The organism is Shewanella sp. SP2S2-4 (genome assembly GCF_031932025.1).
Classification (GTDB): Bacteria; Pseudomonadota; Gammaproteobacteria; order Enterobacterales; family Shewanellaceae; genus Shewanella; species Shewanella baltica.
In genome coordinates, this window is the sequence record NZ_JAUOER010000010.1 from 1 (window position 1) to 115,343 (window position 115,343).

Sequence of the window (115,343 nt, forward strand, 5' to 3'; positions counted from 1 at the left end):
GCAGGTAAGGCACGATGATGAACACTGCAACAATGCTGGCGCTGACTTAATCAGGAGTCCGATATGATCGAGCAATATATTACCCTTGAAGATTGGGCGAAAATGCATATCGCCTTCTCTGTATCAAAAGCGACTTTGCAGGCTTGGGCAAAGTCAGGATCCATTGTCCCAAGACCAATTAAGCTCGGTAGACGCTGGGCGGTAAAATCCAATGCGATTTACGTAGACCCGACTCAGGTTGTGGTCAGTGATATAAGCGACCCTGTTATCAGGAGAATCCTCAATGGCGGCTAGACCACGTAAGTTCGACCTAGGTGTTGAAAACCTTTATTGCCGGCAAGACGCTCGCAATGGTGAAGTTTATTACCAGTACCGAGATCCCCGCAATGGGGCCTTTAGAGGGCTAGGTAAAGATAGAACCATCGCAAAGGAACGAGCAAGCGCATTAAATCTGTTAATTGCTCAACAACTTGCAAGTGCGTTTATCGATAACTATAACGCTAGGCCGGAACGTGTGGCACAACATGGCATTGCCTTTAAAAAGTGGGTGGAAAAATACATTACTATCCAGGGCGATAGATTAAATAACGGCGAGATCAGACTCAACACGTTTAAAACCCGTAAGTCTCAGGCGACGATTGCTATAAAAGCGATGGGCAATATTCCCCTCAAAGACATATCAACCAAAGACTGTTACGAGCTGATGCAGTCTTTAAGAGCGCAAGGAAAAGAAAGAACTGCGCAGGCGGTGAGATCAGTACTGATTGATATTTTCAAAGAAGCCGCTCAAGCGGGAGAAATCACCGGTGGATTTAATCCCGCATCGGCGACCAAATCCCCACGGGTAAACGTCGTTCGGGATCGGCTTGAACTAGAGGCCGTGAAACAAATCCTCGCGGTTGCCGAAACCAAAGAGCCGTGGGTGAAAAATACCATTCTGCTCGCATTGGTGACTGGGCAGCGCCGCGTTGATATCGCTAACATGCAATTTAAAAAGGGCAACGATTGGGAAAAACTGTATCAAAATTGGAAAACAGGAAACCGTTCGAAGCCACCCTACTCCTATGTTGAAGGTGAATGGCTGCATGTGTTTCAGCAGAAAACCTCAACGATGCTCAAGCTGCCGCTGGGACTTAAACTTGAGGCGTTAGATTTGAGCATTGGCAACGTTGTATTATCGTGCCGTAGCCGCTGTGTATCTAAATACCTGATCCACCATCAACACGGTATTAGAGGTGCAACCATAGGTGGGCAAGTGTTTGTTGATACCATTACCAAACGCTTTTCTGAATGCCGCGACGAGCTTGGTCCATCGACAACGACCTTTCACGAATTGCGATCACTTTCAGAAAGACTCTATAGCGGTCAGGGAATCGACACTCAAATCTTACTTGGTCACAAAGACCCGCGAACCACTGCTGCATATCATGATATACGTGGCCAGATGTGGATAGAGCTAGTGATTTAGCACCAGAAATCACACAGCGTTTTGGAGAGGAATTTTGGAGAGATTTTGGAGAGAGGTTTTTATCTAACAATTACAATGAGTTAAATTTCAAGCAGATATTGCCCATACACACCATCAAGATGCGTTGCACTCTCGCCTCTTTCATTTCATTCAATCCTTCCACAGTCAAAACTTATCTACCGCCATGATTAAGTGATTAAATGTGGTTTGCACCTGATTTGTCAAACTAAAGTTAAATAAAGTCTACTAAAACAAGTTCTTGCACTAAGTTTCGTTAACCATACACGCCCCTATTGTTGACTGTCGATCTTATCTATATCGACGCGTACCCGCAGGAAACTGGCAAATCTGGGTAAGCCATTTACGGTAAGACCCAGATATTTATAGGTGATGATTGCGCCCACGGAGGGGGGATGTTGACGCTCTGCGAGATTAAAACCTGTGCCTATGTTGAAAATCCGGCCGTCTGGGGTTTGCACTCTTATTGCACCCATTTGCCCTGCAAATTGACCTTTCCCTGGTATATGGCCGATCACTGTCGCTTCAGCATCATAATAGGGTTTTAATTTCATCAAATTAGGATTGCGGCCACTGACATACATCGCGGAGCTGCGATGCAGCATTAATCCTTCAGCACCTTTAGCAACTAAGCTATCGAGTTTTTGATACAGAGCTTCAAGACTGTCCACTTGGAACTGCGCTATGACTTCAAGATAATGCGATTTACCACTTAATTCGGTTAACGCAAATTGATAGCGATGCTGAAAGTCGCCACCCGCCTTGGGCACATCGAACACCATAAACCGCACTTTGCGCCAATCATCATCCTTAGCTGAGGTTTGTCGAACTATGCTCGACATAGCCTCAAACTGGCCTCGCCCAAGCCATAATTCACCATCGAGGGGATAATTCGGAAAATTCGCGATAAACCAAGTTGGAGCAGCAATAAGATTACCTTGCCGAGTCAATAATGCCTCTCCATTCCAGTAACCTCGTACCCCGTCGAGTTTTTCGCTAATCAAAAAGTCCTGAATATGAATCTCTTGCTGGGCATCAAACTCAGTTGCCAACTGTATCGAAGGTAGTGAGGTTTGTGCATAGGTCACTGGGACTAAACAACCGAATATTAGCAGACTGAGTAAGAGCTGACGTTGTTTGAAAAACCGAAAGCGGATAAAACGATGAAATGTTAAATCTTGTAACGGGCTGATATGAGTCATTCTCTTGCTCACTCTGACAATATATCCTTCATCAAGCTTAGAACGCATAGCTCAAGTTGCACTAAAAAACCGTCGAAAGTCACTAAGCGCCTAAGTTAACAACGAATGTTGATGACGATTTTACTCAGTTAATTGTTTATGCGCTTTTCATCTCGGGCTATACTGCGGCCAAATTTATTGACTCAGTCAAATGTTAAAATCCACAACAGTTGGTTTTATCAAACCTGTTTGAGTGAGCAACACCTCAGCGCATTGTCGCTAATGTCTATTGGAAACACTATGAAACCAGCCAACAATCACGGTATTAAACGCATTTTCAGAGCGACGGGATTTTCGATGAAGGGCTTAAAGGCCGCTTGGGTCCACGAAGCCGCTTTTAGACAGGAATTAATGTTGGCCATCGTCATGTTACCCGTGGCTTTATGGGTTGATATCAGCACGATTGAACGTTTGTTGCTGATTTTTACACTGTTTATAGTTTTGATTGTTGAGCTTTTAAACTCGGCGATTGAAGCTGTAGTCGATCGTGTTGGCAGTGAAATTCACCCACTAAGCGGCCAAGCCAAGGACATTGCCTCGGCTGCAGTGTTTATGAGTCTTGCACTGTGTGGATTAACTTGGCTGGTCGTATTGGCGCCACTGGTGTTTTAACACCGACGTTTTAGATAGTCGCATGAGCAAACACTGAGCCATCGTCCCTTAAAAAGTCGATGGCTTGTTTGATCTGGGCTAAACGATCATTTTCCGCCCAATAGGCAACATACACATTTCTTGAAATGGCGCTGGCGCCACTGACGTGATGCAATTCGCCGCTGCGCAAAGCATGCTGCACCAAATGCTCGGGTAAGAAAGCACAACCACCATTATTTAAGATGAAATCCAAGGCGATACGCGCTGAGCTCGTGTGCAGTGTTGGCACAGGCAGCGACGCATATTCCTGCGCATGCACAATATTAAACGCCGTCCCCCAATCCACTTTCACATATTGCCCCGGCAGCACGGCAGTCACCGTTTGACCTTTTAGGCTCGAAACCAACAACAAATTAATTTGCCCCAGCTGCACTAATTCAAATTGATCAAGCTTTGGCGGATCGAATGAAATCGCGATATCTAGGGTGCGGTCCATTAATTGGCGCGTCATCGCATTGGCAGGCAGCACTTCGGTGCGCAGCGCAACGCCGGGCAGCCCCACATGTAATCCCTGTAAATAACCTTGCAAATAGGCATCCCAAATATTCGGCCCTGCACCAATGGCAAGCTGAGTCGACTGTAACTGACTGAGGGAAACATCTTGTTTAGCCCGCTCCCACGCCGTTAATACCGCCTCGGCATGGCCAAGCATGCGCTCGCCTGCGGGTGTGGGCTGAATGTTATTACGCTGCCGCTCAAACAGCGCGACGCCTAAAATGCTCTCAAGCTGTTTGACTCGAAAACTCACGGCACTGCGCGTGAGATACAGATTCTCGGCCGCTTTACCGAAATGGCGAGTACGGGAGACTTCAAGAAAGGTTTTCAGTAAATCGGTATCCATAAAAATTCTTGACCAACATAGGCAAATTTTTTTGATTTATAAATCAATAATACTAGCCAATACTCCAGTTGCAAATCTTTGTATATCAAAAACTAGAGGGTATCTGCCATGTCTGAACAGTCTTTTTCAAACGCTAACAAGGGTTCTGAGACGTTTAACGGCTCAGCTGCTGCCAGTTTTGTCTCGCAAAAACGTTTCTACGACGACGCGAATTTCCCCAAAGGCTTCAAACGAAGCGGCGATTTTACCAATAAAGAAGCTGAACTGCTTGAATTGCATGGTCATGCAATGAAGAATTTAGCCGAAGGTAAAACCTTGCCCTGCACCTCCGATGAAGCCCAATTTGTGGAAGTCGCCAAAGGAAATATCGCGCCCAGTAGCTTGTTAGAGCAGATCTGGGTAAAGTATCGCAGGCTCGCCATGGGGAAACCCTTTTATGCCGTGGTTGGTACAGTGCATTTGCCTGCAACCAAGCCCGAAATAGAAGTTGAGGCCGAGGCTGTATTTGATATTGAAGATGATGTTCAGGATGAACCTGAACCCGAGGATAAAGAATGAAGATTAAGGTTTGCTACTAAATGCGTGGTTGGATTTTATATAAAGAAACCGCGACTCAGCTAAAACCTGAATGGTATGAAATTGAGCGTCTACTGGCGGCAGCAAAAGCCGACAACATACAGTTGGAAGTTTACGCACCTGATGAATTTGATCTGACTGTCACCAGAGAAGATAACAAGAGTATTTTATTGAATGGGCAAGCCGTCGAGCTGCCCGATTTTATTATTCCGCGAATGGGATCAGGCACAACTTACTTTGCCTTAGCCATTATTCGCCACTTAGAAAGATTAGGGGTGTATTGCCTCAATCCTTCTAAAGCCATTGAAATCGTTAAAGACAAATTATTCTCCCAGCAATTGTTGGCAGAGAAAAATTTGCCTACGCCTAAAACCATGTTGGTTAAGTTCCCCGTCGATATAGCCCTCGTAGAGCGCCATCTCGGCTTTCCTGTGGTGATTAAAACGCTTTCTGGCTCACAGGGCAGCGGTGTGTTTTTATCCCACAAGGCACGTGAATTTGACGATCTAATGCAGTTGATTGAAGCGACCAACAAAAACGCTAACATCATTCTGCAAGAGTTTATCGCTAACAGCCATGGGCGCGATCTTCGGGTATTTACCATCGGTGGTCGTGTTGCAGGTTGCTACGAAAGGCGTGGTCAAGAAGACAGCTTTAAAGCCAATGTCAGTGCCGGCGGCTCAGCGCGTCCATTTCAAATCACTCCTGAAATTGAATGGCTTGCCACGCAAACAGCCAATATTCTCGATCTCGATGTTGCGGGTATCGATTTATTGTTTGATAACGGCCATTACAAAATTTGCGAAGCAAACTCATCCCCAGGATTTGAAGGCTTAGAATCCTGTTTGAATGTGGATATTGCCGCGCAAATTTTACACTTTATTCGCATCCGTTTAGGCATGTTTAATAAAGATGAGCCAAGTAGCCCCAAAGTGGTTATTACTGACAATGTAGAAACGTCTGTGACGCCCGTTATCGAGCCTAAATAGCGGACCAGCGATATAATATCAATATCTAGCGGTATCACGCCGCTAGATATTCTTAAATTGATTACTATCCCCCATTTATCATGTTTCACATCCATTGGCATGTCGCGCCACAAGCAAAGCTGCAATACTGAAGTCATTTCTAGGTAGCACTAGCCCCTCCCTTACCGTTTGCGTTAGTCCTTCAATCCACAATTGATGTGATGTTTCGCTCAAATTTCGTTCAATACCGCTAAAATAAGTCCTACTTTTGTTTCAAATCACAAATTTTCGCATTTTTTAAAACATTTTATTCACATCGCGAAATTTGCTGTTAAACTCCAAATGTCGATTTTTTATGGCACTAAAGTCTGACCTTATCGCTAAACATAATAAGAATAATGCTGGAGTTACTCCTTAACATGTCGATTCGCCTGTTACCCCTCATCATAGCGTCACTCGTCAGCACTCAAGTGCAAGCCGATGACTTTACTATTCAATTAGGCGGCTTCTACTCGCAATCAGACACCAATATGGAAGTCACTAACCCAGTTTCGGGTAATAACTTCACCTTAGATTATGAATCTGATCTCAAACTCGCTGAAAACGAATTCCTGCCTTTTATCGAGTTAAATTATCACTTCAACGAGCGGCACAATATCTACCTCGACTGGAAACAACTCCACCGTAGCGCCGACACCCAAGCCCTAGCCAAACCCTTCCAGCTCGAAATCAACGACACCATTTACGATATCAAAGCCGGCGGTAAGCTCAGTTCAACCTTAAACATCGATGTGCTGCGCTTAGGCTATGGTTATGATGTCTTTCAAGGCAGTAACTATGATGTGGGTCTGTCATTTGGTTTACACACTATGTTTATCAAGACAGGTTTTGAAGGTGTGATTGGAGTTTGCGCTTCGTCAGAATTACTCAATAACGTCTGTGGTAGCCAAGCGATCCCGCGCATTGTTGATGAAAATGTCACTGCACCACTGCCGGACTTTGGTATTTATGGTCAGTATGAATTTGTTCCAGGTTGGCAAGTCACCAGCCATGCACAGTATTTCTACATCACACTCAATGATGTAAAAGGCGAGCTTGTTGATATTAAAGTCGGTGTTGATGCACAAATCACTCAAAACTGGCGTATGAGCGTGGCCTATAACTACTACAAAGTTGATGTGGATATTGCCCAAAACTCGCCGAATAAAGACACTCAAATTGCCGATTACAATATTTATTACAGCTTTATCGGCCCTATGCTTTCCATCAGTTATTCTTTTTAATTCAAATATATTCCATTAAGACTCTTATTGTCTCAATTGCCCACGCTTAGCTAAAACCATTTTCCAAATCCTAGCTAAAATCAGCGTTAAAAAATAAGGGCACCTACTGGCGCCCTCATGATTCAACTCATTAACACTATTTACGCCCATCTTGCTCGCGCTTGGCTTTAAAGTCAGATGACTCAAGCCAATGGGGCCAATCGGTACTATTGGCTAAGCTGGTAATCATACTGGCGATAAGGTCTAAATCTTGGCTTACACCACCTAAATTCCAGCTTGGATCATAATCGTCAGCAGGCTTGTGATATTTATGGGCGATATAATCAGGATCGGTATCCCCAAGGCTCATAAATAACAATCCAGGTACACCTTGTTGTGCTAGCGCAAAGTGGTCCGATCTAAACATCAACCCATTCTGCGGTCTTGGATCGGCTTTAACTGAACGCTCTTGGGCCTTCGCGGCGTTATCTAAGTATTGCTCCAACTCAGATACGCCTTCACCATAACGCAAAATGTAATCCACGCCCTTATTCACATTCATGCCATCGATATTTAAAAAGGCGACGATGTTTTTCGTTGGCACACTCGGATGCTGAGCAAAATGCTGCGCTCCAATCAGACCCGTTTCTTCCGCCGTAAAGGCGCTGAAGAGCACCGAGCGATCCAGTGGCGCCGTCTTGGCTTGCTGTTTGAAGTAACGCGCCAAGGCTAAAACCCCCGCCACACCGCTGGCATTATCGACCGCTCCGTTCAAAATCTCTGACTTACCGTCTTCAATCACAGTGCCAAGATGATCCCAATGGGCATGCATCATCACCACTTCGTCGGGGCGCGTTTTACCTGGCAGTAAAGCCGCGACGTTATGGGACTCGGCGCGTTCAATTTTATTGTTTAACGTGAGCTGGGCGCTCAACTTAAGTGGGATCGCCTTAAAGTTTGGCTTGGCTGCTTGCTGCTTTAAGGTATCAAAATCCAATCCTGCTTTAGTAAAGATTTTTTGCGCGGTTTCGTGCTGAACCCAGCCCATGATGCCAACTTGGCCTAGGTTATTATTGGCATCGACCAGAGTGAACTTAGTGCCCGTGTTGGAGTTTTGCACCACACCCCAGCCATAGGCGGCAGGCGCTGTTTCGTGAACTATAAACACAGCCTCGGCGCCTTGACGCGCGGCTTCCTCATACTTATAAGTCCAGCGACCGTAATAGGTCATGGCATTGCCTTTAAATACCGCAGGGTCTTGAGTCACAAAGCCAGGATCATTCACAAGCACAATAACGGTTTTGCCTTTTACATCTAACCCTTGGTAATCATTCCAGCCATATTCGGGCGCGTTGATCCCGTAGCCGACAAACACCACATCGCTTTTATTCAGGCTCACGGTTTCGGCAACTCTCTGGGTTCTCGCGGTAAATTCACTGCCATTGGCAAATTTAAGTCCACCGATATCAAGCTGCATGTTTTGATCTGCGCTAATTTGCGCTAAAGGCACGGCCTGCAGATAACTGTCACCAAATCCGGGTTTGAGACCCATATCTTTAAATGCTTTCACTAAATAGTCTAAAGTTAAGGTCTCACCTTTAGACAAAGGCGCACGTCCACCGAAGGCATCACTGGCTAAGGTTTTAACATCGGTTCGGTATTGCGCGAGATCGAGGCTTTGCACAAATGCGGTTTCAGCAAAGACGGGTAATGAGATAGTGGCCATCAGACTTGTGGCTAAGATGATATTTTTCACAACTTTCTCCCAAGTTATTATCATTATTTGATTTTAAGGATAGACTTTACCATATCATCTTTAGTTTATGATGGAAGTCTTAGCGCAAACGGAGTCGCTGCAGCCCAAGCACAAACGGTGTTCATGCCTTCATCGAGCCGACGATGCTTACGGTTAGCTTTGAACAGATAACAACAGAATAAAATAGCGAAAATCTTAAAATATCCGTTTATTTTCATTAAGTAAGGTAACAATATGTCGCTAGAGTTATTACAAGCCGCGGCACTGAATCTCAAAAAAGCAGTGCCTCTGATGCTCAAACATAAAATTCCGACCACCCCGGTTAACTATGCGCTTTGGTACACTTATGTTGGTGAACAGAATCCCGAATTAAATCAACGACTCGATACCGTTATCGCTCAGTACAACACTTGTCCTCCTGTGAGTAGCGAACTCTTATATCGCCAGTATGTTGCCGATCCCGTTGAACTCGATGTCCGCGAAATGCGCCAGAATCTGGATGCTATGGTGACTGAGCTGTCCCAATCGCTCAAAGATACCAATCTGGATGCCAATGAATTCCAGTCGCGCATCGAGAGTAATTTTGAAAAGCTCAACCGCATCGAAGATGAGGGTTTTAGTGTTGAGCAAGTGCTCGATCTGGTGCGCAGTTTAGTGAAAGAGTCGGACAATATTCGCTCGAGCACTGAGTTCTTTACCGGACAATTGCAGAAAGCGCAAACCGAAATCGATGCGCTAAAGAAAAAGCTCGAACAGACAGAAAAAGATGTGCTTTACGATGCGCTGACTGGCTGCTTTAATCGCCGCGCCTTCGACAGCGATTTTGCCGGTATGTTGGCCCAAGCGCCCTTAGGCACCTGCTTGATCTTGGCCGATATCGACCATTTTAAAGTGTTTAACGACACCTATGGCCACCAGCTCGGCGACCAAGTGTTACGCGCCGTGGCGAAACGGCTGCAGGAATCCTGCCGCGATGGCGCGAAACTGTATCGTTTTGGCGGTGAAGAATTTGTGATTATTGTGCCTAAAAGTCAGTTACGCATCGCAAGGCAACTGGCCGAAGCCATGCGCCGTGGACTCGAAAAGCTCAGTTTGAAAGACAGACGTAAAGACGAGCGCATCAATAATATCAGTGCCTCATTTGGGGTTGCCCAATGGCAAGAAAAACAAACGGGCATGCAATTGATTGAAGCGGCAGATAAATTACTTTATGACGCTAAACGTTTAGGTCGAAATCGCGTGTTGCCGATCAGCAACTGATTGTGATGGCTTGATTATGCTAACTGGAACGCAATGAATTAGCCTGAAGCCGATGATTCGGCTTCAGGCTAGGATGATTAAAAGACAGTCATTTGGCGGTTACTGATAAGCACTATTTATTCAGCATTATTTAGTTAACATTATTAGCTCAAAGCAGCCTTAACGCTTTGGTTGAAGATTGCGCTAAGGCTTAAATTAACGTGCGACCTAATGGGTGAAACTGCGCGATACAGAAGCGACCTTCCCTTGCATCCCATTTCCAGTTGAAGCTGAAACATCGGCACTAGTCGTATCCATTGATTCATCCTCAACCGGTATCGCCTGCACCACAAAGCGCAGTTCGGCGCCGCCTTGAAGCGCATCGAAGGGATAACAAGTGATTAAGGTTAAGCGATTATCAGCGGATCGCGCCATAAACTGCGTTTCAGTTTCATTTACCACCTGAGTTGCAACCACTTCATAAATAATGTGATTTCCCTTAAGCGTTTGCAGCGATAGTCGGCGACCCACCGCCATACCATTGAGGATCGCAAAATGCGTGTCCCTGTGTCCGGCAATCACAGTATTGCCCTTTTGCCCCGCTGGCGCGCTGGACAATACTAAACTTGGGCCAAATGCCAAATTTCGCCCTGAAGCCCCCGCCAACACATATAAACTGTCATTAAGCTCGGCTTCAATATCGCTATTAGCCGCTTGCTCGCGGTAAAACGACAGCTTTGCCACGGGATAAGTATCCGCCCATGACCAAGGCTTATGAGATTGTCCATCGGCTAAGGTTTTAGTCCACGCCTGTTCAATCAAATACTGGGCAAAGTGTGCTTTAGCTTGCATATAGAGTCCCTTTCCTAACAATGTTGCGCCAATTAAAAATAATCCCACCACTAAAAATCGCTGTGTTCTGCCTTTGCTCATCGGGCTTTACTCGTCGTTCATGATTCATTGGTTCATCTATGACAGGCAAGCGCCGCCATGGCCGCCTTCTCTTCACGTTTTTGTCGCAGAATCGATCCCATAAGTACCAAGGCCAACAGCAAGGTCAGCGCACCCAATAACATATCCAAACGGCTCGAGGTCGCAGTTTGTGGCAAGGCACCAAAAGGCAGCCAACCTAATGGCAAGTGCTGACGCACCACGGCATCGCGGCTCATTGCGGTTGAATCTATGGAGGTTAAGTCCACCGCCACTAAGCTGGTATAAGCGCTGACTAAGTGATAATTCATCGACAAAGCCGTGACTTGCTGCTTTACCTTGTCATCATTTGCGCCATTTTTACTCAGCTCCAATGCACCAATCTGTTTACGCGCCCACAGCAAATCTAAACCCGCACCTTGATTGGTGATAAGTCCCGCTGAGTTGTCCTGAAGTGATAACGACTGTTGCCAGTTTTTATGCCCTTGGCGACCTGAGATCACTAATTCCTGCGGCTCACGGGCGCTGCGTTTTAGACTCACAAGCACAGGCTCGCCGCGGTACAAATCTGCAATCGGTGACGGCCAGTAATCGGGCACACTGCCATCGTCATAACGCACTTGAATATCGGTTAATACGGGATATTGAATTTTGCTCAGCAAGGCGCTGATCTTCTCGTCGACTTCATCCACTTTGCCAATATAAGTAAAAGTGCCGCGGCCCAGTTCTGCCGCCCTTTGCATAAAGTGAGAATTAGGCGCAGAGCCTATACCTACAGTAAACAAACGGCTCTCACCGATTTGGTAGCGGATCAAATCGAACAAGGCTTGCTCATTGCCCACAGAGCCGTCGGTCATAAAGATCACTTGGCGCAAAGGCTGCACAGCATCGGGCGAGACACTACCCAAGGATTTTGGCAATGCAGCATCCAATGCCAGCGCCATTTCGGTGCCACCATCGGCCTGTAAACGGCTCACAAATTGACGGGCGCGGGACAAATTAGACGAAGTCGCCGGTAATGGTGTCGCTGAAAGCTTAGACAGACTGGAATTAAATTCGATAATGTTAAAACTGTCTTCGGGCTTGAGTCCTTTTAACGCATATAGCAGTGCATTTTTGGCTTGAACGATAGAATCCCCCGCCATAGAACCCGAAGTATCTATCACCAGAATTAATTCACGGGGCAAGCTCGGCAGGTTGCTCTTTTCGACCTTAGGAGGCAACACCATGACAAGACTGTAATTATCTTCATTTACGCCGTTGGCTGTGCTGGTTTCAAGCGTGTCCTGAGACACATTATCGCCATCGGGTTTATGGGTCTTACCCTGTTGATTAAACACCCAAGCCATAGGACTCGTGCCCTGCTGTACACGCCATTGCAATACAAAGTCACGATTAGCAGGCACACGTTGTGCCAGTGAGACATCGACGCCGCTATTGGTTTGCTTAAGTTGGATATCATGGTAAGGGCTCTCAATGGACGCCTTATCAACCCCCTTGGCGAGTAAGACTTGAATGTCAGCCTTAAGCACAGGATCGCGTTCACTGGTCGCATTACGCACCGGCGCCACAATCCGGTCGGCATCAAACACCTGCGAGCTGGTTACTCGGCTCGATTGGCGCACCTGTGCCATGGGATCATGTGAATCGCTAGCACTTACGTCAGTGGTCAGGCCCGGAATATACCGAGGTGCGACCACCAGCGGAAAACGTAGGCTAAATAAGCCGTCTTCATATTTGATGCTCTCCTGATAGCTGATTTCGACAATCAGCTCTTCCTGCGGTGCTAGGTTGGCCACTTCGGTCGTGAACATATTTGGCCGCTCTTGGCTCACTAAGCTGGCACGTTTACCTTCCGCTTTGGCTTGCTCAAAAATCTGCTTAGCTTCGGCCTTAGGATGAATTTGCCCTTCGATAACCCTTTGGCCGATATGTAATCGCAGCGAATCCACCGCGGCCTCATTGGGCAACGGGAACAAATACTGCCCATTCAACACAAACTCAGTGTTATTGCGAAAAACCTGCTTCACACTCACGCGATTACTTAAGCCAGAGACTTGCATCGACACTTGTGTATCGAGCGGCAAAGATGGCACCCAAGCGCCGCTCGGCTGACGATATAGTAATAATCCCTGGGTAATGTCATCGTAATTAATGACCTGTGATTCTGCCGTACTTTGAGCAGTGTTTTGGCCTACCAGCGCCGAGGCAATATTCTGTGGCTCAGACAATGTACCAGTGCTATTGGGTGAGGCTAATGCCACAAAAGGCAAGCCCCAACATACGGCAGCACTGATCATTAATATCGCTAAGCTTTCGCTGATTTCTTTTACCCTTTTCCCTGTGATCATCACAAAGGCTTCCTTCTATTAACCGATATGGACTGGCGTTCGCAGTCGTTAAAATGAATGTTCTAATTTGACGAATTAGGATGGACGATGAACATCGACCGCTATTGCGTCGTGCGCGTTGCCATCAAAGTTGAATGGGGCTGTAAGGTCAAAGTCACGCGGCGATCGAACACATCCGATTCCCTATCCTGCTCCGCTTGCAATGGTGATAAAGCGCCAAAGGCTTGGGTTGTCATGCGCTCAGCGGCGACGCCTTGCTTCATCAGGTAGCCACGGACTTCCAGTAAACGTTGCTCAGAAAGGGCTTGGTTGTAGCTCACATCACCACGGCGATCGGCATAGCCTTTTAATTCCAAATTAAGCTCGGGCGACAGATTCATCACCTCGGCCACATCATCTAATTGGGGCAAAAAATGCGATTCGACCTCGTAGGAACCAGTGCGAAACTGCACGTTTAGTCCTAGTGCGAGTTCACTGAGTAATTGACGCTGCGCGGATAGCAACTCATCAAGATCTTGCTGCGCCTTGGCATATTCGCTGGCGCGTTTTTCGGCGGCTTGTTGCTTTACACTTAACTCGGATAATTGCGACTCTTGCAGGCTGATCTGTCTTTGCTGAACGTGCAGCGTGTCTGTGTCGCTGACCGACTTACCAATCAAGGTGCCAGTGAACGCACCAATAATGGCCCCCACTGGGCCACCGACTAACGCGCCCACTAACGCCCCACCACCGAGGCCAATTAAGGCTTCTGGCTGTTCGTCCTCACTTGCGTATTCGCCATCCATCGCCATACCGCTGGCATCGACGTCATTATCTAAGCTGCGCTCCTGTCCTTGAGCTTGATTTTGCAGTGAAACCCGCGCCGACACACTGGAGACTGGCGCGCTTAATAAACTCAAAACCAACAGATTAATTAGTGTCTTTTTCATCATCTCATTCCTTTTTGATTATTAGCTGAGCTTGCACTCGAACCTGAACAACAAGTTCAAAAACCCATGAGGTCAAAACGGGTGCAAAACTGAATGAGGCTATTAAACACAAGTGGAATGGCATGAGCAGGGATGGAAAATGGCAATGCAACTATCAATTGTGGCAACAAAATGGCAATTGCATTTGTGGCCTTTTATCTCGGGTAAAATCCTGTATAGTCACGAAAACTTACTCCCCCAAGTCAATAGGAATATGGCTCTATGAAGCGTATCGCCATAGTGGAAGATGAAGCGGCCATTCGCGAGAATTACAAGGACGTGCTGCAACAACACGGTTACAGCGTGCAAACCTATGCCGACAGACCATCGGCCATGTTAGCCTTTAACACTCGGTTACCGGATTTAGCCATTATCGACATCGGCTTAGGCAATGAAATCGACGGCGGCTTTATGCTGTGTCAGTCATTGCGCGCTATGTCGAGCACGCTGCCGATCATCTTTTTGACCGCCCGTGACAGTGACTTTGATACTGTTTGTGGCCTGCGTTTAGGCGCCGATGATTACTTGAGTAAAGAAGTGAGCTTCCCCCATTTAACTGCGCGCTTAGCGGCCTTGTTTCGCCGCTCCGAGCTTGCGGCCAGCCAAACGGCGCAGGAAAACCTGCTTGAGCGAGGTCCGCTGACGATTGATGCTAACCGCATGCAAGTCTATTGGAACCAATTACCGATTGAGCTTACCGTCACCGAATTTTGGATGGTGCACGCGTTAGCCAAACACCCGGGCCATGTGCGCAGTCGCCATGAGTTGATGCAAGAAGCGAAGATTTTTGTCGATGACAGCACGATCACTTCCCATGTGAAACGCATTCGCAAGAAGTTCATCGCCACCGCGCCTGAATTTGATTGTATCGATACGGTTTATGGCATGGGTTATCGCTGGGACAGCTTAGCCTGAACTCTCGCGATACCTTGATGCACGTAACCTTGAGCCAATACACTTTTGATCCCATTGATGCTGATCCCTAACTTATGACACGTTTCCCCTTTGGTCTACGCACTAAAGTCATCGGCCTTAGCCTGTTTTTACTCTGCCTACCTTGGCTGGGGTATCAATATGTGTGGGAGATGGAAAAGTATCTTCGCCACGGTCAAGAACGCACCTTAGAAGGCACGACTCAGGCACTGGCCACCGCGCTGCACGAACGGCCGAAATTGTTCGATGGACAAGCGAGCTTTTTAAAGCAAGTGGAAAAGAGTCGCGATCTGTACGCCTATCAACTCAATGGGGCGATTCTGCTCGACGGTAAACTCAACGAATGGGAAGAATATCAGCACAGATTTATCCAGTACGGTGAGGCGCATCAGATCATGCGCGCCGATCCCAACGCGCCGCTGACCTTAAGCTTTACCCACATGGTCGGCCAGTATGATGGTTATCTGTATGCCTTCTTTCAAGTGACCGACCCAACTGTGGTACTGCGTGGCAAAAATGCCCTAAGTGTCGATAGAAACGATCATCTTTCAATTGCGACACTCGCGCCCGACAATAAATTTAAACGCTATATCGTTGCCACCACGCAACCCGGTTGGATCAGCGCCTTCGAGTTACCCGCCAATCCTAAGCAAACCGTGCCCGTCAAACCTGAAGTGCGCATCCAAGGACAATGGGCGACCACAGATGTGGGCTACAATGTCGAGCTGCGTATTCCCTTAGACATGGTCGGCAGCAAACTCGGTTTTGCCATCTCCGATGTCAACGACAGCAAAAACCGCGATGTGGCAGCCGTTGTCGGCACCTCGGCCTTAGATACGGTCGATAATCTCGGCACTGTGTTGGTGCCATCGCCAGAAATTGAAAACATTATCAAAGGTATGAGCCACTATAGCTCACGCATTTGGGTGGTCGATAAGCACGGCCGCGTACTGGCAAAATCGGGCGATATTCGAGCCAATGACAGCGTGTGGACCCGCACCTTAGAAGATGAAAAGAGCACCACGCTGTGGGAAACCTTCAAGCGCGATTACTTGCATCCGCTGTACTATAAAATCCTCACTAAGCCGCCCAAAGACTTTATCGACTCCTTGCAAGACTCCACCGAGCTTGATGGCAGTCATATCCAAAAAGCCCTCGCGGGTCAGCAAAGCTCAACTTGGCGCTTAACCCCAGACAACAAAGCTGTGGTGCTCGCTGCCGCCAGCCCTATTTGGATTGATAACAATGTGATGGGTGCCGTCGTCGCCGAAGAAACCACCCATGGGATCCGTACCCTGCGTAACCGCGCGCTGGAAAAACTCTTTAACGTGATTTTGACCATTATGAGCATGGGCACCTTGGCGCTGTTCTTTTTCGCTTCGAGCATTTCTAACCGTATCCGTAAACTGCGCGATGAGGCCGAAAATGCCATCGATAGCCAGGGCCGCGTTCGTAATCACCTCAAACCGTCTAAAGCACGGGATGAAATTGGCGATCTGTCCCGCAGTTTTTCCAGCATAGTCGGACGGCTTGGTCAGTACACCCATTATCTGGAAAACATGTCGTCGCGCCTGTCCCATGAGCTGCGCACGCCCGTGGCGGTTGTGCGTTCATCCCTTGAGCATTTAAACCTGCAAACCTTAGATAAAGACACGCAGAAATATGTCGACCGCGCCCAAGAAGGTGTCAGCCGCTTAAGCATGATTTTAAATAACATGAGCGAAGCAACGCGCTTAGAGCAGAGTTTAATGCAGGCCGATATCACTAAATTCCCACTATCCCAAGTGGTTAGCGGTTGTATGCAAGGTTATCAAATGACCTATCCAGAACAAGGCTTTAGCGTAAAAGTGCCCGAGCAACCATTGATGATGCAAGGTGTACCGGAATATATCGCCCAGTTGATGGACAAACTTATCGCTAACGCGATTGAGTTTTGCGATAAAGGCAGTGCCATCGAAGTCACGCTCACCCAAGTGGGTAAGCAAGCGACATTGCTTATCAGTAACTTAGGGCCAGAATTACCTGTTGATATGTCGGAGCAGATTTTCGATTCCATGGTGTCGGTGCGGATAAATCAAGCCCAAGACAAACCTCATCTCGGTTTAGGTCTGTATATCGCACGATTGGTCGCCGAGTTCCACCAAGGACAAATCCTCGCCCGCAATCGCAGCGAGCATAATGGCGTGGATATCCTTGTAACCTTGCCGTTAAATTAAGAGTCACGTTGCCATTGAACTCGGCTTCATAATCTAAAGACCGAAGGGACAGGCGCCAATAACATGAGTCAAACTCATCATCGCGCCTCCTGTCATTTCTGCGCGCAGATGCTAAGATGGCCGCCATAACAATAGATTAGATATCTCCAATGGTTCTTCTCCAACATTGTTCAACCTATTCGTTCAACCTAAATGCCAAGGTAATGATCCAATGACAGATAAACATCATCAAGCCACCCAAATCGTCAGCTTAGGTCGAGACAAAAAATGGACCAAAGGCGTGATCAATCCGCCCGTTTTTCGTGCTTCGACTATCGTCTTCGAAACGATGGATGAAATGCGCCACGCCGCGAAAAATAAAACCAACGGCGAGATGTTTTATGGCCGCCGCGGTACCCCGACCCATTTTTCGTTCCAAGCGGCGATTGCTGAATTAGAAGGCGGCGTCGGTACAGCGCTGTATCCCTCTGGCGCGGCGGCGATCAGTGCGGCGTTATTGTCATTTTTAAAAGCCGGCGATCACCTGTTGATGGTCGATAGCGTGTATGAGCCAACGCGGGATCTGTGCACTCATATTCTCGGCGGTTTTGGTATCGAAACCACTTACTACAATCCGCTGATTGGCGCGGGCATTCGCGACCTTATTCGCCCAAATACTAAAGTGTTGTTTTTAGAGTCTCCAGGCTCTATCACCATGGAAGTGCAAGATGTGCCGACCTTGTGCCGCATCGCCCACGAACATGGGCTGATTACTATGCTGGACAACACTTGGGCTTCACCCATCAATAGCAAACCCTTTGAAATGGGTGTGGATATTTCGATTCAAGCGGCGACCAAATACATCGTCGGTCACTCGGATGTGATGATAGGCACGGCTACGGCCAACGAAAAATACTGGCCACAATTACGTGAACACAGTTACTTGATGGGACAAACTACCTCCCCTGATGATGTGTACCTTGCCGCCCGTGGCCTGCGTACCTTAGGCGTGCGTATGGCGCAGCATGAAAAAAATGCCCTGCAAGTTGCCAACTGGTTAAAAACCCGACCAGAAGTCGATCATCTGCGTCACCCAGCGTTTGATACCTGCCCCGGCCACGAGTTCTTTAAACGCGACTTTAGCGCCTCCAACGGCTTATTCTCCTTTGTATTGAAACAAGGCGATGCCGATGCGGTCACCGCACTGGTTGAGAATATGAGTCACTTTAAGATGGGCTTTTCTTGGGGCGGCTACGAGAGTTTAATCCTCGGCATTTTCGGCATTGAAAAAATCCGCTCGGCGACTAAGTGGGATGCGAGCAAACCGTTAATTCGTTTGCATATTGGTTTAGAAGATCCCGCGGATTTAATTGCCGATCTCAGCGCAGGGTTTGAACGCTTTAACGCACTACTGGCGGCCAAAGCTAAGTAGCGATAATGATCGTTATAGGGATTAAGCGAGGTCGTTAGAGGGCAATATTTATTGCGTTATGTCATTAGCGGCTAAATGCTAGCAGCCTATAAAAACAAAAAGGGGCGGAATCAACATTCCGCCCCTTTCTCTTATCAACACTGACTGCAAATTTACCTTACTGCATATTTAACTTATTTCAAATATCAATGCTACAGCCAAGGTACAACCAAACCACAAACTCTTCGGCGATTAATTCGCTTTCGTTCCAGCACTCAATGCTGGATCAACCCAAGCGGCTGAGCCATATAGCGGCACGGTCGAAAGCGCATGTTTATGGCTGCCGTTGGTCTCTTTAGTCGAATAGGACAAATACAGCAGAGTCTGGTTCTGCGCATCATAAATTCGGCGCACTTTTAATGACTTGAACAAAATACTCAGGGATTCGGTGAAAATCACTTCGCCGTGTTTACCTAAGTCTATCTTAGCCAAATCGGCCGCGTTAATTGGCCCTGTTTGACGGCAACTTATGCCCATATCTGATGGATCGGCAAAATCTAAATTGGCTTCGATACGACTAATATGGCAAGTCACCCCTGGAATTTTAGGATCGTGCTTAGCATCGATGATCACATCTTTGGTGGTAAAAAGCCCTAAGCTCACCTTACCTACATCGTCACCACAACCCGCGAGCAAAAAGCCCACAGTGGCGGCAAACGCACACTTCAACAGAGTTTTCATTATTACTTCCTAAATATGACGAACCAAATAAAGTATAAAAAACAAAACTATCTCTTACGGATTTCAAGTGTGACATCTGGCGCATCTTCCCAGTTAATGGGTTTAATATCAGTGACACAAGAAACGCCTGGACGAGTACTTTTATAGGTATTTACACCTGTAACTTTACCATCGAAAAACCAAAAAATACGGTAATCATGATAACCAAAACCAGCACCAGTTTTACAAAATTGCCATGCCTCATTCTTTCCTTGGAACTGACGATCATCAGGTGGCCCCATAATATTAAGCACTTGTTCCTTAGTATCTCCAGCATTAACTAAAATAGATTGCTTATCGAGTGAACCACAACCTGAAAGTATGATGAAGATACCTAACAATAAAATTCGATACATAATAACTCCCTGTTATATATTTAAATTCTAAGCTAATTCATTTTGCAAATAGCTTTTGTGCCCAGCGGGTTAGCCCTGCAGTCACAGAGCCAAAGTGATCGCCGACCACGACCGGAATATCGGGATAAATACCAGCAATTTTCGCGTAGATCGCAGGGCTTCGCGCCGTACCACCTGTCACATAAATCACATCGGGTTTGCATTCTGCTGCATTGTCGGCAGATACATTCTCGTGATTCACAGAGTCTTGAGCTAAGCCGTCAGCCGCTAAGGTTTTTGCCGCTTGCGCGAGCGCTTGATGCATCAAGGCTTCTACTTTTGTCAGTGAAGGCTCGATAGCATTCTCAAACAAATTACGGCTCACACCCGCGTGCAGCGCCGCTTCGATAAAATCGAGATTAATATCAGTATTCTCGGCATCCGACAGGGCAATTTTGGCGCGTTCGGCTTGGCGGACCAACTGATAGCTTAGCTGCTGTTGTTGCACTTTTAACAGTCGGTTGAGCAACTGTGGCTGCTCGGCTTCTTTCACCAATTCATCAATCAGTTTACGGCTGCTTAAGGTACTGAATTCTCGCTGGGCGCTAATATCATTTACCGCCACCGCATTCCAAAAGGCCTTACTGGGCATGGGCTTGCCATTGGTCATTAAAGAGCCTAAACCAAAGTGCGGCATAAAGGCATTCATTGCAAGGGCGATATCAAGATCGTTACCGCCGATACGCTGACCACTATGGCCGAGGAAATCTTCACTGCGATCCGCTTTTTGTTGATGGGCGGGTCCCATTTTTACCACAGAGCAGTCCGTTGTACCGCCGCCCACGTCGACAACCAGCACAGTTTTGTTGTCGGTCAAGCTCGCTTCATAATCCATCCCCGCCGCTAACGGCTCAAACAGAAAATCAACGTCGACGAAACCCGCACGTTTTGCCGCTAAGGTCAAAATGGATTCGGCCTGACGGTTACTCTCTTCACCGCCTATGCCTTGAAAGTTCACAGGGCGACCAATAATCGCATGGGTAATCGTTACCACTGCGCCTTGTTTAGCAAGCTGCTTTTCCACTAATACAGATTCGGCGCGCACTTTAATGTGCTGCATCATCAGGGTAACTATGTCTTCAAACAGGGCCACTTGTTCGGGTCTAAGCCCTGTCGCACCTAAAAAGGATTTTGGCGAACGGACATAGAATCCCTCCTCCGGCATCTCTAAATACGCGCTTACCGCCTGCTCACCGACAAACACGGCCTGAACGTCAGCATCGAGATCTAACTCATGGCGCACCATGCGAGCGCGGCTCAATTGTGCGGCGCGCTTTTTGGCGTAATCGGCTTTTAATTCAATAGGAAGACCACGATAAACCGCCTCGGCGATCAGTTCCCTGTCCATCGCATATAAGGTCGAAGGTAAATAAGCTGATTGCTCTGATAACGCCAATAACTGCACATCATCGCCCTGCATGATCCCTACGGCGCAGTTAGCACTACCATAATCAAATCCAACAAACATACCTTTTACTCCCGCGATAAAAAAGCCGAGCAAGATAACATAGTTTGCGATAATGCCCAAGGAGTTAACACTGCAGGCTTTGCCCGCAAACTGGCAGCGCGTGTAGCGGGCTCAATGGGTAAAGCGCAGTTGCACGGGCAGCGTTTCAGCTCAATCCAAGATGATCATCTTAAGGTCATATTTCTGTCACACTCGTCATCAAGCTGACATATTTCCCTCGTATCTTTATCCCAGATAAATCCCAGACTGATTTTGGCGTGTACGCAGTATTTATCATTGAAATTCCTTCACTTGTCGGCAGTAAATCTGATTGCACAAAGGCGGATGAATGCTATTGTATATTGCGCCATGACGCTTGCTTAAAGGAGCTGTGCAGTGTCCCCGAATACCGATAAACTTTCGATTGATAAAGAACTCTCTTGGTTGTCTTTTAATGAGCGGGTATTGCAAGAAGCCTGCGATCCCAATGTTCCCTTAGTGGAGCGAGTGCGCTTTTTAGGGATATTTTCCAATAACATGGATGAGTTTTTTAGAGTACGTGTGGCTGCGGTCAGGCGCTCGATTCTGCTGTCATCCCTGCAGGAAGGTCGCAGCAACAGTCGCCATTTAATGGCCAAAATCCAATCGAAAGTGATGGCATTGCAAGAAAGGTTCGACGGCATATACACGGATTTAATGCGCGAGCTGGTACGTCGTAATATTTTGTTAATCAATGAGAAACAATTAAGCGAGTTCCACAGCGACTGGCTGAAAAAACATTTTCGTGATCAATTTAAACGCCATATCGCCCCGCTTATCGTCAATAACAATCGCGATTTGATCAAACAAATCAACGACGACGCCACCTATTTATGCGTGTGTTTGTTCACTAAGGCTCGCCGCCAATACGCCTTAGTCGAAGTGCCAACCAAAAACGTGCCGCGGTTTATCGAACTCCCCGCTGAAAAGAGTAAAGCGAAAAAGTATCTGATTTTATTAGATAACATTATTCGCCATTGCGTAGATGAGCTGTTTGGCCCCTTCTTCGAGTACGATGCCATCGAAGTGTATTCGATGAAGTTAACCCGCGATGCCGATTTTGATATCACCGACGAGCTAGAGCAAACTCAGCTCGAAAAAATGACTAAGGGATTGAAAAAACGTCTGACCGCCGAGCCGGTGCGCTTAGTGTATGACAAAGAAATGCCCGAACACATGTTGGTGATGCTCAAAGAAAATCTGAACATCAGCTCGACAGAATGTTTGATCCCAGGCGGGCGTTACCACAGCTTTAAAGACTTTATCGCCTTCCCCAATCCGAGTCGCGACTACCTCGAAAACGAAAAACTGCCGGCGCTCAATAGCGCAGGTTTTGGCAGCAGTGCCAACAGTTTCGATGCCATTCGGATGGGCGATATCATGCTCAACTATCCGTACCATAAGTTTTCCCATTTTACCGAAATGGTGCGCCAAGCGGCCTACGATCCGGCGGTGCGCTTTATTCGAATTAATTTATATCGAGTGGCGAAAAAATCCCATGTGATGCAATCGCTTATCGATGCAGTGAAAAATGGCAAACAAGTCACCGCCGTAATTGAACTGCGGGCCAGATTCGATGAGCAATCCAACATCGAATGGACCCGCATCTTAGCCGAAGCGGGCGTCAAAGTTCACCACGGTATCACCAGTTTAAAAGTGCATTCCAAGTTGTGCTTAATTGGCCGTGAGGAACAAGGGGAAATCAAACTCTATTGTCACGTTGGCTCAGGCAACTTTAACGAAGGCACGGCGCGGGTTTACACCGACTTGTCACTGTTCACCGCCAATCAAGAGATTGCCCGTGAAGTGGAGCAAGTATTTGACTTGATTGAACATCCGTATCGCCGCGATAACTTCCAGCATTTAATTGTGTCGCCCTACGATGCCAGACAAAAACTGAGTCACTTAATTGATAATGAAATCGTTAATGCCCAAAGCCATATGAAGGCGGCGATTACCTTAAAACTAAATAACTTACTCGATGAATCCTTGGTCCAAAAGCTCTATGAGGCCTCAGCGGCTGGGGTCAAAATTAAGTTACTCATTCGCGGTATGTGCTCGCTTATCCCGCAAATCCCGGGGATCAGCGACAACATCGAAGTCTACAGTATCGTCGACCGGTTCCTCGAACACTCACGAGTGATGCTGTTCCACGCGGGCGGCGAGAACAAACTTTTTATCTGCTCCGCCGATTGGATGAGCCGCAACATAGATAACCGCGTTGAAGTGAGTGTGCCGATTTATGATCTGCGCCTAAAACAAATGATAATGGATATTTTATCATTACAATTCAATGACAACACTAAAGCACGTGTCATCAACAAAGAACAAAGTAACCCCTATCGAAATCGGGGTAACAAACGAAAAGTGCGTTCTCAAATTGCCATTTATCAATATCTGATTAATTATGAGAAGCGCCAACTGCAAGAATTTAATGCCTTACGTATGTCCGCCCATGAGGGTGATGCTGAGCGAGAGAGCAACGCTGAGCCTGACATAACGCCCGAGTTACAGGCCAAAGCCAGCTAACGCTGGCTTTATATCGCTTTGATTGCCTAAGGATAATCCGATTGGTAGCCACACATTCGCACACACAGCAACACACATTACTAAAGTCGCAGGCGCCACAAACCAATGCGCCTGCAAATGCTAAATCGCGCCATTTTGTCGCCATCGATATGGGATCGAACAGTTTTCATCTGGTCATCGCCCGCGAGCAAGATGGCAGTTTGCAGATTTTACACAAAGAAAAACAACAGGTTCAGCTCGCCACTGGGCTCAATGCGCAGAATATTCTCGACAATGACGCCATAGAACGTGGCCTCAATTGTCTGCGGGATTTTAATCAAAGATTTTCCAATCTCGACCAAGCGCAGGTGCGATTAGTGGCCACCCACACCCTCAGAATCGCCAAAAACCGCGATCAATTTATCGAGGCCGCGCTCGCCATCATGCCCTATCCGGTGGAAGTGATTTCAGGCCATGAAGAAGCCCGTTTGATTTATAACGGCATTGCCCAAAGCCAAGTGCTTGGAAAAAGTAATTTAGTCATCGACATAGGTGGCGGCTCGACCGAAGTCGTGATCGGTAAAAAGAATACCCCAACCCAGTTATCTAGCCTGCGCTGCGGTTGCGTGAGCTTTAACGAGCGTTTCTTTATCGATGGACTCATCACCCCAGCCTCATTTCGTGATGCTCAAAGCGCAGCCGACAAACAGTTCGCCTCGCTCTCCAAGGAATATTTCGCGGGCGGATGGGAGCTGACGTTAGGCAGCTCAGGCACAGTCAAAGCCATCTGCGAAGCGATTCAAGAAGAACACGGCGATGAAACCATCACGCTGCCACGACTCAAACAGCTCAAAATAAAGTTGATCAAATGTGGTCATATTAGCCAAATTCAATTTGCCAATGTCGATGATAAACGCATTCCCTTAGTGCCCGCCGGACTTGCCATTTTAATCAGTTTTTTTAGGCGCTTACCGATACAAAAGCTCGAGTTTAGCCCTGGCGCACTGCGTGAAGGCGTACTCTATGAACTGGCCAAAATTGGCCAGTATCAGGATATTCGCCACCGCACCGTCGACAGTATTGCCCAGCTTTATCATATCGATATGGCCCACGCCGCTAAGGTACGCGACACCGCCATGGCCTTGTTTGAACAAGTCGCCGATGAATGGCAATTAAGGCCCCATGCACGCTTGCTCGCCTATGGCGCAACCTTACATGAGATTGGGCTACACATTAATTCAAAGTCCCTGCACAAACACGGTGGCTATATCATCAGCAACAGTGACTTACCCGGGTTTAGTGAAGCCTTGCAGCTGGATTTAGCGCGGCTTATCACCAACCACAGAAAAAAGCCCAACGAATTAATGCTCGCCGAACTTGAGCCCAACCATAAGCTCACGCTCAATCGCCTGCTCTGCCTGCTGAGACTTGCGGTCTTGCTCAATCTTGGTCGTATCGCCAAGACGCTGACTTTAGATCATATTAAAGTGATCCCCGATGGACTCATGCTAGTGCTACCGAGCCATAAGCGAAAAATCAGCCTGTTTATGAAGGATTTACAGCGGGAACAGAAGCAAATGCTCACCCTTGGGATGAACCTGCGGTTAGTGTCTAGCCTAAGTTAGTTATTAAGGCGTTAACTGAGTGTGTGGTGAAGGCCAGTTTGACTCTGCTTAGCGAACCTTCTGCCACTTAAATGCACGATATAGCTCAAAAATATTGCCCAGAATCGAGGGCAATTATCTCGCCTAAAAACAAGGTTAAGTTAGCTGTCAATCTGGCTTGGTAACGGGATTTCAACAGCATAGCGGTTGACTTAATCCATGCGCCACAACAGATTAAAGTTTAAAGGATTTTTAACCCTTCACTAAAGCACAAATTCCTGCTCGCGCGTTTGCCGCTGAGTGGGGATTTCTGCTATCATCCACGGCTGACTAATCATAATTCCACGAATTTAAAGATAATCAGAGTCAAACCCTTTTTATCTCGCGATATCAGCCCCATCGCCTGCAGGTACAAGTATGATTAACCACTTTAGTGTGCTCGGTATAAAACCCAGTGCCAAAGAAGACGACATTAAAAAAGCCTATCGACGGCTGTCAAACAAATATCATCCCGACAAGTTGTTAGGCGCCTCGGAAGAGGAAAAGCAGCAAGCCGCCGTACAACTTGAACGCGTTAAAAATGCTTATGATGTGTTGTCCGATCCTAAGCGACGAAATGCGTTTATCAAAGATTTCAATAACGTCATAGTGACCGATCCCGCTAGCGCCATGCGCGAGCTGTGGGATCAATTTTATCCTTGAGCGTTTTCTAGAGTAAGTGCCAAATGGTCAAAAAACTGAATATCTCACGCATTAATGAGCTAAAAAATAATGCCTACGACAATATCGAGTCCTACGACGATCCCGATACACCTAAAGCGCTAGAGCAATTTACTAGCCAAATCAAAAAGGTGTTAGAAGCCGATCCTAAGATGCTCGATACTGTGCCTGAGTACCTGCCTGTCGCGCTTTACGGTCGAATTAAGTTTCCCGCCGAAGCCAAACTCAAGTGGGCACATTGGATAAACACGGCAACTCAACCCGAGTGGGATGAGTTTAAAGTCACGATTGGCTTTAACAATGCCGATTTACCTTTAGTGTTAGCCGTGCGTGGTTACTCGGAAACCTTACTGATTGAAAGCTGCGCTGTACTGTATTTACTTGAAAATCAAGGTAAAGCAACGCCAGCAGCGAAGCATCACGACGATGAGGATGATGACAACGATTATGTTGGCACCTCAGATAACGACGACGATGATGAAGGCGAAGGCGAAGAGGAAGATGGCTACTACGATCACTATGATGATGAGGACCGCTAATGAACACTAGTCTCATTGAGATTACCGTCGCCGAAATTAAAGAGTTGGCGGACGTAGAGCCAAAACAAGCGAGCAAACGCTTTGAAATCATTGCAAATACCATGAGCGACGAGCAATTAGTCGAAGTCATCGAACACATGGATATCGTCACGCTGACGCAAATCAACAGTCACCATGATATCTCTTGCCCTTCGATCATGTCTGAACTCATGACCCCAGAACAAATTCGCGACATCGTCTGTCAGCAACCTTTGTACTGGGAAGAAAAAATCAAAAACAATGCCGAAGAACTTATTCAGCATACCTTTGATTTTTTGACCTATTTAATTCGCATTCAAGATAGCGAAGAAAAGCAAACTGCGATTCTAGAATGTATCGCCGAAGATCCTGCGGGCCTCTTCTACCTGTCGATCCCTTTCATCGAAATGATGTTAGGCGAAAAACATGAAGATGAAGACGGCTACACAGATCTCTATGATGACGAAGAAGACACTGAAACCATCGGCTACGACAGCCGCGTCGCCAGTGAAGATGCACACAGCCTCAGCATAGACGACCCACGCAGCCTAATGGCCTTGATCCACGAGCTCGCGCCCGATGTTGAAAAAGCCATTAAGAGTCTGCTGCGTAACGAAAGCTCAGGTTGGGAAGTGATCATCAGCAAGTTTGTCAACGAGCTGGTTATTCAAGCCAAAGAGAAAAACCAAGTTACGGATGAATACGCTGAAGTCGATGATATGTTTAGCTTTTTGGATTAAGGAATTATTTGATGCAACTGGTACTGCGTGATGTAGATCAAGGACCATACCTGAGCAAGGTATTGATCCAAGGCCAAGCAGACGAAACGCTGAGCGGTGAACAGCTGTCACAAATCAAATCCAAAGCCATTTTGATGAGCCTCAAACTGGCCGATAAGTTTTACAACAAGTATAAAATGCACCTGCTCGAACAAGCGGCGCACGATGTCATTGGTGTGGTGAGTCTTGGTTTGATGGAATTGTCAAACCAAAACCCGCAGCAGGCGATACGCCTGTTGATCACCGCCGATGGCGTAGTCAAATGCTTTCAAAAAGGCTGGAGCATGCTCAGCACTGTCAGCAAGCATAAACTCGTCAACGGTAAGTCACTGTACGGCGATGTTGACAAGTTCTTGCTTGAACAAGTGTCTAGCCCGCCCGATGCGGAAGAATGGTTAGGCTATGAAGCCTATCAAGATGCCCTGCTTGAGCATCAACGCCAACAGTCAATTGCGGCCCTATTGGCACAGTTTTACGCGCAATCGAGCTATGATCCGCTAGATTTTCTCAATCTAGAGAGTGTATTAGCCGAAGCGGTACTGTATCGATTGTTGTTTGATGGCGCCAAAGTCAGACAGGATTTGAAAAAGCGTATCGGCAAAATCACCTTAAAAGAGGAGTGGTTTACCCGTGAGCATATCGAATTGGAAACCCAGAAAGCGTTAGCAGAATTACCCGCAGAACTCGCTGAAACCATCAGTAAAGATCTCGGTAAAAACTTTGTCCCCGCCCTACTGCGTACCCTGCACTTTGCGAAAAGCTACCGCGAACTCTTACTCAGCGACGCTTCACCCGAGCGCTTAGAAAGATTCGAACATAAAGAAGGTCTCGTCGGCCTCCTCGGCTGGCCACTCTACATAGTACTTTGATCGGTACTTTGATTGGGACTTTAATCAGTACTGTGTTCAGTACGTTAACGAGTGCTTGAGTCGCTTAAAAATGAGTGCTTTATTGAAAAATAAAGCACTTTTTTAATGTCTTTTGTCTCTATGCTCAATCCCAACAATCAGTACCTAGGTCTCAGTTTTGAGAGGTTTTAGCTTTAAAATAAGTGACTTACAGAGATAAAACTCTTCAGTTAGATAAATTCTGGAGATTCATCCCTCCTCAGATAACCCCAAATTCTAAACATGCCATTTTCTATTGAATAAGGAATTGAATATTGGGCTAATTGTGCGCTTACAACATCAGAAAAGTCCGTCACTCGATCCGCCACAAATCGGCCTAGCCATTCTCTTTTGAATGGATCAACTTCTAACCACTCAATGGTTTCTGCTATTTCAAGTAACTCGGGCCACCACACAGCAGTAAAACCTGCATTAGGGTTTTCATTATAAATCAATTTGTATCGCACATAGGGAATAAAGTCTTCAGATCCATTTAATGCCTTTTCAAGCTCGCACCACTTTGTTTTATTCATTACAGACGAAAGCTGATGCTCGTTTACATACTTCAAAACTTCAGAATTCATTTTTTAGTGTCTCAAGCGACTAAGTGAAAAACTAAATGATATAGCTTTAATAGATATATATTGCCAATAAAAACTAATTAAAATGACAGATAAAATGATGGGCAATAAATTAGGCCATCCATTTTAAACCGTGGAGCGCTTATTGGTTTGACCTACTCATATTGGCTTGCCATCGTATTTGCTCGTCGACAGGGTGAATAGAAGCCTAGGGATTCTAAGTTTATGAACGAGAGCCATGGACAGCGAACTGGCAGTTAAACAAGAATGTTGTTCAAGTCCTTCCTTTGGATGCTCGCCCGCCACAAACGCGAGCAACTTGTTACGAGTCATTTTTAATGGTGATTATTGTATTTCCATTCGAACTAAAGGTGCTCGCTCACCCATGTAAATACTGACAGGAACAAGCAAACGCTTATCATCCTGCTCTCGAAGTTGATAATAATCCTCGGTGCATGCAAATGAAAATGAGTTATTTTCCCGAAGCACTAATTTTCGAATGACGCCATTGCTGGTTTTCGCACTGAGTTGCCTATCATCAAATGTAACAGTCATCATCGTATCGTCTGTACCTTTGTATTTACCAATCAGAGTCTTAGCTTGTTCTGTGATATTTTGATGAGCAATTGGCGCTGGTGAAAGGTTAAGTTGCCTTGCAATCATATTTAACAAAGCTGGGCCTGGGTGAACAGCGTCATTGTTGCCGAATACTGTGCCAAGTAAATCATGCGAGGGAAAATAGACTGACCATGCCACAAAACCAGGCACTTGCCCTTGATGACTGTACGACGGTTGACCGCTTATCGGGTATACATCAGTGCCAAACCCATAATTGACTGATTCCCCGTTGTTTAGTTTTGCTCTAGTTACCATCAGCTGATAATTTGCAGCCGAAATTACCTTCCCAGAACTTAAACCACGATGCCACAAGCTCATGTCGTCAAGAGTCGATGCAATTGCACCCGCCGCATAAATCCAACTACGGTCAACGATTTCGGGAGTAAAATACGCATTAGGTTCATCGCTATTTGCGGTATAACCTCTCACAATTTGCTTTGAACTTACCCCTTTAGTCACAACAAACGAATTCTTCATGCCTAAAGGAGAAAAAATATTCCGCTGCAAATACTCGCTATATGTCAGACCAGAAGCGGCTTCAATCACCTTTCCTAACAAAATATATCCGGTATTTGAATACGCATAATCAACACCAGGCTTTGTCAGCACTGGCATTTTACTCACTACATTGATCACTTCATCAATGGTGGCGTATTTGTCCCATCGCTGCCTGATCCCTACATCCGAGTTGTAATTTGGCAGCCCAGAAGTATGACTTAGAACACTTTCAATCGTTAGCTTTGCGTACTCAACTGGAAGATCTGTAATAAAATCATCCAGAGTATTTTTTAAGGATAAATTATTATTCTCAACGAGTTGAAGTATCGCAGCGGCCGTAAACTGCTTTGAGATTGAGCCGATCTGAAAAATACTATCAACTTTTAAGGGGTCACGAGTGCTTATATCTGCAACCCCAAGTGCGCCTTTGAAAATATGCTTTCCAGATTGCTCGATACTGATTGCAAGTCCCGGCTTATCCGATGATGCATGGCAAGCTAACATGACGGAAAAATCGTGTTGTTTTGCATTCACACAGGTAACAAAAAATAGAGAGCTAAACAGTAACTTTTTTACCATGGTAATAAACACGCCTTTGCAAAGAAAATATAACGCCGCCAGCAGAGGCCGAAAAAACAGAGCGAAGCGGCAGTTTTTTCGGCCCTCTGGCTGGCCTTATTAAAAGTTTTACCCTCCATCTGCTAGCTTCTTAATTTCTTCATATAAAGGCTGCCCACTTTCAGATGCGGAGTTTAATTGTATTTCCCGTTCTTGGTAATTGTGGTGGCCAAGTTCTTTGCAATGCTTATAAATCTCCATCAGCATAGTTGGGGAGTTTTTCTTGCAGATATGTATCCGATTATTGTCGTACTCCGGAAACTGCGAAATTGTTATATCTATAAATGTATCATCGACTTCAAGCCACACATGACTTTTTACTGAGCTGTACTGCTCGAGTGCATTTCCACACCATATGATTTTAGATTCTATACCTTTTTCTTTCAGGTACATGGCAAGGAAATTACTAGCGATGTCACATGACCCAAAAGGAAAAGAATTAAGCTCATTCCATCGGCCTAGCTTGTATAAACGGTAGGATTCAAGCTCTGCGGCCTTTACTAGGGCATTCCTAAATCTATGTACATACTCTTTAAGCAATTTTGATCTCCGAGGACTTTTAATACCTTATATGGATTTTTATTACTAAAGTTTTGTTTGAGCTTGATTAACCATATCTTGAAGCGCATCGATAATGTTCGTTTCTTTCTTTTGTTGTTTTGCTAAATTAAGTGCTTGAACAAAACCTTCATAGGATTGATTAAATTTTTTCACCTTAGCATAACCTTGAGCAAGTTTCATATGCGCATATGAATGTTCTGGGTAATCACGTACAAATTGCTCTAATGTCTTAAGCGCTTCTTCTTCTCGCAGGTTCATTTGCTGTTGCTCTGCAAATTCTACATAAATATCAACAGGGGCTGAAACAGTGAAGCCAAACTGCTTAGATAAATCTGAATAGTAACTTTTAACGACTGATATGTTCGCATATTTAGCCAACTCAGGGGTGATTTTAAAATTAACATCAGCATACAAATACTCTAGCCCACTCGTTATCGCAGGTAATATGCCACTCATGTGAGTACGCTCTGGATAGTGTTCAAATTTCCAGCCTAGATTAACGGGTTTGTTCCTTTCCATGTTGGTTAATAGCTCTAATGTACCCGTATAGAATTGACTACCTTCACCAGCAACCGAAATAAAAAGTTTTTGTTTAGGACGGTTGCTTTCTATTAGTTTTTTTGAATTTTGAATTATTTCATCATAACTCCACCATCCATTGGCGCTTATAGCTAAGTAATTATTGAACAGTTCTGGGCGCTCAAATAAAGCTGAAAGTGCTAATGTCCCACCATTTGAATGACCAATAATTGTTCTGTGAGGATAGGTAGTATAATTTTTATCAATATATGGAAAGAGCTCATCATTTAGAAATTTTAAAAATTTATCTTGCCCTGAATCAGGCCATTTAGATTTTACAAATGTTTGAAATTTGGTTTGTGGCTCACCGTTTATCTTAGGGAGATAGTCACGAGGACGATTTGTTGTTTGAATACCAACAACCATTGTTTTGGGTATTTGTTCATAGTCGACTAGAGACTGCACTATGCCCGTGACGGTATGAAAATGGTGTTCACTATCAAGTAAATAGATAACATATAGAGAATCACCTGTATTTACTCCCTTTGGTATATACACTGAAATAGGTCTATCTTCGCCAATAATTTCAGAATGTATAATGAAATTTTCTCCAATAGTCACTTTATCTAACGCAGAAGCCTCAGATATAGCAACGGTAAAAACAAAGAGTAATGAAATTAAAAAGCGCATAAACAAAGTCCTTTTTGTGATTTTGATTGTGATTTAAAAACCTAATACTTGCATTGTTCGCATACGTACTTGCCTCATTAGACCAGTAAAAACGCGCACTCTTAATTATATGTATTAACTAAAAGCTAACAGCTTTCTATCGCTTTTCATATACAAGAATCCATCATAAAAACGCGCATGCTTGTTCTCAAAACCTATTATCTAAAAACAGCAACCTTTAAGGGTTTAACTTTAAACACAATACAATCAGACACTTAGATCAGCGCCCGCCGATATCAACTTAAAATCACTCAATACCAAGCGATTGAAAATATACGGTATAACGATCCAGTTTCAGCCATTAGTGGTACGCAATTGAACGCTGGATATAGGAGATAATTTTTAGTATCAAAATCTCAAAATCTGGCCAGCCATTTTAGATCAACAACATAATGCACTTTTGGTTTGTCTACAACTTGTACGAGCTAAAATTACTTGAATGAGAGTCATCAAAAGTTGAAGGGCTAAAGCTGAGACATAAAAATGAGCTAACTCATTAAAAAATAGTGTATTTAAGACATGCTAACCCACCCAATAAAACAAATGGGTAGAGATTGGTTTGGTTAAGCAGGATTACAGTTAGTTGCTGTGAAAGTGCTGACAGCTTGCCGCAAAGTGCCGTCGTCGCTTTTCTAGATGTTCACAGTAATCGGTCAGTTCTTGCAGCGTACCCACCGGACCATGAAATAGCTTGCCAAACTCAGTAGTGAGCTTGAGCCAATTGTCATGTGGGATATTTAATCTTGCCAGTAACTTAGCGCTATTTACACTGATTGCCCCACGTTTATCACTTCGAATAATTCGGCCTGTATCATCGACCAATTCAAGGTAATCCGATAATAAAAACGCAATGCCATTGGGCTGGTTGTCGCGCTCATTACCGATAAAAGGCAGTAGATTTTTAGGTTGCTCACCTTTTAATGCAGCCCGAATACGCAACTGGATACTGGTATGGTCGGATTGTTCTGGTGTATCAGCCAGTTGCGCTCTAATAGGATTCAAATCAACATAGGCCATACAAGTTAACACAGCGGCTTCATCGAGTAGGGCTTGCGATTTAAAGCGTCCTTCCCAGAAACGACCTGTGCAATTATCTTCTTGATTTGCTTGCCTTGCGATGGGTTCATTGAGGCAGCGCACTCTTTTGAAAACACTGGCAACTGATATCACATAAACGGCTGCGATAAATGGCAATTGAATGCTTTAATCTGTGAACTTCATGCGCCTCAACTAACTCACCTTTGGCGAATTTTTGCGTTAATTCATCGCCTTTAAACAGCTTATGCCACTGCTCAAGTACTTCGCGGTCAGTCCAACGATTCGCGCTGTCGATATCGACCCGCAGCACCACATGCAGATGATTGGACATCACTGCAAAGGCCGCCACATCAATGGCAAAAACCGCTTCAAGTTCAAACAGTAGTGATTCTACCCAAGCGCGGCGATGGTCATTGTTTTTCCCCGAATAGACATCATCACCACACAAAAACGCACGCCGCACAACGCGGCTACAGCAATGGTAATAGGGTGTGTCTTCAACACTTATCTGAGTTCTGCGTGGGCGCGGCATACAAACCTCCTTGTTTAATGCTTAACCCAAGCATAGTCGGAGATTAACAACTGCGCTATTAAGGCTGGGTGTCCATTTTTATTTTATAGTCCCAATTAACTAAAGGGCTTGCCAAAATCCTCAATGCCTTGGTCTAGGAAATTATTGTAAACATCGGAAATGTATTGGTAGGTGGCAAGGTCAACAGAGAATTCTTTGTCTTTGAAAGACGTGTAATCACTTTTATCCAACTTTTTAGATAACAGCACTTTAATGCGTCCCTTTCGTTTGAGTGGCTTGAATACCATGAGTGGAGCTTTGCCGCTCGTTAATGCGTGGATATCGCAGCGCAATAACAAGCCGTTGTGTGGTTCAAATTGAAACCTATCTTGCTTATCCATATCGGTGTAGCTTTTTATATGAGCTCCTTCGAGAACCTTACTAATATTGCAGCCAGTGACTACGCAGCGGCCACCATATTTTTGATGTAATGCCTTGGTGAAATCACGTTGCTCTTTACTTTTCCGAGTGGGACCAAAGTTAAAATCAGCTTCAACAGCACCAGATTGGGACTGCTGAGAGGGGCGTTCAATACCGACAAACTCGCACACATAGTTACACTGTTCACAGTATCCAAGGAATTGAAGTAACTTTGATAGTTCATGACTGCTAGCAGCGCTATTGCCAAGTGCATTGACAGAAATTGTCTGCTTGAAAGTGAATTTAACCCCGAGCGCATTAGTAAGCGATTCCCATTCGGATCTGTGTTGCTCATCAGTGCCGTTTAAGTGGAAATAAAAGTCCTGCTTAGTTTTTTTGATCGAAAATAGGGTTTTCCCGCGTTCCATGCCAAAACCGATAGATGGATTGCCTTTGTTCAGTGTGTAGGCTGCAAGCCCTTTAGTGAGCTTGTGGTCACGGAGGGTGGACAGTAGTAGTTGCATGCCTTGACGCGCATTTTCATTCTCCCCGCTAACACTTAAATGTGTTAAAAACCCTCTCTGAGCAGACAGTGGTATCGATTTCTTGAGCGGATAGGATTTCTTTTGGGCAGACATTAAGCATTTTCCTTACTGTAATGGAGTGACTTCGATGTGCTGATCGATCTCTGGTATGGCTTGATTTATATAGACACTCTGTAGCATTACTAAAATTTGGTCAACAAGATCTAGCTTAATGCCGCCACTCATAGGCGTAGTAAGAAGGAATGGGGCATAAACGGTGCCAGCAGAAGAACTGACACGTAATTGGACAATATCTTTTTAGCTAAACGAACAGCAGAAGTGTTAGTTAAGATTGGCATTGTTGCAACTGTGACCGTTGGCGGCATGGATGCCGTCGTCGAGCCCTCAGGGACGAGTTTATGGCGAGTCTCAGGGGAAACAATGACAATGAATACAGCACAAATGACGACAAAGTTATCTTGCTTTGGGGCAATAGCTTTTTGGCTAAACAAACAGCAGAAGCTTTAGTTAAAATTGGCATTGTTGCACCAGTGACCTTCTAAAACATGGATATTTTATTAGAGCCCTCAGGGATACTTCTTGTTAAATAAAGAGGCGGTGAGTCACTGGGGAAACAATGAGAATTGATGTGTAGCAACAACTGACGACAACTTTATCTTGCTTTTGGGCAAAAAGAAAAGCCCGCGGCTGCGGGCTTGGCGTCACTTTAAATATCAGCGGAATGAAAGGACTGGCTTAACGGTAAGTCAGCGTCGTGGTACCCGTTAACTTGTCGTTATCTTTAACGGTCAGTTCAACTGTGTGTTGTCCACGGCGGGCAAGGCGTAATACCACTTGACCGTTAGCGCGGGTGCCATTGTCGAACGTCCATTTATGTTGCTTGATTACGCCATCGGTATCGTAGCTAGTCGAGATAAACATATCGACGAACAATAAATTGATACGCTGAATTTGCGCAACAGGCGGTTGTTTTACCTCACCAACCACCACAGACACAGTTTGCGACGTGCTATGGGTTAAGCCGTCGTTATCAGTCACAGTTAGCGTGACCAGATACTCACCGCTTTGGCTGTAACTGTGAGTCACTACCTCACCCACTGCCACTGTGTTATCACCAAAGCTCCACTCGGCAGACACGATTTGTCCATCGCTGTCTGTTGAAGTGGATGTCAGTTGCACTGCAGCACCATTCACCACTTGAGTAAAACTGGCCACTGGCGCGACTTTTTCCGCTTCGAGCAAGAGTGAAATCACCACAGGATCGTGATCCGATGAGCGATACGCATCAGTGGCGAATAAGTCTTGGATTTGAGCAGGCGTCTTAAACTCTTCGTTGTAATCCAATACGCGCGGTTCGTCGGTATTGATATGCCATTCAGTCACATCCACCACTTTATCTAACAAGGCAGCATTCGCTAAAGCATGGTCCAACTGACCCGATTCTGCCGAGAACACATAGGAATAAGGGTTCGGCTTTTCAAGTTTGGCAAACAGCTCACTAAAGCCCGCGTTACCTAACACCGTTAATGGATCTTCCTTCGCATAGGCGTTCAAATCACCAATCAACAATACGCCTTGATCTGGATATTGCTCGCTAATCCATTGACCTGCAGCAGTCGCCGCACGGGTACGAGTGATATTACAGTTGCCTTGACCATCATTGAGATCAGGATCGCCCGCACATTCACTGCCCTTAGATTTAAGATGATTAACCGCAACAACCACACCTTCTTCAGTGCCGTTCATGCTAAAGGCTTGGGTCAGCATTGGACGGTTTTTACTGTCGTCAAACAAGGGCTTTTGATCGCTATCTAATGGCGAATTGACACTGGATAGAATGCGTGCAGCGCCCTGCGGCGTGACTTTATCGCTACGATAAATCAAGCCAACTGTGATGGCATCGGTGCCAATCGCATTCATGCCTGTTGGCACGATATAAGCGTAACGCACTTCACCCACAGCGGCATTCAAACCTGCGACTAAATCAGCAATGGCTGAATTGGCGCCAAAGCCATCGTTCTCGATTTCCATCAAACCAAATACGTCGGCCCTAATGCCCACCATGGCGCTGACAATCTTCGCCTTTTGACGCTCAAATTCGCTCAACGTATTGGCACCACGCGCAGTTGGGAAACCTGCACCTTGACCATCACCATTGAAGTAGTTAAGTACGTTAAAGCTAGCGACTTTTAGATTACCGCCATCATTCAATGTGGGGGCGACAGGACGTGGGTTTTCCGCCACAAAGTTCACCGTCTCGATTGGCATAATGCGATACAAATTAAAGCCATAGTGCATTACACCCGTAAGCGATGTGGCTTTATCGCCTACACGCACAGTGTTTGATGCGCTCAGACCTGGAGCGGGGAATTGCACAGGATCAGGATTCTGCGCCGTTAAACCGTCATCCAATAAAATACTGTCACGTTGGTTAGCAGCGCTCACTGCCAGCGCATCCGCGCCCGGTGCAGCCACTTGCGTACCAATAAAGTGGCGCTGACTGCCTAATGAAATCTCGCCGTAACGACCTAGGTTGTAGACTTCGTTCACCACTAAATCTTGGCTGAAACGAACACGCATGCCCTCAAATGGCTCAAAATCATCACTGCTGTTAACCGGTAAGGTCACCACAGCCGCTGTTGGCAATGCTTGTGCAGTGGCACACAACTTATGATCTGATACAGTCGTTAGTTCAGTTAAGCCTTGATATTCAGTGACTTTGGCTTTTAAACGAATACGATCGCCCGCCACATACGCAGTAGGCGCAGTGCCGGTATACACAAACACCCCTTCCGAGGTTTGTGGATCGCTATCGGCTTCGTTATCAGCCATTTGTACAAAAATGCCCTTAAGACCGGCTTCTTGATTACTGACGACAACCGCTTCAACCACTAAGGTTTGACCATTAAGAGGACTGGCAGCGCCCGCGCCTTGAAGCGCATGAATTGCTGTGGCTTCTTCGCCGCACACTAAAGAACTCGGTGGAGGGTCGACGGGATCGGTTGGCGTGCCCGCGCTGAATTTACCGAGATCAGAAATATCATCCTTCGCAAAACCTAACCAAGTGCTAAAGCTGACCGCATCGTCACTGATGGGATCGGCAATCAGCTGATCAGGATTACGGCGCAGGGTGTTGTCTTGAGTGGATAAATCACCACTGCCCCACTCGGCACCGGGATCGACACCAACTTGACCTAAACTATCAATCACTTGATTTTGATAAGTCAGTTCAATCGCATCGTCGCCGTTAAAGAAGCTGGCGTTACTCTGTTGATTGGTAACCGCAAGAATATCGGCAGACGCGTCGTTATCGGCAACCACATACGTCGCCCCCGCCGCTAATGACCCAGTGAGCGCTATGGTCGTACCGACGTTGGTGCTGCCATTGAAATAGAAACGCAATTGGTATTGGCTTAAATCAATAACGCCCGCAGTTGGGTTATACAGTTCGATGGCTTTATTGTTGCTGCTGCCTTCGACGTATTCTGAAATGATCAAATTATCCGCGCCATGGGCAAGCCCACAAACGCTGCTGATGGCTAACGCCAGCACAGTTTTAGTGTTAAACATTGAGACCCCTAAATGTATTGTTTTAATATTTTGTATTGAATTGCGATTTAATTGATGTGCTTAGATACTTCAAGATGATGTCACCTCGAACACTGACGATACTATAGGCGACCAAGGTTACAAATTGGTTGCACCAAAGTTGCAACTTAAGGTTGATATTATTGGTGCGATTTAGCGATCAGAACTAGGAAGAAAGCAGTACGAGAAATGCTGGCCGCCCATTAACAATGCGGCCAGAAATAATCAATATAATGGGGATAAATCGCTCTTACCAGAATAAGCAGAGCCAATGGATGAAAGCCCTGACGCAGGGCTATAAGGGCTCAAGTTTTTCATCGAGTAAACTGACCAGCAGTAACTCACCTTGGGCGTTCACCCTAAACTCGCCGTATTTAGCCGCACTGAAATGATCGGCTTGCCCTTCTTCAAAGAAAAAGCTGTTCGATGCGAGCTTGATTTGATTACCACGAACACGAAATTGCACCCGCAGCTGATCTTTACCGAGCGCTTGGTCGGTATAAAAATCCATAAAACGCGCCACTTTTTGCTTATCTAGTGCCAGTAACAACTGACCCTGCATTTGTTGCGGCGCTAAGGCGCTACGCACATCGCGGGCAATGGCATATTCCAGCGCCATGTAATCCCCCTGCATTAACGAGCGCGGATCGACTGGCGCTAATGCAAAGCGCACGACTTGGCCGTGATTCAGCAGTTGTTCGAATTTGAAAATGCGCCAATTCACGCCAGCAAGAATCGCAACGGTTGTAAAAAGTACTATGCCCAGCGCCCATTTATGTGGGGCCGACAGTTTTCCCTTCACATTGCCCATCACATTTCTCATCACATAGTCTCCTTGGCATTTTCATTGGCAGGAAATAACCGCCACACCAGCATCCTTGCCACCAGCAGCAGCGCGCCTAAACCCATCAAATAAGCAGATTTCAGCAGTAGTGTTGTTTCTAAGGAATAATAATATCCGCTGACAAACAGCAGCGCCGACATAATTCCCATGCCTTTTAGCCAAGGCTCATTGCAATAGTGGCCAAGCAGAATCAATAGGATAGCCGTCGATAATCCCTGCATGGGTAAAGATAAACCGCTAATAGCCATTAAACCGAGAAAACAGCCTATCGCCGCCATTGAGCTAAGTGATTGTTTGTGTTCGTGAAATACAGTGACCAACAATAATCCGCAAATGACAAAAATAATCGACAGATGGCTTAGCGTGAACCACAGACTTTGTTGCCAAGGACTGAATAAGGCTTCAAAAATACTGTCCATGCTAAAAGCATGCATCAGTTGCAATGTAATTAATGCCAGTGCAAAGCCGTAGATAAGCATGCGCGCGCGGCGGTAATGACGTCCGAACCGATTGATATTGAACAACACTAGGCTAATGATTAAGGCAAACAGACTTGGGCTGACATTGAGCCATTCGAATTTAGCCATGAGGCCAATCACGCACCAACTTAAGCCAAACGCGAACACAAACTGGGCTAATCCATGGGCAATTACCCCCCACAACAGCAAGAGAATACCCGCCATACACAAATACCAGTTGAGGCTAAAATCATTGTCGATTAAATCATAGAATCCCCAAGCCACACTGATTAAACCACTCAAACAGGCGGCAAAAGCAAATTGCTCAATGAAGATCTGTTGCCGCGGCAAAAAGTACAACCCAATGCCCACGGCTAAATAGGTTAAGCCGATAAATAAGGCGACGCCCTCACCAACCCGCTCAAAAATGGCGCCAAATGCCGCCATCATAAAGCCCAATAGAAACAAAGCGGCAATCCAAGCGGCGAAGGCCTGCATAGCGGCAATATACCAAGGAATATCCTGGTTTTCTGGCATTTGGGGCGTGTTGACTTTGCCCTCGGCATACAAGGATTGCCACAGTGTTATCAGACTGGATTCACCCGATGCATCAATTGAAGCGGCATCCTCTTTTGATGGAGACTTTAAAGGAGTCGCTACTGAACTCGTTAAAGAATTGGTCACCATGTCGCCATCCGGTAAGCCATTATTGTTGCTCATGAATGTCTCCCACTTTCCCTTGGGTCGCTCTCGCTGCGGGCTTAGATGCTAATTCAGACATAGATTCAGGCTCTGATTCAGGCATAGATTCTGACTGTGGTTTAAGCTTGCGACTGAGTCCCTTTAACCAAATACTCAAGCCTGTGCTCGCCAAAATGATGTAAAGCCCAATAAACAAAAAACCACCTATGGGATCATTGTCCTCAAACATCAGCCGTATCAATAACGCAGCGCCCACGGCAATCAAGCTAAAACCGCCCAAGGCCAAGGGATAAATGCGCGGTAAGCGATAGCGAAAAATAACGAATCCCAACACTAGATGGGCAAGATAACCACAAACTATCCAAGTACTAAAGCCATCACCTTTAAGGAAATCATCGAAAATCAGCCAAGTGATTAACCAAGTAAAACAGCCCATCGCAAACAGTGAACACGCATATTCGAGGATTGGCGCATGCCAGCGCCCCGCGACGTTGCGGTCTAACAATACAAAAGCGTAATAGATAGCTAAATTCAAACAGATAAAGATCAGCAGTTGACCTTGCTCATCCAAGAAGGCTCCCCATAAATGGGAAAAGGAATCCAGAAATATCCCTATACTTAGGTTAATAAGTCCCACCAGCAGCAGCCATAAACCATCGAATCCCGCCACCCAAGCGAAGGGCAAGATCACTAACGCCCACAGGGCGAATAACTGCCAAGGATCGGCGCCCGTTTGATAGGTTTGTCCAACCAGTGCTAATAAACCGCCCACCAATACGCTCGTGGCCAGTAACACGCCATTGGCTGTCGTCGCACCAAATCTGCTGTCGTTGCTTTGGTTACTATGACTATGGGAATGGGAAGCAGCTGAAAGGGAATTAGCACGATAATAGAGCCAAGCAAATGCGGCGATGGCGAGCAGTATCGCTACTTCAATAAGGCCAAATTTGGCAAAATGCCCGAGAGATTGCCAATTGTAGGCAAAGAAAAAAATCACCCCAGAGGCAAAGCTCAAGGCGCCAAACCAGAGTAATAAGTTAGCGATTAAGCCACGCCAGCTCGACGCATCTGGCAACACTGTGACCTGCCGATAAAGCGTATTCGCTTGCTCTTGCGTGATATGTCCCTGTTCAACCCAGCCACACACTTGAGATTTTATCTGGCTCAATGTGAGTTCTCCCTCATCCTGTTTGCGCTAGCTTACTATGACCTATTCAAAATTCGCACAACATCGACAGCGTTGAGTAAATTAAATTGTGTATACTTGTAAAAAATCATTAACCTTTGGCATGATTAGGGGTGACCATGGTAATAAGACAGTTGTATCGTCTACTCTTTAGCTTCGTCTTAGGGATCAGCGTAATTTCGGCCGCAATCGCCCAAGATAACAATCAGTCGCCCACAGCACCTAATACAATAGTACCCAATACAATACCGACCATTCATGTCGGTGGTTATCAATTTTCTCCCTATGTGAATCTACAACAGGACGGCCGCTACACAGGCCTCACCCTTGATATCATTAATGCATTGAATCAAATACAACAAGAAGTGTTTTTTGAATTTACCGTCACCAGTGTTGAGCACAGATATAAAGCCTATGCCTTAGGTCGCTTCGACATGATGATATTTGAGAACCCCGCTTGGGGATGGCAGAAAATAGCGGATCAGTTTATTCCACTACACATGATAGATGGGGAAGTGTTTATTGCGCTTAAGGCCAAAGCCCATAATCAAAATTATTTCAAAAACTTAACCAATAAGTCAGTCGCATTCGTTAAGGGCTATCACTATCAGTTTGCCCACTTTGAAACCGATGCTGACAAGTTGGCAAAGCAATTTCGCCCCTTGTTCGTCAGTAACAACAGGGCCTCTATCGAAAGTATTCTGCGCGAACGGGCAGACATAGCGCCCGTCACTCATTCCTATTTGCAGTATTATTTAAAGGTGAATCCACAAGACAGGCATTTACTTTTAATATCAGACAACTGGGACCAAGAGTACGATAACGGCATCTTACTTAGCCTCAGATCATCACTCGATGCTAAAAAGCTTTCACACTGGGTTCAGCTGCTCATCGACAATGGCAAACTGGCCGAACTCGCCGCCCAATACGGGATTAAGTCGAGCCAATAATTCGCTTTTAGTTTCTTCAAGCCGTTAACGCTTTAAGCGCGATAACTATCCAAGAGCGAGGATTTATCTAAGCGCGACGATTATTTAAGCGCTATGACTATCCAAGTGCGATCAGCGATTTAGGCGACGGACAAGAGTGGTCCCAACATAGCCAAAGTGCCGATCAACAAGAAAATTAAGGCTTGCACTATGATCATCTGGCCACTATTTGGCGGGCTCAAAGTGGCAATATAAAACTGCCAAATCGCGAAGATCCCGTAATTCATCCCAAGAAATAACAATAAGCTAAAGGCATACATGCCTGGGATCACCTTAAGTGCGCAGGCTAAAAGTACCGCAGTTGAGGCCACAAAAAACACTGACTGGCAGTGAAATAAACAGCGCAACATTTGCTTGCTCTGCTGGGACACATTTGCTTTTAACAACGGCGCCAATAGAACATGTTTACCATAGATTAAATGGTATCCACAGACTCCAGCACTCAAGACAGTCGCTGCCATTAATGTTAAAACCATACTGCTCCTAGTTAGTGCTCATATTTGATGGTGTTTGCAAATCAATGCGTAAACAAAACGAGAATCGCAACCCTGGCAATAAGACCCTAAAAACCCCGTTTGAGTTTCAGCTTAACAAAAATAACCTAGCTGGCTAAGAATCATTGAGTCAACCGGACCGCAACCAACACACAAGCCTGATAAAATGAACTCGCGCAGCCCAGTGCTAAGTTCTTAGCGCAAAAAGGAGCCCTTAGGCTCCCTTAGTTCACATGTTTAAAATTACAATGCTTAAAATCACATGCTTAAAAACCTGTGCTGACTAAAACCTGCGACTACATAGTCGCCATAGTCCAATAATCTAAACGCTTTTGCGGATCGGCTAATAGGTTTTTACATTCTTCTTTATATTTACCCATTAACGTACCTAAGTTACTTGAGCCACCTAAGCTTTCGATTTGACGCGCTTTAGCAGCGGCAACCGCTTGAGTCACCTCAGCTTCAGAGCTGTATTTCTTAGCTAAATTCTCAGACTCAATTTTAGAGCTTTTTAAACGCTCACCCACGGCCTGCATTTGCGGTGCATTCATCGCCCCAATGGCTTCTGAGCTAATTTGATAGTAAGCGGCACATTCAATGGCTTCTTTACTAAACGCTTTTTCTGCTTCATCAGCCCAAACTGCAGTACTGGCACTCAATACTAAACCACCTAATACTAACGTTTTTACCTGAGTTAACATGTTACTTTTCCTTTTAATCGCCATAAATAAACCTACTCAAGCCCTCGGTGGATCTCAAGCTCGTAGATATAAAAATCTTGGTTACGCACAAAGCCCAAGCCTTCATACAAGCCCTGTGCGCGCTGGTTTTTTTGCTGTGTTTCTAACATCAAATAACTCATATTATGCGCCTTGGCATAACTGGCGGCCTGCTGAACTAGCGCTCGCCCAATACCGACACATCGAGCATGTTGAGTCACATACACATCATTGAGGATCAACATTTGAGCCATACGCAACGATGAAAAGCTGGGATACAGTTGCACAAAGCCTAATCCAAGCCCTTGATTATCTTTGGCAATAAATATCACCGATGACTGATCTAACAATCTTGCATGAATAAACTGCTCCGCGGCCGCTACATCATCCCTGCGCCCATAAAACTGTCGGTACTCATTGAATAACACTGCAACCTCATGGGCATGAGTCACATCTGCTCGAGTTATAATGCTTGCCATGGGCCTTTCCTTTTTATCGTTAGAGTGTTGGCGGTCGTTGTCGCAATCGAAATTGCAGACTGTTTTTCACCGCTGGCCACTCAGCATCAATAATGGAATACACCACAGTATCGCGAATTGTGCCGTCTTTAAGAATTTTGTGATTACGCAACACACCATCTTGCTTAGCACCCAGTCTCGCAATAGCTTGTCTGGAGGCTTGGTTATGCCAGTGAGTTCGAAACTCAACAGCAATGGCATCTAAGGTTTCAAAGGCAAAGGTCAATAGCAATAGCTTAGCTTCGGTATTAATCCCTGTGCGCTGGGCACGTTTTGCATACCAAGTGTAGCCAATTTCAAGGCGACGATTTTCAGACTCCCAGTTGCAAATGCGCGTGCAGCCGACAATTTCACCGCTCACTCTATCCCGCACTGCAAAGGGAAAACTCTGACCCCGCGCTTTTTCTTCGAGGGCTTTAGTCACATAGGACTTCACCTCGGCGGGTTCTGGCACACTAGTAAACCACAAACGCCAAAGTTGACCATCTGTCACAGCTAAACTCAATGCCGCCACATGGGACAGAGATAAGGGCTCAAGCACAATATGCTCACCCGTTAAACAACCTAAGTTATCTTCACAGCCCACAGTCTCGCCTCCGTTAGATGATAGAAAAGTGTGTTGTTGCGCACATTTTTATCTAGCCTAACATTAAACGAGAATAAAAAAATACCCTATTTTCAGCATGATTGGACAAATTTATCCCATTGTCGGCGGCTTAGATTACCTAAAGCTTAAGAGTGTCAAAAAATTTGAAAAAATGAGTAGAAGGCAGTTAAAACAGATTGGGATAAATACTGCAGCGGAAGAATAAGTCACGAAATGGCCAATCAATATCCGAGAAATAGCCAATGACATTGCGCAGTCGTGATTGGTGATTAGTGATGACGATGACCAAAAGCGGCAATCAAGAGCAAAAACACCTAAAGCTGTGGGGCATTTAGGTGTTTGATATCAGTAGAAGTTAAAAACTAAAGTTAGAACCATAGTTAAAAGCTAAAGTTAAAAGCCATGCACGCTGTTACTGACCCTAAACCAACCCGCAATGCTATTACGCTGGGCCAAGGTTTTAGTCACTTCATGGGGAAAGCGCTCACTGAGGAAAATCACAAAATGACCCATTTTAGGTGCGATGCGTTCAATCTCAATGTCAGCTTCATCATAGATAATCAACTCGCCACAATCTGCCGCTTTCCAGTCAGGATTTAAGAAAAACACTGTGGTTAGGATGCGATTTTGACTGCCTTTTAGCGCATCGACATGCTTTTTATAGAATGCCCCAGGCTGATATACTGCATAGTGGCTTTCATAATCGAATAACCCCATAAATAAGCGACGATTCAAGCCATTTTTGAGTTGCGTCATCAGCTCAAGATATTGGGCATCAGGCTCGTTGTGCTCTTCTAGCCACTGTATTCTGTCGCGGCGAATGTCGGGATTTAATTGCTGCTCAGCGCCACGACCAATGGACGCAGCTTTTAGTTCATGTGCTTGCGTCGATTGAATTTTTTCCAATAGCACTTGGCTAATATTGTTAGGAACTAAGTCAGATAAAAAGATATAGCCTTTGTCTACCAAGGCATCAGCGATCACGTCCAGCATTGCTTCACTTAATTGCGAAACCATTATGCTACATCCAATAAAAGGGCTACGCTTTTGCTGTACTCAAGGGCTCAAGGAGGGATTAAGTGAGCCTGATTTTCGAGGGGCGTCAATAAGAGATATGATTGCCATATCTCGACAGTAAATTTTGCGGAATTTTAGAGTAAAGAACGCCGAATTACAATAAAATAAAAACTCATATAAACAATAGGTTATAACTCGCTAAACAGTTCAACAGGCTCATCATCTGGGCTGAGCTGTAAACACTGCTCAAACTGTAATCCAAGTTTGTTCAGCAATGCCTTTGAAGCGCCATTATGGGCACTCACAATCGCGACAATGCGCTCAATACCTAAACTTTTGCCTAGGTCAAAAGCGGCTTTCGCGGCTTCGAATGCATAACCCTTACCCCAATATTGCGGCAAAAATGCATAACCTATGTCGACATTATCAAGCGTCGGCCGCTTGATTAAACCGCAGATACCAATAGTGAACCCATTCTCTGTGAGCACGACGGCGTAAAAGCCAAAACCACACTCGGCATAACTTTTCATCGGTCCATTGAGGATATAATCCTTGGCCTGCACAAGCGTGCGTACTCCTCGGTCGCCAATATTCTCAATAAAGCCTTGGCTATTGAGCAAGACTAACATAAATGAAGCATCGGCTGGGGTTAACTGCCGCAGGATTAATCGAGGAGTACGCGCCACTTGCATAGGATTTCTCCACTAGAAATAGACAATGTTTATAAAAAAATAGCTATAAGCTTTTTCATAAATAACGGACGTATTGGCTGCCGTCCTTTTGCGGTTTTTGGGGTGCCACAACCGCTGGCGTACCGACATACAAAAAGCCGACGATTTGATCGTGTGGCTCAAGGCCTAAGGCGGCATTCACATTGGCATCGAAGGCAAAATCCCCTGTGCGCCATACTGCGCCAATACCTAAGGCAAAAGCCGCTTGTTGCATCGCCATCGTTGCGCAGCCCGCTGCAATTTGTTGTTCAAGTACTGGCACTTTAGGATGTTGCTGCGTTTTCGCCACCACGGTAATCACCATAGGCGCACGCATTGGCATGCCCTTAGCTTTATTAACGAAATCCTCATCGGCGCCACTCGCTTTAGCCGCCTCAACAAAGATATCGGCTAAGGTGTTTAACCCTTGGTCAGTGGCAATAATAAATTCCCATGGGGCTAAGGCACCATGATCTGGCACACGAATGGCGGCATCTAAGATGATTTTTAATTGACTCGCATCGGGAGCGGGAGCGATTAATCGCGGGGTCGATTGACGGGTGAGCAAAAGTTCAATAGCGTCCAAGTTCTTATCCTAGTTCGATATAAATTGCGTTCAAGCATAGCAAATTGCAGGCAAAGAGGCATAAAAAAATCCCACCGCATGGGTGGGATTTAACGCTTTGATTAATCTTGAAAATCGAGGGCTCTTTATAAAAGGCTTACTTAACCCCGCAGCGCTTAGCGATAAAATAATCAAGGCTAGTGTAACGACCGGCGCCTAAGGTAAAGAGTGCCAACAACATAATGAAATAAGTGGCCGCAAACTCAATACCATTATTAAGCACTGCTAAGTTACCTGAGCTGGTCAGCCAGTCGTAATTACCGTGCTCCTGCAATATTTCTTTGGCTTTTGCCAGTTTATCCCCAGCCTCAAGCACTCTGTCGTTGGCTAGCCAAGAACTGCCATCGGCAATCGCTAACCAGCCATTTGGCCAATGCACAGTAAATGCAGCCACCAACATAGTGACCATCAAAGGGATAGAAATCAGCCGCGTCGCAAGCCCAAGCAGTAATAATATAGCGCCAAAGAACTCGGTTCCCGCCGCCAATCCTGCCATTACCGCCGGCATTGGCAGGCCTAAACCCCAATCGGGATTGGCAAACCAAGCAACCGTATCGTCAAAGTGGGCGAGCTTGTTATAGCCCGCTTGCATCAACACGGGCGCAAGGTAAATCCTGAGGGCTAATGGCGCTACGCCATCGAAATAGCGACTCATATTGAGCAATTTTTGGTAAAGGGATGCAAGTGGCATAGTGTTTCTCTTTGACTAATTTATTGGCTTGCAGGAATAGACCCTAGCAAGCCAATAAATCTTTCATGCCCTAGGCTTTTTTTGCACTTGCCTCTTTTTCAATGGCTTCTTGATTAAGCTCGGTGAGATCTTGAATGAGCCCACCCAACTTTTTATAAAAATGTTTCGATTGCTTCTCCGACAAACTCGTGTTCATCGCTAGCAGTAAGGTCCCAAATGCCTCAGTATTTTTGCGTAAAAACACTTTATGTTGCTCGGACTTAAGCTCATCGGGCTGCGTCATCAACAGGGTCAAACGCTCAGTTAATAGCGCTTTGTCGGCGCGCTGCCCAAGGGCAACCTCAAACTGACGTAACCATTCGTGGCGGTATTCGAGCCACATATCTAAGGTGGATAAACGCTGTTGATTATACTGATGAATAAGCTCTTTTTGTTCTGCACTCACACTGCCAAGCCAGTCATCAAATTGCTCTTGAAGGTTTTCGTCGGCCTCTTTTTGTAACTGCGTTGGAGTTTTGCCGGCAAACTCTTTGACGAGCTCCTGCTCATCTTCCCGTAATTTGGCGAGGATTTGCTTCACCTGTTCATCGGACAAGGACATGATGATGGGCAGTAATTCTGGCAAAGCAAACTCAAACAAACGAAACCAATGCCGCTTAGCAATCTCCACATGCTCAGCCCATAAAACTGGCGTTAAGGTATTGGTTTTGATGAGGCTTTCGACTTCGGTTAGTTGCACCACATAGTGGGACAATTCTTTGGATTGGTGCCACAGGACAAATTTTTCAATGAGGGCGTCAAATGCCTTTTGCTGCGGTTTATCTAAGGTAACGTAGTCCTCTTGCTCCCAACCGATAGCCCAATCGAGGAAATGGTAACTGAATTTAGTGGAACAGGCGCTTAAGCCTAAGAGACACACAAGTAGCATCACGCCTTTTTTCATACTGAATCATCCATCCAAGAACTGTTGCTAATATGACGCTTGAGCCTATATAAAGTGGCCTCTTATATCAAACAAGTTTGTCTAATAAAGGTTTTTAATATGTTAATACTTTGCCTGCTTTAAATCGCCAATCGTGCCGCTAATCGTTATGATGCTTGGGTGATGAGCGGCCAAAAACAATCAAACCATGCGAGATAGTCGGCGCTGCGACTGGTCTCAGTTTGCGCCGCCATCAATAATGCCCAGTAGCAAGCAAATACCCAGTACATGTCAATGGCGGCAGGTACGGCCGCTACGGCGTGGGGCGTGACATAGGGATGATCACTCAGATACTGCGTCACTAACTCGTTTTGCTGTGCAGGCGTTAACGCATGGGTCGCTAACACTACAGCTAACTCACACAGGGGATGCGACGCCGTCGCATACTCAAAATCAATACAATACAAACGGTTGTTTTTGAGTAACAGATTGTGGGGATTAAGATCGCGATGGCAAAACTGCGGCTTAATTAAACAAGCCGCTAAGTCATCACACCAATGTCTGATGTCGATTTGGATGTTAAGCAACTTAGCGACTCGCTCACTCCAATCGTGCGTGAGCGCAAGAGATGCCTGATAGGCAAGCATCTGCTGGTGATATTCCTGCCATTGCTCTGTGATACTGATGGCATAAGGACCTGTGGGCAGTTCCCGCAATTGCAGCAATAATTCCAGCAGTAAGCGCGCAGCTGAGTTGGGATGCTTATCTTGCTGTATTGGTATCAGACTAAGCTCATGATTTAAATAAGCTTGTTGTGAATAGCCGTGATGTAAAATGCCCAAAGACGACTGCTCCAGCACAAAATCAGCGGCACTGGTTTGGCGCTCTAAGGCAGGCCAATGGATTAAGCGTTTACGTTGAAAGCGTTCGCTATCAATCACATTGTGTTCAATTGCCGCACACTCTGCAGCGCTCGCTACTGCACTTTCGATAAGGTCACTCTCAATAAAGTCACTCGCAATAAGGTCACTCTCAATAAAATCACTGAGGTAGTAGCGCTCATCTTCACTCACCCACAGCAGTGCTGGGGCAAGTTTAGCTTGGGCGAGTTGTTGCCAGTAAAAACGCTCCTGCTGGCGGGTGCAAAAACTGTCCGCCGCATCGGCATTGACCCGCAGCACATAACTGCCTGCAGGCGTAGTGATCTTATAATTATGATTACTCAAGCCGCCCGAAAGCTCGCAAAGACTTAGTACTTGCTCCAGCCCAGCTCGTTTGAGTATGGGCAAGAGTGCGTTGAATGATTCGCCCGCTGAGTATGGCTTAGCAGCGTTTACATCGAGCATTAACTGAGTAACTTCAAGGCATTGGCCTCACGGGCGTCGGCTAATGCAGTGCGCCAAAGGAAATACCCTACTACTGCAAGCCCTACATATAGTACAAATAATAGCGAGGTCAGCATCAAACCTTTGCTGAGATAAAGGTAAATCGACACTATGTCGATAACGACCCAGTAGAGCCAATTCTCAAGTACTTTCTTCGCCACTAAATAGGTCGTCATCACAGCAAAACAGGTCGTGGCCGCATCTAAATAGGGGAACGCGGCTTGGGTATACATCGCCATGCCGTGCCCGACAAAAAGCGAAATAACGCCTGTCACCGCGATCAACTTCAAGTGGGTTTTCAACGACCAAGTGGTCACTTTGACCCCTTGATGTTTATCGCCGCCTTGGGTCCAGAGCCAATATCCATAGAGCGCCATCGCCATATAATAGATATTCAGCACTGACTCCATCAGTAACGACACTTTCCAAAACAACACAGTGTAAATGGCGGTACTGGCAAAGGCCGCCGCCCAGCACCAGACGCTCGCCTTCATTGCCAGCAGTAGATATGCCATGGCCAGCAATACCGCTAAGGCTTCCCATGCGGTCATCACATGGACTTCACCAAAGGCCGCATTCATACTCTCGACCAAGGTTAACCATAAATCTGTCATTGTGTTGTTCTCACTGCCGATTTATCGCGTATGTGACGCTAAAACATTATTCGCTGTGGGCTAAATTCAGCTCACCACCGATAAACTTACACACAAATACTGCCTTGCCCCACTTCTCATGGGCAGCTTGCATCTCGGTCGCCAGCATAGTCATCACATCTAAATAATCGCCGCACACTTGGGTTGCCATCGCATTGGTCACGCGCTCGATATTAGGATAGCTATCCACGCGACCAATGAACCACTTTATCGGATCGAGGTAGTTCTCATTGAAGGGATACATGCTAATTTCTGCGGTCAGTTTCATCTTAATTCCTTAAATTTGAGAGAAGCTATAGCCCTTACACCGGACTACAGCTTAGTCATAAGTTAACTCAAATGGCTCATAGTGACCTGAGCCATTATATGAGCTTTTACATAAACTTAACGTTAAAGGTGACGCCAATCTGACGCGGATCACCGTAACGAATATATTGCTTTTCTGCCCAGCCATTATCTGGCTCGTTACCGAAGTAGAAACCGCGCACACCGTATTCTTCATTGAACAAATTACGGCCCCATAAATAAGCCGACCATGCACTCGCCTCATAACCCACGCGGGCATTGACGATAGTGTAGGGTTCAGAACGGGATTCATTGCTGTCTGAATAGTAAAACTCGCTCTTACCGCTTAAGTTTAGGTTAGCAAACCAACCCGAATTGGCACGATAAGTCCCACCAAGGCTGTATGTAAAGTGTGGTGAATGGGCCAGATCGCGGCCAGTTAAATCCACCTCAGTGCCATATTTGTCCTGATACTGATAATCGCCGTAGGCGGTTTCTAACCAACCTAAGCTTGAGTAAATTTGTAGATTATCCGTGGCATACCAGGTCGCATCTAACTCAGCACCATAGTTATTAGAACTGCCTGCGTTTTCGGTGAACAAAATAAAACGCTGCGGTTTATCAGGGTCTTGCTGGGATGCCGCCACCTGTTGATCTTGTCTGTCCATATAGAACAGCGCCAGATTAGTATCGATTAGCCCCGCTAGCCAATGGGATTTAAGGCCGATTTCATAGTTATAAAGCGTCTCAGTACTGAACTCTTTTTTATCGTTCAGTTCGACAGGCAAAGTCATGTTAAAACCGCCCGCCTTGTAACCGCGCGCGACACGGACATATGCGTTGTGTGAGTCATTCAGCACTTTACTCACTGCAATATGCCCACCCCACATGGTTTCGCTCGGGTCGAAATTATCGTTATTCGTATCTGAGTAATGGCTATTGCGGCGCTCTAAACGTAAACCCACAGATAAGGCATAATCTGAGCCCAGATCCGTATCGAGCTGACCAAACAAGGCATAGTTCGTCGCTTCATACTCAGAGTCTAAGACTTCATCCGGCCAAGCATTGTACTCAGAATACAATTGGTTATCTTCTTTCAGATTCATGCCGTACACACCAAGCAACCAATCCGTACTGTCCGCAAAGATTCGGCCCAGCTCGGTAGAACTTAAGCGAAACTCTTGCGACACAGTTTTACGTTGGCCCGTTTTATCCCAAAAATAATCATATTGGCACGGCGCCAGATTGCCATCGTCATCACTGCATTGCTTAGAAGCCCAATACTCTGGGTTCGACCAATCGCCATCGTAACTGTAATGGTGATCGGTATTCGCAAAGGACGTTAACGAGGTCAGCTCAAAGGTTTCGGCGCCAGAATAGGTCGCTTTAAAGCCTGCGCCTGTGGTGCGCTGGCTATCGACACCCGGTTGATCCGATGTCGTCTGGGTCGGTGAATTGGTTAAACTCCACACATCATAGCCATTATCAAAATCGGCGTGCAGCACAGTTAAATCAAACTGCAAATCGTCAGTCGCATACCAGCGCAGCTTAGCGCGGCCGCTGAACTCATCGCGGCCATTGGTATCGTCACGACCTAAATAGAGGTTGTCGTGGTAACCATTTTGTTGATGTTGCTGCAGTGACACGCGATAAAGCAGCTTGCCAGAATCCGTTAATGGGCCTGAACTGAAACCGCTAAACGTGCGTAAATTATCATCACCTAACGAGACTTCTGCACCATGTTCAAACACATCGGTGGGGTCGTTACTTTTCAGATAAATCAGTCCCGCTAAGGCATTCGCGCCATAACGTGTGCCCTGTGGTCCACGTAGCACTTCGACCTGTTGTAGATCGTACATGCTCGACACCATACCAATACCGGATAAATCGATATCATCAATGATGTAACCCACAGAAGAATTAGGTGCGCCTTGGTATTGCTCTTGCTCACCTACGCCGCGAATTTGAAAATATTTTGGCCGCGAACTTCCACCTGACCAGTTAAAGTTAGCAATAGAATTAAGCAGATCTTCAAAGTGCTGCGCGCTTTCATCTTGAATTTTTTGACTGTCGATAACGGTAATACTGGAAGGCATTTTTTCTAAGCTTGAACTGCGAAAATCCGCCGTCACTACCATGACTTCCATCTCAGTGCTGGGATCGGGTTTATCAATAGCATCGGTTTGTGCAAATGCAGAAGTGCTCAGCGCGGTAGCAATGGCTAACGCCAGCGGCGCTCGGGTTAAAAACAAGCTGGGTGTGATGGTTGAAAACGGGGAATGGCGTTTTGACGTGTTACTGTTTAGCGTTTTACTGTTTAACATAGGACCTCAAATACATAGTTTGAGATCCGGCAACGAATAAGCGATTCAGAAGTGTGCTGTTGATTGGCCCATTCCTACGCCGGTATTAGCCGGATCAGGTTCTAAGGGTTCGTCAACTGACATCTCAGTTTGCAGTAATTAACGTAAATTCATTGGCTGCAAACACCCCTTGGCGACGCCTAGTATACATGAGTAATAGGATGGGATGACACATTTACGTCATAAAATGAAAAATGCCAGCATAGCTGGCATTCTCAGGGCGAACTTCAGGCTTAATTCGAAAAGGTTTCGCGCACGTACACATCAAATTTAACCGCTTGGGAATTGGGCGCCACGGCGGCGACTTGCAATTGTTGCTTGCCATGCAACTTGACCGATTTCCAGCTCGTCGCTTCATCTTCGATAGTAAAGCCGCTGGCGTCGTACCAAGTGAATTTATACTGCACACGCATGTCAGTTGATGATTTGCTGACAATCAGCGCAGAGCCCTGCACTAAATCGCCGACTCGGCGTGCATCCACACTTTCAACCGCTATATCTCGGGCAAAACTGGTATTATCGATACGGGTTTCACCGAGCGAACTCACTGAAATACCTGCGGTATGTGAGGCACAAGCGCCTAAGGTCAGCGCCGCGGTCAATAATAGTCCTGTATAAATTTGTTTCATCTCTTTCTCCCAGTCACGCGACAAAATGCGCGGCCAGCGCGCATCATTTCCCATTAAACGACAAGCTAATCGAACTGTGCTGAACTTATGCTTAACAAGACAGACTTAATCATCACTCAAACATCTGCTCAATAAAACGAGTTAATCAATCAGAAAGTGCGCCCGTGCCGTAGCGATGAGCTGCTTACGATTGGTTTGCCAACAATCGATATTCACGTTGGCCACTCGTCGCCCCTGACGGGTAATACGACATTCAGCAAAGCTATCTTTATGCAGGCCTGCACGTAAATAGTCGATGGAAAAATCGACCACTTTAGGCACTTTGGCAGTTTGCATAAAGACCATCAACTGCACTATCGCTGACATCTCCATAAAACCTGCAATGACGCCGCCATGGATAGCGGGCAACACAGGATTACCGATATTGTCGTCCTTAGCAGGCAGTTTAAAAATCAGTTCATCACCAAAACGTTCCACCTTCATACCAATAAATTTGGCATAGGGAACGTGCTCAAGTAAATGACCAAAATCGTTAAGCTCAGTGGCGCGCTTAACAATGCCTTGCACATCGATAGGTGCTTTTACTTGGGCGTGTTGAGTGGCACTGGCGGTGCCAAGTTCCGAATTATTTGCGCTCATCAGTGTCTCCTATTTCAGGCACGGCTTCACCCATCAGCGCTTGTCTAAAGGCATCACCCACCATTTCTGGACTGATCCGCATAAAGGAACCAACAGCATGGGCAATAGGATCATCTATGCTGTCTTGATAAGCAATCGCGCGGGTAAAGGCAATGTTGGAAGACAATTTGTAGCATTCCGCAAACCCAAACACAGGTTTATGGGGCTGAGCGGGCTTCATATAATCCACCCGCAAATCGAGCGTAGGTGAGATTTCTAACAATTTGAATTTATGGAAAATTGCACTGACCACTGCACTTCCACAGGCGGTATCCATTAAAGTAGTAATGACTCCGCCATGGATAACGCCCGTATCGGGATAACCAATTAATTCAGTGCTGTAGGGCAACTCAATCAACACATGGTGCTCACTCGCCTCCAGTACGGTTAAACCGAGACGACGACACTGAGCGAGTTGATCCACAAACCGCTGCGCCATTTGGGTCAGCGGGAAAAAATCCGAATTGACCTTCATTGGCCTTGACTCAACATGGGCCCCAGAGGCTCCCCGCCCACAAGGTGGAAATGAATGTGATAGACTTCTTGTCCACCGTGTTGATTGCAGTTCATTATCAGTCGGTAGCCATCTTTAGCGATACCCGCTTCCGCCGCCAATTTAGCGGCAACTGTCATCATGCGGCCAAGCACCGGCTCATCAGAGGCTTTCATGTCGTTCGCCGTTGGGATCAAATGATTTGGCACAATCAAGAAGTGCGTTGGCGCCTTAGGGGAAATGTCTCTAAAGGCAGTCACAAGTTCATCTTGATACAGAATATCCGCGGGAATTTCGCGACGAATAATTTTGCTGAAAATCGTTTCTTCGGCCATGGGGCGTCCTCCTTGGGTTAGTTGGCATAGTATATACCCAAACAACTTGAAGATGCATGATTCAGCTGGAGTTTAACGCACTTTAGGCAAGGCGGTTATTTGCGGACCTAGTGGGCTAAGTTAAAAATAACCAACAAAGCATAAAGTGCGTTAAAACCCGCCGGGACGGAGCGTCTAGGGCACTCCACTCCCGTGTTGCATCAATTCAAAAGGTGGCCGACATTCTGTCATTGATGCGCCTTGAATTGAAGCACCCTAGGCGCTCTGAACTCGTATCTTCAGGTTGCTTGGGTATATTGACAATTCAACGCTTTGTGTCTGTAGATATTTTTGCTTTTCATTTGCCAGTTGCAGGCATTTTTGGCAGCATGGCCACCATTAAAATACTCAGGTTTTGCAGGATAAATATGATCCATTACCAGATAATCCCCGTCGATCCGAAAGCCCATTTATTCACTGTCACTATGACATTATCCCAACCCAAGCCAGTGCAAGTCTTTAGCCTACCCGCTTGGCTGCCTGGCAGTTATATGGTGCGCGACTTTGCTAAAAATATTATTGAACTCAAGGCACAAGATGCTAATGGCCAAACGCTCAAGCTCAGCCAACTAGATAAGCAAACTTGGTCGGTTGACAATAATAGCAGCGAAATTATTCTGACTTATCAAGTGTATGCTTGGGATCTGTCGGTGCGTACCGCGCATTTGGACACGACCCACGGCTTCTTTAACGGCAGTAGCGTGTTTCTATCCGCCCACGGTTTTGAACAACAAACCCACACTGTCACTATGTTACCGCCCTCTGAGTCCACATTAAGTGATTGGCGCGTCGCTACCAGCATGACCCGCATCAGTGGTGACGACTTTGCCTTCGGCCAATTTAGTGCCACAAGCTATGACGAGCTCATCGATCATCCAGTGGAAATGGGCTTATTTACTTTAGCTAGTTTCGATGCCTGCGGCGTCCAACACGATATCGTCCTCAATGGCCGTCACCGCGCTTGCATGCCAAGACTCTGCCAAGACTTGAAAGCCATTTGTGAGTATCAGATCAACCTTTTTGGTACGCCTGCGCTGTTTAAACGTTACTTGTTTATGACCACAGTATTAGACAATGGCTTTGGCGGGTTAGAACACAGAGCATCTACCGCATTGATGTGTTCACGCAAGGACTTACCGCTGTCGCTCAATGCGCCAATCAATAACGACTATCGCACTTATTTATCCCTGTGCAGCCACGAGTATTTCCACAGCTGGAACGTGAAGCGTATTAAGCCAGAGTGCTTTTTACCCTATAAACTTGAGGCTGAAACCTATACGCCGCAGCTATGGGCCTATGAAGGCATCACCTCCTATTATGATGACTTCCTTACCTATCGCGCCGGGTTGGTAGATGAACAAAGTTATTTAGATATGCTGAGTGAAACCTTCACCCGCGTTTATCGCAGCCAAGGACGCTTTAAACAAAGCGTTAAGGACTCGAGCTTTAATGCATGGACTAAGTTCTATAAGCAGGATGAAAACGCGCAAAACGCTATCATCAGTTATTACACCAAAGGCGCGCTGTTTGCGCTGTACTTAGATTTAACCCTGCGCCATGAAACCCAAGGCAAATACAATCTCGACCATGTGATGCAGATCCTGTGGCAGGAATATGCCCTGCAAAATAAAGGCACGACTGACAGCTGCCACCAAGCGATTGTCGAGCGACTCCTTGGCCGTGATTGCCACGATTTATTTACCTACTTAGATAACACCGACGATATTCCACTGGCTCCACTACTCGCCGAATTTGGTGTCGAGTTTAACCTTCGAGCCAGCCAAGGTCCGCAGGATGTGGGCGGCGGGCAACTAAAAGGCTATGACATTGCCTTTGGCGCGAAAACTCAAGTGGCGCCGATGGGATTGAAAGTGGTGACCGTTACCCAAGGCAGCCCTGCCCACCTTGCGGGATTAAGTGCGGGGGATGTGTTAATTGCCGCCGATAACTTGCAAGTCAGCGCGCAATTTGAGGCGCAGCTACAGCAATATCCGCTAGGTGAATCCTTGAATTTACATTGGTTTAGACGGGATGAATTGATGACGGGTGAATTGATGATAACTGCCGCGCCAAAGGACACTGTCGCCCTAGCAATTAGTGACAGAACTAAACTCGCGGCTTGGTTAGGACGTTAATTTAACGTTTTAATTCGATTGATTTTAAGACAAACAAAAGGGGCAAAAGCCCCTTTTATCATTTCTGAGATAACACTTAACTTAGGTACTAATCTCTAAACGCACACATCTATGTCTAGAACAGTATTCCCTTGCCAAATTAGTGTCTTCTATCAGTGCTAATACAGATTTAAACCACCACATCGTGCAAATAGGTTTGCGCCCACGCGATCGCTTGACCACGGCTCGACACACCGATCTTACGGAATACTCGGTACAAATGGGTTTTTATCGTGCTTTCACTGACAAACAGCTGATTAGCAATATCTAAGTTAGTACTACCCGTTAAGAGGGCTTGTAATACTTCTCGCTCACGAATCGTCAGCGGCTCAGTATCTTCGAACAAACCAAAGTCATCGTTTACCCCATTGACAAGTTGAATTGGTATCACCCTATGGCCTCGTAAAATATTCGAGAATCCTAGGCTAATCTCAGTTAAACCCGCATCGAGATAAAACACCCCTGCGGTCGTGGCCGCTTGCATTAAAAAACGTGCATCGACTTGTTTAGGGAATTGTAAATAGACGACTCGTACACTTGGTTGTTCACGGGCAAGTAAACGCTGAAATTGATGGGCTTTTTGAAGATCAACAGTTGCTAAATCAATCACTACCATGGAGGCATGATTATCCTTGATTTGTTCACACATCTCATCAGGGCTGACTTGCGTCAACTTAACGAGAAACTCCTGTGGCCAACGTCCTGCTAGCAATTCCATTAATACTTGCGATCGTGACACTACAATCCAATGTAATATTTTGAACATCCTGCTCACTCCCTGTCTGATTAACGATTATTCACTTTGAGAACCTAAAATCCTCTCAATACAACTTCAACATCCGTTCAATAGACTTCCAAGTCTACCGTGGTGACGATATTAGCATTAGATAAAACAGATTAAAAAGACTTACGTGAAAAATATTTACCGTACGCAAATCAAAAACTTCTAACACTTTCGTTGAATCCACTATCAATCAGAAGTCTTAATTGAAACTGAAAAAAATTACTGAAACTTTTAGATAAAAGCGTAAGATTATATCAACACAAAAAATAAGGAAATTCCATGTCCAGCAGTAAACCCACCGCGCTTGAAGTCAAATCCTACCCTGTATGGGACAAACCGACTCGATTATTCCATTGGATAAATGTCATTCTCGTGCTCGCACTCATCTTAGTGGGTGGCATCATGATGTATCGCACTGAGTTGGGCATCACTGAGTTAACCGGCAAAATTGGCTTAAAAACTTTACACGTATGCATAGGATATGCGTTTGCAATCAACCTCATCATTCGCCTTGTGTGGGGTTTTGTCGGTAACAAATATGCGCGTTTCAGCCATATGTTTCCCAATGCCAATAGCAAAAATGAGTTAATGACCTACAAGTCAGAACTGGCCGCGGGTAAAAATCCGCAGTATTTAGGCCATAATCCTAAAGGCAAATTTGCTGTCCTCGGCATTATGCTGCTGTTAGTCACTATCATGATAACTGGGCTTTTACGTGCAGGAACAGATATTTACTACCCGCCGTTAGGTAGTGCAGTACAAAGCTATCTGGCCGATACCAATGTCGACCCAGCAAGCTTAAAACCCTATGATGCCACTGGGGTGAATACTGAGAAAGCGGCTGCGCTTAAACCGCTGAAGGGACTAGCCGGTGAAGTTCACGTTTATGCGGTTTATCTACTTTTGCTACTGATTTTACTGCATGTATTCGCTGTGGTTTATACCGAAGTTAAACGTCAACCTGGGATTATTTCAGCCATGTTCTCAGGTAAGAAGATCATCCAAGGCCAACCAAAAGACGAGTAATTGATTCATTTACTGATAAAAATAACGCCAACATTTGCTGGCGTTATTTATGTAGACTTGAAGGCAGATGCCAACGCTTCTAACATTTTTTGATTATTTTTTCAGAATCGTCGCTGGTGTGCGGCCATCATCATGGCAACTTTCACAGGTCGGTTTTTCACCTACATTCATATCATGCACCGCATGACAATCTGCACAGACTAAATTGCCGTCATGTGGTTTATGCACAGCGTCCATCTCAGCAAGAGAACCGTGACAGCTTTGACACTGTTCAAATTCAAAGGCACCATCCGCAGAAGGTGTACCATCTTTATGACAGCTTTCACAACCACCCGACTCAGCGTGGAAATCAGACAATTTTTGATCTGCAGCAAATGCGGTTGGCGACAGCGCTAACGCTGCGAGACTAGCCCCGAAAAGCGCACTTAATAGTTTTTTGCTCACAATAGTATCCTCCAATGGCGATTGTCAGTGGAAATTCTTGTCAGGGTGACTTCCATCTCGCAACCAAAAGTAAATAGCACGACTCAATATAACTTAGCTAAGGATGAACGAATAAGCAAACCCATGCTAAGCCCCCCAACTTTATCAACATACTCAAGGGTAAAATGTGCGCTGCATCATGTAACCACATGCTTATATAAGAGTTTTACATATGCCTAACCTAGAGGCTACATAATGTAAATCCCCAAAGCGACTAAGGACAAAATAAAAAGCCTGAATTAGACAATATGGGCTCTATTCAAGGGACTTGAAGACAAATGACAAACCCGAAGGCAATAACGCTAAACAGGAAATATAGCGAGTGATTGATGAATATGTGTAATGGAGACGAAACATGGCGCCTTATATGGTGCCTAAATGTGGCGCCTGAACGCCCTACTCGTCTCAGGCACTGAGTTCCATGACAGAACTCAATGCTCACAAGGACAAGCTCAGCAAACCGTTCAGCGAGTCGTCATCAACTCGCATCGAGTCCCTGAAGAGTCTCAACCTCAGTTTTAGGCCAAGCGTTAATCACGGCTTTAACCAAGGAAGCCAATGGAATGGCAAAGAATACCCCCCACACGCCCCATAAACCACCAAAGACTAATACCGCGGCTATGATTATCACTGGATGCAAATCCACCGCATCGGAGAACAAAATCGGCACGAGTAAATTACCGTCGAGCGCCTGAATAATGCCGTAACCCAACATCAAATAGCCGAATTCAGAACTAAAACCCCACTGAAAAAATGCCACTAAGGTGATCGGCAAGGTGACTAAGGTTGCGCCAACATAGGGGATCAATACCGACAAGCCAGTCAACACCCCGAGCAACATTGAATACCTCAGCCCCATTAAGGCAAACAAAATATAGCTCGCGACACCAACCACCACGATTTCAATCACTTTGCCACGAATGTAATTGAAAATTTGCTGATGCATTTCAAACCACACTTTGCGGGCTAATTGACGATTAGCAGGGAAAAAACGCTTACTGCCGCTGATCAGCTGGTCTTTATCCTTTAAAAAGAAAAACACCAACAGAGGCACTAAAATCGCGTATACCATCAAGACGAGTAATGACGCTGAATAGCCAATTAATTGCTTAGCAATATCCAGTATATGCTGAGTATCGAGCAGTTTTTTAAGCTCTGCAACCATCAAATCTAATTGCTCAGGATTGATAAATTGCGGGTATTGGTTGATCAAGGTTTGTAGCGTCAGCAGCCCTTTATCTATCATGCTCGGCAAATCAGCAATTAAGCTCACGCCTTGACGCCACACACTCGGAATTAAGCCAAATGTCAGTAAGACCACAATGCCCAAAAACAACACGATAACTAAGGACGCACCAGCGGTGCGATTAATGCCTAATTTCAGCATTTGCGCCACGGGCCATTCCAATAAAAATGCCAACACCAGCGCGACTAATAAGGGGGCAAGTAAACCTGCGGCAAAATAAATCACTAACGCGAACCCAACAAGAATAGCCATTAAGGTCACCGCTTGTGGATCACTAAAGCGCTCTTGATACCAACGAGAAAAAACAGTAAACATGGATCATTCCAATAGTGATGGTTGGCTAGGCTTCCCAAACGCTCAGGAAAGTTTATTTATCATGGTGTTATCTACGACGTTATCAAACTACTTCCACTTCAACTTGTTAGCAGAACGGAAATCTTACGCTCAGCTAGCAAACTCATTTTGTGAACTTATCTAGCGTGCACATTAAATTAGGCCACGACTCGGAAAGGATTTAAACATGAAAATCCTCAATTTATCCCTGAGATAGATCAACTTTGGTGACCATCAAGGCTAACAGACTCACATCATTACGCAACTCTTGCACGACATGACCTTGTTTTTTTAAATATTGGGGAACATCTCGCCGCGAACCTGAGTCTGAGAGTAAGATATGCAATTGCTCGCCGTCTCGCATTGGCTTCAATGCAAGTTTCACTTTAACTAAAGGTACAGGACAGCGAAATAGCGTTAAATCAATAAAAATCATAATGAACTTGCTATAGACGAACTTGGGCTATTATCCTAAGTTGCACCTCAAACTACAAGCTAAGTGCAGTATCTCTGCCTTTAGTTGAGATAATTAGAAATAAAGGATCCGCTTGCGTAACTTGACTTTTTTGACTCGATTAAAACCTTTTGTTGCAGGCGCATTCTCTTTGATGCTGCTAACCTTAGCCGCCAAAAGCTTTGCTAACAATGACTTACCGGATTTAGGTACGGCCGCAGTTAACACCTTCAGCCTTGAAAAAGAAATGGTTTACGGTGATGCCTATATGCGCATCATTCGCTCCTCAGCGCCGATGTTAAATGATCCTGTGTTGAGTCAGTACCTTACTGAACTTGGCAACAAACTGGTCGCCCATGCCACTGGTGTAAAAACGCCCTTCTATTTCTTCTTGTTACAAAATGATGAAATCAACGCCTTCGCCTTCTTCGGCGGCCATGTTGCCGTACACACAGGCTTATTTCTCAATGCCGATAACGAAAGCGAACTCGCCTCAGTACTCGGTCACGAAATTACCCACGTTACCCAACGTCACCTTGCGCGTTCGCTCGAAGCACAACAAAAGAGCAATCCTGCGACAATTGCGGGTTTACTCGGCGCCATTTTATTAACCATTGCCGTACCACAAGCCGGTATGGCTGCACTGGCGACGACCCAAGCGATGGCAACACAATCAAAAATCAACTATACCCGTTTGCACGAGAAAGAAGCCGACCGCATCGGTATGCAAATTTTGGTGGATGCAGGCTTTGATCCCAACGCTGCAGCGGATTTCTTTGGCAAGTTAGCCACTCGTTACCGCTTTACCACCACGCCGCCACAAATGCTGCTAACTCACCCATTACCAGAGTCGCGGATCACTGAAGCCCGTAACCGCGCCGAGCAATATCCTAAGCGTTATATTCCCGATAACCTGAACTTCCAGCTGGCGAAAGCCCGTATTCAAGTCCGTTTTTCCAGTTATAGCGACGAAGCGGTTTTGAGCATGTTTGACAAGCAACTAAACAAACAGACCTACAGCTTTAAAGAGGCGGCGCTCTATGGCAAAGCGCTGGCGTTATTTAGATTGAAGAAGTTTGATGAGTCGGAAAAAATCATCGATGAACTGTTACAAATTGATGATAACAATCTGTTTTATATTGATACTAAAGCCGACTTATTGACCGAACGTAAGGACTATGCAAAGGCGATTGCTATGCTTGAAGCCCAGCGAAAAATGAAGCCAACATCGCAAGTGATTAACGCCAACTTAGCCAATATTTACATCGAAGCTGACCAAGCCCCTAAGGCTATTCCTTTATTGGAGGACATGATATTCCTCGATAAACAAAATCAGCTGCCCTACCAATTACTGAGCGCTGTTTATAAAAAAACAGGCAATCAGGCATTAGAATATTTTTCTACCGCTGAGCTCATGGCTTTGGGAGCTAATTATAAGGGCGCTATCGATCAGCTTAACTTTGCCTACCGTGCATCTGAAAGTAATCCCTTACAGCTTGCACGTATTGAAGCCCGTATACGCCAGTTCAAAATGGCCGATAAAGAAATGGAAGCACTTAAGTAATCAGTTGTTTTACAAATTGATTTAACTTCATTACCCATTTATACGCCCCGAACACACTGACGGGGCGTTGTTTTTTCTGTTATCATCCGCTCCATTGTTATTTCAGCCCGTATTGAGCCTCTAGCACTATGACCCAAGCGACGATTTACCATAACCCACGTTGTTCAAAAAGCCGTGAAACCTTAGCTCTACTTGAGCAACAAGGTTGCGATATTACCCTAGTGGAATACTTAAAAACGCCGCCTACGGCTGAAGTCATCGGCGATATTCTGGCTAAATTAGGCATCAGTGCTCGCGAATTAATGCGCACCAAGGAAGCGGAATATCAAGCCTTGGAACTTGCCGACACCTCGTTGACGGAGCAGCAATTGATTGAGGCCATGGTGAACACGCCTAAACTCATCGAACGCCCGATTGTGCTCGCCAATCAACGCGCTGCCATCGGCCGTCCTCCAGAGAATGTGCTCGCTATTCTTTAATCCATGATTTTAAAACAAAAATCGCTTTAATTTTAATCGTTAGGTAGACATATGACGTCCAACACCTTATTTACCCTTAGCCGTTTAGGTTACTTCGCGCTCGTTCTGCTATTAGGCGGCTGGTTTGTTGGCCAAGGGATTAGCGGTGAATACACTCTGCTATTTAGCCTATTATGGATAGTGCCATTATTACTACCTGCAAATGGGGTTTTCCAAGGTAATCCATATACTTATGCTTGGGCGAGTTTTGTTCTGTGCCTTTATATGCTGCATGGACTGACACTGCTTTATGTCACTACCGATGCCTTCGCTTTTGCATTAATCGAAGTATTGTTGATTGGTGTACTGCTGATTGCCTTCCCCTTCTACGCTCGGATCCGTGGTCGTGAACTGGGATTAGGCCTGAAGAAAAAGTCTAAAGAATAAGCCATTGCATATTAAGTGATTTCAGTGCCGTCCTGCCTTACTGTGTATGACGGCATTTTTAAATCGCAACGCCAAACTCCGCTAAAGATCTGCGTTCAAATACCCTCTTCATCCTCAGTTCAATGCACAGTTAATCGAACAACTAAATCGCATAAATATTAACACTTAACATACTTGTAGCGACTTTTTGCAACCTAACCCCCGTGCTATAGTCAGTTTCTCATCGTGGAGCCTTGGTATCCCGTGAGTCACAAAAAGTCTAATCGCACTGCTGAGTTAACAAGGGAGAATGCTGTAATGGGGATATCTATACCACTGAAGCTTTTAGGATTAATGGCCTGCTCTAGCCTACTAATGGCGTGCGGAGGCGGTGGAGATAGCAAAACAGATAATGGCGGAGTAACGCCCCCCTCCACCTCACTGCCACGCTGCACAGATAACATTTCGCCGCTCCTTGTTACCACATCATCCTCAATCCGTTTTCAAACTGAACCGACTTATGTGGCAGGCCAATCCAGTGCCATCATTGCCAACATCCTTAATCGCGATAGCCAAAACTTAACCTTTCGCTGGCAGCAAATCGATGGGCCGAACATACAATTAGTCAGTCAAAACAGTCCTGTATTAGCATTCGATGCTCCTACCGCTGGCGACTACCGTTTTAGCTTGCATATGACGGGAAGTAATCTAGATGTCAGCGGAGAAATCGGCATTAATGTCGACCCCGCATCGTCGGCTATACTGAACGTTCGCCAAGATCACCAAGTGGTTGAAGGTAACAATGTCAGCTTAAGGCTCGGACAACAATCAGGATTAAGCGCTGCGAATATCTCTTGGTGCGTGGCGTCTGGCCCAGATTTAATGGTCGATGTAAGCGATCCGTTTAGGCCTTTATTTACCGCGCCAACGGTCGCCCAAGATACAATCACTCGGCTCAAAGTGAACGCCAGTATCAACGGTAATCCACTCAGTGATGATGCTTTTGTGCTAACAACCGCGGCACCGGCGACCAGCTCGCAATATTTCGATACCCCAGTGGCACGCACCCACGCCTATCGTCCAGCCTCACCTTACGCCAATGTGTTAGCGGGCTGTGTTTACTCCAATCAACTTAATGATAGCTGCACTATCAATACCTTACCTTTGATAGGCCAAACCTCAAGCGATCTAAATCGCGAGACTATTCTTAATCGTGTACTGGTTTCCCACGATTGGATGGGCGATAATTTTGCCGCCTTTTTAGCTCAGATGGACCCCAACAGCGATTTTGCTCGCCTGTTACAATCCGTCACGGCCGTAGTGATTAGCTATGATGTGCGCCCTTCCTTCTATTGGGTCGTTACAGGAGCAATTTATCTCGATCCCGACGATTTATGGCTTACGCCAAGCCAGCGCGACACCATTAATGAAGCGCCGGATTACCGCAGTAATTTTGGTGATGATCTTAACTTTTTGATGCCTTGGCGTTATGTGAAAGACAATCAATATGCGTCACTTGGCGTACCTATCACCGTCAGAGCAGACCGCACGTTAGCGCAAATCAATCCCGATCTAGCCTCATTGCTGTATCACGAGCTTGCCCATGCCAATGACTTCTTCCCCCGCAGCGTACATGCCTCACTCACAGGACCAAGACTGCTAGATGATTACAGTCGCCGCAATGCCAACAAGAGCCTGATATCCGATCAAGTCAGCAGCAATTATCCATTAATGAGTGATGAAATGATGGGACTTGCCAATGTCCGTTTCCTCGGCGCAGCGGCGAATAATGTGCAAAAAGCCTATCAACCATCGGATGTGAGCACTTTCTTTTCTACCGATATCGCCAGTGACTTCTATGCCTATTCCAGCACCCGTGAAGACACGGCTATGCTGTTTGAAGAAGCTATGATGAGTTATCGCTATCAAATATTACGTGATGTCGCCGTCACCAATAAACCTGCGGTGTTAACCGCTGATACGCTGATTATTGACTGGGGACAAAGAGGTAGAATTGCACAAGACAGCCTAGAGAATCGCGCTGCACTGGTGATTGATGACATTCTGCCAGAGCTTGATGGCATCAGTCTGATTGAAAGTCTGCCCGAACCGATTGCCATGATCCAAGGTCAAAGCTGGCGTCAAACGCTCGCTATATCACCTACGAATGCACAGCTCAAAGGCCAAAACAATGCTCCAGCACGTGATGCAGAACCACGCTTTGAGCCTGAACTTCGCTTAAGTGGCGACCGTCACCGACATCCTCAGCAATAGAGTGTTTAAGCTTTAAATAAACAAAAAGCCCGTCTGCATTCAGCATGACGGGCTTTTGATTGTTAGGTATTAGGTTTTTTACATTTTCTAGCGTTTACATCGCTCAAGGCTAATTCAAAACCACTCAAACCGTGTCTCTAACCAATCATGCTTTTATAGATGCAGCATCTCTTTGGCAAAGGGAATAGTGAGCTTGCGCTGATGCACTAATGAGGCTTTATCTAACTTATCCAATACATCGAACAAGGTACGTAAATCCCGCGCCATTCGGTTCAACAAAAAACGCCCAACGTCTTCCGGTAATTGCAGACCACGCATAGCGGCGCGGCGTTGCAGAGCGGCAAGCTTTTCATCATCAGCCATAGGTTGTAGTTGATAATTCAACCCCCACTGCATGCGTGAAACGAGATCAGGTAACAGGAAACCCGCGTCCGCAGGTGACGAACTGCCACTGACCACTAAAGCACAATTTTTATGTTCGGCGACGCGGTTGTAGAGATCAAAAATCGCTTCTTCCCAGACGGGGTGACCAGCGATGGCATCGACATCATCGATACAGACTAAATCTAACTGTTCTAGTCCTTCAAGCAATGCGGTCGAAATGCTCGCATGTATGCCTAAGGGAATATAAAAGCTGCGACGCTCAACTTCGTTGGCGTGAGCACAAGCGGCGTGCATTAAATGAGTTCGACCCGATTTAACTGGGCCCCACAAATAAATGGCGGCTTCACCCTGTCCTTCGGCATTGGCTCTCAGTTTTTGAATAAGTTCATCATTACCCGCGGCGGGGTAATAACTATTAAAGGTTTCGTCATCTGGCAAATGCACAGGTAACGAGAGTTGCAGAGGTGAGTTTAAGGGCACTCGGTCTTCTCAATATCAAATAAAAACAATGCCGTGCTTAGCATAACTCAGCACGGCCGATAACATCTTAAGGTAAACGCCATTCATATACAGGCTTGCCTGTTTGGTTAGAGACAGGGCTAAATTCCCCCGCACTCACAGGTGCGACCACAGAAATCCGCGGCTCTAAGCTTAATAAACGTTGTAAATCCGTTTCTGAGCCAAACAAATCTAACGAGAAGATCGCGGTATGGCCTTGAATATGCGTTAACGTGGCATTTTTAATCGCGCTAAGTTGCTTCAAATATTTTTCAACTTCAACTAATTGCGCCATTTTTTGAATATTAACAAAAGTGACACTCGCGCCTTGCTGTGTACCAGTATCGGCAATCGCGTACTTAGTAAAATAGTATTCGCCTAACGCCGCCATCATGGCTTCAATCGCCTGAGTCGAATTTTCAGCAGTGCCGTTGTAGCTGAATAACGGTGGCGTCAAAGAGTCAATGGTGGCCTTAGTATAGAGATTTAAACGATAACGAACTTGACTGCCAGCGGCATCAATCGCCACCAGCGCCAAAAAGTCAGCTTGATAGCGGCCGGAGACACCGGCCACGATATCGGCAAACATACCTTTGATATCGTTAGGGTTAATCCCCATCAACTCATCAAGATCTAAGATAGGCAAAAGTACCGGAATACCACGTGCATCGGAAAAATCACTAAAGAGTTTACGTTCGGCTAACGCAGACGAGTCACCCAATATCACAGTGTCGCCATCACCTGGCATTGCGACCCAAAATAAGGTCAGCGGGCGTTGTGTTCCCCAAACCGGTAATTGCGCCTGACGCAGTAGCGCCACGATGCGACGGTGTTCAAAACTGGCCGTTAACAGTAATTGGCCATTCTGCTCGATATAACCATACTGGCTCAGCAAGGTATCAGGATTACTGAGCTGAGATTGGATCAGACTGTTATCGAGGGATCGCGCCGTGCCAGTGTTCTTGATAATGACTTGCTCAAGTGCACTTTTTAAGGCTTTGTCGCGTTCTGCAACCGCGCGCGAAGACACAGGCACATTGGCCTCATCTAATTTACTCACCTCAACAGCATTGACGCTATTAATCGTGAACAGACAATATAGAAATGCAATTAAGCTCGGCTTCAATAGGAATTTCAGCATCTTTGAGTAGTTGAAGTAACGTCAGATGGGGCAAATTGTACCATAGTTAGCGCCTTAAGCGAGTCTTGGCAAAATTTAGCCCCATTTCAGTGCCAACCATGGCATGGAAAACCCAAACAGTGATCCGAATCGGCAAAACGGGCGATTTTCTTCTGCTGAAAATCCAACAAACTGATATCATCTGGCGGTTTACCCTAAAATTAACGAGAATAATAAATGAGACGACTCGCTATCCCCCTACAGGGCGCACAAATGCTGTTTGTGGCCTTCGGTGCCCTAGTGTTAATGCCGCTGCTGACAGGACTCGACACTAGTGTGGCATTGTTTACCGCAGGTATCGGTACCCTACTGTTCCAATTGATCACTAAACGCCAAGTGCCTATCTTCCTTGCCTCATCCTTCGCCTTTATCGCCCCCATACTCTATGGCGTGCAGACTTGGGGAATTCCCTCCACCATGGGCGGCATTATGGCCGCGGGCGTGGTCTACGTCATGCTCGGCGCCTTGGTCAAAGTGCGCGGCACCGACTTCATCCATAGGCTATTACCGCCTGTGGTAGTGGGTCCTGTGATCATTATCATCGGCCTTGGCCTAGCTCCAGTTGCCGTGAATATGGCATTGGGGAAAAGTGGCGATGGTAGCTTGACCCTTGTTGACACCAATACTGCGCTATTTATTTCACTCGCGTCACTCTGTACCACAATAGCAGTGGCAATTTTTGCCAAGGGCTTACTCAAAGTCATGCCGATTTTAGCAGGGATTATTGTGGGCTACGGCTTAAGTCTTGCCTTTGGTATTGTTGACTTTGCGGTTGTGACTGCCGCCAGTTGGATTGCGATTCCTAAATTTGTCGCACCCGAATTTAACTGGCATGCTATCGCCTTTATGATCCCAGTGGCAATCGCTCCGGCGGTTGAACATATAGGTGATATTCTGGCGATATCCAATGTTACAGGTAAAGATTTTATGAAAAAACCTGGCCTACACCGCACACTAACGGGAGACGGTGTCGCTACAATTGCCGCAGCGGCCTTCGGTGGCCCCCCAAACACGACTTACTCAGAAGTCACTGGTGCTGTAACCCTAACGCGCAATTTTGATCCAAAAATTATGACTTGGACCGCCATTACCGCCATCACGTTGGCCTTTGTCGGCAAACTAGGTGCGCTGATGCAAACCATTCCCGTCCCAGTCATGGGCGGTATTATGTGTTTGTTATTCGGCTCAATTGCAGCCGTTGGCCTCAACACCCTTATTCGCAATCATGTGGATTTGTCTGAGCCGCGTAATTTAAGCATTGTCGGAGTCACCTTAGTCTTTGGTATCGGCGGCATGGCATTTGGCATAGGTTCATTCAGTCTGACCGGTATCAGCTTGTGCGGTATTGTCGCGATTACCATGAACTTATTATTGCCTGCGACCAAGCCTCACGATAAACACAATGAGTCTGATATCCCCCCTCACTAGTCGTTATTTGAGGAATCGTCGTTTTATTGAAGTGTTTGTTGTCATGTTTTTTGTAGCGATAGCTCTTTGAAAAGCAGCGACAAAAAAGCCGCCATGATAATAATCATAGCGGCTTTTTCATTCATAATTATAAAATAAGCATTAACGCTTATTCTTCAGTCTTGATCTTAGCGGCAGCGGCTTTAATCAAAGGTTGTAATTCGCCTTTTTGGAACATGTCCACGACGATATCACAGCCACCGATCAACTCACCTTCAATCCACAATTGTGGGAAAGTCGGCCAGTTAGCAAACTTAGGTAATTCTGCGCGAATGTCTGGATGCTGAAGAATATCCACGAATGCAAACTGCTCACCGCAGTTAATCATGATCTGAGCGACCTGTGACGAGAAGCCACAGCTAGGCAACTTTGGAGAACCTTTCATATAAACAATGATAGGGTTTTCCGTGATCTGTTGCTTAATTTTCTCTACTGTTTCCATTTTGATTCCTAAGTAGGATGACATTGACTCAATGCTGCTATTGTACGTCAGCTAGAGGCAGAACAAAATCCCACAGTTTGTAAGGTTATGCCGACATTTGATTTTTCGATGGCGTCTATCTAGTCAATTAGCTAAACAATGATTCACATCACAAATTTTATCGGTACAATAGTCCTAAGTGAGCACGTTTAAAAACGATAACCTAAGACCATGGAGAGATACTAATGGCTTTCGAATTACCCGCATTACCATATGCAAAGAACGCACTAGAACCACACATTTCTCAAGAAACCATTGAATACCACTACGGCAAGCATCACAACACTTATGTTGTTAAGCTAAACGGCTTAATCGAAGGAACGGATTTCGCTGGTAAATCTTTAGAAGATATCATCAAAACTTCTACGGGTGGCGTATTCAATAACGCAGCTCAAGTGTGGAACCACACTTTCTACTGGAACTGCCTAGCACCAAATGCTGGCGGCGAGCCAACTGGCCCAGTTGCTGATGCAATCAATGCTGCTTTCGGTTCATTCGACGCATTCAAAGCCCAATTTACTGATTCAGCAGTAAACAACTTCGGTAGCGCTTGGACATGGTTAGTGAAAAAAGCCGATGGCACACTTGCTATCGTTAACACTAGCAATGCTGCAACGCCACTGACTGACAGCACAGTCACACCAATCCTGACTGTGGATGTGTGGGAACACGCTTACTACATCGATTACCGTAACGTGCGTCCTGACTACCTTGCCCACTTCTGGCAATTAGTTAACTGGGACTTCGTTAACCAAAACTTCGCTGGTTAATTCATTTAACCTAACGTAGTTGACTGCTGTACGAGCAGTGAGTTAATCCCAGTAAAAAGAGCCCTAGTGGCTCTTTTTTTATACCCCTCATTTGCCGTTCATCCCTTATCCCGCAGATTACCCCGCCGTAAACTACAAGTGCAATAATTGCGTTTGCAACTATTTGTTATTGTTTTATTTGATATTTTTTTGACACAGATAGTGAGTTTATGTCTAAGATTAGAGTAGGAGGCTGGTTAGCCAGTTATCCGTTCCATGACATCACTGGCGTTTCAGGGGGTTTATATGGGCATTTTCGAGCATTACCAAAAGCGCTACGAACAAAAACTCGATGAAGAATATTCTTTGCAAGAGTTTCTGGATATCTGCAAGGGAGATCGCAGCGCTTACATGTCAGCATCTGAGCGACTACTGCTTGCAATCGGTGAAGCAGAAGTCATTGATACCGCAAAAAATCCAACACTTAGCCGTATTTTTTCGAATCGACTTATTTCACGTTATCCCGCATTTAAAGATTTCTTCGGCATGGAAGATGCCATAGAGCAAATCGTGGCTTATCTAAAGCACTCGGCTCAAGGATTAGAAGAATCCAAACAAATTTTATACCTACTGGGCCCAGTGGGCGGCGGTAAATCATCGCTGGCCGAAAAACTCAAAGCCCTCATGCAAAAAGTGCCCATTTATATTCTGAGCGCAAATGGGGTACGTAGCCCTGTCAACGATCATCCCTTCTGTCTATTCGATTTAGAAGAAGATGGTCAGCTGTTAAAAGATGAGTTCAACATTCCCAACCGCTATCTCAAAACCATCATGTCGCCTTGGGCGGTAAAACGTCTGCATGAGTTTGGTGGTGATATCTCCAAATTTCGGGTGGTGAAAGTTTTTCCATCGATTCTGGACCAAGTGGCGATAGCAAAAACTGAACCCGGTGATGAAAACAACCAAGATATTTCCTCCCTCGTCGGTAAAGTGGATATTCGTCAGCTTGAGCATTTCTCCCAAGATGATGCCGATGCTTACGCTTATTCGGGTGCATTGTGCCGCGCAAACCAAGGGGTGATGGAATTCGTCGAGATGTTTAAGGCACCGATTAAAGTGCTGCATCCACTACTAACTGCGACGCAAGAAGGCAACTATAACGGCACTGAAGGCTTATCGGCCCTGCCGTATAGCGGGATTATTCTGGCTCACTCAAATGAATCAGAATGGTCAACCTTCAAAAACAATAAAAACAACGAAGCCTTCCTCGACCGTGTTTACATCGTCAAAGTGCCCTACTGTTTACGGGTTTCGGAAGAACTGCAAATCTATCAAAAACTGCTGATAAACTCTGAGTTATCAAAAGCGCCCTGTGCTCCAGGGACCTTAGAAACCCTAGCGCAATTTAGTGTGTTGTCGCGCATCAAGCCACCTGAAAACTCCTCCACCTACTCTAAGATGCGGGTGTATGACGGTGAAAGCCTGAAAGATACCGATCCTAAGGCTAAGTCTTACCAAGAATACCGTGATTACGCGGGTGTCGATGAAGGCATGAATGGGCTATCCACCCGTTTCGCCTTTAAGATTTTGTCGCGGGTATTTAACTTCGACCATTCAGAAATCGCCGCTAACCCAGTGCATTTATTCTATGTGCTCGAACGGCAAATTGAACAAGAACAGTTCCCCGGCGATACCGCCGAACGCTATCTGGAGTTTCTAAAAGGTTATTTGATCCCTAAATATGTGGAGTTTATCGGTAAAGAAATTCAAACCGCTTACTTAGAGTCTTACTCTGAATACGGCCAAAATATCTTCGACCGCTATGTCACTTACGCCGATTTTTGGATCCAAGATCAAGAATACCGCGATCCAGAAACGGGTCAGCTATTCGACCGTGCCGCCCTCAATGCTGAACTAGAGAAAATTGAGAAGCCCGCGGGGATCAGCAATCCTAAAGATTTCCGTAATGAAATCGTCAACTTTGTGCTGCGCGCCCGCGCGAACCATGAGGGTAACAATCCGCTCTGGACCAGCTACGAGAAACTTCGCACTGTGATCGAGAAGAAAATGTTCTCCAACACAGAAGATTTACTGCCTGTTATTTCCTTTAACGCCAAAACGTCGAATGACGATCAACGCAAACACGATGATTTCGTCAATCGTATGATGGAGAAAGGTTATACCAAAAAACAAGTCCGACTCTTGTCTGAGTGGTATTTACGGGTTCGTAAATCTTCTTAAACTTGCGCTAACTAAGTACAGGGCTTTGGTGTTGCCAAAGCCTTCGCTGGGTTTTGGGAGGTGCGTATGGCGAACTTTATCGATAGACGGTTGAATGCGAAAGGAAAAAGCACAGTAAACCGCCAACGCTTTATCAATAGATATAAGCAACAAATTAAAAAAGCCGTCAGCGATGCAGTGACTCGCCGCAGCGTAACGGATGTAGATAAAGGCGAAAAAATCAGTATTCCCACTCGGGATATCAGTGAACCTATGTTTCACCAAGGCAAAGGCGGTGTCAGGGACAGAGTGCATCCCGGTAATGACCAATTTACCCGTGGCGATAAAATTGACCGACCACCCGGTGGCTCTGGCGGCGGTTCGGGCAAAGGCGAGGCCTCAAACTCGGGTGAAGGCGACGATGACTTTGTGTTCGAAATCTCTAAAGACGAGTATCTAGAGTTATTGTTTGAGGACTTAGAACTCCCCAATCTACAAAAAAATCGCCTTAATAAACTGGTGGAATACCAAATCTACCGTGCGGGATTCACCAATGATGGCGTCCCCGCTAACATCAATATTGTCCGTTCATTACGCTCATCACTGGCACGTCGCATTGCGATGTCGGCAAGTAAAAAGAAACTATTAAAAGAGTTAGAACAAGAACTTGCCGAGCTGGAAAATATTCCAGGCACTAAGGCCGAGTTGATTTTGGATTTAAAAGCCCAAATTGAGGAGTTAAAACAAAAAATTGCCAGAGTGCCGTTTATCGATACCTTCGATCTGCGCTTTAATAACTATGCCAAACGGGAAATCCCTTCTAGCCAAGCTGTGATGTTCTGCTTGATGGATGTGTCTGGTTCTATGGATCAGGCAACTAAAGATATGGCAAAACGCTTCTATATCTTGCTGTATCTGTTCCTCACCCGTACCTATAAAAACTTAGAAGTGGTCTATATTCGTCACCATACCCAAGCTAAAGAAGTCGATGAACATGAGTTCTTCTACTCCCAAGAAACGGGTGGCACTATAGTATCGAGTGCATTGAAATTAATGCATGAAATTCAACAAGCTCGCTACCCCGCCGATGAGTGGAATATTTACGCAGCCCAAGCATCCGACGGTGATAACTGGGCCGACGATTCACCTACCTGTAGGCAATTGTTAGAACAAAAAATCTTGCCACTGGTGCGCTACTACAGCTACATCGAAATCACCAATCGCGCCCATCAAACCCTGTGGCGTGAATATGAATCCCTGCAACAGCATTACGACAACATCGCCGTGCAGCATATACGTCAAGCCGAAGATATTTACCCTGTCTTTAGGGAGCTATTCAAGAAACAAGCGGTTTAAGGGGGCACTATGGGGATAACTAAATCAACACCTTGGACACCACTGAGCGATGGTCCTGACTGGAGCTTCGAGCTACTGCAGGACTACCTCAAGGAAATTGAACGGGTAGCAGCATTGTATAAGCTCAGCACTTACCCAAATCAAATTGAAGTCATCACCGCTGAGCAGATGATGGATGCTTATGCGGGCATTGGTATGCCCATAGGTTACACCCATTGGTCCTTTGGCAAACGTTTTATCGAAACCGAGCAAGGTTACAAGCGCGGCCAAATGGGGCTTGCCTACGAAATTGTGATTAATTCTAACCCCTGTATTGCCTACCTTATGGAGGAAAACACCATCACAATGCAGGCTCTGGTGATCGCCCACGCCTGTTTCGGACATAATAGCTTTTTTAAAAACAACTACTTATTTAAAACATGGACAGATGCGAGCTCGATTATTGACTACCTTGTTTTTGCTAAAAACTACATCAGTAACTGCGAACAAAAATACGGTGTTGAGCAGGTCGAAAGTGTCATAGATTCCTGCCATGCACTGATGAACTATGGTGTGGATCGCTATAAACGCCCCTCTGAAATATCATTCCGAGAAGAACAAGCAAGACAAAAAGATCGCGAAGCGTACCTGCAAAGCCAAGTAAATGATTTATGGCGCACTATACCCAACCAACACCAAGAACTGTCTCAAACAAAAAAACGTCGTTTCCCCGCAGAACCGCAGGAAAACATCTTATATTTCATCGAGAAAAATGCCCCTTTACTTGAACCATGGCAAAGAGAAATAATCCGTATTGTGCGTAAAATGGCGCAATATTTTTATCCACAAAAACAAACTCAAGTGATGAACGAAGGCTGGGCCACCTTCTGGCACTACACTATTTTGAATCACTTGTACGACGATGGTGTGGTCACTGATCGCTTTATGATGGAGTTTTTGCAAAGCCACACGGGTGTGGTTGCCCAACCAGACTACAACAGTCGTTATTACAGTGGCATCAATCCCTATGCTTTAGGTTTTGCCATGTTCACCGACATTCGACGTATTTGTGAAAATCCAACCGATGAAGATAAAGCTTGGTTTCCCGACATTGCCGGCAGCAATTGGGTCGAAACCTTACACTTTGCAATGCAAAACTTTAAAGACGAAAGCTTTATTAGCCAATATCTTTCACCTAAAGTTATCCGCCAATTTAAGTTGTTTGGTATCCATGATGATGAGAAGCGCAATTATCTGTCGGTATCGGCCATTCACGATGAACAAGGTTATCAAGATATTCGCCAGTTATTATCACAGCAATATAACTTGTCGAACATTGAACCAAATATCCAAGTGCATAATGTGGAGATCAACGGTGATCGTTCCTTAACCTTACGCTATGTACCAAATAACGATATTCCCTTAGCCAGCAGCCATAAAGAAGTATTAAAGCATTTACATAGATTATGGGGTTTTACTGTCACCTTAGAGCAAAAGAATGCGGATGCGAGTATTACCGTATTAGCATCCTGCCCTGAAGTGGCTAAAGCAGAATAATAAGCCTAGTAAAGAATCCGCCTTCTTAGAAGGCGGCTTTGACTTGCCCCTAGAAGGGGCTATTCCAAGAACCTACATCATCTGCAACGACAATTGAGCCTCATGTTCCTGATCTTGTTTATCTTGATGACGCACATATCGTCTAATGATTTCTTCATTAACACCTACTGTATCTACAAAATAACCTCTGGCCCAAAAGCTATTGCCCCATAGCTTTTTACGTACATGAGGGAATTTATTGAATAGCCTTATCGCACTTCTTCCTTTCAATACTCCCATCAGCGTTGATACTGACAGCTTCGGCGGGATTATGACTACCAAGTGAACGTGGTCTATCTGAACGTTTAATTCTAAAACCTCACAACCCTTCATATTGCAAAGGATATAAATTGACCTGTATAACTCCTTACCAAGGTTTCCTTTTAATATTTTAAAACGGTACTTCGGAGTCCAAACAATATGATATTTGCAACGCCAATAAACATGTGATGAACTTCTATAATCGCCCATGCTTTTCGTTTCCTCTTACTTGTGGTGAATAAGAAGTCTCTTTTAGCATGGGCGTAATTCAGGCTATAGCCTCAAGGAACAATCACCACCGCCAGAGGCGGTGGTTTTGGGATGACAATAAAAAAGCCGTTTCCATTGGAAACGGCTTTTTTGTATTTATCGCTATTTTAATGCGACATCAATCGCAGCAATTAATTATCCTGTGCGATAGACGCTGGCATATCATCGCGTAATTGTAACCACATCTTACCGCTGTTCATGCCGTAGGTGCGCATCAGCGCAGGGACGTCGAGATAATTTTTCGCCTGGGCCAGTAGCTCTAATTCTTTGTAAAAGTTCAAAGCCAATAAACGCGCATCGGAACTGGTAAAATAATAGCGTCCGACTCGGCTATACAATCCCTTAAATCCATTTAATATCAATACGTAAAGAGGATTCCCAGAGGAGAAAGCTAAGGTGTGATGCAATAAATAGTCAAATTCGGCATAGGATTCAGCCGTATCTTCAAGCTGATGAATTTTGGCGAGCACATCCACAGCTGTATCTGGGTTATAACGCAAAGCACCGCGGAAATAGATAGCGCTGACGTTAGTACGGGCTGACAAGAGTTGGTCAACCAATACCGGAAATCCTTCGGGATTGAGATCGGCAATCGTCTCAAGAATGTTTAAGCCTGAGGTTTCCCAGAAGTTGTTAACTCGCGTTGGTTTACCGTGTTGGATTTTCAGCCAACCGTCACGGGCCAAGCGCTGTAGCACTTCACGCAGAGTGGTGCGAGTCACACCTATCAATTCCGAAAGCTCACGTTCAGCCGGTAAAATGGACCCTGGAGGAAATTTATTATCCCAAATGGATCTCACAATATACTTCTCTGCAAAACTTGCAGGTCCTTTGGCATTGATAATCATCAGCCCACTTATCCAGTTGTTGTGCGTCGTAATGGTCACTGATCATACCAGAGCGGTAAAAAATGGAAACCATTCACTTAAATTCACTGTGTTATCGCCGTGTAAATGTCACACAATCGCTCAAAAAAACGACCAAGATCAAGGCAACAAACGTCAATTTTGCCGATTAGCTCCGCTTTTTGAAATGTGGGTATCAGTATCTCGTTACATTAGCTTTCTCTTTAGGCTAGACTGATTTAACAAACGCAGGTATTGATATTAAACACGTGCAATTTTTAACATAATTAGAAGAGAGGCTGCCATGCCGGCGACAATGAGTCAGGCGTTTATTGGGAACTTCTTAGGAAATTCTCCTAAGTGGTACAAAACCGCAATACTGTCATTTTTAATTATCAATCCACTACTCTTTTTCTATGTCGACCCCTTCGTGGCCGGCTGGGTATTGGTGCTTGAATTTATTTTTACCTTAGCAATGGCATTAAAATGTTATCCATTACAGCCTGGCGGATTATTAGCAATTGAAGCTGTCGCAATTGGAATGACATCCGCAAGCCAAGTCTTACATGAAATAGAAGCCAACCTCGAAGTATTATTACTCTTGGTGTTTATGGTCGCTGGTATTTATTTCATGAAGCAATTGCTGCTATTTGGCTTCACGAAAATTATTACCAAAGTGCGTTCTAAAGTTTTAGTGTCACTAATGTTTTGTTTGGCATCGGCGTTTTTATCTGCCTTTTTAGATGCGTTAACGGTTATTGCCGTGATTATCGCGGTCGCTGTGGGTTTCTATTCTATTTACCACAAGGTCGCTTCTGGAAAAGATTTCGGTGCCGATCACGATCATACCTCCGAAGGTAAAAACGCTGCGGGCGAAGATCAGTTAAACGAAGAAGAACTCGGTGCATTCCGTGGCTTCCTGCGTAATCTGTTAATGCATGCGGGTGTCGGTACTGCACTCGGCGGTGTATGTACTATGGTGGGCGAACCTCAAAACTTGATCATTGCTGCACAGGCTAATTGGCAGTTTGGTGAATTCGCAGTACGTATGTCACCTGTTACAGTCCCAGTATTGATTTCTGGCATCTTAACCTGCTACTTAGTTGAAAAATTTGGTATTTTTGGTTATGGCGCTAAATTGCCAACGGCCGTTCATCGGATCTTATGTGAATATGCCGCCCATGAAGATGCGCGCCGTACTAACAAAGACAACATGAAGTTAATCGTCCAAGCCCTAGTGGGTGTATGGTTGATCGCAGGTCTTGCCTTGCATTTGGCTTCAGTGGGCTTAATTGGTCTTTCTGTGATTATTTTAACCACAGCCTTTAATGGCGTCACCGATGAGCATGCCCTTGGTAAAGCCTTTGAAGAGGCACTGCCTTTTACCGCATTATTAGCGGTGTTCTTTGCGGTTGTTGGCGTGATTATCGATCAACATTTATTCGCCCCCGTTATCCAATGGGCACTGGGTTATGAAGGCAATACCCAATTAGTGATTTTCTATATCGCCAACGGATTATTGTCTATGGTGAGTGATAACGTGTTCGTCGGTACTGTGTATATCAATGAAGTGAAGGCGGCATTGATTAATGGCCAAATCACCCGTGATCAATTCGACTTACTGGCCGTTGCGATTAATACCGGAACTAACTTACCTTCGGTGGCGACACCTAATGGTCAAGCGGCGTTCTTGTTCTTACTGACGTCAGCCTTAGCACCGCTGATCCGCTTATCCTATGGCAGAATGGTATGGATGGCATTGCCCTACACTATCGTGCTATCCATTGTGGGCGTTATGGCGATCCAAACGGGATTCTTAGAACAAGCCACTCAATATTTCTATGATTCCCATACAATCATCCATCACAGTGCAAAAGAAGTGTTGGGCACAGTGTCCGGACATTAATCTTCTCTATTGACTGAACTTTATTAAATAAGTAGAGTCCAAAAAACGCCCCATGTCTGAGGGCGTTTTTTGTTGATATGGAGCTCACTTTGACTGTTATTACTCGCTTTGCCCATTCCCGTTCATCTTGGTTTATTCTCGCAGGCACAGCCCTCGGCTTAGAGTTAAGCGCACTGTATTTTCAACATATAATGAAACTCGACCCCTGCGTCATGTGTATTTATCAAAGACTTGCTGTCTTTGGTTTATTAGCGGCTGGTCTTATCGGCATGACGGCGCCAAAATATCGAATCGTGAGGATTCTCGCGGCCATTGTTTGGGCAGTCAGTGCGACTTGGGGATTAAAGCTGGCGCTATCGCTGGTAGACATGCAAACCAACCCATCGCCTTTCTCAACATGTTCATTCTTACCTGAATTCCCAGCTTGGATGCCATTACACGAGTGGTTCCCCTCCATTATGATGCCTACTGGCATGTGTACTGATGTGCCTTGGGTCTTTATGGGGGTAACCATGGCCGAATGGATGGTGGTCGCTTTCAGTGGCTTCCTAGTGGCTTGGTTACTCTTTATTGTGCCTATCCTGAGTGGTTCAAATAAACCTTCTCTTTATAAATAACGACTTTGAGATAAGGCAGGGATCAACCCTGCCTTTTTATTAACGCTTTTATTCACAGTTTACGACTTATTCCCGCCGCATATCCCATTCAATCCCCGCAACTTAGGCATATGCCAATAGCAAAACAGCGAGAACGCGCTACACTGGCTCAATGAAAAGTGGTGATTTGGAAACTGGTGATTATGGGAAAAAGTTCGACATCTGAGCCACACACTGCCTTAACCCAATGGCAAAACAGTTTGCCGTTCAAATTTAGCCTTATCCAACTCGTCATTGCCGCTATTTTGATTTGCAGCACAGCTTGGGTCATTCTGAGCATTCAGCGTCAACAAGTGCTTGATCAACAAGCCGTGTTAAACCAGAACTATGGCCAGTTAATCATAGCCAAACTGCAGGAAATGACTTCACAGGTCGAAACCGTTGTCGGCTCCATTTCCAGTATTGCAAAACTTTATCGCTATGATCATGAGCAACTGGTGAAAACCATCCCCAGCTTGCTGATGCTCGATAACCAACAGCGCATTATCTCTGGCGGTGGCGTCTGGCCGGAACCCGGCGCGTTTAATCAGCAAAAATTCCGGGATAGCCTATTCTGGGCCCATAATGTAAACGACGAGTTAGTCGCGATTGATAGCTATAACAAGGATACGTTTCCTAGCTATCACACCGAAGAATGGTATCGCCCGACGCGCTATTTCCCCGCGGGCAAAATTTTCTGGTCTAAATCTTATTTCGATCCCACCACCCATGAGTCCATGATCACGGCCTCAGGTGCTATGTGGATGGACCATCAGTTTATTGGTGCCGCCACTGTGGATATCAGTTTAGAAAAGCTCAATGTCCTACTACGCAATGCTATGGTCGATGTCAGGGGTTATGTCATTGCCTTAGATCATCAAAACCAAGTGCTCGCCTATCCCCATGGCAATAATAATCTTCAGCATCAAGCCAATACCAGCCACACCTTTGTCACTTTTAATCATCTCGTTGACCAGCAGCCAGACTTCACCCCCATCGAAGCGGCATTACACAATGCGGATAAAGCCTTTATCGAAGAAGCCGAGGCCGAGCGCGTATTTACCCAAGAACAGATGCAACATTTGACCCGACTAAGTCATCAAGATGAGCGCGACATGTTAGCCGCCATCGTCAATAACAATGCCTTAAACCATTTCACCACCCCAAAACTACTGACCTCAGTGACCTTAGCCCATGATCCCATTTTGAAAACGGCGTCCCTGGTTTCGGTATTTTTGATGCCCAATACCTATTGGAAAGTGTTAGTTGTCACCCCGATTTCGCCACTGCAAGATACCGCCAAACACTTAGTTGAAAAGGTTGGTATTTATTTAGTGTGCATCCAACTTTTAGGCTTGATCCTGCTATTCTTACTCCAACATCGGCTGTTTATTACCCCGATTATTGAAATCGTCCAAGCCCTAAAGCGTAATGATTCCGCCTCTATCGAACTTAAAGCCAAAGACAGTCACGACGAAATTGGCTTATTAGCCAAGACATTCCTGTCGCGCACTCAGCAACTTGAAGTGGCGATGGCGAGTTTAGATGCCAGTAATCTTGCCCTAGAGCAACAATTGCAGAGTCAGAACCTATTCCAACTTGAATTAAAGCGCCATAAGGAACAACTAAGGGCTTTGCTGAAATTTTCCCAAAACCTTATCTATGTCAAAGATCTGCACGGTAAATATATTCTGGTGAATGACAAGTATTGTGAAATTTTAGGCATAGAACGCAGACGCATTATTGGCGCCTCGGATTTTGAGGTATTTCCCAGCCAATTTGCCCACGAGTATCAACAAAATGATCGGCGCGTACTGCACAATAACGAAGCCATTAATTTTGAAGAGGCCATCCCCTCGCCACTGGGGAATCTTATTTATATCGTGACCAAATTTAAGATTAAAGATGATGACGATACTGTGATTGCGGTCGGCGCTATCGCCTTTGATATCACGTTGAAAAAGATTAAAGAGCAAGAACAGGATAAATTACTCTTAGGGCAAGTCGAGACGCTCAATCATCTACAAGAGCAAGTTCGCCTTATCAATCAACATAATAATGAGCTTTACCAAGAGCAAGAAGCATTAACTAAAATGCTTGAGAAGCATCATCAACTCAATCTCAGCCGTGAACAAAGCCAACAGCTAATGCAAAACTTCTTAGCTGAAATGATGACGCAGATCATGCATGAGCAAGATCAGCTACTCGCCAAAGTTTGCCAACTGCAGCAAACGGACGAGGCAAATTACAGAACTCAGATCACCGAAATCATGGTCACTCAGGCAGAGAAATTGCGGCATATTGCCCAGCTACTGACCAATCATCAAAACGATATTCGTCCATTACATCTGGCGCAATTTATGCGCCATCTCTTAGGTTTGCTAAAAGTGCAATTAGCGAAAGCAAACGTGGAGATAGTGCTCAATTGTGAGGAAAACATCATCATCGATGGCCCTGCTTGGCAATATCTGCAACTCTTCTATCGCTTAATCACTAACACTTTGAATCATGCTTTTAAGACTCACAACGAACAGCGTGAAATCACCATCGCCATCGACAAATCGAACGACGTGCTGCAGATCAGTATTATCGATAATGGAATTGGTATGACGGAGGCGCAGCTCGCACAATTGCGACAGGAACTGGAGCAAGAACTCTGCCTCGGGACCTTAACCTGCATCAATCTGTGGCTCAAAAACGATCTTAATGGCAGCCTGACCATAAGCAGCCTGTTAAACCAAGGCACACACATACAATGTCATTGGCCGCTTAGTATAAGCTTAGCGTCGCAATAAAGAAGTCGGCTTACTGATCAAGCCATGCTTTTGCTTGGGTTTGCTCATCGGCAGCAAATACCTTTACAGGGCACGGCAGCATACAGGCAAGCGCATTGACCATAGCGCTTGTTTGAGCTTGGTTAGCAATCATCACCACTCTTGAGAAATCACTTAAATGAAATAAGCCAAGTACTGCATCGTCCCACAGAGCAGCGACGGATATACCTTCAAACTCAGGGGAAAATTCGTACCAGAGGCGAATACTGGCGTGATCTTGCAGCTTAGCTTCAATGGCGGGAACTAGATAGCCTTCAATATCCTTATGGTTAATACGACCAGATGCGACGACTGCCAATATGTCATGGGCATGGCCCGAAGAGATCGTTAGCATTGGATACTCCTTATCAATACACGAAGGGGAAATAGTTAAAGCTCACACACTAAAGATACACAGACAATGACATAAATGCTGGAAAAGAGAGTAGTTTATTTTACGTTAAGCCGATTTGAGCGGCTTGCCACTCAAAGCTAAAGCGCCCTTCTGATTAGGCGCTGACTTGTTGTTTAGCGATTTCTTGATCGAACAAATTCTTAATTAAACCGGAAAATTCGGTAATAAATAACGTCTGAGCAGGTGTAGCTTTATGATTGGCAACTGAAGCTAAAATCTCTTCTAAATCATACACAATCGCATCAACTTCGCGGATAATCATGTTGCGCTGCGCGAAAGACAATGACGGATTTTGACCACACACCATAATGATCTGCGCCGACAATTGCTCTTCAAACAATTCCATCACAGTATCGTCTGAAATCACCTCAGAACTTGGTGTTTCAAATAAGCCAAGATGTTCAGTTAAATACTGGACCAAATGCATGTAACCATCTTTATCTGTGACCATTTTTTACCCTTTAAACTCATTAACTTAATATCTAGTGTGGTGCTATTAATACCACAATCGGAAATATCAAAGAAGCCGAAAATTCGGCTTCTCATCGAGATCCAGCATACGCCACTTATTTAACTCTAGCCTATCTTCGATAACTGACGTATTGATCTACACCAATCTTATTGAAGTTACTGAGTTAAGGTTAGTACAAATGACACAGGAACAGCTTGGCTAATGCTCGATAAACCCGCAATTTCACGTAATTTATCAATGCCTGCGACAAGATCAAACTCATTGGCATTCACAATTATCGGCTGAAAACTGTTCACTAACAGCTTTTTATCAGAAACTTTAGTGATAATTACCGAAAAAGTTTTAGTTTGCGATTTACCATGCAATGCAATTTTACCATCGATATCAACGACTTTAGTCTCACCAATGCCGAGATCTTTTAGCATTTTAGTGTCAACTTGAGACGACAGTTTAAGCTCAGGATATAAAGACACTTCGAACAATAAGTTCTGCATCCGCTCATCGCGGACATCAATACCTGTGGCGACGCCAATTAACGGAATGGTTAATTCGAATTGACCATCCTCTTTTAACGTACCTTTGAGTTGTTTAAAGTGATGGACTTCACCAATGTCACCTTTCTTTACCGAAATAAAACTGACTCGCGAATCTTGATCCATCACTTGCCATTGCGCGGCGCAGCTAAAACTGGCCATAGCCGATAAGGCAACAATTCCCATCCATTTTTTCATCGTATCAGTCCTCAAAAAGTGAGTTTAAAAGCCATGCAGTAAAGCAAATCGACATCTGCAGCAGGCGAAAATCCTGCCCAGTTAAACGTGACCCACATCACCTAACTTAAGCTAAGCTAAAGATACTCTTTTTATCCATTAGCGACCAGTAAACTATGCTTCATACTCTAACTAGCCATTTATCTAAGCTATTGGCAAAAGCCTGTTTATCCGCTTGGGAAAACGAATCCGGCCCGCCGGTATGCACACCTGAACCCCGCAAATCTTCCATAAAATCGCGCATCGTCAGCTTTTGTTTTATGTTATCGACGGTATAAAGCTCGCCGCGGGGATTGAGTGCCAAGGCGCCCTTTTCGATGATTAAAGCCGCTAAGGGAATGTCCGCGGTGATCACTAAATGCGTTGGCTCGACATGGTCGACAATGTATTGATCCGCCACATCAAAACCCGCACCAACGCGAATTTGGCTGATATAGGGCGATGGCGGTACACGGATCATTTGATTGGCCACCAGCACCAGCGGCAAAGCTTTACGCTCCGCCGCGCGGAACAGAATTTCTTTAATGGGATTGGGGCATGCGTCCGCGTCAACCCAAATTTTATAATCACTCAATGTCTTTTAACTCTGTTGGTGTTAGGTTCACTGGCTCAATTATACACAGTGCTATGCCGTACTATGCGCCCTACTATGGTGCTAAACGATCGATTTCCCACTCAGCATCATGGCGTGTATAAATAAAACGATCATGCAGCCTGTGTTCTCCACCCTGCCAAAATTCGATACTCGAAGGTCTGACTAAGTAACCACCCCAAAAACTGGGTAAAGGCACATCGCCCTTGGCGAACTTAGCCTTCATTTCGAAGAATTTACCTTCAAGTACTTGTCTCGCGCTGAGTTTACTCGACTGCTGCGACACCCAAGCGGCAATTTGACTGTCCTTAGGACGGGTCATAAAGTATTTAAGCACTTCGGCGGTAGACAGCGCCTGCGCTTCTCCGAGCACCGATACTTGGCGCTCTAAAGGATGCCAAGGGAAATGCAAACTGACTTTATTATTGGCGGCAATTTGCTGGGCTTTGCGGCTGCCTAAGTTGGTAAAAAACACGAAGCCAGTGTCATCAAAACGCTTAAGTAACACTATCCGTTGAAAAGGTTGGCCGTGTTCGTCCACAGTCGCCACACACATAGCGGTTGGATCGCTAAGTTCCGCATCCCTCGCCTGCGTCATCCACAATTCAAACAAGTCCATCGGGTTTTGCGGTAAGTCGGCACGTCTTAAGCCGCCTTTAGCATACTCGCGGCGGATATCACTGAGATCTGTCATGGGGTTTCCTTAAACAAATGCCAAAAAATTACATGAATTCAGGGATCAGCACTTCAGCCTCAAGCTGCTGATAGTGACTAAAACTAATGTCATAACCTTGCTCGGTCGTTAATGAGCCACGCCCTAAGCATAAATGGGCAGGAAATCCCTGCGTTAAGTCGTCGGTATTAAAGCGGATGGTGTCCCAGCTGATGGGAGAAAACAGCGCTAATAGCCGTCCCAAGATATCTTGCGGATACTGGGCTAAATCAAGATTCGTTTCAAAGCTCACATAGGAACTGGCGCAGGCATTCTCGCTTTGGGGCGTGATATGCAAGGTGACATAATATTTGCCCCAGAGGCCATTCATCGAAAAACCTGAGGGGTCAAATAAATGGGCGTCAATCTCAAATTCGGGGAGTAAATCGTTAAGTTCGAGTGCGGCGCAAATTTCAGCTTTGCTTTGCGAGCCACCATTAAGATAGTCGGCCAATTCACCACGAATGTGGTACATCAGCAGCTCACTGGTTTGATCATCCTTTGGTGCTCGATAATCACTATCAGAGCAGAAAAAATAATGATGGTGACTGTCTAAATGCCCCACTCTCATTGCCTTACCCGCGATACGCTGACGCAGCTTGCCGACATCATCGGCAAAACTGCTGGCTTGCAGGTGGGCTTGGTATTCGTTTTTACGCTGATAACTCACCAGCGCCATCGCAGATACGCCAAGCGCATCGATAAAATAACAAGCGGCATCCACTAAAGTGCTATTGCCGCAGGTGAGCATGACAAATCTGTCGTGCCATACGAATAAGCTGGATTCGCTCAACAGGTAAGCATCGCAGTCAGCATTACTAATCTGCGACAAAATCTCGGCATGGGCACAATTGACTAAGGCTGACCAAAAGCTCACATCGAGTTCGCGTAAATTCAGCGCAGACGCCGCCACGATGATCTCAAGTTTCTTTTCTGAGCCTTCAAAAAACATCAAATCCTTAACCCCATTAAACGCTATGCGCCCTTGCTGTCGACATCCTTTATACCAATTTGGCTCCCACGAACGATAAATAAATATCGTCCAGAAAGCAAAAATCAGCCTAAGTGACCTTAGGCTGATTTATTTTAACACACTAAATCTTAAGAAAAATATCTTAAGAAAAATCTTCCAAGTAAGTGTAGCCTTTCAGGCCAACTTGCAGTTCTTCTAAAATTTGTGCGCGTTCATCTTCGGCAATATGCAGATTCACTAACTCTTCGTAAGTGCGCATAAAGGCCACTGCATCTAAGTTAACGTAACGCAATACGTCAGCGACAGTATCACCCGCCAATACCGATTCAATGTTAGTCACACCGTTATCTTCGATGCGAACAACCGCAGAGTTAGTATCACCAAACAGGTTATGCATATCACCCAAGATTTCTTGGTATGCGCCCACAAGGAAGAAACCAATCAGGTACGGGCTATCCGCACTCCAGGCTGGTACTGGCAATGTAGTTTCAATCCCTTGACCATCAACGTATTGATCAACAATACCGTCGGAGTCACAGGTGATATCGAGCATCACAGCACGGCGCTCAGGGGCTTTATCTAAACCCGATAACGGCAATACTGGGAACACTTGATCAATACCCCAAGCATCGGGTAATGACTGGAATAATGAGAAGTTAACAAAGAACTTATCGGCTAACTTTTCATTGAGTTCATCAATAATCGGTCTGTGATAACGGTTCTTCGCACTCAATAGCCCTTGCACTTCATGGCACACACGCAGGTTAGCTTGTTCAGCCCACGCACGCTCCGCTAAGCTCAATTGACCTAAAGCGAATAGCGAATGCGCTTCTTGTAAGTCACTTTGGCTATCGTGGTAAATCTCAATCAAGGCGCGTTGATCGGCGCGGCCGCTGATCTCTGACCATGAATGCCACATGTTATGCAATAACTGTGGTGACTCTTCAGCAGGGGCTTGAATATCTTCAGGCTGATAGGCTTCAGTACCGATAACATCGGTGATAAGCACAGCGTGATGCGCCGTTAAGTAACGACCCGATTCTGAAATAATACGTGGCATAGGCTGCTCGTATTCATTACAGATGTCGGTCAATACGTTAACGATATTGTTAGCGTATTCGGTCAGGCCGTAGTTCATCGAGTTATTACTTTGGCTACGTGTGCCATCGTAATCCACCGCTAAACCACCGCCAACGTCGAAGCAGTTAACACTTGCGCCTAATTCACGTAATTCACAGTAGAAGCGACCCGCTTCACTCACACCTTGGCGAATATCACGAATGTTGGCGATTTGCGAACCTAAGTGGAAATGCAGTAACTGCAGCGAATCCAGCATGTCGTGTAGCTTAAGTTGTTCAACCACCAGCAAAATTTGTGCTGCTGATAGACCGAACTTAGACTTCTCGCCACCGCTCGCCTGCCATTTGCCTTTGCCTTGGAATGCTAAACGCGCACGCAAACCTAAACGCGGTTTAACGCCCAAACGTTTAGATTCAGCTAACACCATTTTCAGTTCAGACAGTTTTTCTAAAACGATGTAAACCTTATGGCCTAACTTTTCACCAATCAGTGCTAAACGGATATATTCATTATCTTTATAACCATTACATACAATGACTGAACTGGCTTTTTGCGCCATGGCTAACACAGCCATCAGCTCAGGCTTACTGCCCGCTTCTAAACCCAGTTGTGGTACTTCTTTTGATGCCTGACTCGCCAGGATCTCTTCCACCACAGTTTGCTGTTGGTTTACTTTAATCGGGTAAACCAGCAAATAGTCCGCCTGATACTCGTACTTCTGTATCGCTTGGTCGAATGCTTGGCACAAACTGTTCACTCTGTGGTGCAGGATCTGCGGAAAACGAACTAGTACAGGCAAAGCGACGCCCGCTTTAACCATGTCTTTGGCTAGCTCATTTAAGCCAATCTTGTAATCAGGATTTTTTGGGTCCGGTGACACTGTCACCTCACCGTGATCGCTGATCCCATAAAAACCTTGGCTCCAGTGAGTAACATTGTACCCAGCACGAGCATCATCAATAGACCAATCATTCATTATTATTTAGCCCGTCTATTAAAAAATGGGTTAAACGGTTATGACTTAATAGCACAACCGCCCGTTCGACAAACCCAGGCAAAGGGACACCTTACCTGACATACACGAAGGTAGATTTTACCTTCTACTTAATGCCGCAACGTCACGCTAGTGTAAGTGACATTGCCGCGATTTTCATTAATAGCGCAAGAGACAATTCATCTTAACGCACTATATCCTATCATATTGATGGAGAAGCTTATTCCCTTCTCCCAGTAAAGCTATCTTTACTTGCCTCGCCTGTATTTATCTTAAGGCTAAAGGCCGCAAATACCGCCAAAAAGCCGAATGAAGTCCTGAGTCGCATCCTTAAAACATCAAGCTAATAAGCAGCTTAAAGACGTTCGAAAGAAGTTAAGACCTTCAGAAACCGATAACACAAGTAGAAAACGAAAACCGACAACACCGAACTAGCGAAAACGCCAAACCAGCTTATCTCTAGGCAAGATTATTTTAACAGGGGACTATTGGCTTCTTCGCGGCCAGAATTGATGCGGATCAACGTGAGATGCTTAAGGCCAGTATCATCGTATGGCACGACAATCGAGCGTTGGCATTGTGACACTTTTAGGCAAAGTGCAAAAAATGGATGCTTGTGCATTAGCTAATAAAAACCCTCTTAACCCCATGTAATTCGATATGTTGTCAATTACACGGTTAATGACTGCTGAACCATAAAACCTTTACTACTCACGTAATATTTGTAATGTCTCTAACGAGCGAAGTCGTTGAACGGCGCAATTAAACCGCGCAATGTCACAGAATGCAAGCAAGAATCTCATTTAATATTTCGCATTAAAATATAATAAACACCCGCTTAACAACCACCTACTGAGTATTAGCGTTAAGCTGAATAATATTAGCCAGTTAGCGCATGAACGCCGTACTCGTCTGTTCAATATTTTTTAATAGCCTTTGTAACTTTTTTGACATTTATTGCCGCAAATAACCCTTCATTTTGTGTGTCACTTTAGCCCCGCCCACGTGCAGTCATTGGCTAAAGCCTAGCGCTCAATATCACATTGCAAAATTCAGCACCAATAAGCCATAAACCTAAGCCATAAACCGAGGCGCAATTCCACCTTAAAACTTAAGACAATCCCAGATACCAATATGAGGTCATTCCTAGTAACAATCCTCATCACTTTTCCAACCACATTTCTTGTCATAGCCCTTACCAACATCCAACTAAACAGCGGTGATGATTAACGGCTGAATCGCCCTAAGATAAAACCCAAAGACAATAATGCTGCAGTTTCAGCACCGAAGTGTATAATCGCAGCCGAATCACATTCCATTATGCACAGAGAGATCCATGGTACAGATAGGTAAAACCTGCAAACTTGAGGTTGTAAAACAAGTCAGCTTTGGCGTGTATTTAAACGCCCACGAATTAGGGCAAGTACTGCTGCCAAACAAAGTCACCCCAAAAGACTGCCAAGTCGGTGATCTGCTTGACGTGTTTCTGTATCTAGATTCTGAAGATATCGTGATTGCCACCACGCGCCGTCCATTGGCACAGGTAGGCGAATTTGCTTATTTAAAAGCCGTTGCAACCGGTCCTTATGGCGCCTTTTTAGATTGGGGCTTAGATAAAGACTTATTGCTGCCCTTTGGTGAGCAACACAAGCCTATCGAAGAAGGTCGCTCTTATCTGGTTTATGTGCACGCTAACCGCGCCGATGAACGCATCATGGCCTCATCAAAAATCGATAAGTTCCTCGATAAGACAGAGCCAGAGTACGCTGTCGGTGAGCAGGTCGATTTATATATCGGCGGCACCACAGATTTAGGCTACAAAGCCATTATTAATCATGCCCATTGGGGCGTGATTTACGAAAACGAAGTGTTCCAAAAACTGCGTTTCGGCCAAAGACTCAAAGGTTTCATCAAACAAGTGCGCCGCGACGGCAAAATTGATCTTGTGCTGCAACAAGGCTGCAAGCAAGAGTTGGATAAGCACGCCCACATTATCCTGATCAAACTCAAACAGGCTGGCGGCTTCTTAGCCCTAACCGATAAAACCGATGCTGAAATCATTTACGATCAGCTTGGTATGAGCAAAAAAGCCTTTAAAAAAGCCATAGGTGGTTTATTTAAGAATGGTCAACTGAGTATAGATAATGATGGCCTGCGTTTAACTGAAACAGCAGAATAATCAACTCTATTCAGTACTTAGCGTTAAAGTTGTACAGTTTACCGCCACTAAGGCAGAGTTTGACTGACAACTCCTAGGATATTAAGCATGGCTCTGTTATAAACAAAGCCATGCTTTTTTCTTTGGAGCTTATATGGAACTCACGTTACACGAAGCCAGAGTCATCGGATGCCTGCTTGAGAAAGAAATCACCACCCCTGAGCAATATCCACTCTCGCTAAACTCATTGACCTTAGCCTGCAATCAAAAAACCAGTCGCGAGCCGGTACTCGAACTCAGCGAAACCCAAGTACAAATTGCCGTCGATTCCCTTAATCGTAAACGTTTGATCAGCGAACAATCGGGATTTGGCAGCCGCGTCGTGAAATACAAGCACAGATTCTGCAATACCGAATTCAGTGAACTTCAACTGTCCTCCGCCGCACTCGCCATCGTCTGTTTGTTGCTATTACGTGGTCCACAAACGCCAGGAGAACTGCGCACTCGCAGTAATCGCCTACACGAATTTAAAGACGTGATCGAAGTGGAAGATTGCATCCGCCAATTAATGAGCCGCGAAAAACCTTTCTTAAAACAGTTGCCCAGAGAAGCCGGTCGCCGCGAATCCCGTTATGTGGAATTATTCTCTGCCGCCTCGTCGCAGCTCGAAACTGCGCAGCCAGATAATACTCAAACTGCCAGCCAGACTACCAACCATAGTGCCGCCCATGTCGCAGTGTCTTTGGCTGCTGAGCCGCATGAATTAACCCAAAGAGTGACAGAGCTTGAGCAACAGGTGGCTGAACTGACGCAAAAGCTCGATGAGTTAATCGCCTCGTTGAGTTAATCGTCTTTTAAAGCTAATCATAGCGTCAAGAATAATAGAGACAGCACATGACTAATAATCCACCCAGCAGTTTCAACAACATGCTTATTATCGCCATGTTTGAACTGCGTAAATTTTTATTTAATACCCGAGGGATCATCGCCTTGGTCGCCTTTGGTTTAGTGTGGGGCGTACTCCTGCTTTATCCCATTCAAAGCGCATCGGCGATGTTATTGCAGCCCAATGTAAAAGATGTCATCGACAGCTTATTTGGGGCCAATACCCTCAACGTGCTCTTTGAGTGGCCTGTAGCCGAAATGGCGGTGTTTTGGTGCTTTGCGCTGTATTTATTCCCACTGTTCAGTATTTTGATCGCCGCCGATCAATTCTCTTCCGATAAAACCCGTGGCACACTGCGCTTTTTAACCCTGCGCACTAGCCGTGACAGCTTATTGTTCGGGCGTTTTCTCGGCCAAATTCTGATCCAAGGCTTGCTGATCCTATTGACGATTATCGCCACTGTCGCCATCGCGCTCAGCCGTGACAGCCAGCTTTTTTTACCGGCGTTAACCTCTGGCGCCTTAGTTGGCCTTAACCTCATCATAGTGATCTTGCCCTACACGGCAGTGATGACCTTATTGTCCCTGTATGCGCGCACGGCACGCCAAGCTATGGTGTTTGCGACCATTTTATGGACTGTGATTTCCATCGCCATCATGGTGTTAGGCAGCCAATCTAACGTATTGGCTCAGCTGCAATGGATATTACCCGGTGCTCAGTTGTCGGACATGCTCAATACCAATGGACTCAATAGTTTAGTTTATGCCCCTATTCCACTGATCCAAACCGCTGCGGCCCTCTTACTCGGCAGAATGTATATGCAAAGGAGCTCGCTATGAGTCTGATCCAATGCCAAGGACTGTCAAAGCTTTACGGCAGCAAAAAGGCGCTGAATGATGTTAACTTCAGCCTAGAAGCGGGTGCCCCCATCGCCCTTGTTGGTCCCAATGGTGCGGGTAAAACCACGCTTTTTAGCCTGTTATGCGGCTATATGTCGCCAAGTGCCGGAACAATAACCCTGCTAGGTGAAGCGCCTAATAGCCCTAAACTTTTAGGTAAAATTGCCGCTTTACCCCAGGATGCGGTGCTCGATCCCAATTTGACCATTGTTAGCCAATTAAGCTTTTTCGCGCGTTTGCAGGGCATGGGCGTTGAACAAGCCAGACAAGAGGCCATTCGCGTATTGACCTTAGTCGATTTGGCGGATGTCGCCGAGCAAAAACCACCAAGCCTCAGCCACGGTATGAGTAAACGCGTATCGATTGCGCAGGCGCTAATCGGCTCGCCAGAGTTAGTGCTATTGGATGAGCCGACCGCGGGGCTCGATCCTGCCAACGCGAAAAAAGTCCGCGAGCTGGTCAAAGCCCTATCGCCCACCACAACTTTTATGATCAGCTCGCATAATCTCGATGAGCTCGAAAAGCTGTGCGATCAGGTGTTGTATTTAGACAAGGGACAATTGAGCCAAGCCGTGTCTATGCATGCATCGACCGACAGTGATTACCTGACGTTAACCATGCAAAGCTGTGACAGTGATTTGCTGCAAGCGGAAGTGACGAAACTGGCGGGCGTGGTGAACGTCAGCTCAAAACAGAGCAAGGTGTTTATTATCCAGCTTGCCACGGATGCAGAAAAAGCACAGAACAGTGATATTGAAATGCGCCTATTTACCCTATTCAACCAACATAAGTGGCAATACAAGATGCTGCTGAAAGGTCGTACCTTGGAAGAAACGCTCTTTTCATAGGCGAACTTTAAAAAGTTGGCTTCACATAAGCCAGCCGTTGAATAATGCAGCTCATGACTTAAGCGCAACCCAGTTGCGCTTAAGTTTTCGACTCAAAACTGACAAGTACTCAAAACCGACAAGATTACCGCTCAATATACCAACACTCTGTTTTCAATAAAGTTACAAGCCAGTCAATAAAACACCACTCGACCGCGCTAAGCTGGCTATGGCTTTCAATCTTAAGGCGAGCTTGTTATAACTCCCCTTCGATTGAACCTAAGCTGACTTCAGAGGTTTCTATGAACAAAGCACAACTTATCCAACGTATTGCCGCCGAGCTCAATGCATCGCAAGCGAGCACTAAACCTGTGGTTGAGCAGATTTTGCAACAGATCCACATCGCCTTAAGCGAAGGTGAAAAAATCTACCTGCCACAATTTGGCACCTTTGAATTGAGATACCATGTCGCTAAAACGGGCCGTAATCCACAAACGGGCGAAACCATCGAAATCGACGGCTACAATCAGCCCAGCTTTAAAGCCTCAACGGCATTGAAGCAACAGATCAATCGCTAATAGCGACGCTTATCGTTAATGTGCAGTCACTCATTTGCGAACATTAATCGGCAGCCTTGATAGAAATAAGCCTCACCTAATGTGAGGCTTTTGGTCTGAAAACATTACGATAGCACCTAGCTGAAAGTATTAAGCGGCTAAACATTAGTTAGGCACTGCCTATGCATTAGCCTCTGCGCTTTGAAAAAGCGGCGAAGTATTAAGATAATCGGCGGCATTTTCAACACTGGGATCATCAAGAAAAGGCACACAGCCGAGGAAAGGTGCAGACATCATCTCTTTAAGACTCGCCAAGTTTTCCGCAAACATACTCATATTCGGGTCGACACAATTGGCAACCCAGCCAATAATCTTAAGCCCGTCAGCCAATATAGCCTCTTGAGTGAGCAGTGCGTGATTTAAGCAGCCGAGTTTCATGCCCACCACCAGTATCACTGGCAGTTCTAATTTCTGTACCACTTCCGATAAATATCTCCCCTCGCCTAAGGGTAAACGCCAGCCACCCGCGCCCTCAATCAAACAAAAATCCGCTTGAGCAAACGCTGCTAAATCCAAGCTTTCGATAATGACTTCAGGCGCTAAACCCACGCCCACTTGGGCGGCAGCAATATGCGGCGCAATCGCAGGCTCGAAGGTAAAAGGATTGATGGTGGAATAGGCCAGTTTTAGTGAAGATGACGTCATCAGTTGCAGCGCATCGGCATTACGTAAGCCTTCGGAGGTTTGCGCACAGCCCGAGGCGATGGGCTTAACACCTAAGGTAGACAGCGTGTTAGAAGCCAAAATACTCACAGCCGAGTCAGCGCTGGCTATCGCGCCCAAACGGTTTACTGCGGTTAACAGCGCCGATGAAACTAAGGTTTTACCACTGTCGGTATCTGTACCTGTTACAAAAAACATATTAGATCCTTATCTGTCGCTATGAGTTGTGCTTTGTTAAGCCCACTCTCCATAAGCTAAATGTCCATATAGCTAACGATCTCTATACGTAATGTTAAAAATCCAACGTTTTCTAGATATTAGTGCTAATTAATAATGCCATGACTAAAGGCATAATATGTGAACTTTAAAACCTGCGCCGAGCACGTATTTGAACTATCTGGTAGGTTAAAGGCAAACCTTGGGGTAAACGTAGCGATTCAGCTTTGGCCTGCATGGCCAGCCAATCTTGACGACCACGCAGCCGTGGAGTGAATTCTGAAGCACTCACTGTTGAACCTGAAACCCGAGTTGTTGAACTGGCGACATGTACAGAAGCCCCCACACCTTTAATTGAATAGAGTAGTGCCTTAAGAGTGTCAAAATACACTGTCATAGGGACGAGTTGCACTTCAAGTAATTCCCATGTATCGAGTTTAAATGCAGCCTTGAGTGCTTGCATCGTCGAAAAGTCATTCACTCTTAACCCTAATTCAGCTAATTGATTCAAACTCCCCTGCGCTACTAGGCTCAAATGACACTCACCGTTCGGCTTAAGTACCCGCGCCATTTCGGCTACCGCAGCAGGAAAATCAGCACACCATTGCAGGGCTAGATTAGAGTAAATAACATCCATGCTGCCATTGGTAAAAGGTAAACACTGCGCATCGGCACATACGCCATGATAATCGGGATAAGACTGTTTTAGCTTTTGTAGCATGCCAAGGGCAATATCCACGGCAAATACTGTTGTGGATGAATTTTGCGTAGAGAGATCCGCTGGTTGAGACACACTGTGATACCCAGAAAAATCCGTGCCTGGGCCAGCCCCTATATCTAACAGATAACCTGCTGCCGAAAACTCACTGAGTAAACTGGCAGCGCTCAGGCGTTGTAATTGATTATGATCTTGGTAACTATGGGCCGCTGCGGAAAAACGTTCAGCAATTTGAGTCCCGTGCACATTGGACACAGTCCCCGCGAGAACGCCCCCATTAAGCTCACTCAGCTTAAGATCGCAAGAAATAAACTTGTTTGACTCATGAGCAAATTCACTACAGCTTGGATCACTAGACTTTATCAGGCTTGGCATTTTAACTAACACTCAACCATAAAAACTTAACATTCAATAAAATAACGCGATCTATAGGGTACATTTATCTGTACTCATCGGCAGATTCTCGTTCACTGACAAGCGGGATACCAACACGACTGAGCACTTGGGCTAATTGCTCAACACAAGCAGCAATATCTTCAGGGCTATGGGTCGCCGTTAAGGTAATGCGTAACCGCGCCGACCCTACAGGCACCGTCGGCGGGCGAATCGCCCCAACCCAAATGCCCGCGGCTCTTAACGCTTCGGCGACTTGCAGGGTTTGCTGCGCATCGCCAATGATCAACGGCTGAATTGCGGTATCCGAACCTAAAAGGGGCACGGCAGCATCGAGGCATAACTGTTTGAATAGCGAAATATTCTCAAGCAGCTTTTGCTGTAACTCAAGATGTGCAGTGCAGTACCGAGTCGCAGCTAACGCTAATGCGGCATTGGCGGGCGATAAGGCGGTCGAATAAATATATTCGCGGGCATTACTGACCAAAAAGTCGATCAGCGCCTGACTCCCCAAAACCGCTGCGCCTTGGCAACCTAATGCCTTACCAAAGGTCACCACTTGCACATCGATAAGCTTGGCGGCTTTATCTCTTACATCACTATTTTGATAGTCACCGAGCACCGCAAAACCATGGGCATCATCAACAATCAACCAAGTATTCTGTTGACGACAAAGCGCCGATAACTGAGTGATCGGCGCACAATCCCCGTCCATGCTAAACACGCTTTCTGTGATTAACGCCGATGCGTGATTTCGAGTCAGAAGCCGCTCAGCGCTCTCAAGGGAATTGTGTAAAAAACGTTTAAGCTGCGCACCGCTGTCCTGCAAACCATCGATAATTGAGGCGTGCACAAGTTTATCGGCAATCACAGTATCTTGCTGATCAAACAAGGTTTTCATTAACGCCGTATTGGCACTAAAGCCCGAGCAGAATAGTAATCCCGCTTCATGCCCCGTTAAGGCGCAGAGTTCACATTCAAGTGTGACATGCGCATCACTGTACCCTGTCACTAAGGGCGATGCGCCGCTACCCACACCGTAGGTCTGCGCACCAAGATGCAGCGCTTCAACCAACTCAGGAACGCGGGATAAGCCTAAATAATCATTACTGCTAAAATTGATATAGGCGCGACCTTCAAACACAAAGCGCGGACTCGAAGTGGGTGCGTTAACATCAAAGCTGTGATCAACACTCAGCATTTTACGTTGCCGTAATAAACCTTGCTCACGTAAGGCTTGCTGACGGGCGGCAATTTTCATCTCGAGCAGAGAACTCATCGATTTAGCCTCAAGAATGATTGTCTTAAAAATGCTGCTTGAAAATGGAGTGCGGCCAATAAAGCTATCGGCCGCAATCAAAATAGGCTGCAGCCAACAAGGTTTACAGGCTATTCGACCTGTTTGTCGGACAACATGCGCTAGTAATATTACAAAGCCGCCGCGTCATAGAATTGTGCCGATGACTTATCTTGATAGGCCACCGCTTTGGCTAGAACAGCACTTTCTTCTTCCAATTTTGCCGCAGCGCCCTGTTCTGGGCGTAAGCCTAAACGTCGGAATAGCCCCATATCATCGCTTTCTTCTGGGTTTGGCGTGGTCAGCAATTTACAACCGTAGAAAATCGAGTTGGCGCCAGCAAAGAAACACATGGCCTGCAGTTCATCACTCATATTTTCGCGCCCCGCCGATAAACGCACGCGCGAAAGTGGCATTAAAATACGCGCTACAGCAATAGTACGCACAAACTCGAGTGGATCGAGATCGTCAAGTTTCTCAAACGGCGTACCCGCCACTTTGACTAACATATTGATCGGTACTGAATCAGGATGCTGGGGTAAATTGGCCAGCTGTTGCAGTAAGCCTGCACGATCCGTCGCCTTTTCACCCATGCCGACAATCCCACCAGAACACACTTTCATGCCAGAGGCACGCACATGTGTCAGGGTATCTAAACGATTTTGATAGGTACGAGTGGTGATCACATCGCCGTAGTATTCAGGCGAAGTATCTAAATTGTGGTTGTAATAATCTAAGCCTGCGCCAGCTAAATCGTTCGCCTGCTCTTCAGAAAGCATGCCAAGCGTCATGCAGGTTTCCATGCCTAAGGCTTTGACTTCTTGTACCATTTGCTTAAGGTACGGCATGTCTTTTTCTTTCGGGTTACGCCAAGCGGCACCCATACAGAAACGAGATGCCCCCGCGGCTTTAGCACTGCGCGCTTCGGTCAGCACAGTTTCCATTGCCAGCAAACGCTCTTTCTCTAGACCTGTGTCATAACGGGCGCTCTGCGGGCAGTATTTACAATCCTCAGGGCAAGCACCGGTTTTAATCGATAACAAGCGGCTAATTTGCACTTCATTGGGATCGTAGACTTCACGGTGAATGCTGTGGGCTTTAAATAACAAATCATTCATCGGCAGCGCAAATAAGGCTTCGATTTCTTCCCGCTTCCAATCATGACGAACTTGCAACTGCGACATTGAACACCCTTTTTATTCTGTCTTTTATCTTGGCTAGGATAACCTCAGCCCTTAAACTGTCAACGCCAACCAGTGAACTCAGTTTACTACTGGCTACTTTACCACCAACCTAGTGAGCATTTATGCGCAATTTACTCGATTTTGATTTTGATAGCGCCCATATTTGGCATCCTTACACCTCAATGACCCGTTCTCTTCCTGTTTTTGGTGTACATAGCGCAAAGGGCTGCGAGCTCGAACTCGTCGATGGCCGCAAGCTAGTCGATGGCACTAGCTCATGGTGGGCCTGCGTGCACGGTTATGCGCATCCCGAGATATTAACCGCGATGGAAAAACAACTGCATCAGCTGAGCCATGTAATGTTTGGCGGCATCACCCATGAGCCCGCCATTGAACTGTGTAAAAAACTTATCGCTATGACCTGCGAGCCGCTGACGAAAGTCTTTTTATGCGACTCTGGCTCTATCTCAGTGGAAGTGGCGATCAAAATGGCGCTGCAATATTGGCAAGGTCAAAGCTTACAAGGAAAGAGTTGGCAAGATCAAAGCTCGCAGGAACAAATCGCACATCAAGATCTACCGCTAAAACAACGTATTCTTACCGTTAAGAAGGGATATCACGGCGATACCTTTGCCGCCATGAGCGTGTGCGATCCCGAAGGTGGCATGCACACTATGTTCGGCGATGCGGTCACTAAGCAATCCTTTGTGCCTGCACCACAAACCGCCTTTGGCGAAGCCTTACAAGCCGATGATTTAACAGCAATGCGCGACATATTAAGCATTAATCACCATGAGATTGCCGCTGTGATCGTAGAGCCGATCATGCAAGGCGCAGGCGGAATGCGTTTCTACAGCGCAGATTATTTAGTGGGTCTTCGTGCCCTGTGTGATGAATATAATGTGCTGCTTATCCTCGATGAAATCGCCACGGGTTTTGGCCGAACCGGTAAGCTGTTTGCCTATGAACATGCCAATATTACCCCAGATATCTTATGTTTAGGTAAAGCGCTAACGGGCGGTTACATCGGCCTAGCAGCAACGCTATGTACCGATAACGTCGCCCAAGGAATCAGCCAATCTCCCGCCGGCGTGTTTATGCATGGGCCGACGTTTATGGGTAACCCGCTGGCCTGCGCGGCCGCGTGTGCAAGCGTAGACTTAATCAATCGCAATGAATGGCAAGCGCAAGTGGCCGCTATCGAGCAGCAAATGCGCTTAGAACTTAAGGATGCGATTAACTTACCAAGCGTAAAAGATGTGCGAGTGCTCGGCGCAGTGGGCGTGTTAGAGATGCACGAACCCGTCAACACAGCAGAGTTGCAGCAACAATTTGTTGATTTAGGCGTGTGGGTTCGCCCCTTCGCTAACCTTATCTATATCATGCCGCCCTATGTAATTAGCCCGGCGCAATTAAGCCAACTCACCCGTGCGATGAAGCTAGTTGCAACAAGCATTAAGGCATCATCCGCCTGTGCCGAGCCACAGCTTATTAGCCACGGTTAATACCAACAGCATAAGCCTTCAACGTAATCATCCTTCAAATAGATAACCCTCTGCGCATCGTTAAAAGTGCGCAGGGGTTTAAACTAAGCAGCGGTGTTAAGTCACTCGGCAGTCTTACCCAGAATACAAACCTCGCATCCTCTCGATAGCTAAAAGCGCTAAGATTGCAATTGCAACATTGCTCACAATTTCCATTAAAACTCCGCAATTTAGCCCATTAATTTAATCTAGCAACTGGACATTTTTCCAAAGCCAGCAATGCTTATATCGCTAATGTTTTCCCGCACATCTTTCGCCAATATCCGCCAACAAATTGAGCTGAGGAATGGCTTAAATATCAACACCAAGACATGGAGATCATATGTTCAAACTCGCTGACATAGCCGTCAATCGCAAACTCGCATTACAGCTCATCATTGCCCTCGCAGGCGCCTTAATTTTACTCGTTATTTCTGTTACCGCTTTAAAGCATAATCTGATGATGGAGCGTGAAGCACGGCTTAATGCCGTATTGTCCCTCGCCAGCAGCCGCATTCAGGCGTTATCCCAATCACTGCCCTTAGAGCAAGCACAGCAGGCCGCTAAGGACATGTTGAACGACATGCGCTTTGATGGTGATAACTACTTGTTTGTGATTGATGAATCGAGGCGCGTCATCGTCCATCCCATCAAAAGAGAATTGGTTGGGCAACAGATGGGCAATCAAGGCGAAGAAAATTATTGGTACAAAATGGTCGAACTCGGCCGTGATGGCAAACAAGGCCTAGTCGAATACCGCTGGATGACTGCTAATGGCAAATCGGCGCAAAAAATCTCACTCGTCATGGGATTTAAACCTTGGGGCTGGATCTTAGGCTCAGGTATGTTACTCCAAGATATCGAAGCCACCATTTGGCATGAATACCTCACCATGGGTGGTATTACATTTGTCATTATTGTGCTTATGGCTTGGCTAGGTTATGCCATTAGCCGCTCTATTACTCGGCCATTGGATGATGTGAATCAGGCGATGCTCGCTATCACTAAGGGGGATTTAACTACGCAATTAAAGGTCTATGGTAAAGACGAGCTTGGCTCTTTAGCCCGCAACATCAACCAAAGCATTGGCTCGATTCGTAGCACCTTACAGGAAGCGAGTCATAGCGCTGATCATGTTGCCCAGGCCTCGGCTCGCATCGCCTCAACCGCAGAGGAAACTAATCAAGCAGTAAATAATCAGCGGGATCAACTTGCCCAGCTTGCCACCGCTATGAATGAAATGAGCGCCACTATCGCTGATGTGGCAAACAATGCAGAGAGCACAGCCAAAGATACCAAAGAAGCCACCTGGGAAGCTGGCCTTGGCGACCAAGATGTTCACGCCAGCGTGGACGGAATCCATGCCCTCGCCAAAGAAGTGGAGCAAGCGACGGATCAAGTGAACATGCTTAAAGAGGAAGTCATGCAGATCAGCGAAGTGACCTCAGTGATCAGCGCAATTTCAGATCAAACTAACTTACTCGCACTGAATGCCGCCATTGAAGCCGCCCGCGCAGGTGAGCAAGGACGAGGGTTTGCAGTGGTCGCCGATGAAGTGAGACAACTCGCCAGTCGCACCAGACAATCAACCGAAGAAATTCAGAACACGATTTCATTATTGCAACAACGGGCTGTGAGCGCCGCTAAGGCAATGGATGCAAGCCGTGCACTGGCAGAAAACAGTGTAAGTCAATCGGCAAAAGCGGGAAGTGATTTATCGCTTATCGTAGCTCACATCAAACATGTGAGCGACATGGCGACCCATATCGCTACCGCCGCAGAAGAACAAAGTGTGGTCGCTGAAGACATGAACAGAAACGTGTGCGGGATTAATAACTCAGCGCTCGAAGTTTCTGAATCGGCAACCTATCTCGCCCAAGAAAGTGAAAGTTTGGCGGAGTTATCACTGAATTTAAACGGCAAACTCGCCGTTTTCAAACTCTGATCATTCACTTGATTAGGGATGAACTAAAGAACGATGACAAACCTTTAGCCAACCAAACTTTTAGCCCTGTGTTTAGTCCAGATAGTCCGCATAGCAACTGCGCGGGTTATCTAGACTTTCGATTAACGTACCGACTCCACTAAACTCATGTTTCTAATCTGATTTGACTAAGCTGTTCAGACTAAGCTCATTTCACTAAGCTAGAAATCAATGCACGCAGCGCGGCAGGTTTTATCATTTTCGCCATATAGTGATAGCCGCGGCGTTGCACATCTTCAACCAGCTCTTTGCGGGTATTGGCGGTGATCAAAATACCGGGTAAGTCTTTGCCATACAGGGCACGAATACCGTCCATCGCATCAACGCCATTTTGGCCATCATCTAAGTGATAATCGGCGAGCACAATATCGGGCGCGACGCCTTTCAGCCCCAGCTTAATGCGTGCATCGGATAAATCTTTGGCGCAAATAACCTCACATTGCCAACGACTTAATAGACTTTCTAAGCCAGCCAGAATCGCCTCTTCGTTATCGATACACAGCACTTTGATACCCGATAACGGCTGCAGCAGCGATGGCAACGCCTTCACTTGCGGCTGACGTACAGTCTCCCCGAGCGGCACACAAATGGAGAATACCGAGCCGCGCCCTAAATGGGACGAGACTTGAATACCGTGTTCCAGCACTTTACTGATGCGATCGGCAATGGCTAAACCTAAGCCTAATCCGCTGACATTGTTGCTCTTAGGATTATTCAGCCGTTTGAATTCTTTGAAAATCTCTTGGGTTTCTTTTTCATCGATACCACAACCCGTGTCCAATACTTGGATCTCAAGGTAATGACCGCGATGGCGACAACCAAACAAGACTCTGCCGCCACGGGCGTAACGGTAGGCATTGGTTAAAAAATTTTGTAAGACACGCCGTAATAGCGAAGGATCAGAATTAACAGTCGCACTGCATGGGATCATCTTAAAACGGATTTGGTTGTCCGCCGCCATCGCTTCAAATTCAACGGATAAACCGTTGATTAGTTCAGAAATAGCAAAGTCACGACGATTAACATCTACCATGCCAGAATCGAGTTTAGAGATATCCAGCAGATCGGTAAGCAACTCGCCGGCGATCTTAAGCGAGCTGTTCACATGGGATAAGGTGGTTCTGGCCTCGCGATCGAGATTAGGATACTGAGATAAAGATGCGGTAAATAACCGCGCAGCATTAAGCGGCTGCATTAAATCATGGCCAACAGCGGCCAAGAAGCGACTTTTAGAGGCGTTGGCGATTTCTTCCTGCGCCTTAGCTTCCAGTAACTCACTGTTCAACATGGCTAATTCATAGGTACGCTCGTTAACGCGACTTTCTAAGGTTTCATTGGCCTCGAGCAGTGCGCGCTCCTGCTCGCGATACTGAGTAATATCGGTAAAGGTCATCACAAAGCCACCGTCTGGCATGGGATTACCTTGAATTTTAATCACTTTACCGTCTCTGCGATGGCGCTCAGAAGTGTGTGGCGTGCCATTACGCATATGCTGTACCCGCTGGGCGACCTGCTGTTCAATTTCCCCTTCACCGCAATAACCCCGCGACGCATTAAAACGGATCACTTCGCTGATGGGCATACCCTGCTGCAAGAATCCATCGGGATATTGGTACAACTCCACATACTTATAATTCCAAGCCACGAGATTGAGATCATTATCTATCACGCTCATGCCTTCATAGGCATGCTCAATCGCGCCGCGCAGCATGTCTTGGCTGAGCATAATTTTCGATGACGCTTCATCCACTAGACTGAACACTTCATCCAGCGCCAAATCACGCCCTTGCAGCACAGAATCCATCACCAGCGCTGCGCTTGAGGCGCCAAGTACGCCCGCTAATAAACGTTCTGTGTGGAAAATCAGCTCAGGCGGCGCTGCTTTATGCCAGCTATCACTTTTTACCGCATCAATCGAAAAACGGCTAAAGCTTTCATAGGCGCGTGTTGGGCTGACGAATCGACTGGCGAGAATGAGTAAGTCCTGCTGTGAAATCGGGCCATTTTTCTTATTGGCACTGTTCTTCAATTTGCCAGGGCTCACAAAAGCACTGGCCTGAATACGCTCAGCCACACCCGCCCTAAACCAAATCGATCCCAAAATATAACAGGCGATATTGGCAAAAAGTGCCGTCAGAGCATCACGCACATTGGGCGTTATCGAATCTAGCAAGCCTATCTCACCCGTGACTCCCGATACTAACGCTGATGAACTTTGCACATCTGTCATGCCCTGCAACATAATGTAAAACCACAACGTAAAGCCCACGCCGAGCCCTAAAAATACCCCAGCACGATTACCGTGCTTCCAATAAAGTCCGCCCACTAAGGCAGGCGCTAACTGAGCAAAAGCGCCAAAGGACAACATGCCGAGATGGGATAAGGAATCACTGTCCGCTAAGGCCAGATAACTGCCATAACCTAAGCCAAGAATGATCACGATCGCCAAACGGCGGGCATTGAGTAGTAGCTGCGAGAACTGACTGAAGTTTTTCTCGCGGATATGGCCCGTCCGCAGCATCACGGGCACTAGCCATTCGTTACTCACCATCACACTAATGGTCACCACAGCCACTATCACCATGCCGGTTGCCGCCGAAAGTGTGCCCAGCAGCGCAATCACAGCCAGCAAAGGTTGGTCTAAGGCGAGTGGCAAATTAATCACATAGGTATCGGCCGACACTGAATCGCCGAGGATGATCTTCCCAGCTAATGCGAGCGGTCCAACGAATAAACCAAAAAGTGCTAAATAGATGGGAAATAACCAACGTCCCTTTGACAACACTGACTCATCGGCGCATTCCACCACCATCACATGGAACTGCCTTGGCATACACAAAAACGCCGCCATTCCGACGAGTAACTCAGGCATTAAAGCTTCGATACGAGGATTAGGATAATTGATCAACGACTGCGCATTCGCCTGCTGCCAAATATCCCCAAAACCATCGAACACCCCAAAACTAATGACGACGCCGACCAATAAAAATGCGGCGAGTTTCACCAGAGACTCAAAGGCAATCGCGAGCATCATGCCGGGATTATGCTCGGTGGCATCGAGTTTGCGGGTACCAAATAAAATGGCAAATATGGCTAATAAAGACGTGATCAGTAACGGAATCGTCACGCCATCGAGGGGATCGTCCGCGGGTTGAAACAGGTTAAGGCTGAACACCATCGCCTTAAGCTGCAGGGCGATATAGGGCATGATGCCAAACAAGGCTATTAAGGTGACTAAGGCGGCTAAGGTTTGGGATTTGCCGTATCGGGCGGCAATAAAGTCGGCCACTGAGGTGATATTTTGTGCCTTAGACACTAATACCATCTTGCGTAACATGCCAAAACCTAAGGTGAAAATCAGAATGGGGCCGATAAAAATGGGTAAAAAAGACCAGAGATCCTTAGCCGATTGACCAACTGTGCCTAAAAAACTCCACGAAGAGCAGTAAACCGCTAAGCTCAGGCCATAAATCCCGACCTGTAGCTTTTTGGTGATCCGGCTAAACCAACGCTCCGCCCCCCACGCTAATAGGAATAAAAGCGAGACATAACAGACGGCAATAACGGCGACGACTAAGGTTAAATTCATACTTTGCTCTTTTTTCTGATTATTGTGCGATAAAACCTGTCTAAAATCTAGCCGGATTTTTAATGCAACAGACTAAATATAAAGGAAAATTTAAAACTAGACCAAGGTCTAATGGAGTTGCCGCCCCCTTGCATACCATACTCAGTCCACGCAATTTTTCAAAAGGGAAGCCCTATGAGCTCGCAGTCTCTCTACAAAGTCTCCGGCAATATCGCTGCCAATGCACTTGTAAACAACGATAAATATAAAACAATGTACCAAGAGTCGATTGTCAATCCTGAAGGTTTTTGGAGAGAACACGGCAAGCGTATTGATTGGATAAAACCCTATACTAAAATAAAAAAAACCTCTTTTGATGATCATAACTTATCGATCAACTGGTTTTACGACGGCACCCTAAATGCTTCTGCCAACTGTTTAGATCGTCACTTAGCCGAGCACAGTGATCGCGTGGCGATTATTTGGGAAGGCGACAACGCCAGCGAACAACGTAAAATCACCTACGGTGAATTACATGCAGAGGTGTGTAAATTCGCTAACGCATTACGCAGCCAAGGCGTGCGCCGTGGTGACATAGTCACGATTTACATGCCTATGGTGCCAGAAGCCGCTGTGGCTATGCTCGCCTGTGCCCGTATCGGCGCTGTGCACTCTGTGGTCTTCGGTGGTTTCTCACCGGATTCTATCGCCTCTCGCGTAATTGACGGCAAATCAAAAGTCATTATTACCTCAGATGAAGGTATGCGCGGTGGCCGTGCTATCCCATTGAAACGCAACATCGATGATGCCTTGAAAAACCCTGATGTCACTACCGTTGAAAAAGTTATCGTGCTTAAACGCACGGGCGGCAAAGTGGATTGGGTAGAAGGCCGAGATGTGTGGTGGCATTCACTGATGGAAACTGCATCTGAATACTGTCAACCAGAGGAAATGGACGCCGAAGCGCCGTTATTCCTGCTGTATACCTCAGGTTCAACCGGTAATCCCAAGGGCGTATTGCACACCACTGGTGGCTACATGGTTTATGCGTCTATGACCCATGAATATGTGTTCGACTACAAAGCGGGCGAAGTGTACTGGTGTACCGCCGATGTGGGTTGGATCACAGGCCACTCTTATATGGTTTACGGCCCACTCGCCAATGGTGCGACTGTGCTCATCCATGAAGGTGTACCAAATCATCCAAGCCCTGCCCGTTTAGGCGAAATGATTGACCGCCATAAGGTAAACATTCTTTACACTGCGCCAACCTTAATTCGCGCACTGATGGCCGAAGGTAAACAACACTTCGATAAGTTCGATGGTAGCAGCCTGAGGATTATGGGCTCGGTAGGCGAACCTATCAACCCAGAAGCGTGGCGTTGGTACCATGAGGTCATAGGTCATGAACATTGCCCTATCGTCGATACTTGGTGGCAAACTGAAACTGGCGGAATTTTGATCACGCCGCTACCAGGTGCGACCGACACTAAACCAGGCTCAGCGACCCGTCCGTTCTTTGGCGTTCAACCCGCCTTAGTGGATAACATGGGGAATATTTTAGAAGGTGAGAACGAAGGTAACTTAGTGTTACTCGACTCTTGGCCGGGCCAAATGCGGACTGTCTATGGCGACCACGAACGATTTGTATTGACCTACTTTAAAACCTTCCGTGGCATGTATTTTACCGGTGACGGTGCCCGCCGCGATGAAGATGGTTACTACTGGATCACTGGCCGCGTCGATGACGTAATCAACGTATCCGGCCACAGATTAGGTACTGCAGAGGTCGAAAGTGCGCTGGTATCACATGAGCTGGTTGCAGAAGCTGCAGTAGTTGGCTACCCACATGATATTAAAGGCCAAGGTATTTATGCGTATGTCACGCTAACCCGCGGCACTGAAGAAACCGAAGAGCTACGACAAGAGCTGCGTCAATGGGTCCGTAAAGAAATTGGTGCGCTGGCAACTCCAGATCTCATCCAATGGGCGACGGGCTTACCTAAGACACGTTCGGGCAAGATCATGCGCCGCTTCCTGCGTAAGATTGCCGCTAACGAAGTGACCAATTTAGGGGATGCATCAACCTTGGCCGATCCAGCTGTGATCGAAACCTTGATTGAATCACGCTTGAATCGTACTGAGTAATATCCGAGTTACGAACAATGTCCACAACGCTTAGTCTATGCCCAATAGGCTAAGCGTAACCTGAACCTCCCTTTTTAAACCTCAGGTTAAAAGTGAACCCTGTTGAGAGAGTGTGTGATTGCTCCTTTCTCTAGCTTGCCCCTCCAACCAGGGGCATTTTTTTTGCCTGTTATGTTAAGCTTGCGACCTCACTTTTATTCAGCATAGATTTTTTATCAGCGTGTCAGTCAAACTCAGAGACTATCAACAGCAAGCGGTTAATGCCGCCATCGCCCATTTTAGGCAAAGCCAAGCTTCCGCCGTACTCGTATTGCCCACAGGCGCCGGCAAAAGCATAGTGATCGCCGAATTGGCGCGCATCGCCAAAGGCAGGGTCTTAGTGCTCACCCACGTGAAAGAATTAGTCGCGCAAAATGCTGAGAAAGTCGGCCTACTCACGGCACAAGCCAGTATCTATGCGGCGGGACTCAATCAAAAAGCCACTGAGGGGAAAACCGTCGTCGCCAGCATTCAATCGGCGGCGCGGGGGTTAACCCAGTTCGATCAGCCGTTCTCATTAGTGATTATTGATGAATGCCACAGAGTCAGCCTTGAGAAAACCAGCCAGTATCAACAAGTACTCAATCATTTACGCACGAAAAATCCCCAATTAAGATTGCTCGGCCTCACCGCCACGCCCTATCGCCTTGGCACTGGCTGGATTTACCAGCAGCACTATCACGGCAAAGTGGGGTCTCCCGAACATGCTGTGTTCGAACATTGTGTGTTCGAGCTGCCCATCAGGCCACTCATTAAACAAGGTTACCTCACAGCGCCAACCCTGTTTGATGGCTTAAGTGCCCAGTACGATTTCAGCCAACTGAAAGCCAACGAGAATGGTGAATATGCCGAAGCCGAGGTTAACGATTTACTGGGGCATTACGGCCGCGCGACCACCGCGATAGTGAAACAGCTCATTGAACTGGGCCAACATAGAAAAGGCATAATCATCTTCGCGGCAACGGTGCGCCACGCCAATGAGATTTTTGGCCTACTCAACCAAGCTCATGCTGCACAGAGCGCCATTATCACGGCACAAACGCACGACAATGAACGAGATGCGACGATTGAACGCTTTAAAGCCCAAGAGCTTAAGTTTTTGGTCAACGTGGCTGTGTTGACGACAGGCTTCGACGCGCCCCATGTGGATTTGATTGCAATTTTGCGCCCTACCGCCTCAGTCAGTCTGTTTCAACAAATGATCGGCCGTGGATTGCGAATCGCTGAAGGTAAAAAAGATTGTCTTATCATCGACTACGCTGCCAATGGTTATGACTTGTATTTTCCTGAGGTTGGCCAAGCGAAACCCAACAGTAAATCGGTACCCGTGCAAGTGCATTGCCCTGTGTGCGATTTTGCCAATATATTCTGGGGACTCACGGACGACGATGGCGACATTATCGAACACTTTGGTCGCCGTTGTCAGGGCATTGTCGAACAGCAAGGTAAAAAGCTGCAGTGCGACTTTCGATTTAGATCAAAATCTTGCCCTGATTGCGGTGAAGAGAACGATATCGCCGCGCGCATTTGCCAGCACTGCCAATCGACCCTCATCGATCCCGATAAACGCCTGCGTCAAGTGCTCAGCCAGCAGCACCATCATTTGTTCCGCTGCCAGCATATGAGCCTCATCGACGAAGACGGCAATCTAAAAGTGCAATACCTCGATATCGACGGCAATGAATTCAATCGCCGCTTTAAATTGCAAACGCCGGCCCAGTGGCGAGCCCTATATGCCTTATTCATCTTTCCCCATAGCCGAACGCCGGGATTAAAACCAAAAAAGTACACCAAGGTGACAGAGTTAATCAGCGACGCGGATAAATTCCGCATGCCCGATCTCTTGCTACTGAAGAAACATAAAAAAGGCTGGGATCTGCTCGAAAGCTATTTTGATTATCAAGGCCGCTATCAAACTGAAAATAAACGCGGCTGACATTATCAATTCACTTAGGCCTATGGTATAAAACGACTAAAGTAATCCTAAGGAGCTATTATGTTCGTTGTTATTTTTGGCCGTCCAGGCTGTCCTTATTGCGTTCGTGCTGTGCAATTATCTGAGCAACTCGTTGAAAAACGTGATGACTTTAAGTTCAGATATGTCGATATCCACGCAGAAGGCATCTCTAAAGCAGATTTAGAGAAAACTGTCGGTAAGCCAGTTGAAACCGTACCGCAGATTTTTGTCGATGAAAAACACGTTGGTGGCTGCACGGATTTCGAACAATATGTTCGCGAAAACAATCTGTTAGATTAAGCACTGCACATATGTGACCCGCTTAATGCAAAAGGAGACCTAAGGTCTCCTTTTTAGTTTTTATCGCAAGCAAGTAAGATTAGAGCACATACTTAGCCGAGAACATAATGCGGCTCAAATCACCATCATCGCCATTTTCTTTACTGTTCTTGGCGTACATATACTCGACCCCAAAAGTCAGCGGTTTGCTTGGCGAGTAAAGTAAATTGATATAGCCAGAATAAGCATCCTTATTCACGCCTGAACTGGTTAAAGCCACATCGTTATCCGCTTGCATGCCTGACAAGGTTACACTGCTGCGCCACTGCTCATTCCACCAATGACGGTAAGACACAAATCCACCTAAAGTACGAATCGACTCTATATCACCGTTAGCATCTAGCACGCCTGCATTAATGTAATTGAGTGCCATATAACGACCTAAGCCTTCACCATAGGTGGCCGTGAAGCGAAGATCATCTTTGCCGACCGGAATAATGCCCGCCACACTCGCGCCATATCCTAGGGCTGAGCTATCAATCTGAGTTGCACCTACCTTAGTTTCTAAATTTAACTGACGGGCAATACCCGCAAAGGAGAACGCAGCACCGCCGTCTGTTTTGAGGTTATACCGCGCGATAACATCGGGGATTACCCCGCTACCACTGGTAATGCGGGCACCGCCTTGATTTGGCGTGACTGTGGTTTCAGGATTTTCGATCGCGAATTGGAAATTACCTTGGGTATAGCGCAATAGCGTTTGGCGTGCGAACGGAGTTCCGTCGGCAGCACCAACAAAATCGAGATTCTCAGGTAATGCCGCAGCATTTTGGAAGGTGGTCCACGTTTGACCTACGGTCCAATTGTCATAGGAGACAAATGCATGGCGAATACGAGGTGAATAGCTGTTGGAAGTGCGTTCATTACCATCGGTGTGGGTCATAAAATCGAGTTCAATAAAGCCAGAAAGTTTATGACCATCAACATCAGTCGTCGCTTTGAAATTAAAACGCGTTTCGCGAGCTTGAAAATCCACGACTTGATTGCCATTACCTTCTTTGCCATAAATAGTGCCTGGAACATAAAACTGCCTAGAAATATCGCCCGAATCCGGTGCGCCATTGCCATAATCACTGAACATAATGTCAGCTTTGATATAACCGCCAAACTCAACATCCGTATCTTTTAGTGATGCCGCATTGGCCGAACTTGCTAATGCCAATAATATTGCACTACCCATCAAGCTTAGTTTTGCTTGTTTCATTTTTTGTCTTTCCCCAATTGTTATTATTTATCCGCAACCAATATGGACAAATTAACAAGTGAGAAACATTGGCAATAGGTCTATGAGACAAAAGTAGAAAATGTCAGGATTAATAATATGTTAGGAAAACATTTGAAACGAAATAAGTAACACGAAGGTATTAAATCTAGTACTGGGAATTGAAGTTTAACTTGGTAAATTTAGTGGGTAACTTGAGAGAGATAAAGCGGGGTAATAAGTGGTGGGTCGTGAAGGATTCGAACCTTCGACCAATTGGTTAAAAGCCAACTGCTCTACCGACTGAGCTAACGACCCATCTAGGTATTGCGCTGATTTATGCACTTTCAGTAAAGTGGTGGGTCGTGAAGGATTCGAACCTTCGACCAATTGGTTAAAAGCCAACTGCTCTACCGACTGAGCTAACGACCCATCTAGGTATTGCGCTGATTTATGCACTTTCAGTAAAGTGGTGTCTCGTAAAGGATTAGAACCATTCGACTGATTGGTTAAAAGCCAACTGCCCTAGCTTTATAAAAAAAGCGACTGAGCTAACGACCCATCTGGTGTTGCGCTGATTTATGCACTTTCAGTAAAGTGGTGGGTCGTGAAGGATTCGAACCTTCGACCAATTGGTTAAAAGCCAACTGCTCTACCGACTGAGCTAACGACCCATCTGGTGTTGCGCTGAATTATGCACTTTCAGTAAAGTGGTGTCTCGTGAAGGATTAGAACCATTCGACTGATTGGTTAAAAGCCAACTGCCCTAGCTTTATAAAAAAAGCGACTGAGCTAACGACCCATCTAGATATTGCGATAAAACTACTCACTTATTTTAAGCATTCACAATGCCAATAATAAGTGGTGGGTCGTGAAGGATTCGAACCTTCGACCAATTGGTTAAAAGCCAACTGCTCTACCGACTGAGCTAACGACCCATCTTGGTATTGCGGTATAACTGTCCACTTATTTATTGCATTTATCATGCTGAAAATAAGTGGTGGGTCGTGAAGGATTCGAACCTTCGACCAATTGGTTAAAAGCCAACTGCTCTACCGACTGAGCTAACGACCCATATAGGTATTACGCTGATTTATGCACTTTCAGTAAAGTGGTGGGTCGTGAAGGATTCGAACCTTCGACCAATTGGTTAAAAGCCAACTGCTCTACCGACTGAGCTAACGACCCATTGTACTACTGACTACCTCGTTAAATACCACTAACTTATTCTATTTATTAGAGTAAGTGGTGGGTCGTGAAGGATTCGAACCTTCGACCAATTGGTTAAAAGCCAACTGCTCTACCGACTGAGCTAACGACCCATTTACTGGTATTTTACGCCCCGAACGACCTCGCCGCTCTGAGGGCGCCTATAATACCTTTTTCATCTTCTCATGCAAGCGCAAATTCCCAATTTTTTGTCGTTTGCATGAAAAACAGACTAAGAGTATGTTTTTTGGTTAATTACACTTTAATTGCAGCCAGTTGCTGCTGTGCAATGCGTGCTGCTGCGCTGTTTGCGTAATCTTTGACGACTTGTTGGTAGTATTGCGTCGCCCCAGCCTTGTCACCGGTTTTCTCGGCGATCATGCCAAGCTTCACTAAACTGTCACCGCGTTTATTAGAATCACTAAAACGGTCAACCACAGTTTTGAAGGCTTGTTTGGCTTCTGCAAACTCGCTCTTATTAAATAACAGCTGTCCTAACCAATAGTTAGCATTCGCGGCATACACAGAATCTGGGTATTGTTTGATAAAAGCACGGAAGGCAGGAATCGCATCATCATACTTACGCTCTTTCAAGACTAAGTTAACCGCACTCTCATAGCTTGCTGTTTCACTTAAACTACTTGAAGCAGCATTCGTCGCGGCGACTGAGGGTGTGGATGTCGCGGCTGCGGCTGCTGGAGCGGCAGATGCCTTTGAGGATAAATTAGCAAGTTCATCATATAACTGACGCTGACGCTGTTGCATCTGCTCAATCTGATAATTCTGTTGTTCGGTTAAACCACGTAAATCGAGTACTTCCTGCTGCAGTGTATCAAGACGGCGCTGCATATCGAGCTCGCTTTGTTGTCTTGATTTTACAATACGTTCTATGCGAGCAAGTCTGTCATCACCCGAACCACCAGCAATATCTTCCACAGGAGCAGGGGCTGCAACTGCAGCACCCGCACCAAGGAACATTGCCGTAATTAAGACGGCACGTTTCATTGTGTTACTCTCCGAGATTCAATCTTAGTAAACTAAAACTGCACGACGGTTTTTGCCAAAACCTTCATCAGTGCGAGAAAAATCAAGTGGTTTTTCTTCGCCATAGCTGACTACGCTCATTTGGCTTGGCTGTACGCCCATACCTTGTAGGTATTTAGCAACGGCTTTAGCACGACGCTCGCCCAGAGCAATGTTGTACTCAGGCGTGCCACGCTCATCCGCATGACCTTCAATCAGTACGCGCACACTTGGGTGCTCAACTAAGTAAGTGCCATGGGCTTCTAATATTGCGGCGAAATCAGTTTGAACTTCACTGCGGTCAAAGTCGAAGTAAATGATGTGTTGCTTTCTCAAGTCTTCTAACTGCTGACGTTGTTGCTCTTCAGCAGACAACATTGCGCCTACACCACCAGTTTGAATGCCACCACCATTCAGCTCACTACCTGAACCGTTTGTTGAGCCCATTGCATCAGTTTCTGATTCTGAAGTTGAGCTACATGCACTAAGAGCCATAATTGGAAGTGCTACCAACATAGCTTTTAACAACTTA

The 115,343-nt window shown here is 45.9% G+C and carries 102 protein-coding genes, 7 tRNA genes, 1 pseudogene and 1 riboswitch (1 of these 111 running past the window's edge); of the genes and pseudogenes, 42 read left to right on the forward strand and 68 right to left on the reverse strand.

From position 1 onward, the window contains the following. Positions 1-63: 63 nt before the first annotated feature. Together Q4Q54_RS09730 and Q4Q54_RS09735 are read left to right on the forward strand one after the other, a co-directional pair. Positions 64-294 carry an excisionase gene (locus tag Q4Q54_RS09730; protein ID WP_012088952.1) on the forward strand — a complete coding sequence of 77 codons (231 nt, stop codon included), beginning with the start codon at positions 64-66 and terminating at the stop codon, positions 292-294. Beyond that, complete coding sequence (locus tag Q4Q54_RS09735) at positions 284-1,468, forward strand: phage integrase Arm DNA-binding domain-containing protein (protein WP_311988336.1); 1,185 nt, start codon at positions 284-286, stop codon at positions 1,466-1,468. The genes Q4Q54_RS09730 and Q4Q54_RS09735 overlap by 11 nt, the downstream gene beginning before the upstream one ends. 290 nt (positions 1,469-1,758) lie before the next feature. Here Q4Q54_RS09735 and Q4Q54_RS09740 read toward each other — a convergent pair whose 3' ends face one another. Then, on the reverse strand, positions 1,759-2,688 hold the full coding sequence (locus Q4Q54_RS09740; protein ID WP_311988337.1) for a DNA ligase: 930 nt from the start codon (positions 2,686-2,688) through the stop codon (positions 1,759-1,761). 279 nt (positions 2,689-2,967) lie between these two features. Here Q4Q54_RS09740 and Q4Q54_RS09745 point away from each other — a divergent pair, with 279 nt between their 5' ends. After that, the gene (locus Q4Q54_RS09745; protein ID WP_006086380.1) at positions 2,968-3,339 is read left to right on the forward strand and encodes a diacylglycerol kinase; all 372 of its coding nucleotides are present in this window, start codon (positions 2,968-2,970) and stop codon (positions 3,337-3,339) included. 10 nt (positions 3,340-3,349) lie between these two features. Here the strand turns inward: Q4Q54_RS09745 and hdfR are convergent, their stop codons facing one another. Then, positions 3,350-4,219 (reverse strand): HTH-type transcriptional regulator HdfR, encoded by an 870-nt coding sequence (gene hdfR, locus Q4Q54_RS09750; RefSeq protein ID WP_012587830.1) that lies wholly within the window; start codon positions 4,217-4,219, stop codon positions 3,350-3,352. A gap of 108 nt (positions 4,220-4,327) precedes the next feature. Here hdfR and Q4Q54_RS09755 point away from each other — a divergent pair, with 108 nt between their 5' ends. The 3 genes from Q4Q54_RS09755 to Q4Q54_RS09765 all read left to right on the forward strand — a co-directional run bounded on the left by Q4Q54_RS09755 (position 4,328) and on the right by Q4Q54_RS09765 (position 7,046). Beyond that, the gene (locus Q4Q54_RS09755; RefSeq protein WP_011846617.1) at positions 4,328-4,777 is read left to right on the forward strand and encodes a DUF413 domain-containing protein; all 450 of its coding nucleotides are present in this window, start codon (positions 4,328-4,330) and stop codon (positions 4,775-4,777) included. A gap of 20 nt (positions 4,778-4,797) precedes the next feature. After that, on the forward strand, positions 4,798-5,784 hold the full coding sequence (locus tag Q4Q54_RS09760) for a RimK family alpha-L-glutamate ligase (protein ID WP_011846616.1): 987 nt from the start codon (positions 4,798-4,800) through the stop codon (positions 5,782-5,784). A 398-nt stretch (positions 5,785-6,182) separates the two neighbouring features. Next, a complete protein-coding gene (locus Q4Q54_RS09765) occupies positions 6,183-7,046 on the forward strand; it encodes a DUF481 domain-containing protein (protein ID WP_126492112.1) in 864 nt (287 codons plus the stop codon). 136 nt (positions 7,047-7,182) lie between these two features. Here the strand turns inward: Q4Q54_RS09765 and Q4Q54_RS09770 are convergent, their stop codons facing one another. Beyond that, positions 7,183-8,805 (reverse strand): M28 family metallopeptidase, encoded by a 1,623-nt coding sequence (locus tag Q4Q54_RS09770; protein WP_311988338.1) that lies wholly within the window; start codon positions 8,803-8,805, stop codon positions 7,183-7,185. A 210-nt stretch (positions 8,806-9,015) separates the two neighbouring features. Between Q4Q54_RS09770 and Q4Q54_RS09775 the strand changes: the two genes are divergently transcribed. Continuing rightward, entirely contained in the window at positions 9,016-10,041 is a 1,026-nt protein-coding gene (locus Q4Q54_RS09775; protein ID WP_012587834.1) for a GGDEF domain-containing protein, read from the forward strand. Between the two features lie 207 nt (positions 10,042-10,248). Here Q4Q54_RS09775 and Q4Q54_RS09780 read toward each other — a convergent pair whose 3' ends face one another. The 3 genes from Q4Q54_RS09780 to pdsO all read right to left on the reverse strand — a co-directional run bounded on the left by Q4Q54_RS09780 (position 10,249) and on the right by pdsO (position 14,233). Continuing rightward, positions 10,249-10,953 carry a class GN sortase gene (locus Q4Q54_RS09780; protein ID WP_311988339.1) on the reverse strand — a complete coding sequence of 235 codons (705 nt, stop codon included), beginning with the start codon at positions 10,951-10,953 and terminating at the stop codon, positions 10,249-10,251. Between the two features lie 32 nt (positions 10,954-10,985). Then, positions 10,986-13,301, reverse strand: coding sequence for a marine proteobacterial sortase target protein (locus Q4Q54_RS09785; protein WP_311988340.1), 2,316 nt, complete (start codon positions 13,299-13,301; stop codon positions 10,986-10,988). A 101-nt stretch (positions 13,302-13,402) separates the two neighbouring features. After that, the gene (gene pdsO, locus Q4Q54_RS09790; protein ID WP_311988341.1) at positions 13,403-14,233 is read right to left on the reverse strand and encodes a sortase-associated OmpA-like protein PdsO; all 831 of its coding nucleotides are present in this window, start codon (positions 14,231-14,233) and stop codon (positions 13,403-13,405) included. Positions 14,234-14,491: 258 nt separating this feature from the next. Here pdsO and pdsR point away from each other — a divergent pair, with 258 nt between their 5' ends. The 3 genes from pdsR (at position 14,492) to Q4Q54_RS09805 (ending at position 18,829) form a co-directional block, all read left to right on the forward strand. Continuing rightward, positions 14,492-15,184, forward strand: coding sequence for a proteobacterial dedicated sortase system response regulator (gene pdsR / locus Q4Q54_RS09795; RefSeq protein WP_006081337.1), 693 nt, complete (start codon positions 14,492-14,494; stop codon positions 15,182-15,184). Positions 15,185-15,258: 74 nt separating this feature from the next. After that, positions 15,259-17,418 (forward strand): proteobacterial dedicated sortase system histidine kinase, encoded by a 2,160-nt coding sequence (gene pdsS / locus Q4Q54_RS09800; protein WP_311988342.1) that lies wholly within the window; start codon positions 15,259-15,261, stop codon positions 17,416-17,418. A gap of 211 nt (positions 17,419-17,629) precedes the next feature. Next, on the forward strand, positions 17,630-18,829 hold the full coding sequence (locus Q4Q54_RS09805) for a cystathionine beta-lyase (protein WP_311988343.1): 1,200 nt from the start codon (positions 17,630-17,632) through the stop codon (positions 18,827-18,829). A gap of 231 nt (positions 18,830-19,060) precedes the next feature. Here the strand turns inward: Q4Q54_RS09805 and Q4Q54_RS09810 are convergent, their stop codons facing one another. The 3 genes from Q4Q54_RS09810 to yegD are packed head-to-tail and all read right to left on the reverse strand — an operon-like array spanning position 19,061 to position 21,451. After that, positions 19,061-19,549 carry a CreA family protein gene (locus tag Q4Q54_RS09810; protein ID WP_071938817.1) on the reverse strand — a complete coding sequence of 163 codons (489 nt, stop codon included), beginning with the start codon at positions 19,547-19,549 and terminating at the stop codon, positions 19,061-19,063. A 47-nt stretch (positions 19,550-19,596) separates the two neighbouring features. After that, the gene (locus Q4Q54_RS09815) at positions 19,597-19,944 is read right to left on the reverse strand and encodes a hypothetical protein (protein ID WP_311988344.1); all 348 of its coding nucleotides are present in this window, start codon (positions 19,942-19,944) and stop codon (positions 19,597-19,599) included. A 37-nt stretch (positions 19,945-19,981) separates the two neighbouring features. After that, positions 19,982-21,451 (reverse strand): molecular chaperone, encoded by a 1,470-nt coding sequence (gene yegD, locus Q4Q54_RS09820; protein WP_311988345.1) that lies wholly within the window; start codon positions 21,449-21,451, stop codon positions 19,982-19,984. A gap of 375 nt (positions 21,452-21,826) precedes the next feature. Here yegD and ppk1 point away from each other — a divergent pair, with 375 nt between their 5' ends. The 6 genes from ppk1 to Q4Q54_RS09850 all read left to right on the forward strand — a co-directional run bounded on the left by ppk1 (position 21,827) and on the right by Q4Q54_RS09850 (position 28,506). After that, positions 21,827-23,998 carry a polyphosphate kinase 1 gene (gene ppk1 / locus Q4Q54_RS09825; RefSeq protein WP_311988346.1) on the forward strand — a complete coding sequence of 724 codons (2,172 nt, stop codon included), beginning with the start codon at positions 21,827-21,829 and terminating at the stop codon, positions 23,996-23,998. Between the two features lie 41 nt (positions 23,999-24,039). After that, on the forward strand, positions 24,040-25,602 hold the full coding sequence (gene ppx / locus Q4Q54_RS09830; protein WP_172599591.1) for an exopolyphosphatase: 1,563 nt from the start codon (positions 24,040-24,042) through the stop codon (positions 25,600-25,602). Between the two features lie 396 nt (positions 25,603-25,998). Next, positions 25,999-26,283: a J domain-containing protein gene (locus Q4Q54_RS09835; RefSeq protein WP_006081330.1), complete on the forward strand. Its 285-nt coding sequence runs from the start codon at positions 25,999-26,001 to the stop codon at positions 26,281-26,283. A 23-nt stretch (positions 26,284-26,306) separates the two neighbouring features. Further along, positions 26,307-26,840 (forward strand): hypothetical protein, encoded by a 534-nt coding sequence (locus Q4Q54_RS09840; RefSeq protein WP_311988347.1) that lies wholly within the window; start codon positions 26,307-26,309, stop codon positions 26,838-26,840. Beyond that, positions 26,840-27,598: a hypothetical protein gene (locus Q4Q54_RS09845; RefSeq protein ID WP_263185176.1), complete on the forward strand. Its 759-nt coding sequence runs from the start codon at positions 26,840-26,842 to the stop codon at positions 27,596-27,598. The genes Q4Q54_RS09840 and Q4Q54_RS09845 overlap by 1 nt, the downstream gene beginning before the upstream one ends. Before the next feature lie 11 nt (positions 27,599-27,609). Continuing rightward, entirely contained in the window at positions 27,610-28,506 is an 897-nt protein-coding gene (locus Q4Q54_RS09850) for a hypothetical protein (RefSeq protein ID WP_006081327.1), read from the forward strand. Positions 28,507-28,715: 209 nt separating this feature from the next. Here the strand turns inward: Q4Q54_RS09850 and Q4Q54_RS09855 are convergent, their stop codons facing one another. From Q4Q54_RS09855 to Q4Q54_RS09880, 6 genes and pseudogenes are all read right to left on the reverse strand, one after another. Next, positions 28,716-29,108, reverse strand: a complete 393-nt coding sequence (locus Q4Q54_RS09855; protein ID WP_311988348.1) for a DUF6678 family protein — start codon at positions 29,106-29,108, stop codon at positions 28,716-28,718. Positions 29,109-29,450: 342 nt separating this feature from the next. Beyond that, positions 29,451-30,800: a serine hydrolase domain-containing protein gene (locus Q4Q54_RS09860; RefSeq protein ID WP_311988349.1), complete on the reverse strand. Its 1,350-nt coding sequence runs from the start codon at positions 30,798-30,800 to the stop codon at positions 29,451-29,453. 108 nt (positions 30,801-30,908) lie between these two features. Then, entirely contained in the window at positions 30,909-31,379 is a 471-nt protein-coding gene (locus Q4Q54_RS09865; protein ID WP_107947159.1) for a hypothetical protein, read from the reverse strand. Positions 31,380-31,424: 45 nt separating this feature from the next. After that, complete coding sequence (locus Q4Q54_RS09870; protein ID WP_311988350.1) at positions 31,425-32,609, reverse strand: alpha/beta hydrolase-fold protein; 1,185 nt, start codon at positions 32,607-32,609, stop codon at positions 31,425-31,427. Between the two features lie 618 nt (positions 32,610-33,227). Beyond that, positions 33,228-34,218: pseudogene (locus Q4Q54_RS09875) on the reverse strand (transposase). Positions 34,219-34,313: 95 nt separating this feature from the next. Next, complete coding sequence (locus Q4Q54_RS09880; protein ID WP_311988351.1) at positions 34,314-35,255, reverse strand: HNH endonuclease signature motif containing protein; 942 nt, start codon at positions 35,253-35,255, stop codon at positions 34,314-34,316. Positions 35,256-35,560: 305 nt separating this feature from the next. Here Q4Q54_RS09880 and Q4Q54_RS09885 point away from each other — a divergent pair, with 305 nt between their 5' ends. Then, positions 35,561-35,704, forward strand: a complete 144-nt coding sequence (locus Q4Q54_RS09885; protein ID WP_311988352.1) for a hypothetical protein — start codon at positions 35,561-35,563, stop codon at positions 35,702-35,704. Between the two features lie 193 nt (positions 35,705-35,897). Here Q4Q54_RS09885 and Q4Q54_RS09890 read toward each other — a convergent pair whose 3' ends face one another. The 4 genes from Q4Q54_RS09890 to Q4Q54_RS09905 all read right to left on the reverse strand — a co-directional run bounded on the left by Q4Q54_RS09890 (position 35,898) and on the right by Q4Q54_RS09905 (position 41,922). Next, the gene (locus Q4Q54_RS09890; RefSeq protein WP_311988353.1) at positions 35,898-38,732 is read right to left on the reverse strand and encodes an ExeM/NucH family extracellular endonuclease; all 2,835 of its coding nucleotides are present in this window, start codon (positions 38,730-38,732) and stop codon (positions 35,898-35,900) included. Between the two features lie 313 nt (positions 38,733-39,045). After that, a complete protein-coding gene (locus tag Q4Q54_RS09895) occupies positions 39,046-39,561 on the reverse strand; it encodes a GDYXXLXY domain-containing protein (protein ID WP_311988409.1) in 516 nt (171 codons plus the stop codon). A gap of 11 nt (positions 39,562-39,572) precedes the next feature. After that, positions 39,573-40,772 (reverse strand): DUF4401 domain-containing protein, encoded by a 1,200-nt coding sequence (locus Q4Q54_RS09900; protein ID WP_311988354.1) that lies wholly within the window; start codon positions 40,770-40,772, stop codon positions 39,573-39,575. Beyond that, complete coding sequence (locus tag Q4Q54_RS09905; RefSeq protein WP_311988355.1) at positions 40,759-41,922, reverse strand: DUF2157 domain-containing protein; 1,164 nt, start codon at positions 41,920-41,922, stop codon at positions 40,759-40,761. Before Q4Q54_RS09905 ends, Q4Q54_RS09900 begins: the two co-directional genes overlap by 14 nt. 137 nt (positions 41,923-42,059) lie before the next feature. On the opposite strand from Q4Q54_RS09905, the gene Q4Q54_RS09910 reads away from it, so the two are divergent. Continuing rightward, positions 42,060-42,890: a transporter substrate-binding domain-containing protein gene (locus tag Q4Q54_RS09910; protein ID WP_311988356.1), complete on the forward strand. Its 831-nt coding sequence runs from the start codon at positions 42,060-42,062 to the stop codon at positions 42,888-42,890. Between the two features lie 119 nt (positions 42,891-43,009). Here Q4Q54_RS09910 and Q4Q54_RS09915 read toward each other — a convergent pair whose 3' ends face one another. The 17 genes from Q4Q54_RS09915 to hinT all read right to left on the reverse strand — a co-directional run bounded on the left by Q4Q54_RS09915 (position 43,010) and on the right by hinT (position 56,053). Further along, the gene (locus Q4Q54_RS09915) at positions 43,010-43,405 is read right to left on the reverse strand and encodes a hypothetical protein (protein WP_311988357.1); all 396 of its coding nucleotides are present in this window, start codon (positions 43,403-43,405) and stop codon (positions 43,010-43,012) included. A 314-nt stretch (positions 43,406-43,719) separates the two neighbouring features. Beyond that, complete coding sequence (locus Q4Q54_RS09920; protein ID WP_311988358.1) at positions 43,720-44,124, reverse strand: hypothetical protein; 405 nt, start codon at positions 44,122-44,124, stop codon at positions 43,720-43,722. Between the two features lie 32 nt (positions 44,125-44,156). After that, entirely contained in the window at positions 44,157-44,621 is a 465-nt protein-coding gene (locus Q4Q54_RS09925) for a GNAT family N-acetyltransferase (protein ID WP_311988359.1), read from the reverse strand. A gap of 19 nt (positions 44,622-44,640) precedes the next feature. Continuing rightward, positions 44,641-45,246: a GNAT family N-acetyltransferase gene (locus Q4Q54_RS09930; protein ID WP_006081316.1), complete on the reverse strand. Its 606-nt coding sequence runs from the start codon at positions 45,244-45,246 to the stop codon at positions 44,641-44,643. Positions 45,247-45,660: 414 nt separating this feature from the next. After that, positions 45,661-46,284 (reverse strand): 2OG-Fe(II) oxygenase, encoded by a 624-nt coding sequence (locus Q4Q54_RS09935; RefSeq protein WP_259215718.1) that lies wholly within the window; start codon positions 46,282-46,284, stop codon positions 45,661-45,663. A 188-nt stretch (positions 46,285-46,472) separates the two neighbouring features. After that, positions 46,473-46,976 (reverse strand): GNAT family N-acetyltransferase, encoded by a 504-nt coding sequence (locus Q4Q54_RS09940; RefSeq protein ID WP_311988360.1) that lies wholly within the window; start codon positions 46,974-46,976, stop codon positions 46,473-46,475. A 55-nt stretch (positions 46,977-47,031) separates the two neighbouring features. Further along, positions 47,032-47,580: an NAD(P)H nitroreductase gene (locus Q4Q54_RS09945; protein ID WP_011846586.1), complete on the reverse strand. Its 549-nt coding sequence runs from the start codon at positions 47,578-47,580 to the stop codon at positions 47,032-47,034. Between the two features lie 136 nt (positions 47,581-47,716). After that, positions 47,717-48,310: a DoxX family protein gene (locus Q4Q54_RS09950; RefSeq protein WP_311988361.1), complete on the reverse strand. Its 594-nt coding sequence runs from the start codon at positions 48,308-48,310 to the stop codon at positions 47,717-47,719. Between the two features lie 70 nt (positions 48,311-48,380). Then, entirely contained in the window at positions 48,381-49,253 is an 873-nt protein-coding gene (locus Q4Q54_RS09955) for a DUF6279 family lipoprotein (RefSeq protein WP_311988362.1), read from the reverse strand. A 146-nt stretch (positions 49,254-49,399) separates the two neighbouring features. Further along, positions 49,400-50,578: a phosphotransferase gene (locus Q4Q54_RS09960; protein ID WP_311988363.1), complete on the reverse strand. Its 1,179-nt coding sequence runs from the start codon at positions 50,576-50,578 to the stop codon at positions 49,400-49,402. Next, positions 50,578-51,231, reverse strand: a complete 654-nt coding sequence (gene pnuC, locus Q4Q54_RS09965) for a nicotinamide riboside transporter PnuC (protein ID WP_220592724.1) — start codon at positions 51,229-51,231, stop codon at positions 50,578-50,580. Before pnuC ends, Q4Q54_RS09960 begins: the two co-directional genes overlap by 1 nt. Positions 51,232-51,277: 46 nt before the next feature. Further along, positions 51,278-51,538: a hypothetical protein gene (locus Q4Q54_RS09970; RefSeq protein ID WP_028760297.1), complete on the reverse strand. Its 261-nt coding sequence runs from the start codon at positions 51,536-51,538 to the stop codon at positions 51,278-51,280. A 106-nt stretch (positions 51,539-51,644) separates the two neighbouring features. Continuing rightward, positions 51,645-53,879, reverse strand: a complete 2,235-nt coding sequence (locus Q4Q54_RS09975; protein ID WP_311988364.1) for a TonB-dependent receptor domain-containing protein — start codon at positions 53,877-53,879, stop codon at positions 51,645-51,647. A 54-nt stretch (positions 53,880-53,933) separates the two neighbouring features. Next, positions 53,934-54,059, reverse strand: a riboswitch (TPP riboswitch). Positions 54,060-54,151: 92 nt separating this feature from the next. Further along, on the reverse strand, positions 54,152-54,547 hold the full coding sequence (locus tag Q4Q54_RS09980) for a YcfL family protein (RefSeq protein ID WP_311988365.1): 396 nt from the start codon (positions 54,545-54,547) through the stop codon (positions 54,152-54,154). Positions 54,548-54,688: 141 nt separating this feature from the next. Further along, positions 54,689-55,186 carry a PaaI family thioesterase gene (locus Q4Q54_RS09985; RefSeq protein WP_006086342.1) on the reverse strand — a complete coding sequence of 166 codons (498 nt, stop codon included), beginning with the start codon at positions 55,184-55,186 and terminating at the stop codon, positions 54,689-54,691. Continuing rightward, positions 55,173-55,700, reverse strand: coding sequence for a PaaI family thioesterase (locus tag Q4Q54_RS09990; protein ID WP_006081304.1), 528 nt, complete (start codon positions 55,698-55,700; stop codon positions 55,173-55,175). The genes Q4Q54_RS09985 and Q4Q54_RS09990 overlap by 14 nt, the downstream gene beginning before the upstream one ends. Then, positions 55,697-56,053 (reverse strand): purine nucleoside phosphoramidase, encoded by a 357-nt coding sequence (gene hinT / locus Q4Q54_RS09995; RefSeq protein WP_311988366.1) that lies wholly within the window; start codon positions 56,051-56,053, stop codon positions 55,697-55,699. Before hinT ends, Q4Q54_RS09990 begins: the two co-directional genes overlap by 4 nt. A 407-nt stretch (positions 56,054-56,460) precedes the next feature. On the opposite strand from hinT, the gene Q4Q54_RS10000 reads away from it, so the two are divergent. Further along, a complete protein-coding gene (locus Q4Q54_RS10000) occupies positions 56,461-58,227 on the forward strand; it encodes a PDZ domain-containing protein (RefSeq protein ID WP_311988367.1) in 1,767 nt (588 codons plus the stop codon). A 169-nt stretch (positions 58,228-58,396) separates the two neighbouring features. Here the strand turns inward: Q4Q54_RS10000 and Q4Q54_RS10005 are convergent, their stop codons facing one another. Next, a complete protein-coding gene (locus tag Q4Q54_RS10005; protein WP_006081301.1) occupies positions 58,397-59,032 on the reverse strand; it encodes a LuxR C-terminal-related transcriptional regulator in 636 nt (211 codons plus the stop codon). Between the two features lie 297 nt (positions 59,033-59,329). Here Q4Q54_RS10005 and Q4Q54_RS10010 point away from each other — a divergent pair, with 297 nt between their 5' ends. After that, positions 59,330-60,076, forward strand: a complete 747-nt coding sequence (locus tag Q4Q54_RS10010) for a cytochrome b/b6 domain-containing protein (RefSeq protein ID WP_311988368.1) — start codon at positions 59,330-59,332, stop codon at positions 60,074-60,076. A gap of 93 nt (positions 60,077-60,169) precedes the next feature. Here Q4Q54_RS10010 and cctA read toward each other — a convergent pair whose 3' ends face one another. The 3 genes from cctA to Q4Q54_RS10025 form a co-directional block, all read right to left on the reverse strand. Then, positions 60,170-60,520: a tetraheme c-type cytochrome CctA gene (cctA, locus tag Q4Q54_RS10015; protein WP_006081299.1), complete on the reverse strand. Its 351-nt coding sequence runs from the start codon at positions 60,518-60,520 to the stop codon at positions 60,170-60,172. Positions 60,521-61,037: 517 nt separating this feature from the next. After that, positions 61,038-62,120: an AI-2E family transporter gene (locus tag Q4Q54_RS10020; protein WP_311988369.1), complete on the reverse strand. Its 1,083-nt coding sequence runs from the start codon at positions 62,118-62,120 to the stop codon at positions 61,038-61,040. Positions 62,121-62,340: 220 nt separating this feature from the next. Next, positions 62,341-62,574, reverse strand: coding sequence for a sulfurtransferase TusA family protein (locus Q4Q54_RS10025; RefSeq protein ID WP_106650271.1), 234 nt, complete (start codon positions 62,572-62,574; stop codon positions 62,341-62,343). Positions 62,575-62,686: 112 nt separating this feature from the next. Between Q4Q54_RS10025 and Q4Q54_RS10030 the strand changes: the two genes are divergently transcribed. The 4 genes from Q4Q54_RS10030 to Q4Q54_RS10045 all read left to right on the forward strand — a co-directional run bounded on the left by Q4Q54_RS10030 (position 62,687) and on the right by Q4Q54_RS10045 (position 67,314). Continuing rightward, positions 62,687-64,156, forward strand: coding sequence for a M48 family metalloprotease (locus Q4Q54_RS10030; protein ID WP_311988370.1), 1,470 nt, complete (start codon positions 62,687-62,689; stop codon positions 64,154-64,156). A 128-nt stretch (positions 64,157-64,284) separates the two neighbouring features. After that, entirely contained in the window at positions 64,285-64,635 is a 351-nt protein-coding gene (arsC, locus tag Q4Q54_RS10035) for an arsenate reductase (glutaredoxin) (protein ID WP_006086336.1), read from the forward strand. 51 nt (positions 64,636-64,686) lie between these two features. Continuing rightward, a complete protein-coding gene (locus Q4Q54_RS10040; protein ID WP_311988371.1) occupies positions 64,687-65,061 on the forward strand; it encodes a DUF2069 domain-containing protein in 375 nt (124 codons plus the stop codon). Between the two features lie 297 nt (positions 65,062-65,358). Continuing rightward, positions 65,359-67,314, forward strand: a complete 1,956-nt coding sequence (locus tag Q4Q54_RS10045; protein WP_311988372.1) for a hypothetical protein — start codon at positions 65,359-65,361, stop codon at positions 67,312-67,314. 153 nt (positions 67,315-67,467) lie between these two features. Here Q4Q54_RS10045 and hda read toward each other — a convergent pair whose 3' ends face one another. Both hda and Q4Q54_RS10055 read right to left on the reverse strand, forming a co-directional pair. Next, a complete protein-coding gene (hda, locus tag Q4Q54_RS10050) occupies positions 67,468-68,178 on the reverse strand; it encodes a DnaA inactivator Hda (protein WP_006081292.1) in 711 nt (236 codons plus the stop codon). Between the two features lie 67 nt (positions 68,179-68,245). Next, positions 68,246-69,337, reverse strand: a complete 1,092-nt coding sequence (locus Q4Q54_RS10055) for a DUF2066 domain-containing protein (protein ID WP_311988374.1) — start codon at positions 69,335-69,337, stop codon at positions 68,246-68,248. 216 nt (positions 69,338-69,553) lie between these two features. Between Q4Q54_RS10055 and Q4Q54_RS10060 the strand changes: the two genes are divergently transcribed. Continuing rightward, positions 69,554-70,804, forward strand: a complete 1,251-nt coding sequence (locus Q4Q54_RS10060) for a uracil-xanthine permease family protein (protein ID WP_311988376.1) — start codon at positions 69,554-69,556, stop codon at positions 70,802-70,804. A gap of 148 nt (positions 70,805-70,952) precedes the next feature. On the opposite strand, the gene grxD is transcribed toward Q4Q54_RS10060, so the two are convergent. Beyond that, a complete protein-coding gene (gene grxD / locus Q4Q54_RS10065) occupies positions 70,953-71,285 on the reverse strand; it encodes a Grx4 family monothiol glutaredoxin (protein ID WP_011846572.1) in 333 nt (110 codons plus the stop codon). Positions 71,286-71,509: 224 nt separating this feature from the next. On the opposite strand from grxD, the gene sodB reads away from it, so the two are divergent. The 4 genes from sodB (at position 71,510) to Q4Q54_RS10085 (ending at position 77,185) form a co-directional block, all read left to right on the forward strand. Beyond that, entirely contained in the window at positions 71,510-72,094 is a 585-nt protein-coding gene (gene sodB, locus Q4Q54_RS10070) for a superoxide dismutase [Fe] (protein WP_220776283.1), read from the forward strand. Positions 72,095-72,379: 285 nt separating this feature from the next. Next, a complete protein-coding gene (locus Q4Q54_RS10075) occupies positions 72,380-74,314 on the forward strand; it encodes a PrkA family serine protein kinase (protein WP_006081287.1) in 1,935 nt (644 codons plus the stop codon). 66 nt (positions 74,315-74,380) lie between these two features. Further along, positions 74,381-75,649 (forward strand): YeaH/YhbH family protein, encoded by a 1,269-nt coding sequence (locus tag Q4Q54_RS10080; protein ID WP_063883574.1) that lies wholly within the window; start codon positions 74,381-74,383, stop codon positions 75,647-75,649. 9 nt (positions 75,650-75,658) lie between these two features. After that, a complete protein-coding gene (locus Q4Q54_RS10085) occupies positions 75,659-77,185 on the forward strand; it encodes a SpoVR family protein (RefSeq protein WP_259512880.1) in 1,527 nt (508 codons plus the stop codon). Positions 77,186-77,257: 72 nt separating this feature from the next. Here the strand turns inward: Q4Q54_RS10085 and tnpA are convergent, their stop codons facing one another. Continuing rightward, a complete protein-coding gene (tnpA, locus tag Q4Q54_RS10090; protein WP_012088248.1) occupies positions 77,258-77,695 on the reverse strand; it encodes an IS200/IS605-like element ISSod23 family transposase in 438 nt (145 codons plus the stop codon). Positions 77,696-77,886: 191 nt separating this feature from the next. Further along, on the reverse strand, positions 77,887-78,603 hold the full coding sequence (gene fadR / locus Q4Q54_RS10095; RefSeq protein WP_006081284.1) for a fatty acid metabolism transcriptional regulator FadR: 717 nt from the start codon (positions 78,601-78,603) through the stop codon (positions 77,887-77,889). A gap of 301 nt (positions 78,604-78,904) precedes the next feature. Between fadR and nhaB the strand changes: the two genes are divergently transcribed. From nhaB to Q4Q54_RS10110, 3 genes are all read left to right on the forward strand, one after another. Next, positions 78,905-80,506, forward strand: coding sequence for a sodium/proton antiporter NhaB (gene nhaB / locus Q4Q54_RS10100; RefSeq protein WP_006081283.1), 1,602 nt, complete (start codon positions 78,905-78,907; stop codon positions 80,504-80,506). 89 nt (positions 80,507-80,595) lie between these two features. Next, a complete protein-coding gene (dsbB, locus tag Q4Q54_RS10105; protein ID WP_012587866.1) occupies positions 80,596-81,123 on the forward strand; it encodes a disulfide bond formation protein DsbB in 528 nt (175 codons plus the stop codon). 182 nt (positions 81,124-81,305) lie between these two features. Further along, a complete protein-coding gene (locus Q4Q54_RS10110) occupies positions 81,306-83,936 on the forward strand; it encodes a PAS domain-containing protein (RefSeq protein ID WP_311988377.1) in 2,631 nt (876 codons plus the stop codon). Positions 83,937-83,946: 10 nt separating this feature from the next. Here Q4Q54_RS10110 and Q4Q54_RS10115 read toward each other — a convergent pair whose 3' ends face one another. The 8 genes from Q4Q54_RS10115 to Q4Q54_RS10150 form a co-directional block, all read right to left on the reverse strand. After that, positions 83,947-84,309, reverse strand: a complete 363-nt coding sequence (locus Q4Q54_RS10115; protein WP_311891169.1) for an STAS/SEC14 domain-containing protein — start codon at positions 84,307-84,309, stop codon at positions 83,947-83,949. Between the two features lie 154 nt (positions 84,310-84,463). Next, complete coding sequence (locus Q4Q54_RS10120; RefSeq protein WP_220776284.1) at positions 84,464-84,820, reverse strand: DUF3802 family protein; 357 nt, start codon at positions 84,818-84,820, stop codon at positions 84,464-84,466. A gap of 176 nt (positions 84,821-84,996) precedes the next feature. Further along, positions 84,997-85,572, reverse strand: a complete 576-nt coding sequence (locus Q4Q54_RS10125; RefSeq protein WP_311891168.1) for a YceI family protein — start codon at positions 85,570-85,572, stop codon at positions 84,997-84,999. A gap of 160 nt (positions 85,573-85,732) precedes the next feature. After that, positions 85,733-86,185 carry a YaiI/YqxD family protein gene (locus Q4Q54_RS10130; RefSeq protein ID WP_006081277.1) on the reverse strand — a complete coding sequence of 151 codons (453 nt, stop codon included), beginning with the start codon at positions 86,183-86,185 and terminating at the stop codon, positions 85,733-85,735. A gap of 73 nt (positions 86,186-86,258) precedes the next feature. Continuing rightward, complete coding sequence (gene pdxH / locus Q4Q54_RS10135; RefSeq protein WP_006081276.1) at positions 86,259-86,897, reverse strand: pyridoxamine 5'-phosphate oxidase; 639 nt, start codon at positions 86,895-86,897, stop codon at positions 86,259-86,261. A 28-nt stretch (positions 86,898-86,925) separates the two neighbouring features. Further along, the gene (locus tag Q4Q54_RS10140; protein ID WP_311988378.1) at positions 86,926-87,867 is read right to left on the reverse strand and encodes an adenosylmethionine decarboxylase; all 942 of its coding nucleotides are present in this window, start codon (positions 87,865-87,867) and stop codon (positions 86,926-86,928) included. Between the two features lie 163 nt (positions 87,868-88,030). Beyond that, on the reverse strand, positions 88,031-89,944 hold the full coding sequence (gene speA / locus Q4Q54_RS10145) for a biosynthetic arginine decarboxylase (protein WP_311988379.1): 1,914 nt from the start codon (positions 89,942-89,944) through the stop codon (positions 88,031-88,033). A 487-nt stretch (positions 89,945-90,431) separates the two neighbouring features. Continuing rightward, on the reverse strand, positions 90,432-90,584 hold the full coding sequence (locus Q4Q54_RS10150; protein ID WP_011846564.1) for a hypothetical protein: 153 nt from the start codon (positions 90,582-90,584) through the stop codon (positions 90,432-90,434). Between the two features lie 714 nt (positions 90,585-91,298). Here Q4Q54_RS10150 and Q4Q54_RS10155 point away from each other — a divergent pair. From Q4Q54_RS10155 to Q4Q54_RS10175, 5 genes are all read left to right on the forward strand, one after another. After that, positions 91,299-92,141, forward strand: coding sequence for a S1-like domain-containing RNA-binding protein (locus Q4Q54_RS10155; RefSeq protein WP_311988380.1), 843 nt, complete (start codon positions 91,299-91,301; stop codon positions 92,139-92,141). 133 nt (positions 92,142-92,274) lie between these two features. Further along, the gene (locus tag Q4Q54_RS10160; RefSeq protein WP_311988381.1) at positions 92,275-92,967 is read left to right on the forward strand and encodes a DUF480 domain-containing protein; all 693 of its coding nucleotides are present in this window, start codon (positions 92,275-92,277) and stop codon (positions 92,965-92,967) included. A 47-nt stretch (positions 92,968-93,014) separates the two neighbouring features. After that, positions 93,015-93,845, forward strand: a complete 831-nt coding sequence (locus tag Q4Q54_RS10165) for an ABC transporter permease subunit (protein ID WP_311988382.1) — start codon at positions 93,015-93,017, stop codon at positions 93,843-93,845. After that, positions 93,842-94,753 (forward strand): ABC transporter ATP-binding protein, encoded by a 912-nt coding sequence (locus Q4Q54_RS10170; RefSeq protein ID WP_311906890.1) that lies wholly within the window; start codon positions 93,842-93,844, stop codon positions 94,751-94,753. Before Q4Q54_RS10165 ends, Q4Q54_RS10170 begins: the two co-directional genes overlap by 4 nt. A 263-nt stretch (positions 94,754-95,016) precedes the next feature. Continuing rightward, positions 95,017-95,310: an HU family DNA-binding protein gene (locus Q4Q54_RS10175; protein ID WP_259511687.1), complete on the forward strand. Its 294-nt coding sequence runs from the start codon at positions 95,017-95,019 to the stop codon at positions 95,308-95,310. Between the two features lie 159 nt (positions 95,311-95,469). On the opposite strand, the gene bioD is transcribed toward Q4Q54_RS10175, so the two are convergent. The 4 genes from bioD to bioB all read right to left on the reverse strand — a co-directional run bounded on the left by bioD (position 95,470) and on the right by bioB (position 99,820). Further along, complete coding sequence (gene bioD, locus Q4Q54_RS10180) at positions 95,470-96,210, reverse strand: dethiobiotin synthase (RefSeq protein WP_311988383.1); 741 nt, start codon at positions 96,208-96,210, stop codon at positions 95,470-95,472. A 166-nt stretch (positions 96,211-96,376) separates the two neighbouring features. Continuing rightward, on the reverse strand, positions 96,377-97,321 hold the full coding sequence (locus Q4Q54_RS10185) for a methyltransferase domain-containing protein (protein WP_311988384.1): 945 nt from the start codon (positions 97,319-97,321) through the stop codon (positions 96,377-96,379). A 64-nt stretch (positions 97,322-97,385) separates the two neighbouring features. After that, entirely contained in the window at positions 97,386-98,618 is a 1,233-nt protein-coding gene (locus Q4Q54_RS10190; protein ID WP_311988385.1) for an 8-amino-7-oxononanoate synthase, read from the reverse strand. Positions 98,619-98,767: 149 nt separating this feature from the next. After that, positions 98,768-99,820, reverse strand: a complete 1,053-nt coding sequence (gene bioB / locus Q4Q54_RS10195) for a biotin synthase BioB (RefSeq protein ID WP_311988386.1) — start codon at positions 99,818-99,820, stop codon at positions 98,768-98,770. Positions 99,821-99,942: 122 nt separating this feature from the next. Here bioB and bioA point away from each other — a divergent pair, with 122 nt between their 5' ends. Further along, complete coding sequence (bioA, locus tag Q4Q54_RS10200; RefSeq protein ID WP_311988387.1) at positions 99,943-101,325, forward strand: adenosylmethionine--8-amino-7-oxononanoate transaminase; 1,383 nt, start codon at positions 99,943-99,945, stop codon at positions 101,323-101,325. A 361-nt stretch (positions 101,326-101,686) separates the two neighbouring features. After that, positions 101,687-103,288 carry a methyl-accepting chemotaxis protein gene (locus tag Q4Q54_RS10205; RefSeq protein ID WP_311988388.1) on the forward strand — a complete coding sequence of 534 codons (1,602 nt, stop codon included), beginning with the start codon at positions 101,687-101,689 and terminating at the stop codon, positions 103,286-103,288. Between the two features lie 187 nt (positions 103,289-103,475). Here Q4Q54_RS10205 and Q4Q54_RS10210 read toward each other — a convergent pair whose 3' ends face one another. Then, complete coding sequence (locus tag Q4Q54_RS10210; protein ID WP_311898918.1) at positions 103,476-106,916, reverse strand: PAS domain-containing hybrid sensor histidine kinase/response regulator; 3,441 nt, start codon at positions 106,914-106,916, stop codon at positions 103,476-103,478. Between the two features lie 174 nt (positions 106,917-107,090). Here Q4Q54_RS10210 and acs point away from each other — a divergent pair, with 174 nt between their 5' ends. The 3 genes from acs (at position 107,091) to Q4Q54_RS10225 (ending at position 111,339) form a co-directional block, all read left to right on the forward strand. Next, positions 107,091-109,043, forward strand: a complete 1,953-nt coding sequence (gene acs, locus Q4Q54_RS10215; RefSeq protein ID WP_006081261.1) for an acetate--CoA ligase — start codon at positions 107,091-107,093, stop codon at positions 109,041-109,043. Positions 109,044-109,263: 220 nt separating this feature from the next. Then, positions 109,264-111,018: a DEAD/DEAH box helicase family protein gene (locus Q4Q54_RS10220; protein ID WP_311988389.1), complete on the forward strand. Its 1,755-nt coding sequence runs from the start codon at positions 109,264-109,266 to the stop codon at positions 111,016-111,018. Between the two features lie 60 nt (positions 111,019-111,078). Beyond that, a complete protein-coding gene (locus Q4Q54_RS10225) occupies positions 111,079-111,339 on the forward strand; it encodes a GrxA family glutaredoxin (protein WP_006081259.1) in 261 nt (86 codons plus the stop codon). A 79-nt stretch (positions 111,340-111,418) separates the two neighbouring features. Here the strand turns inward: Q4Q54_RS10225 and Q4Q54_RS10230 are convergent, their stop codons facing one another. The 10 genes from Q4Q54_RS10230 to pal all read right to left on the reverse strand — a co-directional run. Continuing rightward, positions 111,419-112,582, reverse strand: a complete 1,164-nt coding sequence (locus tag Q4Q54_RS10230) for a DcaP family trimeric outer membrane transporter (RefSeq protein WP_311988390.1) — start codon at positions 112,580-112,582, stop codon at positions 111,419-111,421. 239 nt (positions 112,583-112,821) lie between these two features. Beyond that, positions 112,822-112,897, reverse strand: a tRNA-Lys gene (locus Q4Q54_RS10235). Positions 112,898-112,935: 38 nt separating this feature from the next. After that, positions 112,936-113,011, reverse strand: a tRNA-Lys gene (locus Q4Q54_RS10240). 166 nt (positions 113,012-113,177) lie between these two features. Then, positions 113,178-113,253 (reverse strand) — tRNA-Lys (locus Q4Q54_RS10245). Between the two features lie 188 nt (positions 113,254-113,441). Continuing rightward, positions 113,442-113,517, reverse strand: a tRNA-Lys gene (locus tag Q4Q54_RS10250). 60 nt (positions 113,518-113,577) lie between these two features. After that, positions 113,578-113,653, reverse strand: a tRNA-Lys gene (locus Q4Q54_RS10255). Positions 113,654-113,691: 38 nt separating this feature from the next. Beyond that, positions 113,692-113,767: transfer RNA gene (locus tag Q4Q54_RS10260), tRNA-Lys, on the reverse strand. Positions 113,768-113,825: 58 nt separating this feature from the next. Then, positions 113,826-113,901, reverse strand: a tRNA-Lys gene (locus tag Q4Q54_RS10265). A 142-nt stretch (positions 113,902-114,043) separates the two neighbouring features. After that, a complete protein-coding gene (gene ybgF, locus Q4Q54_RS10270; RefSeq protein ID WP_311891965.1) occupies positions 114,044-114,793 on the reverse strand; it encodes a tol-pal system protein YbgF in 750 nt (249 codons plus the stop codon). Between the two features lie 24 nt (positions 114,794-114,817). After that, a protein-coding gene (gene pal, locus Q4Q54_RS10275; RefSeq protein ID WP_006081256.1) for a peptidoglycan-associated lipoprotein Pal crosses the window boundary here: on the reverse strand, positions 114,818-115,343 show its 3' portion. It continues 11 nt past the right edge of the window; 526 of the gene's 537 nt are visible here — the last part of the coding sequence; the start codon falls outside the window, past its right edge; it ends in the stop codon at positions 114,818-114,820.

Bases quoted from the DNA above. Each gene is read 5' to 3' on its own strand.
- Q4Q54_RS09730 (WP_012088952.1), top strand. From the start codon at position 64: ATGATCGAGCAATATATTACCCTTGAAGATTGGGCGAAAATGCATATC.
- Q4Q54_RS09735 (WP_311988336.1), top strand. From the start codon at position 284: ATGGCGGCTAGACCACGTAAGTTCGACCTAGGTGTTGAAAACCTTTAT.
- Q4Q54_RS09740 (WP_311988337.1), bottom strand. From the start codon at position 2,688: ATGACTCATATCAGCCCGTTACAAGATTTAACATTTCATCGTTTTATC.
- Q4Q54_RS09745 (WP_006086380.1), top strand. From the start codon at position 2,968: ATGAAACCAGCCAACAATCACGGTATTAAACGCATTTTCAGAGCGACG.
- hdfR (WP_012587830.1), bottom strand. From the start codon at position 4,219: ATGGATACCGATTTACTGAAAACCTTTCTTGAAGTCTCCCGTACTCGC.
- Q4Q54_RS09755 (WP_011846617.1), top strand. From the start codon at position 4,328: ATGTCTGAACAGTCTTTTTCAAACGCTAACAAGGGTTCTGAGACGTTT.
- Q4Q54_RS09760 (WP_011846616.1), top strand. From the start codon at position 4,798: ATGCGTGGTTGGATTTTATATAAAGAAACCGCGACTCAGCTAAAACCT.
- Q4Q54_RS09765 (WP_126492112.1), top strand. From the start codon at position 6,183: ATGTCGATTCGCCTGTTACCCCTCATCATAGCGTCACTCGTCAGCACT.
- Q4Q54_RS09770 (WP_311988338.1), bottom strand. From the start codon at position 8,805: ATGATAATAACTTGGGAGAAAGTTGTGAAAAATATCATCTTAGCCACA.
- Q4Q54_RS09775 (WP_012587834.1), top strand. From the start codon at position 9,016: ATGTCGCTAGAGTTATTACAAGCCGCGGCACTGAATCTCAAAAAAGCA.
- Q4Q54_RS09780 (WP_311988339.1), bottom strand. From the start codon at position 10,953: ATGAGCAAAGGCAGAACACAGCGATTTTTAGTGGTGGGATTATTTTTA.
- Q4Q54_RS09785 (WP_311988340.1), bottom strand. From the start codon at position 13,301: ATGATCACAGGGAAAAGGGTAAAAGAAATCAGCGAAAGCTTAGCGATA.
- pdsO (WP_311988341.1), bottom strand. From the start codon at position 14,233: ATGATGAAAAAGACACTAATTAATCTGTTGGTTTTGAGTTTATTAAGC.
- pdsR (WP_006081337.1), top strand. From the start codon at position 14,492: ATGAAGCGTATCGCCATAGTGGAAGATGAAGCGGCCATTCGCGAGAAT.
- pdsS (WP_311988342.1), top strand. From the start codon at position 15,259: ATGACACGTTTCCCCTTTGGTCTACGCACTAAAGTCATCGGCCTTAGC.
- Q4Q54_RS09805 (WP_311988343.1), top strand. From the start codon at position 17,630: ATGACAGATAAACATCATCAAGCCACCCAAATCGTCAGCTTAGGTCGA.
- Q4Q54_RS09810 (WP_071938817.1), bottom strand. From the start codon at position 19,549: ATGAAAACTCTGTTGAAGTGTGCGTTTGCCGCCACTGTGGGCTTTTTG.
- Q4Q54_RS09815 (WP_311988344.1), bottom strand. From the start codon at position 19,944: ATGTATCGAATTTTATTGTTAGGTATCTTCATCATACTTTCAGGTTGT.
- yegD (WP_311988345.1), bottom strand. From the start codon at position 21,451: ATGTTTGTTGGATTTGATTATGGTAGTGCTAACTGCGCCGTAGGGATC.
- Q4Q54_RS09835 (WP_006081330.1), top strand. From the start codon at position 25,999: ATGATTAACCACTTTAGTGTGCTCGGTATAAAACCCAGTGCCAAAGAA.
- Q4Q54_RS09840 (WP_311988347.1), top strand. From the start codon at position 26,307: ATGGTCAAAAAACTGAATATCTCACGCATTAATGAGCTAAAAAATAAT.
- Q4Q54_RS09845 (WP_263185176.1), top strand. From the start codon at position 26,840: ATGAACACTAGTCTCATTGAGATTACCGTCGCCGAAATTAAAGAGTTG.
- Q4Q54_RS09850 (WP_006081327.1), top strand. From the start codon at position 27,610: ATGCAACTGGTACTGCGTGATGTAGATCAAGGACCATACCTGAGCAAG.
- Q4Q54_RS09855 (WP_311988348.1), bottom strand. From the start codon at position 29,108: ATGAATTCTGAAGTTTTGAAGTATGTAAACGAGCATCAGCTTTCGTCT.
- Q4Q54_RS09860 (WP_311988349.1), bottom strand. From the start codon at position 30,800: ATGGTAAAAAAGTTACTGTTTAGCTCTCTATTTTTTGTTACCTGTGTG.
- Q4Q54_RS09870 (WP_311988350.1), bottom strand. From the start codon at position 32,609: ATGCGCTTTTTAATTTCATTACTCTTTGTTTTTACCGTTGCTATATCT.
- Q4Q54_RS09880 (WP_311988351.1), bottom strand. From the start codon at position 35,255: ATGTCTGCCCAAAAGAAATCCTATCCGCTCAAGAAATCGATACCACTG.
- Q4Q54_RS09885 (WP_311988352.1), top strand. From the start codon at position 35,561: ATGGCGAGTCTCAGGGGAAACAATGACAATGAATACAGCACAAATGAC.
- Q4Q54_RS09890 (WP_311988353.1), bottom strand. From the start codon at position 38,732: ATGTTTAACACTAAAACTGTGCTGGCGTTAGCCATCAGCAGCGTTTGT.
- Q4Q54_RS09895 (WP_311988409.1), bottom strand. From the start codon at position 39,561: ATGGGCAATGTGAAGGGAAAACTGTCGGCCCCACATAAATGGGCGCTG.
- Q4Q54_RS09900 (WP_311988354.1), bottom strand. From the start codon at position 40,772: ATGAGCAACAATAATGGCTTACCGGATGGCGACATGGTGACCAATTCT.
- Q4Q54_RS09910 (WP_311988356.1), top strand. From the start codon at position 42,060: ATGGTAATAAGACAGTTGTATCGTCTACTCTTTAGCTTCGTCTTAGGG.
- Q4Q54_RS09915 (WP_311988357.1), bottom strand. From the start codon at position 43,405: ATGGTTTTAACATTAATGGCAGCGACTGTCTTGAGTGCTGGAGTCTGT.
- Q4Q54_RS09920 (WP_311988358.1), bottom strand. From the start codon at position 44,124: ATGTTAACTCAGGTAAAAACGTTAGTATTAGGTGGTTTAGTATTGAGT.
- Q4Q54_RS09925 (WP_311988359.1), bottom strand. From the start codon at position 44,621: ATGGCAAGCATTATAACTCGAGCAGATGTGACTCATGCCCATGAGGTT.
- Q4Q54_RS09935 (WP_259215718.1), bottom strand. From the start codon at position 46,284: ATGGTTTCGCAATTAAGTGAAGCAATGCTGGACGTGATCGCTGATGCC.
- Q4Q54_RS09940 (WP_311988360.1), bottom strand. From the start codon at position 46,976: ATGCAAGTGGCGCGTACTCCTCGATTAATCCTGCGGCAGTTAACCCCA.
- Q4Q54_RS09950 (WP_311988361.1), bottom strand. From the start codon at position 48,310: ATGCCACTTGCATCCCTTTACCAAAAATTGCTCAATATGAGTCGCTAT.
- Q4Q54_RS09955 (WP_311988362.1), bottom strand. From the start codon at position 49,253: ATGAAAAAAGGCGTGATGCTACTTGTGTGTCTCTTAGGCTTAAGCGCC.
- Q4Q54_RS09960 (WP_311988363.1), bottom strand. From the start codon at position 50,578: ATGCTCGATGTAAACGCTGCTAAGCCATACTCAGCGGGCGAATCATTC.
- pnuC (WP_220592724.1), bottom strand. From the start codon at position 51,231: ATGACAGATTTATGGTTAACCTTGGTCGAGAGTATGAATGCGGCCTTT.
- Q4Q54_RS09970 (WP_028760297.1), bottom strand. From the start codon at position 51,538: ATGAAACTGACCGCAGAAATTAGCATGTATCCCTTCAATGAGAACTAC.
- Q4Q54_RS09975 (WP_311988364.1), bottom strand. From the start codon at position 53,879: ATGTTAAACAGTAAAACGCTAAACAGTAACACGTCAAAACGCCATTCC.
- Q4Q54_RS09980 (WP_311988365.1), bottom strand. From the start codon at position 54,547: ATGAAACAAATTTATACAGGACTATTATTGACCGCGGCGCTGACCTTA.
- Q4Q54_RS09985 (WP_006086342.1), bottom strand. From the start codon at position 55,186: ATGAGCGCAAATAATTCGGAACTTGGCACCGCCAGTGCCACTCAACAC.
- Q4Q54_RS09990 (WP_006081304.1), bottom strand. From the start codon at position 55,700: ATGAAGGTCAATTCGGATTTTTTCCCGCTGACCCAAATGGCGCAGCGG.
- hinT (WP_311988366.1), bottom strand. From the start codon at position 56,053: ATGGCCGAAGAAACGATTTTCAGCAAAATTATTCGTCGCGAAATTCCC.
- Q4Q54_RS10000 (WP_311988367.1), top strand. From the start codon at position 56,461: ATGATCCATTACCAGATAATCCCCGTCGATCCGAAAGCCCATTTATTC.
- Q4Q54_RS10005 (WP_006081301.1), bottom strand. From the start codon at position 59,032: ATGTTCAAAATATTACATTGGATTGTAGTGTCACGATCGCAAGTATTA.
- Q4Q54_RS10010 (WP_311988368.1), top strand. From the start codon at position 59,330: ATGTCCAGCAGTAAACCCACCGCGCTTGAAGTCAAATCCTACCCTGTA.
- Q4Q54_RS10020 (WP_311988369.1), bottom strand. From the start codon at position 62,120: ATGTTTACTGTTTTTTCTCGTTGGTATCAAGAGCGCTTTAGTGATCCA.
- Q4Q54_RS10025 (WP_106650271.1), bottom strand. From the start codon at position 62,574: ATGATTTTTATTGATTTAACGCTATTTCGCTGTCCTGTACCTTTAGTT.
- arsC (WP_006086336.1), top strand. From the start codon at position 64,285: ATGACCCAAGCGACGATTTACCATAACCCACGTTGTTCAAAAAGCCGT.
- Q4Q54_RS10040 (WP_311988371.1), top strand. From the start codon at position 64,687: ATGACGTCCAACACCTTATTTACCCTTAGCCGTTTAGGTTACTTCGCG.
- Q4Q54_RS10045 (WP_311988372.1), top strand. From the start codon at position 65,359: ATGGGGATATCTATACCACTGAAGCTTTTAGGATTAATGGCCTGCTCT.
- Q4Q54_RS10055 (WP_311988374.1), bottom strand. From the start codon at position 69,337: ATGCTGAAATTCCTATTGAAGCCGAGCTTAATTGCATTTCTATATTGT.
- Q4Q54_RS10060 (WP_311988376.1), top strand. From the start codon at position 69,554: ATGAGACGACTCGCTATCCCCCTACAGGGCGCACAAATGCTGTTTGTG.
- grxD (WP_011846572.1), bottom strand. From the start codon at position 71,285: ATGGAAACAGTAGAGAAAATTAAGCAACAGATCACGGAAAACCCTATC.
- sodB (WP_220776283.1), top strand. From the start codon at position 71,510: ATGGCTTTCGAATTACCCGCATTACCATATGCAAAGAACGCACTAGAA.
- Q4Q54_RS10075 (WP_006081287.1), top strand. From the start codon at position 72,380: ATGGGCATTTTCGAGCATTACCAAAAGCGCTACGAACAAAAACTCGAT.
- Q4Q54_RS10080 (WP_063883574.1), top strand. From the start codon at position 74,381: ATGGCGAACTTTATCGATAGACGGTTGAATGCGAAAGGAAAAAGCACA.
- Q4Q54_RS10085 (WP_259512880.1), top strand. From the start codon at position 75,659: ATGGGGATAACTAAATCAACACCTTGGACACCACTGAGCGATGGTCCT.
- tnpA (WP_012088248.1), bottom strand. From the start codon at position 77,695: ATGGGCGATTATAGAAGTTCATCACATGTTTATTGGCGTTGCAAATAT.
- fadR (WP_006081284.1), bottom strand. From the start codon at position 78,603: ATGATTATCAATGCCAAAGGACCTGCAAGTTTTGCAGAGAAGTATATT.
- nhaB (WP_006081283.1), top strand. From the start codon at position 78,905: ATGCCGGCGACAATGAGTCAGGCGTTTATTGGGAACTTCTTAGGAAAT.
- Q4Q54_RS10110 (WP_311988377.1), top strand. From the start codon at position 81,306: ATGGGAAAAAGTTCGACATCTGAGCCACACACTGCCTTAACCCAATGG.
- Q4Q54_RS10115 (WP_311891169.1), bottom strand. From the start codon at position 84,309: ATGCTAACGATCTCTTCGGGCCATGCCCATGACATATTGGCAGTCGTC.
- Q4Q54_RS10120 (WP_220776284.1), bottom strand. From the start codon at position 84,820: ATGGTCACAGATAAAGATGGTTACATGCATTTGGTCCAGTATTTAACT.
- Q4Q54_RS10125 (WP_311891168.1), bottom strand. From the start codon at position 85,572: ATGAAAAAATGGATGGGAATTGTTGCCTTATCGGCTATGGCCAGTTTT.
- pdxH (WP_006081276.1), bottom strand. From the start codon at position 86,897: ATGACAGATCTCAGTGATATCCGCCGCGAGTATGCTAAAGGCGGCTTA.
- Q4Q54_RS10140 (WP_311988378.1), bottom strand. From the start codon at position 87,867: ATGTTTTTTGAAGGCTCAGAAAAGAAACTTGAGATCATCGTGGCGGCG.
- speA (WP_311988379.1), bottom strand. From the start codon at position 89,944: ATGAATGATTGGTCTATTGATGATGCTCGTGCTGGGTACAATGTTACT.
- Q4Q54_RS10150 (WP_011846564.1), bottom strand. From the start codon at position 90,584: ATGCACAAGCATCCATTTTTTGCACTTTGCCTAAAAGTGTCACAATGC.
- Q4Q54_RS10155 (WP_311988380.1), top strand. From the start codon at position 91,299: ATGGTACAGATAGGTAAAACCTGCAAACTTGAGGTTGTAAAACAAGTC.
- Q4Q54_RS10160 (WP_311988381.1), top strand. From the start codon at position 92,275: ATGGAACTCACGTTACACGAAGCCAGAGTCATCGGATGCCTGCTTGAG.
- Q4Q54_RS10165 (WP_311988382.1), top strand. From the start codon at position 93,015: ATGACTAATAATCCACCCAGCAGTTTCAACAACATGCTTATTATCGCC.
- Q4Q54_RS10170 (WP_311906890.1), top strand. From the start codon at position 93,842: ATGAGTCTGATCCAATGCCAAGGACTGTCAAAGCTTTACGGCAGCAAA.
- bioD (WP_311988383.1), bottom strand. From the start codon at position 96,210: ATGTTTTTTGTAACAGGTACAGATACCGACAGTGGTAAAACCTTAGTT.
- Q4Q54_RS10185 (WP_311988384.1), bottom strand. From the start codon at position 97,321: ATGCCAAGCCTGATAAAGTCTAGTGATCCAAGCTGTAGTGAATTTGCT.
- Q4Q54_RS10190 (WP_311988385.1), bottom strand. From the start codon at position 98,618: ATGAGTTCTCTGCTCGAGATGAAAATTGCCGCCCGTCAGCAAGCCTTA.
- bioB (WP_311988386.1), bottom strand. From the start codon at position 99,820: ATGTCGCAGTTGCAAGTTCGTCATGATTGGAAGCGGGAAGAAATCGAA.
- bioA (WP_311988387.1), top strand. From the start codon at position 99,943: ATGCGCAATTTACTCGATTTTGATTTTGATAGCGCCCATATTTGGCAT.
- Q4Q54_RS10205 (WP_311988388.1), top strand. From the start codon at position 101,687: ATGTTCAAACTCGCTGACATAGCCGTCAATCGCAAACTCGCATTACAG.
- Q4Q54_RS10210 (WP_311898918.1), bottom strand. From the start codon at position 106,916: ATGAATTTAACCTTAGTCGTCGCCGTTATTGCCGTCTGTTATGTCTCG.
- acs (WP_006081261.1), top strand. From the start codon at position 107,091: ATGAGCTCGCAGTCTCTCTACAAAGTCTCCGGCAATATCGCTGCCAAT.
- Q4Q54_RS10225 (WP_006081259.1), top strand. From the start codon at position 111,079: ATGTTCGTTGTTATTTTTGGCCGTCCAGGCTGTCCTTATTGCGTTCGT.
- Q4Q54_RS10230 (WP_311988390.1), bottom strand. From the start codon at position 112,582: ATGAAACAAGCAAAACTAAGCTTGATGGGTAGTGCAATATTATTGGCA.
- ybgF (WP_311891965.1), bottom strand. From the start codon at position 114,793: ATGAAACGTGCCGTCTTAATTACGGCAATGTTCCTTGGTGCGGGTGCT.